The sequence below is a fragment of the Streptomyces sp. NBC_01089 genome (genome assembly GCF_045162975.1).
Taxonomy (GTDB): domain Bacteria; phylum Actinomycetota; class Actinomycetes; order Streptomycetales; family Streptomycetaceae; genus Streptomyces.
This window is the reverse complement of record NZ_CP108660.1, coordinates 515,314-630,656: the sequence shown is the minus strand read 5'-3', so window position 1 is coordinate 630,656 and position 115,343 is coordinate 515,314. Positions and strand designations below refer to the sequence as shown.

Below are 115,343 nucleotides of genomic sequence, written 5' to 3'. Positions count from 1 at the left end.
CAGCAGGACGACCGTCAGCCCCGGCCGGGCCTGCGACAGCAGCCCGTTCTCGCCGCCGATGACGTCACGCGCCTGGGCGGCGTCGACAACGGCGACCATCACGACATCGCTGCTCCGTGCCACGGCGGCGGGGGAGCCGACCTGTTGCGGGACGCCTGCGAGCCCGTCCGCCGCGTCCGGCCGGATGTCGTACGTCACCGGCGGCCGGCCGCTCCGGGCGAGGCTGACGGCCACTCCCGCGCCGATCATGCCGAGCCCCACGACACCGGCCCGACTCTGCTGACCTGCTGTCATGTCAGGTTCCCCGTTCCGGCGGCGCCTGCATCGGTGACGTCGGCGTACGACGGGGTGCGGTCACTCACTCGCTCACCTCGATGGCGGCTGCCGGGCACACGGCGGCGGCCTGGCGCACGTTCTCGTACTCGGTGGCGGGCGGGCCGGGGTCAAGCAGGACCACCACGCCGTCCTCGTCGCGCTGATCGAAGACCTCGGGTGCGGCGAGCACGCACTGCCCCGCCGCGCAGCACTTGTCGTAGTCGATGGAGATTTCCACGCGAGTTTCCTCCCGTCCAGCCCCGGTGAGGGCGGCGCGGACCGGGTGACCGGGGGCACCAGCATCGTTGCCCCAGTCACCTAACTAAGTTCAGTCAGGGACGCTAGTCCTCCACCCGGAAGTCGTCAAACGTGTCGGCGTCAGCCGGAGTTGGTGTCCTGACCGGCGTCCTGGCCTGCCAGCCCGGTGAGCATCGCCCTGATCCGGCGTGAGGCGGCGGTCTCGGCCGCCTGCGGGCGTACCGCTCCGTCGGCGGGCGGGTCCGGCACCAGGGAATCGACCAGCCCGTCGGCCACTTGCAGGATGAGGTCGCCCATGGGGGCGCTCTGCGGCAGGGCGTGGTTCAGGGCGATGTTGCCGTGCAGACCTGACCAGAGGGTGAGTGCCGCCTGCTCGACCGGCAGAGTGGGAGTGAACCCCTCGCGCAGACAGCGGTCGAACGCCGTGCGCAGCCCGGCGGACACATGCCGGGAGGGGTGCCGGTTGATGCGGCCCTGTGCGACAGCGGGCTGCGGAACCTCGAACAGGAGCCGGTAGTGCCCCGGATTGTCGAGCGCGAACCTGCAGTACGCGTGTACCTGGGCCCGCAGCCGCTCCCGGGGCCCCAGCTCTGCCGACGCGCTGTCCGCCGCGTGCATCCGCGCGGCCAGGTCGGCGTACTTGTCCTCCAGCGCCGCCCACACCAGCTCGGCCTTGTCCGTGAAATGCAGATAGATGCTGGGCGCCGCGACACCGACCTCCCGGGCGACCGCCCGCATGGTGAGCCGCTCGATCCCGCCCCAGTGGCCGAGCAGCCGGTTGACAGCGGCAAGAATCTCCTTGCGCAGCTGGTCACCCTCGCCGCGTGCGCTGCGCGGCCGTGCGGCACCCGCAACGGACCCGGCCTTCGCTCTCGCCGACTGCTCCACCACGAACCGCTCCTCCTCGTATATCCACGAGGTTAAGGGGTTCGGTCACCGGCGCGTCCGCGGAGCGCCCCGCGCTCACCCCCAGTGATCGCCCCAGCCCCAGGGATCCGGGACCGTGGTGAGCGCCGCCGGGGTCTCGATGCCGAAGCCGCCGCGGTAGAACAGCATGGGCTCCCGGTCGGTCACGGTCTCCAGCCCGAGTACCCGGCCCACCACCACGTCGTGGTCACCCGCGCCGTGCACGTCGTACACATCGGCGTGCACCCGGCTCAGGACGCCCGGCAGTGACGGTGTTCCCCAGCGGGAGAGCTCCCAGTGCAGGCCGTCGAACTTGCGGCCTCTGCCGGACCCGAACCGGGCGCACAGATCCGTCTGCTGTGCGGTCAGGATGTTCACGGTGAACCGCCCCGACTCCCTGATCATCGGCCAGGTGCGCCCCCGGTGGTCGGCGCAGAACAGGACCAGGGCCGGTTCGAGGGAGACGGACGCGAACGACTGGCAGGCGAAGCCCACCGGGGCGCCGTCCCGGTCGGTCCCTGTGACCACGGTGACCCCCGACGCGAAGGTCCCCATGGTGTCGCGCATCCGGGGCGGCGTCGGCGCGGTCTCCTCGTCGGCGGTCTCCTCGTCGGCCTCGGGCGGGGACACGGACTCTGCGGTCATCGGTTTCACCTCGAGGGGGACGGTACGGAGTTGTGCCCGGGAACGGGCAGGGAGCCGACGCTAGGACAGCGGCCCACGGTGCCGACGTCCGTTCCCGATGAGTGGAATACCGGCCCCTGACGGGTGCTACGGGGGCGGCTGCGCGGGCCTCGGCGGCGCCCCCCGGCCGTACGTATCCCGCGCATCCCGCTGACCGGGACGCCCGCCGTGCGGACCCGCCGGCCCTGGCTACCGTCCAGAAGCCGGCCACGACAACACGGCACCCGTAACCGCCCGCACCGGGCGGCCACCCGGCCCCTCCGTGCCCGGCCCCGGCGCTCACGACCCTGGAACACCGGCGCAGCCGCGCCACTCCGGCTCCGTACCGAGATCGAGAAGCCCGTACGAGATCGAGAAACCCGTCCTCCGGGTGAGAGGGACCGACGTTGCCACATCAGACGATTGCCGACCTGCTGCTCGCCCGTGCCGGTGACGACCACCCAGGTCTTGTGACCCGCGAACAGACCTGGACCTGGGACGAGGTGGTCGCGGAGAGCGCGGCCCGCGCCGCCTGGGCGGAGGAGTCGCGCACCGAGGGCCCGTTCCACATCGGCGTACTCCTGGAGAACGTGCCCGAGTACATCTTCTGGCTCGGCGCCGCCGCGCTCTGCGGGGCCGCGGTCGTGGGCATCAACCCGACCCGACGCGGCGCCGAACTCGAACGCGAAGTACGGCACACCGACTGCCAGTTGATCGTCACCGACCGGGCGGGCACCGACCTGCTGCGCGGTCTGGACATCGGTGTGGACCAGGACCGGTTCCTCGTCGTGGACGAGCCGCGGTACGCGAGCCGTCTCGCCGCCCACGCCGGGCGCCGGCCCCTGCGGGCCGCCCCGGACGTCGCCGCCGGGACCACGATGCTGCTGCTCCTGACCTCGGGCACGACCGGTACGTCGAAGGCGGCGATCTGCTCGCAGGGCAGGCTCGCCGCGCTGGGCGCGTCCAACAGCGCCAAGTACGACATCACCCGCGCCGACATCTGCTACTGCCCGATGCCGCTGTTCCACGGCAACGCCCTGATGGCGCTATGGGCACCCGCCCTCACCGCGGGCGCCACGATCGCCCTGCCCCGCGCGTTCTCCGCCTCCGGATTCCTGCCCGACGTACGGCACTTCGGGGCCACCTACTTCACATACGTCGGCAAGGCCATCGGCTACGTCCTGGCCCGCCCCGGGACACCCGACGACGCCGACAACCGGCTCACCCACGCCTTCGGCACCGAGGCGTCGCCCGAGGACGCGGACCGCTTCCTGACCCGTTTCGGCTGCCGGCTCATCGAGGGCTACGGCTCGAGCGAGGGCAGCGGCATGCTCAAACGGGTCTCCGGCGGACCGGCCGGCGCGCTCGGCGTGCCCGCCCGGGAGAGCGTCCGCATCGTGCACCCCACCACCCGGCAGACCTGCCCGCCCGCACTCGTCGACGTCTACGGCCGGGTACGCAACCCCGAAGAGGCCATCGGCGAGATCGTCGACACCGAGGGCGCAGCCCGGTTCGAGGGTTACTACGCCAACGAGGCCGCCAACGCCGAGCGCGTGCGCCACGGCTGGTACTGGACCGGAGACCTCGGCTATGTGGACGAGGCCGGTTACTTCTACTTCGCCGGGCGGTCCGGCGACTGGATCCGTGTGGACGGCGAGAACATCTCCGCCCTGCTCACCGAACGGGTCCTGCGCCGGCACCAGGACATCGTGGCGGCCGGAGTCTTCGGGGTGCCCGACCCGCGCTCGGGCGACCAGGTCATGGCCGCGGTGGAGATCGCCGAAGGCACCCGTTTCGAGGATCTGGACCTGCCCGGATTCCTGGCCCGCCAGGAGGACCTGGGCACCAAGGGCGCCCCCCGCTTCGTCCGCGTATCGCACGCGCTGCCCACCACCGGCTCCAACAAGCTGCGCAAGAAGGAGATGCAGCTGGACGGCTGGCGCACCGACGACCCGGTGTACCGCTGGCAGGGCCGGGGCCGGGCCGTGTACGCGCCGATGACCGCAGACGACAAGGCGGCCCTGCGCGCCGAGTTCCTGGCCGGCGGGCGTGGGCGCTTCCTGCCCTGAGAGGCCCTGGAGGCACTTCCCGCGCTGAGCGGCTGGTCCGGTTCCGCGCGGCGGCGACAACCAAGGAGAACGACACATGCAACTGCGCGAGAGCGCCGCGCACCGCGAGCTGCGGCGAGAACTGCGGGCGTACTTCGCCGGCCTGATGCCCGAGGACGAACGCCGTCGCGTCGGCGAGGAGGGCGTCGGCGGCGACCGCTTCCGTGAGGTCGTGAAACGGCTCGGCTCGGACGGCTGGCTCGGCATCGGCTGGCCCACCGAGTACGGCGGCCAGGGGCGCCCGGTCGAGGACCAGTACGTGTTCTTCGACGAGGTGCAGCGGGCCGGCCTGCCCTTTCCGTTCGTCACGGTCAACACCGTCGGCCCGACCCTCATGGCGTACGGGTCGGAGGAGCACAGGAGGCGGTTCCTCCCCGGCATCCTCTCCGGCGACATCGTGTTCGCGATCGGCTACACCGAGCCCGAGGCCGGCACCGACCTGGCCTCGCTGACCACCCGGGCCGTCCGGGACGGTGACGCGTACGTCGTGGACGGCGGCAAGATCTTCACCAGCGGCGCCAACACCGCCGACTACGTGTGGCTCGCCGCCCGAACCGACCCGGACGCCCCCAAGCACCGGGGCATCTCCATCCTGATCGTGCCCACCACCGACGACGGCTTCTCCTGGAGCCCCATCCGCACGGTCGGCGGCATGGTCGTCACCGCCACGTACTACAGCGGCATCCGGGTGCCGGCCGGCGACGTGGTGGGCGAGGTGGACGGCGGGTGGCGGCTCATCACCGCCCAGCTCAACCACGAGCGGATCGGTCTCGCCGCTCTCGGCGGCCGCAGCATCCAGCTGTGGGAGCAGGTCCTCGACTGGGCCGACGCGAACGGGACCAGTGAACTGCCCTGGGTGCAGCGGGAGTTCGCCCGTACGTACGCCAAGCTGGAGGCGATGCGGCTGATGAACTGGAAGATGACAGCCGCCGTCGCCGCCGGCACCCTGACAGGGGCCGAAGCGGGCGCGGCCAAGGCGTACGGCACCGAGACCCACATCGACGTCCAGCGTGCGCTGACACAGATACTCGGGTCCGCAGGGCGTATCCGCCCCGAGTCGCCGGGCGCGGTACTCGCCGGGCAGATCGAACAGCTCTCCCGGCAGGGGATCGTGAACACCTTCGGCGGCGGCGTCAACGAGATCCTGCGGGACATGGTCGCCGTCCAGGGCCTCGGGCTGCCGCGCAAGGGGCGGGCCGCGTGACCGGGCACAGCACCCGGCAGGACACCGGGTACGAAGAGCGGCTGCGGGCCTTCACCGGACGGGAACTGCGCGCCGCGACACCGGCCCAGGACCCCGTCAACCAGCCGATGATCCGGCACTGGGCGGAGGCGATGGGCGACACCAACCCGGTGTACACCGACGCCGGTTCGGCCCGTGCCACCGGGCGCGACGGGGTGGTGGCACCCGCGTCGATGGTCCAGGCGTGGACGATGCCCGGATACGCGGCCACCGTCTCGCCGCAGGCCGTGCGCAGCGGCTTCGACGAACTGGTCGGCCTCCTCGCCGAGGGCGGATACACGTCCGTGGTGGCGACGGACTCGGAATTCAGTTTCCTGCGGGAGCTGGTGCCCGGGGACCATGTCACCGTCCGCGAGACCGTGGAGTCGATCTCGGAGGAGAAGCGGACCGGGCTGGGCGCCGGACGGTTCGTCACCACCCTCAAGACGTACACGGACCAGCACGGTGAGACCGTCGCCACGCAGCGCTGGCGGACTCTCAGGTTCCGTCCGGCATCCGCGGCGGCTCGCGAGGAGGGTCCCGAGGGAAGTCCCGCGGCGGCCCGCGAGGAGGGCCCCGAGGGGAGTCCCGAGGCGGCCCGTGCCCTGCGCCCCCGGCCGGCGGTCAACCGCGACAACGCCTTCTTCTTCGACGGCACGAAGCGGCACCGGCTGCTCGTCCAGCGCTGCACCGCGTGCTCCCTGCTGCGCCATCCGCCGGGACCCTGCTGCCCGGAGTGCAACTCCTTCGAGTGGGACACCGTGGAGGCGTCCGGCCGCGGCCGGGTGCACGGCTTCGTCGTGAACCACCATCCGCGGCACCCCGCCTTCGACTTCCCGATGGCCGTCGCGGTCGTGGCACTGGCCGAAGGCACCCGCCTCATCGCCGGTTTGACCGGTGTCGCACCCGAGGACGTGGAGATCGACATGCCCGTGGTCCTCGACTGGCTCGACGCCGACCCCGATCTGACCCTGCCGGTCTTCCGGCCCGCCCCGACGGAGGCACCCTGATGGATTTCTCCCTGGGAGAAGAGCTCGAAGCCGTCCGTGACCTGGCACGCGAGATCTTCACCGACCGTGCGACGCCCGAGCGGCTGCGCGAGGTGGAGACCTCGCAGGCCCGCGTCGACGAAGCCCTGTGGGCCGATCTGGCCGCCGCAGGTCTGCTCGGCGCCCTGCTGCCCGAACGGGACGGCGGCGCCGGGCTCGGGATGGCGGGGCTCTGTGTCCTCCTGGAGGAGCAGGGCCGCCGGGTGGCGCCGGTACCGCTGTGGCCGGCCCTGACCGGCGCGCTCGCCGTCGCCGCGTACGGCACCGGTCGGCAGCGGGCTGATCTGCTGCCGAGCCTTGCGGACGGGGGCGGCCGGATGACGCTCGCCCTGGAGGAGTTCGGCCCCGCCGATCCGCGCGCCCCGCGGACCACGGCCGTGGCGGACGGCCCGCACTGGCGGCTGACCGGCGCCAAGGCCGTGGTGCCCGCGCCGTCCGGTGCGCGGCACGTCCTGGTGACGGCCACCACGCAGGCGGGCCCCGGGCTCTTCCTGGTCGCCCAGGACGCCCCCGGGGTGTCCTGGGACCACGCCGAGACCACCAGCCACGACCTGAGCGCCCACCTCACCCTCGACGGGGCCGCGGGCGATCCCGTGGGCACCCCGGGCGACGGGGGAGTCGCCCGGCTCGTACGCGACGCCTCGGTGGCGCTCGCCGCCGTCCAGCTGGGGGTGGCGGAAGGCGCGCTGCGGCACGCGGCCGACCACCTGCGCGAGCGCCACCAGTTCGGCCGTCCGCTCGCCACCTTCCAGGCCGTGCAGCACCAGCTCGCCGACTGCTACATCGACGTCGAGGCGATGCGGGTCACGCTGTGGCAGGCGGTGGACGCGCTGACCGAGCCGTCCGGCGACCTCTCCGGTACCCCGGCCGGCCCCGCGTCCGCCGACCGGGCGGCCCTGGTCGCCAAGTGGTGGGCCACCGAGGGCGGTCTGAACACCGTCCACCGGGTCCAGCACCTGCACGGCGGCATCGGGGTCGACACCGACTACCCGGTGCACCGGCACTTCCTGTGGGGCAAGCAGATCTCGACCACCCTGGGCGGTGCGGGCGCCGACCTGGAACGCCTGGGCGCCCTCCTGACGAGCGCGGCGGTGGCCTCATGACCGAGCCGGACACCAGTCCAGTGACCCAGCCGGACACCAATCCGGTGACCGAGCCGGATGCCACCCCCGTGAGCCCGCCGGACGCCCCGGTACCCGGCACCCCCGCATCGGCCGCCCCCCTGCCCCGTACCAGGGCGTACGGAGAGGTGGCCGCGGGCGACGGGCTTCCCCGCCTGGAGATCCCGGTGACGCGCACCCTCATCGTGGCGTCGGCGCTGGCGAGCCGCGACTACCAGGATGTGCACCACGATCCCGGACTCGCCCGCGAGCGCGGCTCCCGGGACATCTTCATGAACATCCTGACCAGCAACGGCCTGGTCGACCGGTACGTCACCGGCTGGGCGGGCCCGGCCGCCGTCGTCAAGGCCATCCGTATCCGGCTCGGCGCCCCCAGCCACCCCGGCGACACCCTGGTGCTCACCGGCACGGTGACGGCGACGTCCGACGCGGACCGCACCGTCGACATCGCGGTCGAGGGCACCAACGGCCTCGGCACCCATGTGGCCGGAACCGCGACCGTACAACTGCCGGAGGCCGGGTGAGTCCACTCATCGGGACAGCACCGGATGGAAAAATAGAATAGATACTAGTTTCGCGAGTGAGGCGCACCCAGGGGGTGCGCCGGCGTATCCAACGGCTCGACGGAACACGGAAAGAGGCAGCATGAGCTCGACGAACACCCTGGAGGGGCGTACCGCCGTCGTCACCGGTGCCGGGGCCGGACTCGGCCGCGCCGAGGCGCTCGCACTCGCGGGCCTCGGCGCCAACGTGGTGGTCAACGACGTGGGCCCGTCGGCCGACGGTGTGGTCGGTGAGATCAAGTCGCTGGGCGGTGCGGCGGTGGCGGTGACCGGCGACGTCGGGGACTGGGCCATGGGCGACCGCCTGGTGCAGGCGGCCGTGGAGACCTTCGGCAGCCTCGACGTCATCGTCAACAACGCGGGTGTGCTGCGCGACCGGATGCTGTTCAACCTCAGCGAGTCCGACTGGGACGACGTCATCCGCATCCATCTCAAGGGCCACGCCGGGCTCTCCCGGGCCGCCGCCGTGCACTGGCGCGCGGCCTCCAAGGCGTCCGGCGGTCCGGTCTTCGGGCGCGTGGTCAACACCTCGTCCGAGGCGTTCCTGTTCGGTTCCCCCGGGCAGCCGAACTACTCGGCGGCCAAGGCCGGGATCACCGCTCTCACCCTGGCCACCGCCCAGGGAATGGCCCGCTACGGCGTCCGCGCCAACGCGATCTGCCCGCGGGCCCGTACCGCCATGACCGCCGAGTCCTTCGGTGAGGGCGTCAACGCGCCGGGCGGCCTCGACATCATGGCGCCCGAGCGGGTCGCCACCCTCGTCGCCCACCTGGCATCGCCGGCCGCCGACGAGATCAACGGGCAGGTCTTCGTCGTATACGGCGACATGGTCGCCCTGCTCGCCCCGCCGACCGTGGAGCGGAAGTTCAGCGCGGCCGACGGCAGCTTCACCCCGGAGGAGCTCGACGCCCAGCTGACGCCGTACTTCAGCGGACGTGACCCGTACCGGACGTACGCGGCGTACGACGTCGCCGGGCTCGACACCACGGGGACGCAGAAGCCCGCCACTGCCTGAGGTGCCCCGAGGGGCGGACACGGGACCGGTCCCGTGTCCGCCCCTCACGCGTGTGCGGCGGCCGGACCGGCCGAATCAGGTCCGGAGTGTCCGATGTCTTCCCCGGAGGGAGGAGTCCTGCTACGTTTTTCAAGAATTCATTTCAGTTCTGTGAACTTCCGTCGCTCTGGCGAAGGACTCGGAGGCTTCGATGCCCCTCGTCGCATCACCCCACCCCGGGTGGGCCCCACCACGACCCTGTGAGCTCCCGCCGTCGATGATCGGGCGGATGACCCTGATCATCGACGCGTTCGAAAGCCGTTCCGCACGGCTGACCCTTGAGGAGGTCGCCCACCGCACCCGGCTTCCGCGCTCGACCGCGCACCGGATCCTGGACCAGCTGGTCGGCTGCCAGTGGCTGGACCACACCTCGTACGGCTACCGGCTCGGCCCGCGCGCCCTCGGCCTCGGCGGCCAGGACGGCAGCCGCGGTGAGATCCGCGAAGCCGCGGCGCCGCTGCTCCACGAACTGCACCTGCGCACGGGCATGGTGGTGCATCTCGCCGTGCTCGAAGGCGCCGAAGTCGTATACCTCGACAAGATCGGCGGCCGCTTCGCCAGCGGACTGCCGTCCCGGGTCGGCGGGCACGCGCCCGCCCACGCCACGGGGGTGGGCAAGGCGATCCTCGCCTGGCTCGAACCCGAGCTGGTGGACACACTCCTGCCCGAGGTGCTGTTTCGCCGCACCGAACGCACCATCGCCGACCTGCCGGCACTCCGGCAGGAACTCGACCGCATCAGGAGGCGGCACGGCCTCGCCTTCGACCGGGGCGAAGCGCTCCCCGGTGTGTCGTGCGCCGCTGCGCCGCTGCGCGGACCCGACGGCCCGGTGGCCGCCATCTCCCTCAGCGGCGACGAGCGGACCGCCCGGCTGGAACGGGTGGCCCCGCTCGTGGCCAACGCCGCCCGCGAGGTGTCCCGCAGTCTGTTCCCGGAGCGGGAGACCGTACGCCGCAACAGCCGCGAGGCACAGATCCCGGAGCGCACCTGGTCGCCGGAGCTCATGGACCGGCTGACCAACGCGGGCCGGGACGGGGAGTGGATCTGAACCGCGGCCGTACAGGGCCCGTGCGCCTGATCCCGCTGATCGGGGCACGGGCCCCGGCACGGCCACCCGATCCCGCTGATCGGGACGGGCCCCGTGGGGCCGGGACCGGCGGCCTACGGTCCTGAAGACGGCACTTACCCCCTCCCTTTTCTGACCGAGGCGGACGATGACCACTGACCCGAGCTACGAATCCACCCTGCGCGAACTGGCCACCGACCGCGGCGTCCTGCGCTACCACGAGGCCGGCGAAGGCCCGCCGCTGCTGCTGTTGCACGGGTCGGGGCCCGGGGTCACCGGCTGGCGCAACTACCGGGGCAACCTGGGCTTCTTCGCCGCGCACTTCCGCTGCCTGATCCTGGAGTTCCCCGGGTTCGGGGTCAGCGACTCCGCCGGCGGCCACCCCATGGTGACCGCCGAGCAGAGTGTGACGGACTTCCTCGACGGGCTCGGTCTCGACAGGGTGCACATCGTCGGCAACTCGATGGGCGGGATCGTCGCCACCCGGTTCGCGATCAGCCACCCCGAGCGGGTGGACCGGCTGGTCACCATCGGCGGCATCGGCAAGAACGTCTTCAGCCCCAGCCCCGGCGAAGGCATCAGGCTGCTGATGGACTTCACCGAGAACCCCACCCGCGAGGCTCTGGTGCGGTGGCTCCACTCCATGGTGTACGACCCGGCCCTGGTCACCGAAGAGCTCATCGAGGAGCGCTGGGCCCAGGCCACCGCACCGGACACCCTCGCGAGCGCCCGCGAGATGTACGGCAGGGCGGCCTTCGCCGCACGGGCCACGGCGGCCTCCGACACCGCGCCGTACTGGGCCATGCTGCACAAGGTGCAGGCGCCCACCCTGCTGACCTGGGGCCGGGACGACCGGGTCAGCCCCGTCGACATGGCGCTCCTGCCGATGCGCACCCTCCCCCGGGGAGAACTCCACGTCTTCCCCGACTGCGGGCACTGGGTGATGATCGAGCAGAAAGCGGCCTTCGAGAGCGCGGTACTCGCCTTCCTGACCCGCGAATCCACCCGCGAAGGGAGCGGGCGATGACCGGGAACACCACCCGCGCCACGGACCCCGGCACCGGGTCCGACGGCTGGGACCAGGAGGTCGACTTCCTGATCGTCGGCAGCGGGGGCGGCGGCATGGCCGCGGCTCTGACCGCGGCCGATGCCGGGCTCGACACACTGATCGTCGAGAAGGGCGGCACGTTCGGCGGCTCCACCGCGATCTCCGGAGGCGGGATCTGGATCCCCGGCAACCCCACCCTGCGCCGCGCGGGCGTCGTCGACGACCGGGAATCCGTACTGCGCTACCTGGAGGCCATCACCGAGGGGACGGTGCCGCAGGCCCGTCTCGACGCCTTCGTCGACCAGGGCGCCCCGCTGATGGAACTCCTCGACCGCAGCGCGCATCTGCGCTTCTTCTGGGTCAGGGGATACTCCGACTACCACCCGGAGGAGAGCGGCGGACGCCCGCTCGGCCGCACCATCGAAGCGCTGCCCTTCGACACCCGCAAGCTCGGCGACGACGAGGCCCACCAGCGGCCCAACAGCCTCAAGGGGCCGCTCGGCCTCTGGCTGACCTCGAAGGACTACCACGACCTGGCCATGGTCAAGCGGACCTGGCAGGGCCGCCGCGCCTCCCTGGTGGCGGCCTGGCGGGTCTCCTCGAACGTGATCCGCCGGCGCCATATGTCCACCGGCGGACGCGCCCTGGTGGCCCGGCTGCGGATGGCACTCAAGGACCAGGGCGTTCCGCTGTGGCTGCGCTCCCCGATGCGCACCCTGCTGACCGGCGCCGACGGCACGGTCACCGGCGCGGTCGTGGAGCGCGAGGGCCGGATGCTGCGGATCCGGGCCCGTCAGGGCGTCCTGCTCGCCAGCGGCGGCTTCGACCACCACGCGGGCCTGCGCGCACGCCATCTGCCCGACGGCGGCCAGGAGGACGTCAGCGCCGGTGCCCCGGAGAACGTCGGGGACGGCATCGTCGCCGGACAGCAGGCCGGCGCGGCCGTGGACCTGATGGACGACGCCTGGTGGATGCCGTCGGTCAAGCACCCGTCGGGCGCCGTGATCCCGCTGGTCTCCGAGCGCTGCATCCCGCCGTCCGTCATCGTGTCGGCGGCGGGGGAGCGGTTCACCAACGAGTCGGCGCCCTACGTGAATTTCGTCCACGACCAGCTCGCGGGCGGGCACGTCCCCGCCTGGTTCGTGATGGACGCGAAGGCCCGCGCCCGGTACCCGTTCGCCCAGGTCCTGCCCGGAGCGCCGTTCCCGCAGGGCTACTACGACAGCGGAGTCGTCCACCGGGACGCCACCCTGGCCGGACTCGCGGAGCGCATCGGCGTACCGGCCGACGCCCTGACCCGTACCGTCCAGCGGTACAACGGCTTCGCCGTCACGGGCCGGGACGAGGACTTCGGCCGGGGCGACAGCGCCTACGACCGTTACTACGGCGACCCGACACTGAAGAACCCCAACCTCGACGAGATCACCCGGGCCCCCTTCTACGCCATCCGTATCGAGGTCGGCGACCTGGGCACCAAGGGCGGGCTCGTCTGTGACGAACACAGCCGTGTACTGCGCGCCGACCACAGCGTGATCGCCGGCCTGTACGCCACGGGGAACACCTCGGCCTCCGTCATGGGCCGCGAGTACGCCGGGGCGGGCGCGACGATCGGACCGGCCATGGTGTTCGGCCACATCGCCGCACAGCACGCGGCCCGGGCCCGCCAGAACAGCCCGGCCTGACGCAGGACCCCAGGCCGTGTCGCACACCCAGGAGACCGACCGATGTCATATCCCCGTCCGCTGCGCGTCCGTGTCGCCGAGGTGATCGCCGAGACGCCGGACGCCTGTTCGCTCGTCCTCGAACCGGAACCCGGTGACGCGGGCCGGTTCGCCTACCGGCCGGGCCAGTTCCTCACCGTCCGGATCCCCGAGGCCGGCGGCGGGCCCGGCAGCGTGGCCCGCTGCTACTCGCTCGCCAGCTCACCGGTCATCGGCGAGCAGCCGAGGATCACCGTCAAGCGCACCCGGGGCGGCCACGGCTCCAACTGGATCTGCGACACGGTCAAGGAGGGCTGCACACTCGAAGTCCTGCGCCCCGCGGGTACGTTCACCCCGGCGACCCTGGACACCGACTTCGTCCTGTTCGCCGCGGGCAGCGGGATCACGCCGGTCATGTCCATCCTCAAGTCGGCGCTGCACGCGGGCTCCGGCACCGTGACTCTCTTCTACGCCAACCGGGACGAGAGTTCGGTGATCTTCCGGGACGAACTGATCGCCCTGGCCCGGGCGTACCCGCTGCGGCTGCACGTCGTGCACTGGCTGGAGTCGGTCCAGGGCCTGCCCACCGCGGCCGGGCTGCGCCAGCTGGCCGCGCCCCGCGCCGAAGCCGAGGCGTTCGTCTGCGGTCCCGGCCCGTTCATGGACACCGTCGTCGAGGTCCTCACCGGGCTCGGCACCCCGCCGGGCCGGGTGCACGTCGAGCGCTTCTCCTCGTCGGCGGGCGACCCGTTCGCGGAACCGGAATCGGCCGGTGACCCGGCCCCGACGGGCACCGCTGCCCCCGCGGGCTCGGTGGAGGTCAGGCTCGACGGCGAGACCCGTACGGTGCCGCTGCCCGCCGGCACCAAGCTCCTCGACGCGCTGCTGGCAGCGGGTCTGGACGCGCCGTTCTCCTGCCGGGAGGGCTCGTGCAGCGCCTGCGCCTGCCGCCTCCTGTCCGGCGAGGTCACGATGGAGCACAACGAGGTACTCGAGCAGGCGGATCTCGACGAGGGCTACATCCTCGCCTGCCAGTCCACGGCGCTGACCGAACAGCTCCGCGTCAGCTACGACGCCGAGTAGCGCAACAGGGGCGGCGCCGCACGGCCGGACGCGACTCCCACTGAGCGGGAGCGTGCTCCCGCTCACCGCGCGCGGCCTGGAACCTTTCCGGTAACCGGCCGGCCGGCCCGCCCGGATCCGCGCCCTCTTCCCGTTCCTGTTCCCTTCCCGATCCTGTTCCAGGAGGTCCCGATGCTCGACGCGGCGCAACGTGCCGAAGCCGCAGATCTGTTGTGGGCGGCGCGCCGGGACCGTACCCCGGTCTCACCGCTGACGGACGGCTACCCCGGCATCGACGTGGTCGACGCCTACGAGATCCAGCTGACGAACATCCGCAGACAGGTCGCCCAGGGCGCCACGGTGCGCGGTCACAAAGTGGGTCTCTCGTCGGAAGCCATGCAGCAGATGATGGGGGTGGACGAGCCGGACTACGGCCATCTGCTCTCCGACATGGAGCTCTCCGAGGACGTCCCCGTACCGGCCGCCGACTACTGCTTCCCCCGGGTCGAGGTCGAGGCCGGGTTCGTGCTGGGCGCAGCCCTGCCGGGCGAGGGCTGCACGCCGGCCGACGTGCTCGCCGCGACGGAGTACGTCGTACCGGCCATCGAGCTGATCGACAGCAGGATCAAGGACTGGCGGATCGCGCTGCCCGACACCGTCGCCGACAACGCGTCGTCGGCGGGCCTGGTGCTCGGTGCGGCCCGGGTCCGCCCCGCGGACCTGGATCTCACGGACGTACCGGCCGTCCTGCGCCGGGGCGGCCGGGAGGTCGCCCGCGGCAACACCCGTGCGGTGCTGGGCGATCCGACCAACGCCGTCGCCTGGCTGGCCCGCAAGGTCGCCGCCTTCGGGGTACGGCTGGAGGCCGGACAGGTCGTCCTGCCCGGCTCGTGCACCCGGGCGATCGACGTCCGGCCCGGCGATGTCTTCCAGGCCGAGTTCGGCGGACTCGGCTCCGTGTCCGTCACCTTCCAGTGAGGCGAGTCCCAGTGAGGCGAGAGAAGTGACCAAGGCCAGTGCAGCCATCGTCGGTTCCGGGAACATCGGCACCGATCTGATGTACAAGTTGCTCCGCTCGGAAGCGATCGAGCCCCGCTGGATGATCGGGGTCGACCCGGACAGCCCCGGGCTGAAGCGCGCCGCCGACCACGGCCTGACGACCGGATCGGCCGGGGTGGACCCGCTGCTGTCGCAGGACGAACTCCCCGACATCGTCTTCGAGGCGACCTCCGCCCATGTGCACCGGGTCAACGCCCCGCGCTACGCCGAACTGGGCATCCAGGCCGTCGACCTGACACCGGCGGCCCTGGGCCCCGCGGTCGTACCTGCGGTGAACCAGGGCGAGCACCTGGATGCCCCGAACGTCAGCCTCATCACCTGCGGAGGCCAGGCGACCATCCCCGTCGTCCACGCCGTGTCCCGGGTGACCGACGTGGCGTACGCCGAGATCGTGGCCTCCGTCGCCTCACCGTCGGCGGGGCCGGGCACCCGGCAGAACATCGACGAGTTCACCCATGCCACCAGCCGGGGCATCGAGCGGATCGGCGGCGCCCGCAAGGGCAAGGCCATCATCATCCTCAACCCGGCCGAGCCGCCCATGCTGATGCGGGACACCGTGTTCTGCTCGCTCCCCGACGACGCCGACCGTACGGCCGTCGCCGCCTCCATCCACCGGATGGTCGCCGACGTCGCCGCGTACGTACCCGGCTACCGGCTGCGCGCCGAGCCGCAGTTCGACGACGCGGGCCCCGGCAACGGCGGGCTCGCCCGGGTGGCGGTCTTCCTGGAGGTGGAGGGTGCCGGTGACTTCCTGCCGCCCTACTCGGGGAACCTCGACATCATGACCGCCGCGGCCACCAGGGTCGGCGAGGGCTTCGCCCGGCGGATCACCGCCGCCCGTGCCTGACCGTGCCACATCCCGGCAGGCCGGCCCCCACGCGCGTCCCCACCCGCCCGCATTCCTCCGAGGGAGACACCTGCACATGCCCTACAGCGCAGACCTGGACATCCGGGTCACCGACTCCTCGCTGCGGGACGGCTCGCACGCGAAGCAGCACCAGTTCACCGTCGAGCACGTCCGCTCCATCGTGGCCGCCCTGGACGACGCCGGAGTGCCCGTCATCGAGGTCACCCACGGCGACGGACTCGGCGGCTCGTCCTTCAACTACGGCTTCAGCCACACCCCCGAGCAGGAACTGATCAAGGCCGCGGTGGAGACCGCCACCCGGGCCCGGATCGCCTTTCTCATGCTGCCGGGGCTCGGCGTACGGGACGACATCCGGCGCGCGGCCGACAACGGCGCCGCCATCTGCCGTATCGCCACCCACTGCACCGAGGCGGACATCTCCGTCCAGCACTTCGGACTGGCCCGCGAACTCGGCCTGGAGACCGTCGGTTTCCTGATGATGTCGCACAGCAGCCCGCCCGAGGCCCTGGCGGCCCAGGCCCGCATCATGGCCGACGCGGGCTGCCAGTGCGTGTACATCGTGGACTCGGCGGGCGCGCTCATCATGGAGCAGACCAGCGACCGCGTGGCGGCCCTCGTCGCCGAACTCGGTGACGACGCGCAAGTGGGGTTCCACGGGCACGAGAACCTCGGCCTGGGTGTCGCCAACTCCGTACTCGCCGTACGGGCCGGGGCCCTCCAGATCGACGGCTCGACGCGGCGCTTCGGGGCCGGAGCGGGCAACACCCCCGTCGAGGGCTTCGCCGCGGTGACGGAGAAGCTCGGCATCCGTACCGGCATCGACACGCTGAAGATCATCGACGCGGCGGAGGACGTGGTCCGCCCGGTGATGGACGGCGAGTGCCTGCTCGACCGGCTCTCGCTGACCATGGGTTACGCCGGTGTGTACTCCAGCTTCCTCAAGCACGCGGACCGGCAGGCCCGGCGCTACGGGGTGTCCGGCGCGGAGATCCTCATCGAGGCCGGACGGCGGGACCTGGTGGGCGGCCAGGAGGACCAGCTGATCGAGATCGCCGTCGGTCTGGCGGCGAAGCACGAGGCGAACAACGAGGCGCAGAGCAAGCCGCAGAGCAAGCCGAAGAACGAGGCCGCCGTCGGCGCCTGAGAAGCCCTGCCCCGCAGTGGCGCGGCGCAGCAGACGAAAGAGGAAGAGATGGCGGACACCGTACTCGACAAGATCGTGGCCAGGGCCGATGAGCTCCGCGAGCTGGGCCCGGACAACGAGGCCAGGGGCAGCCTCACCGACCGGACGGCCGCGCTGCTCCGCGAAGCGGGAACCATGCGGATGCTCCAGCCGAAGACACACGGGGGCTTGGAGGCGCATCCGAGAGAGTTCGCCGAGACCGTGATGGGCATCGCGGCGCTGGACGGCGCCACCGGCTGGGTCAGCGGTGTGGTGGGGGTGCACCCGTGGGAGATGGCCTTCGCCGATCCGAAGGTCCAGGAGGAGGTCTGGGGCGATGACCAGGACACCTGGATCGCCTCGCCCTATGCCCCGATGGGCCTGGCCAGGCCGGTCGACGGCGGCTATCTCTTCAGCGGGCACTGGCAGTTCTCGTCCGGTACGGACCACTGCCGGTGGATCTTCCTGGGCGGCTTCCTGGCGGACGCCGACGGCGAACGCGTATCGCCCCCGCAGTCCCTGCACCTGATCCTGCCCCGCTCGGACTACCGGATCGTCGACGACTCGTGGGACGTCGTCGGGCTGCGCGGCACGGGCAGCAAGGACATCGTCGTCACCGACGCCTTCGTCCCCGAGCACCGTGTCATCCCGTACAACAAGGTGGTCGACGGCACCGCCGCCCGTGAGGCCGGCCTCACCAACCCCGCCTACCGGCTGCCGTTCTCCTGCGCCTTCCCACTGGGCATCACATCGGCGGTCATCGGCATCACCGAGGGCGCGCTCGCGCACCATGTGGACTACCAGCGGCACCGGACCACGGTGGCCGGCACCAAAATCAAGGACGACCCGCACGCCCTGTACGCGCTCAGCGAGGCCGCGGCGGAGATCGCCGCCGCCCGTGCGGCCCTGCTCGACAATCTCTCCCGGATGTACGACATCGTCGCGTCCGGCCGTGAAGTGACCTTCGGGCAGCGGGCGGTGGGCCGGCGCACCCAGGTCCAGGCCGCCTGGCGCGCGGTCCGAGCGATGGACGAGATCGTCGCGCGCTCCGGCGGCAACGCCATGCGGATGGACAACCCGGTGCAGCGCTTCTGGCGCGACGCGCACACCGGTCTCGCCCACGCCATCCACGTACCCGGCTCGGTGTTCCACGCCTCGGCGCTCACCGACCTCGGTATCGAACCTCCGCAGGGGCCGATGCGCTCGATGATCTGAGCCCATGCCGTACCGCACCCCCGACCGAGCCGGGCCGACCGGACCCGGCCAGACCTGACGATGGAGCTGAGACAGATGGCGGATGTCCTCGCACTGGGATATCTCACGGTCCGTACCCGACACCTCGACCGCTGGCGTGAACTCGCCGTCGAGGCACTCGGGTTCGCCCCGGGGTCGGGGCCCGTCCCCGAAGCGCTGTATCTGCGCATGGACGAGCGCAGGGCACGGCTGACCGTGCTGCCGGGGGGCACCGACCGGGTGGAGGCCGTGGGCTGGGAGGTGCGCGACCAGTTCGCGCTCGCGCGGGTCCGGCAGGCCGTCGAGAAGTCAGGTACGGCGGTCCGTCAGCTCTCCGCCGATGAGGCGGCGGAACGCGGAGTGGAGGAGGCGATCGCCTTCAGCGATCCGGGCGGCACCCCGCTCGAAGTCTTCTTCGCCCCGATCCTCGACCACAGTCCGCTGCTGACCGGCACCGGCCAGCGGTTCGTCACCGCCGGAGCAGGTATGGGACATGTGGTGCTGCCCACGACCCGGATGGAGGAGACGCTCGCCTTCTACACCGAGGTGCTGGGTTTCCTGCCGCGGGGCGCGATGCGGCTCGGCGGTCCCGGCGCGGCGGGGCCGGTGCGCCGGGTGCGCTTCATGGGGGTCAACGAGCGCCACCACAGCCTCGCGGTCGTGCCCGCCCCGCACGGTGAGGCGCCCGGCATGGTGCATCTGATGGTCGAGGTGGACAGCCTGGACGCCGTGGGGATCGCGCTCGACCGGGTGCACCAGCACGGCTTCTCGCTCTCCTCGACACTCGGCCGGCACACCAACGACAAGATGGTGTCCTTCTACGTGCGGGCGCCGGGCGGCTGGGACATCGAGTACGGCACCGACGGCCTGCTCGTCGACGAGGCCCACTACACGGCCGAGGAGATCACGGCCGACAGCTACTGGGGCCACGACTGGTCGGGCACCGAGCCGCTCGCGGCCTTCGCGCCGCGGTCCTGAGCAACCGGACCCCCGGCCCACCCCTGTTCGGGCAGCTGGGCCCATCACGACTCGGGCCCCTGGGCCCCTCACTACGAGGCCGGTGCGATCACGCCCGGCCTCGTAGTGGTGCGTCCGCCCCCCCCCGCACTACCGGGCGGCCGGACGGAGCGTACGGTCACACGCCGCCGGACAGATGCCGCACCGCGAGGGCGGCGAAGGTCATCGCGGTGCCGAGCGGGATGCCGGGGCCCGGGTACACGCTGCCGCTGAGCGAGGCGGCGGTGTTGCCCGCCGCGTACAGACCCTCGATCGGCGAACCGTCCGCGCGCAGCACCCGGGCGTCCGTGTCGGTGCGCAGCCCGCCCTTGGTGCCCAGGTCACCGAGGACGATCCGGGCGGCGTAGTAGGGCGGCCGGTCCAGCGGCCGCAGGCACGGATTGGGCACACCGTCCGCAGCGGGACCGGTGAAGAACAGGTCGTAGGGGTCCTCGCCGCGGTGGAACGCCTGGTCGGTGCCGGACCGTGCACTGGCGTTGAACTCCTCCACGGTCCGCCCCAGCGCGGCGGCCGGGACGCCGATACGGTGCGCCAGCTCGTCGACCGTATCGGCCCTGACCCACACCCCGGACTCCAGACAGGCGCGCGGATCGAGACCGGGGACGGCGATCGCGGGCAGCGCCCCCTCCTCACGGGAGTCGAAGACGAAGTGGGCCGGTATGCGGCCGGCCGGATCGGCGGCCATGGCGCGGCCCATCCGGTCGTAGGGCAGCGACTCGTTGGCGAACCGCGCTCCCGACGCATCCGTGAACAGTCCGCCGCGCAACCCCAGGACGAACGACACCGCGCCGTCCGGGCCCTCGGCGGCGGGGCAGAACCACCCCTCGTCCATCAGCGCGGTCGCGGCCCCGGCGGCGACCGCCGCCCGGATGGGATCGCCGGTGTTGCTGCCGCTGGGCGCCATGCTCCAGGAGGCGTCACCCGGTACGCCCTCCTCGGTGCGCATCGCCGCGTCACGTTCGAAGCCGCCCGCCGCCAGCAGGACCCCGCGACGGGCCCGGAGAGTGACCGTCCGGCCGTCGCTCTCCGCGCGCACACCGACGACCCGGCCGTCCTCCACGACCAGGCTCCGCAGCGAGGTACGGGTCCTGAGCGTGGTCCGGCCGGTGCCGTTCAGGGCCAGCAGCAGCCGGCCGATCAGGGCGCGGCCCGCTGTCAGCGGCGTACCGGGCTGGCCCAGGCCCGCCCGGTCCCGGTCGACGGCCGGCCGTACCAGCGGGAGCAGCTCGCCCAGGGCTTCGGCGGGCAGGTCGACGGGGACGATCGAACGCCCCCGGTCGAGCCGGCCCGGCGCCGCGAAGTAGTCCGGGAACGCCTGCCAGGCGAAGGCGATGTCAGGGTTCTGCTCCAGGAGGTCGACCACGGCCGGGGCGTATGCGACGAAGACGTCCTGCCGGTCGGCCGTCTCCTCACCGAGCAGCGCCCGCAGGTAGGCACGGGCCAGCTCCGTGGAGTCGCCGGCCCCGGCCCTGGACTGCACACGGCTGCCGGGGAGCCAGCAGGCCGCGCCCGAGTAGGCGGAGGTGCCGCCGAACAGCGCGGTGCGTTCGATCACCGTCGTATCGAGCCCTCCGGCCGCGGCCGCGTACGCGCCGGTGAGCGCGCCCGCACCGGATCCCACCACCAGTACGTCGCACTCCGTCTCCAGGTCCTGCGGGGTTCCGCTCACCGCTCCTCCTCCATGAGTGCCTGCTCTCCCTGTGTGCCTGTTCGCCACGCGCCGGAGTGTCCGGCGAGGGACGGATTCCTGCCCGCACGAATCAACCGCAGAACGGGTCACAGGCCCGCCCGCTGTCCCACTCACCGGAAGGAAACCCGCACAGCGGGCCGATCTGGTGTCGGCTGGGGGCAGCCAGTGTCGCGGGCGGCGATGTCCGCGCACTGACCCAGACCTGGTCCATCACGCCGAAAGCCGACGAACGGGGAAGCCGGTGCCCAGAGTTGCCGAGAACCGGGCGGCCGCGGAGCCCAGCTCGCCGGGCCAGCAGGCCCGGCGGCTGCGGCTGCTGGAGGCCGCCGCCCACCTCGCCTCACTCCACGGGCTCGACCGCGTGCAGATGCATGAGGTGGCCAAACAGGCAGGCGTGGCGATCGGGACCCTGTACCGCTACTTCCCGTCCAAGACGCATCTGTTCGTCGGCGTACTGGCCGACCAGATCGACCGTCTCGGCGACACCTTCGGCCGGCGCCGGCCGACCCCGGGGCTGCCGCCCTGCGATGCCGCGTTCGCCGTACTCCAGCAGGCCAGCAGGGCGCTGCTGCGCCGCCCGGCGCTGGCGACCGCCATGCTCACGTCCGCCAACAACGCGGAGGTGGCCAAAGTGCCCGAAGCCGCGGCCACCGACGGCGGCATCCGCACCGTCCTCCTGGACGTCATCGGCCTGGAACACCCCACGCCCGGGGACCAGGCGCGGCTGCGGCTGCTGCTCCAACTCTGGTACGGCGTACTCCAGTCGGGGCTCCAGGGGCGGATCTCGATGCCCGAGGTGGAGTCCGATCTGCGGCTCGGCTGCCGGATGCTGCTGAGCGGTCTTTCGCATCCGCCGCCCGCGCGGTGAGCGCTCCGCCCGGGAGCCGGGCGGAGAGGCAGGTGGGCCCGGTGCGGCCCGGCTGGGTATCCTCGGCCGGTCGGACCATGACACGGTGGAGGAATGGTGCCCAGAGTCGCAGCGGGCAGAGCCGCGGTCGAACCGAGCTCGGTCGAGCAGCGGGCCCGCCATGTCCGGATCCTGGAGGCCGCCGAGGAGCTCGCCACCGAGAAGGACCTCGACCGCGTCCAGATGCACGAGGTGGCCAAGCGGGCCGGGGTCGCGATCGGGACCCTCTACCGCTACTTCCCGTCCAAGATCCATCTGTTCGTGGGTGTGATGGCGGACCAGGTCGACCGGATGAGCGAGGGCATCGCCAGGCGTCCCCCCAGCACGGCGGACGCCGCTGAACGGGTCTTCGGGGTGCTCGTCCGCGCCAACCGGTCACTGCTGAGCAAGCCGGCCCTGGCGAAGGCCATGATCCAGTCGTCGAACGCGGCCAACGCGGCCGTCGTGACCGATGTCGCCCGGATCGACTCCACCTTCCGTACGGTGCTGCTCGCCGCGGCCGGGGTCGACAGGCCGACCGCCGACGATCTCGCCGTCGTACGGCTGCTGCTCCAGGTCTGGTTCGGCATCCTGCAGTCCAGCCTCAACGGCCGTATCTCCATGCCGGACGCGGAGGCCGATCTGCGCCTCGCCTGCACCCTGCTGCTCCGGGGCATGTCGCTCGGTGACGACGACCGGTGACGACGACTGACGACGCCACGGGCTCCACGGGCGGCCGGGCGCTTACGTTCGGGTGGTTACGGTCCGCCGGATCCGGTCGTCTCCGTCACTTCACGTCACTTCACGTCAATTCACTTCACGTCCCGGAGCCGAAGCCCGACGCGAGCAGCCGGGGTGACTCCTGCCGTCCGTCCAGTACGCGGTTGGTCCGGTACGTCACCTGCCACCCGTCCTGACTCCGGCGCAGCCGCCAGTGGTTGGCGGTGGCCCGGCGTACGGTGAAGCCGCTCGCGTCGTGTACGACCATCAGCGAATGGCAGACCGCCACCGCCTCGTCGCCCGTCACCGTCACACGGGGCGGTCCCACGACATGCGCGCAGCCGCCGGAGACCCACTGTCCGTGCCGTTCGGAGCCGACCATCGCGGCGATCTCGGTGCGGCCCGTCATCAGCAGTTCGTCGACGTCGTACACACCGTCCGGCTCCCAGAGGGCCGCGACGGCTTCGGCTTCCGCACTGTCGATCAGTGGCCCGTACGAAGCGATCAGCCGGGCGATCTCCCGTTCGTCCTCCAGCAGGGCGAGGCGTGCCTCCAGGGCGGCGATCCGCCGCGCGGTGTCGTCCATGTCTGTCTCCTGCTCCTGGGGCGGTCAGTCGGTCTTCCCGGTCAGTGCCCACAGGGCTTCCAGCTGCTCGCAGTAGTGCGCGGCCGACCGCGCGTCGATGCCGACGCTCACCACGGTGGCTCCGGCCTCCCGCACCCGCCGCACCGCCCGTACGGCGGCCTCCGGGGCCCCGGACGGATCGACGCGCCCCGCGGACAGCACCACGTCGAAATCCTCGGGGAGTTCCCTGCCGCCCAGCATCTCCGCCAGCCGGTCCACCGGCAGCCCGAAGGGCACCCATCCCTGGCCGTACGTCACGGCCCGGCGCAGCGAGCGCGGGGTGCGCCCGCCGATCCACAGGGGGACCCGGTCCTGCACGGCGTGCGGTTCGACGACGAAGCCATCGAAGTCGTAGAAGGCGCCGTGGTACGCGGGTTCGCGCCGGGACAGCGAGGCGCGCAGCGCCGCGAGCGCGTCGTCCGCGCGCGCCCCGCGCTCCTCGAACGGGGCGTCCAGCAGGGCGAATTCCTCCTCCAGGCTGCCCACACCGAGCCCGAGGACGAGCCTGCCGCCGCTGATCCGGTCGAGTGTGCCGTAGCGCTTGGCGATCTCCAGCGGGTGGTGGTAGCCGAGCACGAGTACCTGCGTCGCCAGCCGGATCCGCTCGGTGACCGCGGAGAGATGGCCGAGGGTCGCCAGCGGATCCCAGTAGGTCCCGCCCCGCTGTACGGCGACATCGGCCGGGACGGCGACATGCTCGCTGCAGGTGAGGTGGTGGAAGCCCAGAGCGTCCGCGGCGCGCGCGACGCGGGCGAGTTCCTCGATGCCCGCGGAGCGTTCCCACTCCGCGTGCCCGCCGGGGACCTGGGTCACGACGGGGCTGACAATGCCGATGCGCATCGGCGCACCTTTCGTTGAGGAGGAGGCGGTGGTGTGACGGTGCTCAGGTGCGGCGCAGCAGCCGCTTGGACGCCTCGTGCGCGCCGGCCGCCAGCGCGGCCCGGTCGGGCCCGCCGCGCCGCGCCGCGGTCTCCTCGTTGCCGCCCGCGATCCACACCGGCCCCTCGTGGAGATGGGCGAGCCCCTCGCGTGCCACGTCGTCCGGCTCGGCGACCCGGAGGCCCGGGAGGGTGAAGTCGAGGCCGGCCCGGACCATGGCGGGGGTCCGGGTGACGCCGAGCACCAGCTCCAGCACCTGGACGTCGTACTCCCCGAGCTCCAGCCACAGCCCTTCGGCGAAGATCCTGCTGAACGCCTTCGCCGCCGAGTAGATGCTCATGTGAGCCTGGCCCAGATAGCCGGCGAGCGAGCCGACCAGGAGGATTCCGCCGCGGCGGCGCTCCTTCATCAGCGCGCCGAAGTGGTGGGTCAGCCGGAGCTGCGCGGTGATGTTGAGGTCGATGACACCCTGTACGCCGTCGAGATCGCCGGTGACGAACTCATGGCCGTAACTGTTCGCGCCCGCGTTGAAGACCAGCAGCCCGACCTCCAGGCCGTCGGTGGCCTCGCGTACGGCCGCCAGCGCTCCGGGGTCGAGCAGGTCGAGTTCGAGGGTGCGGACCTCGACCCCCTTCGCGCGTACCTGCTCCGCCGTCTCCTGGAGCGGTGCGGGCTTCCGGGCGATCAGCACCAGATTGATACCGGCGTCGGCCAACTGGTGGGCGAAGGCGGCGCCCACCCCCTCCGAGCCGCCCGCGACGACCGCCCACGGCCCGTAGGTACGGCTGTCGACGGTCCGGGCGCGGGTGGTGCGGGTGTCGTTGGTGCCGCTCACAGTGTGTCCTCCTGGTCGCCGGCCCCCGGGTCCGGTACGTCGATGACGCCGTCCAGCGCGGCCCGGCGGACCGTGTCACGCAGCCGGCCGCAGGTTTCGAGCCGGGTGCCGCTCCGTTCACCGTCGACCGTCACGGTCGACCGCCTCTCCTCGCACGCGTCCATGGCCGCGCCGTCCCACTGGATGCTGGTCTGGTGCCAACTCCCCTTGCGGACCAGCACGGTGGCCGCGCACCGCTCGCACACCACCGGCCGCATGGGTGCGTCCAGCAGCCGGTTGTCCTGCCGCGTCACCGCGGCGACCCGGTGCGGGTGGTCCCGGTTCCGGCGGCCTCGGCGGCGGCGTTTTCGGTTTCGGCGTCTTCGGATCCTGCGCCCTCGGCGGCCTTGCGCGCGAGGTTCTCCTCGACCTCCTGGCGCCATGCCTCGATGGGCCGGTCCGTGTCGAGCTCGAACTCGTAGCGCTCCACCATGTCGGGCCGGACGTCGGCGACATCCACGTAGAACTGCTCGTACCAGCGGCGCAGTTGGTAGACCGGGCCGTCCTCCTCGCACAGCAGCGGATTGTCGATCCGGGTCTTGTTCTTCCAGATGGCCACGTCCTGCTCGAAGCCGAGCTTGATGAAGTCGGCCATCTTCGCCGCCAGTTCGTCCGCCGCGCTGCCTTCCAGGGCGTCGCCGCGCTGCACCATCACGCCGTACTGGAGCACGAAGGAGTTCTCGTCCACGGGGTAGTGGCAGTTGATGAGGATGGAGTTGAGGTCCGTGCTGTCGTAGTGGTACGTCAGCTCGTCGATCATGAACGACGGACCGTGGTACGACGCGACCGAGGTGTTCCCGAGGAGCTTCGGCTCGTCCCCGGTGGCCTGGGGGCGCATGTCCTCGCGGCCGACGCCCTTCTGGAACTGGGTGGCGACGTTCCCTTCGAAGACGTTCTTGAAGTAGGTCGGGAAGGAGTAGTGCACATAGAAGAAGTGCGCCATGTCCACCACGTTGTCGACGACTTCACGGCAGTTGGCCTCGACGGTGATCTCGCTCCAGAGCCAGTCGGTCCAGTCGTCGCGGCCCGCCCCCTCCATCCGCGGGATCGTCACGTCCGGCGGCGGGGGATTGCCCTCCGGGTCGTTCCAGAGGAACAGCAGACCGTCCTGTTCCATGGTGATCCAGGCGGCCGTGCGCGCCCTGAGCGGGACCCGGCGGCTGTAGGGGATCTGCCGGCAGCGGCCGTCACCGCCCCAGCGCCAGTCGTGGAACGGGCAGGCCAGCGCGTCGCCCTTGACCGTGCCCTGCGACAGGTCACCGCCCATGTGCCGGCAGTAGGCGTCCAGGACGTTCAGCGAGCCGTCACCGCTCCGGAAGACGACCAGCTTCTGCCCGAAGGCGTGGATCGCGTGCGGCGAACCGTCCTTGAACCTCTCGGCCAGGCCCAGACAGTGCCAGCCACGGGCAAAGCGGGCCGGCGCCGCCGCGGCCTCGATGCTGCGGACCACGTCGTTCTGAGACTCCACTGCGGTCATGCTCACCCATCCCTTGAGAGCCCGGTTTCCTCCTGCCGCAACGTAGGCCGGGGCCGCGGGCGGGCGCCCGGCGAGTCCCACTGACCGGAACCGCCGGGGTGCGGGGCGGCGGGGACGGCGCACCATCGGCTCCGGCAGTTCCGACACCCTGGGAGGACACATGGCGAGCAACGACGTTCTGGAGTCGGTCCGCCCGCTGCTCCCCGCCATCGCGGCCCGCGCGGGAGCAACCGACGAGAACCGGGCGGTCCCCGCCGAGAGCATCGGCGAACTCACCGCCGCCGGATTCTTCCGGATGTTCCAGCCGAAGCGGTACGGCGGGTCCGAGAGCGACCCCACACACTTCTACGAGGTGGTCAGGGAGGTCTCCGGCGCCTGCGGCTCGACCGGCTGGGTGGCCTCCGTCCTCGGTGTGCACGCCTGGCAGCTGGGGCTCTTCCCCGAGCGCGCCCAGGACGAGGTGTGGGGCCCGGACCCCGACACCCTGGTCTCGTCCTCGTACGCCCCGGTCGGCCGGCTCACCCACGTCGACGGCGGCTACGAGCTGAGCGGCCGCTGGAGCTTCTCCTCGGGCTGCGCACACGCCTCCTGGGCGCTGCTCGGCGCACTGGTGGTGGGGGCCGAGGGCAGGCCGGTCGACTTCTTCACGGTCCTGGTGCCGCGTGCGGACTACCGCATCCTCGACGTCTGGGACGTCATCGGGCTGCGCGGCACCGCGAGCAACGACATCGTGGCCGACAAGGTCTTCGTCCCCGAGCACCGGACCCTGCGCAACTACGAGCACTCCAGGCTGCGCGGGCCGGGACAGCAGGTGAACCCGGGGCCGCTGTACCGGATGCCGTTCGGCGCCGTCTTCACGTCCACGATCACCGCACCCGTCGTCGGCGCCGTGGCCGGCTGCTACCGCTCGTACGTCGACGCCACGAGCGACCGGCTCCGGCGGAGCCTGGGCGGCGGACGCTTCACCGAGGACGGGTTCGCGCAGGTCGCGGTGGCGCGCGCGGCCTCCGAGATCGACGCCGCGATCCTCCAGACGGACCGCAACATCGGTGAGCTGTACGCCTGCGCGGCGAGCGGCGGCCAGATCCCCATGGAACTGCGGCTGCGGACCCGCCGGGACCAGGTGCGCGCCACCGAGCGGGCACTGGAAGCGGTCGACATCCTCTTCAAGACGGCGGGCGGCAACTCCCTCAAGCGCGGCAACCCCGTCGAACGCGCCTGGCGGGACGCCCACGCGGGCAGCGTGCACGTGGCGAACGACGCGCCGCGCACGCTGGCGATGTACGGCAAGGGCGTGTTCGGCCTCACGGTCGAGGACAACCTGGTCTGAGACGGGGGCGGCCGGCGGCCCGGACCGGAGCGGACGGAGCGGGCCGCGACCCGGGCCGCCCTGGCCGTGCCCGGGTGCGTCGCGATGCGCCCGTACGCCTGTACGTCGGCCGGAACCGTATCGCGGCCAGTGAACCGCAGCCGGCCCCGCTTCGGTGGGCCCGTCCCGCTCAGTGGTACCGGGGCGCGGTGGAACGGGCGCGTGCGGGTGCTTCCTCCCGGTCACCGGGAGGAAGCGCGTGCGCCGATCCCGCGCCCGCTAACGTCCGCCGTCAGCACGAGCGGCGCGGGAGCGCCCCGGGGAAGCGGTACCGCCTCGCGCTGCCGAGAGACCCAGCGGCATCCTCACCAAGGAGAACCACATGACACGCCACGTCGCCGTCACCGGCGCCGCATCCGGAATCGGCCGCGCCCTCGCCGCCCAGCTCACCGCACGCGGGGACACGGTGATCGGTGTCGACCTGGCCGGCGCCGAGGTCTGCGCCGACCTCTCCACGCCCGAAGGGCGCCGGGAAGCGGCCGCCGGGATCAGGGAACGCTGCGGCGGTGTCCTCGACGCGCTCGTCACCTGCGCCGGGGTGGCGAAGCCCGGCCGGCTGATGGTCAGCGTCAACTACTTCGGCACCACCGAACTCGTGACCGCGCTGCGCCCGGAGCTCGCCGCGGCGGAGCAGCCGCGGGTCGGAGTGGTCGGCTCCATCTCCGGTACGCAGCCGAACGATCCGCGGACCGTGGCCGCCTGTCTGGCCGGTGACGAGGCCGCGGCCCTCGCACGGGCGGACGAGGTGGTCGCCCTGGACGAGGCGCAGAAGCTCTACCCCTCGACGAAGGCGGCGCTCGCCCAGTGGGTCCGGCGTACGTGTGTGGCGCCGGGCTGGGCCGACGCCGGGATCGCGCTCAACGCGGTGGCCCCCGGTGTGGTGCTGACGCCGATGTCGGCCGCGCTGGTCGACGACGAGCGGATGCTCGAAGTGATTCGCCAGGCCGTCCCCATGCCGCTGAACGGACACGCGGCGCCCGAGGCCGTGGCACACGTCCTGGGCTGGCTGATCGCGCCGGAGAACACCCACATGACCGGTCAGGTCGTGTACGTCGACGGGGGCGCCGAGGTCACCCTGCGCGGGCCCGAGGATTTCTGACACTGCGACAGATTCGCCCGTCCCGCTCTTGTCCTGAACGAGAATTCATTCTAGTTTTGCTGTGATGGCCGCTGTCCTGCGGCCACCCAGCGAGGAGAACCCATGCCTGAGGCCGTCATAGTCGAAGCCGTGCGTACCCCGGTGGGACGCCGCCGCGGCGTCCTGTCAGGACTGCACCCTGCGGAACTGCTCGGAGCCGCGCAGCGGGGTGTCGTCGAACGCGCCGGCATCGCACCCGACGAGGTGGGACAGGTGATCGGCGGCTGTGTCACCCAGGCGGGAGAGCAGTCCAACAACGTCACCCGTACGGCATGGCTGCACAACGGCCTGCCGTACACCACCGCCTGCACCACCATCGACTGCGCCTGCGGCTCCTCCCAGCAGGCCGTCCACCTGGTGGCAGGACTGATCGCGTCGGGCGCCATCGACGCCGGGATCGGCTGCGGCGTGGAGGCCATGAGCCGCGTCTTCCTCGGCCAGGCGCGCACGCCGGACACCGGATCCCCCACGCCGGACAACTGGGCACTCGACATGCCCGACCAGTTCACAGCGGCCGAACGCATCGCCCGCGAGCACGGCATCACCCGCGCCGACGCCGACGCCCTCGGCCTGGCGTCCCAGCAGAGGGCCGCCGCAGCCTGGGCGGCCGGCCGCTTCGACAGCCAGATAGTCCCCGTACAGGCGCCCGCCCCCGGGCCGGACGGTACGCCGGGCGGCACCGCCGAAGTCACCCGGGACCAGGGGCTGCGGGAGACCACCGCCGACGGGCTGGCCGCACTGCGCCCCGTGGTGCCCGACGGGATCCACACCGCAGGCAACTCCTCGCAGATCAGCGACGGCGCGGCGGCCGTCCTGCTGATGAGCGCCGAGCGCGCCCGGGAGCTCGGACTGCGCCCCCGCGCCCGCATCATCGCCTCCGGGCTGATCGGCTCCGACCCCTACTACCACCTCGACGGGCCCATCGCCGCCACCGACCACGTACTGCGCAGGGCCGGAATGTCGCTCTCCGACATCGACCTGGTCGAGATCAACGAGGCGTTCGCCTCCGTCGTACTGGCCTGGGCCCGCGCCCACAAGGCCGACATGGACCGGGTCAACGTCAACGGCGGCGCCATCGCCCTGGGACACGCCGTGGGCTCCACCGGTGCCCGGCTGCTCACCCAGGCGGTGCACGAGCTCGAACGGTCCGACAAGTCGACCGCCCTCATCACCATGTGCGCCGGCGGAGCCCACGCCACGGGCACGATCATCGAACGGATCTGATCCACCATGACCATGGCACTGACCGAGGAGCACCGCGATCTGTGCGACTCCGTCCGCGGCTTCGCCGCACGGCACATCACCCCGGCCGTCGTCCGCGCCGCGGTCGACGCGGACTCCGAGCGGCTTCCGCCGTTCTGGACCGCTCTGGCCGACCAGGGCCTGTTCGGCCTGCATCTCCCCGAGGAGGTCGGCGCTGGGTACGGAATGCCCGAACTCGCCCTGGTGACCGAGGAACTGGGCCGCCACCTCACCCCCGGACCGTTCCTGTCCACCGTGCTCACCAGCGCGATCCTGGACCGGGCCGGCCACCGTACCCATCTGCCGCGGCTGGCGGACGGCAGCGCGGTCGGAGCCACGGCCCTCAGCCCCGGCACACTGCGAGCGACCCGCGACCCGGCCGGCACCCTGAGTGTCTCGGGCACCTCAGCGCCGGTACTCGGCGGCGGCCTCGCCGATGTGTTCGTGCTGCCGGTCGAGTCGGAAGGCCAGACCCTCTGGGCCGCCGTGTCACGTACCGAGGCCGAGGTCACCCCCATCGACGGCCACGACCCGACCCGCCGCCTGGCCCGTGTGACCGTCGAGCGGCTGCCGCTCGACGCGGACCGGCTGCTCGACGCCATCGCCCCCCGGCTGCCGCTGGACCTCGCCGCCACGCTGTTCGCCGCCGAGGCGTCAGGGCTGGCCGACCGGGCCACCGCCACCGCCGCCGACTACGCGAAGGTGCGCGAGCAGTTCGGGCGGCCGATCGGGCAGTTCCAGGGCGTCAAGCACCGCTGCGCACGGATGGCGGCCCGCGCCGAACAGGCCCGCGCCTGCGCCTGGGACGCGGCCCGCGCCCAGGAGCCCGGCGCCGTCGCGACCGCCGATGAGGCCGCACTCGCGGCAGCGGTCGCGGGCGCGACGAGCGTCGAGGCGGCCTTCACCACAGCGAAGGACTGTGTGCAGACACTCGGCGGCATCGGCTTCACCTGGGAGCACGACGCCGGCCTCGGGCTGCGCCGGGCCCAGACCCTCCGTATCCTGCTCGGCCCGACCGCGGCCTGGCAGCGCCGGGTCGCCGAACTGACCCGGGGCGGCACCAGGCGCAGGCTCTCCGTCGACCTCCCGCCCGAGGCCGAGACGGTCCGTGCCGGGATACGGGAGGAACTGCGGCCCGCCACCGCCCTGGACGGCGCCGAGCGCACCACCTACCTCGCCGACCACGGCTACACCGCACCGCATCTGCCCGCCCCCTGGGGCAAGGGCGCCGACGCGGTGGCGCAGCTCGTCATCGCCGATGAGCTGAGCGCGGCCGGCCTGGAACCGGCCGACATGATCATCGGCGGCTGGGTGGTGCCCACCCTCATCCAGCACGGCAGCCAGGAACAGCAGGCGCGCTTCCTGCCGCCGACGCTGCGCGGCGACCTCGTCTGGTGCCAGCTGTTCAGCGAGCCGGGCGCCGGATCGGACCTGGCCGGGCTCAGCACCAGGGCCGAGAAGACCGAAGGCGGCTGGAAACTCACCGGCCAGAAGGTCTGGACGTCCATGGCACGCCAGGCCGACTGGGGCATCTGCCTGGCCCGGACCGACCCGGACGCACCCCGGCACAAGGGGATCTCCTACTTCCTCCTGGACATGAGCAGCCCCGGGATCGGTATCCGCCCGCTGCGGGAACTCACCGGAGAGGCGCTGTTCAACGAGGTCTTCCTCGACGAGGTCTTCGTGCCCGACGAGATGCTGGTCGCCGGTGAGGGGGACGGCTGGAAACTCGCCCGCACCACCCTGGCCAACGAGCGGGTCTCCCTCTCGAACAACTCCTCGCTCGGCTCCGGGGGAGAGACGCTGCTCGCACTCGTCCAGGACGCCTCTGGGCAGGAGCCGGGCGAACAGCGGCTCAGCACCCTCGGCCAGATCCTCTGCGACGCCCAGTCGACGGGGCTGCTCGCCCTGCGCCAGACGCTGCGCTCGCTGGCCGGAGGACAGCCGGGGCCCGAATCCAGCGTCGCCAAACTCCTCGGCGTGGAACACATCCAGCAGGTGTGGGAGACCGCGATGGACTGGCAGGGGTCCGACGCGCTGACCGTGACGCCCGCACCGGAGTCCGGCCCGGATGACGGGCCGCAGTCACTGCGTACCTCCGCACCGCGCACCGCCACCTGGATGTTCCTCAACACCCGCTCCCTCTCGATCGCGGGCGGCACCACGGACGTCCAGCTGAACATCATCGGCGAACGCCTGCTCGGGCTCTCCCGCGACCCCGCGCCGCCCGCCCGTACCTGAGAACCCCGCCGGCCGTCACCCGGACAGGGAACGGACCGGCACCCGAACACGGAACGAAGGAACAGCGACGATGCCCATCGATCCCGACAAGGCGCTCGGCGCCAGCACACCGGCCGACCGCGTGAGCTGGACCGCGCGGGACGTCCTCCTCTACCACCTCTCGCTGGGCGCCGGCGCGGACGCGGCCACCGGCCCCGAACTCCCGTACACCTACGAGCGCGGGCTCCGGGTGCTGCCCACCTTCGCGATGGTGGCCGGCCGCGGACCCTCCGCGGGCGAGCAGACGGCGCCGCCGATGGACCTGCCCGGCCTCGACCTGAACCCGCGCGGAATGCTGCACGCCGGACAGAGCCTGACCGTGCACAGGCCGCTCCCGGCCTCGGGCACCGCGGACATCACCACCACGGTGACCGGACTCCGCGACAAGGGGAAGGCCGCACTGGTCACCCTCGAACAGAGCGCCGCCGATCCGGACGGTGTGCCGCTGTGGAGCGCCACCATGGACATCTGGGCCCGGGGCGAGGGCGGCTTCGGCGGCGACCCCGGTACGGAGGAAACCTGGCAGCCGCCGGGGCGGGCACCGGACCACGTCATCGACGCACGGACCACACCGGGGCAGGCGCTGCTCTACCGGCTCAACGGCGACCTCAACCCGCTGCACGTGGACCCGGAGTCCGCGGCAGCCGCCGGCTTCGAGCGGCCGTTGCTGCACGGGCTGGCGTCGTACGGGGTGGTGGCCAAGAGCCTGGCCGACGGAGTGCTGGGCGGGGACACCGACGCCCTGACCGGGCTCTCGGTCCGGTTCGCGGGGCCGCTGCTGCCGGGAGAGACCCTCCGTACCGCGGTGTGGCGCGAGGGCGGCACACTCACCCTGGAGACGACCTGCCCGGAACGCGACGGCGCACCTGTGCTGAGCCACGGCACCGCGGCGGTGCGGTCATGACCACCGAGCCCGGAACGCCCACGGCTGAGACCACCGCGCAGCCCACGGCTGAGACCACCGCGCAGCCCACGGCTGAGCCCGGCGCGCAGCAGCCCGCCGCCGAGTCCAGCGCCGAGCCCACCGATCAGCCCACGGCTCAGCCCGCCGGTCAGCGAACCGCCCGCCCCGACGGAGGGCCGGCCCTGATCGCCGACACCCGCGAGGACGGCCTCGACGCCGCGGTGACCGCGGCCCGCAGGGTGATCGCCTCGCTGCTCGGCGCGGGTGACACGGCGGACGCCGATCTCCGCCGGGTGGCAGGCACGCTGCACGCGCTGGCCGACCATCTCGACTCGCACGCCCCGCCGTTGAAGGAACGCCTCGTCGCCATGTGGGCCGGGGAGGGCGTCAACCGCCACGACCCGGTCACCGGCCCCGAGAACGCCATCGCACCGCCGCTGCCGCTCAGCGGCAACGACGACGGTTCGGTCGCTGCCACGGTCACGCTCGGCCTGCCCTACCAGGGGCCGCCCGGATATGTGCACGGGGGGATTTCGGCGCTGCTGCTCGACCACACGCTCGGCGTCGCCAACCACTGGGGCGGCCCCTCCGGTATGACGGCCGAACTGACCCTCCGCTACCACCGCCCGACCCCGCTGTTCGAGCCGCTGACCGTGACCGGGCGACAGACATCGGTCGAAGGACGCAAGATCCGCACGGTCGGCACCATCGAGGCCGACGGCGAGGTCTGTGTCAGCGCCGAGGGACTGTTCATCGCCGTACATCCCGCGCGCCCGCGCTGAGCGGACGGACGACAGCGGGACGGGGGCGGGGCACCGGATCTCTCCGGTGCCCCGCCCCCGTCCCGCTGTCGTGTTGTTGCGTCGTCGTGTGGCCGTGTCAGAGCCCGACGTCCCGGCGGATGACCTTCCCGCTGGCCCCGCGCGGCAGCGCGTCGCCGGTGATCCGCCACCGGGACGGCACCTTGAAGTACGCCAGCCGCTCACGCGCGTACGCCGTCAACTCCTGCTCGGTCGGTGCCGTACCGGCGCGCGCCACGATCACGGCGCCGACCTCCTGCCCGAGGTCCGGGTGGGGCGCACCCAGGACGATGCACTCGTGGACGTCCGGATGCTCGGTCAGTACGTTCTCGACCTCCGCCGGGTAGACGTTCTCGCCGCCCCGCAGGATCAGGTCCGAACGCCGGCTGGTCAGCCGCAGCTTTCCGTCGTCGATCCGGCCGATGTCGCCGGTGTGCAGCCAGCGGCCGGCCTTGATCGTCGCCGCTGTGGCCTCCGGGTCCTCCCAGTAACCCAGCATGTTGAACGCGCTGCGCACACACACCTCGCCCTCCTCGCCCTCGGGAAGGGGCGCCCCCGACGGGTCCCGGATCTCCAGCGACACCGTGGTCACGGGACGCCCCAGGGTGCCGGGTGACTCGGCGAGGTCCGCGGGTGAGGCCGCGGCCACGGCGGTGGACGTCTCGGTGAGCCCGTAACTGTCCACGAGCGCCTGCCGCGCCGCGGGCAGCGTCTCGCGCAGCCGGTCCTTGAGCGCCGGTGACGAGGGTGCGGAGGCGAGCGAGAAGGCGGTCAGCGACGACAGGTCGTAGCCGGAGAGATCACCGTGCTCGACGAGCCGACTGGCCATGGTGGGCACGGCGCCCCAGTTGGTGACCCGCTCCTGTTCGATCAGCCGCAGCACCCGGTCCACGTCGAACGCGCCCCGGTGCATCACCACCGTGCCCCCGCACGCGAGCTGGGGCACCGCGAGATTGTGCAGGCCGGCGATGTGGAACAGGGGCAGCGCGAGCAGATGGCGGCGCGGGCCCGCCGGGACGCCCGCGGCCTGCGCGAGGGCGTTGTTCAGCCCCAGGAAGTCGATCACCGCCAGGAGGTTGCGGTGCGAGTGGACCGCGCCCTTCGGCAGACCCGAGGTCCCGCTGGTGAACAGAATGACGGCCGGGTCGTCCTCGTCGACGTCGCAGGACGGCAGCGCGGCCTCCTGGTACTTCCGCGCGAGGGACGGCACATCCTCCTCGACCGTCAGTACGGGCACCTGCGGATCGTCGATCAGGGCCGCCCGCTTGGCGTCCGCGATCACGACCGCGGGACGGACATGTCCCATGCCGTACGCCAGTTCACGCCGCGACCACCAGGCGTTGAACCCGACGACGACCGCCCCGATGGAGGCGGCCGCCCAGAACGTGACGATCCACTCGGGCGAGTTGGCCGCGGCCACGGCCACCCGGTCGCCCTTGCGTACGCCGTAATCGGTACGCAGCGCCTCGGCCAGCGACGCGACCAGTGCGGCGTGCCCGGCGAAGGTCAGCCGTTCGTCGGCGGTGACGATGTAGTCGTGCTCGCCGTGGCGCACCGAGTCGGCCAGCACCTCGTGCAGGGCCTTGCGCCGGTTTCTGAACACCGGCATCCGGGCGCCGAGCACCTCCTCGTCGACGAGTTCGAACGGTTCGCCCGGCCCGGTCGGGCCGGGCGCTGGGGCTGAATGAACCACACGCTGATCCGTCGGCCTGACCATGTCGTATCTCTCCCTCGGTGACGTCGAGCCCCGTGCGCCGACATTGTCGCCGTGCCGCGGGAAACGGGCGGGTCTCCGGTCCCGATGAGCGGGACAGCCGGCGCCGCCCGTGTCATGGCGTGCCGATGATGGGCCATCCAGCAGACGATCACGGGAGGAATACCCATGGGAAGCCTCGCGGGGAAGGTCGCACTCGTCACCGGCGCGGGCCAGGGGGTCGGCCAGGGCATCGCGCTGGCGCTGGCCGCCGAGGGAGCGGACATCGCGGTCGTCGGACGTACCCGCGCCCCGCTCGATTCGACCTGTGCGGCGCTGCGGGAGCGGGGCGTACGGGCGGAACCGTATCCCTGCGACGTGAGCAGGACCGAGACGATTCCCGCCGTCGTCGACGCGGTGGCCGCCGGCCTCGGCGGGGTGGACATCCTCGTCAACAACGCCTACAGCGGTGCCTACGGGCCGCTGCTGTCCATGAGCCAGGACGACTTCCGGCGGGGATTCCACAGCGGCCCGTTCGCCGCCTTCGCGTTCATGAAGGCGTGCCATCCGTACCTCAGGCGCAGCGGCGCCGGCTGCATCGTCAATCTGGTCACCTCCGCCATGGTGCGCTGGGACCCGACGACGTACGGGGCCTACGCCGCCGCCAAACAGGCACTGCGGTCGCTGACGCGTACCGCCGCCGCCGAGTGGGGGGCCGACGGGATCCGCGCCAACTCCATCGCCCCGCACGCGCTTTCCCCCGCCCTGAAGAACTGGGCGGAGACCAACCCGGACGAGGCGGAAGCCTTCCGGCGGACCATCCCCCTGGGATACATCGGCGACTGCGAACAGGACATCGGCCGTGCGGTCGTGATGCTCGCGGGTCCCGATGCCCGCTATCTGACCGGCGCCACCATTCCGCTCGACGGCGGCCAGGCGCACTTCGGATGACCGGCCGCCGGCCGGCCGCCACCCGCCACACGCCCCACGCCCCGCGCGTGGACGGAGGACTTTCATGAGCCCAGAGACCCCTTCGACCTCTGACAGCCCCGCGGTGCCCGACGTACTGGCGCCCGCCCGGCTCGGCCCGGTGAACCTGCGCAACAGGATCATCAAAGCGGCCACCTACGAGGCCCTGAGCTACCGCAGCCGGGTCACCGAGGAACTCATCGAGTTCCACCGGCGGTACGCCGCGGGCGGGGTGGGCATGACCACCGTCGCCTACTGCGCCGTGGCGCCCGAAGGGCGGACCGACCGGCACCAGCTTCTCTGGGAGGCCGGGGCCGCGCCGGGTATGCGCAAGCTCACCGAAGCGGTCCACGGCGAGGGCGCCGCGATATCGGCGCAGATCGGGCACGGCGGGCCCGTCGCCAACCCGAAGGGCAACGGCATGCCCGCGCTGTCGCCGAGCCGCCAGTTCCACCTCACGACGCTGAGTTTCGCGCAGGAGGCCACCCACGACGACATCGGCCGCATCGTCCGCGCCCACGCGGACGCGGCACGGATGGCGGCCGACACGGGCTTCGACGCGGTGGAGATCCACCTCGGTCACAACTACCTGGCCAGCTCGTTCCTGAGCCCGAAGATCAACCACCGTACCGACGGCTACGGCGGCAGCCTCAAGAACCGGGCCAGGTTCGCCCGCGAGATCACCCGGGCGGTACGGGAGGCCGTCGGCGACCGGATCGCGGTCCTCGCCAAGCTGAACATGGACGACGGCGTTCCCGGCGGCATCTGGCTCGACGAGGCGATCCCGGTCGCCCAGTGGCTGGAGGAGGACGGCTGCCTCGACGCACTCGAACTGACCGCGGGCAGCTCGCTGCTGAACCCGATGTACCTCTTCAAGGGCGATGCGCCGCTCAAGGAGTTCGCCGCGGTCATGCCGCAGCCGGTCAAGCTCGGTGTCCAGCTCTTCGGGAAGCAGAAGCTGCGCAGCTACCCGTACCGGGACGCCTACCTGCTGGAGGACGCCCGGCAGATCAGGGCCGCCATCAAGATGCCGATGGTGCTGCTCGGCGGTATCACCGACAAACCGGTCATGGACCGGGCCATGGCCGAGGGCTTCGAGTTCGTGGCCATGGCCCGTGCCCTGCTCCGGGAGCCGGACCTCGTCAACCGCATCCAGCAGGACGAAGCCACCCCCTCCCTGTGCATCCACTGCAACAAGTGCATGCCGGCGTCCTTCACCGGCACCCGCTGCGTCCTGGTGGAGGGGACCAGCCCTCGGGGCGACCACTGGGGCCAGACCGTCGTGTCATGACACCGACCGCGACAGGTCCCGGGTCCGCTCCGCGCGGACAGTGAACGAAGAAGACAGCGGGGTGCGGCGGCGCAGGGCCACCGCACCCCCGTCCGACCGGCTTCCCCAGGAGGAACCCCGATGAACGGCCTGTCCGGAGCCGCGGCGATCGCCGGTATCGGCGCGACCGAGTTCTCCAAGAATTCCGGCCGCAGCGAACTGCGGCTCGCCTGCGAAGCGGTGCTCGCCGCGGTCAAGGACGCGGGGCTCGAACCGTCCGACGTCGACGGGCTGGTGACCTTCACCTCCGACACCAACTCCGAGATCCACATCGCCCGCAACACCGGCATGGGAGAGCTGACGTTCTTCTCCCGCGTCGGATACGGCGGGGGAGCGGCCTGCGGAACGGTGCAGCAGGCCGCCATGGCGATCGCCACCGGAGTGGCCGAAGTCGTCGTCTGCTACCGCGCGTTCAACGAACGCTCCGGTGAGCGCTACGGGCTCGGACAGGCCGGCCGGGTCATGGACACCGGCGCCGACAGTGCCGCGTACGCCTGGATGACCCCGCACGGACTGAGCACCCCCGCCCAGTGGGTGGCGATGTTCGCCCGCCGCTACATGCACCAGTACGGCGCCACCAGCGAGGACTTCGGCCGGGTCGCGGTCGTCGACCGCAAGCACGCGGCGGCGAACCCGGCGGCGTGGTTCTACGAGCGGCCCATCACCCTGGAGGACCACCAGGCGTCACGCTGGATCGCCGAACCGCTGCGGCTGCTCGACTGCTGCCAGGAGAGCGACGGCGGCCAGGCGCTGGTACTCGTATCGGCCGAGCGCGCCCGTGATCTGCCGCACCCGCCGGCCCGCGTACTGGGCGCGGCACAGGGGTCGGGCCGCGACCAGCACATGATGACCAGCTACTACCGGACGGAGACCTCCGCCATCCCGGAAGTGGGACTGGTCGGTGCGCAGCTCTACCGCCAGAGCGGCCTCGGCCCCACCGACATGGACGCCGCCGTCCTGTACGACCACTTCACCCCGCTGGTCCTGCCGCAACTGGAGGAGCTGGGCTTCTGCGCGCCGGGCGAGGCGAAGGACTTCATCGCCGACGGCCACCTCGAAGTGGGCGGCCGGCTGCCGGCCAACACCCATGGCGGCCAGCTCGGCGAGGCATATCTGCACGGGATGAACGGCATCGCCGAGGGGGTACGACTGATCCGCGGCACCTCCGTCAACCAGCCGCCCGACGTGGCCCATGTCCTGGTGACCGCGGGCACCGGGGTGCCCACCAGCGGCCTCGTCCTGGGCACGGCAGGATAGGAGCGTCGGCGGTCCGGACCCGGGATCACGACCGGACCCGGGAGCGCCGGGTCCGGCCCCGGGGTCAGGGCGGGACGGGAGCAGCGCGTCCGGCCCTCGGGTAGGACCGGACGCGAGCACCGGTGGTACCGCGCCGGTCACGACCGGACGGGAGCCCGGCAGCACCGGGCGGATGCTCCTATGGATGTCAAGCGGCTTCGGTGAGGACGCTTTGAGTGGTTTGCCGGTTGGAGGTGCGGTGGTCCAGGGATCGCATGAGGACGCGGTAGACCTCGCGGGCGATATGGCGCTTGAGGCAGCGCATGATGTCTTTCTTCGAGAGCCCCTGCTGGGTGCGTCGTTCCATGTAGGTGCGGGTGCGTTCGTCCCAGCGCAGGCGGCAGAGCACGATGGTGTGCAGGGCGTGGTTGGCGGCCCGGTCGCCGTCCCGGTTGAGACGGTGGCGGTCCCGGCGGCCTGAGGAAGCCGGTATCGGCGCGACGCCGCAGAGGTGGGCGAAGGCGGCTTCGGAGTGCAGCTGGCCGGGGTTGTCCCCGGCGGTGGCCAGCAGTTGCCCGGCCACGTCCGCGCCGACGCCCTGAAGCGCCAGCAGCTCGGGGGCGGCCTGCGCGGTGAGCGTCTTCAGCTCGGCCTCCAGCTCGTCGGTCTCCTCGGTCAGGGCCAGGATCCGCCGGCCCAGCCGACGCAGGGCCGCCTTGGCCGCGTGCAGCGGGTCGGCGAGATCATCGCCGGGCCGCAGCCGCGCGCAGGCTTTCGCCAGCGCGGCGGCCGACAGCCCGCGTAGCGGGGCACGCAGGTCCTCGGGCGCCGTGACCAGCAACTGCCGGGCCTGATTGACCGCCTGGGTGCGGGACTTGACCGCCGAGCGGCGCGGCACGCGCAGCGCGCGGACCGCCTCCACCACACCGCTCCGGGTCTTGGGCGTCCCCGACGCCCGGCCGGAGGCCACCGCCTCGGCGGCGGCGTAGGCGTCGATCGGGTCGGACTTCCCCTTCAGCCTGCGGGTCTTGCGGTCCGGCCGGTCGACCTCGACGACCTTCAGCCCAGCCCTGGCCAGGACCCGGGCCAGCTCGGCCCCGTAGGCGCCGGTGCCCTCCACCCCGACCGCGGTCACGGTGCCCTGGGCCAGCAGCCAGGCCAGCAGCTGCCGGTATCCGACACCAGTGGCCGCGAACTCCCGGTCGGCCAGGTGACGGCCGAGCCGGTCGGCCACCGCCGCATGGTGAGTCTCGCCGTGGGTGTCGACGCCGCCTGTGACATCCAGGGCCTGGTCCGTCATGCTGGTCACTGCCGTCCTCTCGCTGATACCGGTGGGGCGGCACGCGCCGGCCGGGCGGGCGGACAAGACAGTGGCGGGGCTTCTTGACCAAGCTCCTATAAGGTCACGAGCGCCCGTCCGGTCGCGTGCAGTGGCCCTCCGCCCGGGCCGACAAATCCGCTAGAAGACAGCTGATCAGCGTCGGTCAGTCCGTGAGTCAGACCCGGCGGAGAAGCCACCACACATCCTCACTGTCAGTCCTCCCGCAGGAGCGTGCTCCGCAGCAGCTCGACCAGGTCGCCCGAATCGGCCCGGGCCAGCTCGTCGAAGGCGCCTGAGTGCCGGCCCAGCAGGACCCCGGTCACGGCCGCCACCACCAGCTCGGCGCGCAGCGACGGGCGGTCCGCGCCCTCACGGGCGAAGCGCTCGCGGAGCGGCTCGACGAGCCGCGTGTGCAGCGCCGCGCGTGCGGCGTCCTGCGCCCCCGGATCACTCAGCGGCTGTACCGCGACCTGGAGCAGCGGGACCGGGCCGCGCCGGTCGGTCCTGTCCAGGACCTCGTGCAGCCGTTGCTCGTCGAAGAGGTCGGCCGGGGTCACATCGCCCTGTTCGGCGTGGAGCGCGGCCACGTAGAGCAGGGTCTTGCTGCCGAAATAGCGTGCGATCAGGGCCGGATCGACCCCGGCGCGCTCACCGATGTCGCGGATGGTGGTGCGGTCGAAGCCCCGCTCGGCGAACAGCTCGCTGGCCGCCGTGAGCAGCAGTTCGCGGCTGCGGGCCGCGTCGCGGCGCCGCCCCTGAGTCCCGCCGCTCACTGTTCGGCCCCGGTGTTCCTGAGGAGGTCCCCGCCGTCCGGGACCGGGACGGTTAGGCCCCCGGGTGCCGGACGTCCGCCCCGGACCGCCGAGGTGCGACGGGCGCCCGAGCGGGTCAGGACGTACGCCACCACAGCGGTGGCGGCCCACACGGCGCAGCCCGTGAGCCCCGCCGTACGGTATCCGCTCTCCGGGGGCAGACCGTCCCCGGACGTGGTGGCGGCCTGCAGGATCACGGCGCTGAGGGCGCTGCCGGTCGAATAGCCGATGTACTTCACGACCTGATTGAAACTCATCGCGCTCCCCGTTTCGTGCGCGGGCACGGCTCCGACGACGAGCCCCGGGGTGACCGCGAAGTTGACGCCGACGCCGAGTCCGGCCAGGGCCATCGTCACGAACACCTCCCACAGACGGTCGTGGGCGAACACGAAGCTCAGCAGGGCGGCGAAGGAGAGCAGACAGCTCACGGGCAGCATCCGGACCGGCGGCTGGGTGCGGACCAGGAGCCGCACCACACGGCCGGCCACCAGGCTGCCCACCGAGAACGGCACCAGGACCAGGCCGGTGACGACCACCGAGGCCCCGAATCCGTACCCGGCGCCCGACGGCGTCTGGACGTACCGGGTCACGAGGGAGATCAGCAGATACATGCCGACGCCGCCCATCATGGTCGTGAGATGCGCGGCGAAGACCGTACGGTCACGGACCAGACGCAGCTCCACCAGAGGGTGTGCGGTACGCAGTTCCTGCAGCACCCAGCCGGCCAGCAGCAGCACCGAGACGGCGCCGAGCACCAGCAGCCGGGGCGACCCCCAGCCCCAGTGCTCACCCTGGGTGAGGGTGAACAGGAGCCCGCTCATCCCGAGCGTGAGGAGCAGCGCACCCGGGATGTCCATCGGGTGTGCCGGCCGCGGCGGGGACGCGGGGAGGACGACGGCCGCCGCGACGAGGGCCACCGTGGTGGCGATCACGGCGAACCAGAACCCCGCGTACATACCGAAGCTCTCGGCGAGCAGACCGGTCAGCGGGTAGCCGACACCGACACCGGCCGCCGTCGTGAGCGAGAGGGTCGACAGCGCCGACCTGGCGCGCTCGGGCGGCACGGAGTCCCGCGCGGTGGCGATCGCCAGCGGAACGAGGCCCATGCCCACGCCTTGGAACGCCCGTCCCACGATGAGGCAGGCGAACCCGAGCGGCAGAGCGGCCAGCAGACTCCCGGCGAGCACCACGGCGAGACCGGTCAGGATCACCTTCCTGCGGTGGGGGCCGTCTCCGAGCCGCCCCATGGCCGGGGTGGCGACGGCCCCGACCAGCATGGTCACCGTGAGGGACCACTGCGCGCTCGCCACCGATACGTGGTCAGCGGCCGCGATGGTCGGAATCAGCGGGGCACCCAGGCTGCTGATGATCGCCACCAGCATGCCGAGGGAGACCAGTACGGGGACCAGTGCCCGCTGCCGCCAGGGGGAGGGGACGGGGGAGGCGGCGGGGGTGGGGCCGGATATCGGATGCACGGGGGCGGACCGTTCCTGTCGTCGAGCGTTGCCGTGGAGTGCGGGTGCCGAGCGCTGTCGTCGCACGATGCCTTCGTGATGTCTTCGGCTGATGTCTTCAGTCGATGTCTTCACATGATGACAAGAGTGTCTCACCTGTCGGCAGAACAGTCTGTAAGGGGTCCGCGGGGGGCTCCCGAAGCCGGTGAATACCCCCTTGCCTCTCGGCGGTGTGGCGGGTCCAATGACCGGCACCGAGATCGCCGTCCTGAGCAGGGGACGCGGACCGGAGCACGCAGAGCACGCAGAGCACGCAGAGAACCGGGCCCGGAGCACGCACCGGAGCACACAGAGGGCACATGGGAGAGGCCACATAAGACAGAGAGCTGCGGAGCACATGGAGGGGCCGTCCGTCCGCCTGGGCAGCGGTCGGTCCAGGTCGTCGACCGTGACCCGGCGGATCCAGACCGCTTCCGGATCCTCCACACCGGCTGAGAGAGCACGGCTCCCGGGCACGAGCCCCTACCCGGCGGCCTGTCCGTCCAGAGCCATCGCGGCGTCCAGCGAGACCAGACGCGAGTTCAGCAGTGTCGCGACCTCCCAGCGGTCGTTCTGCCAGACCAATGCGAACAACTGCAGGAAGTAGCGGCTCGGCAGCGGCTCCTCCTCACCGGCCATCACCATGCCGAAACGGTGGTGCACCACGCCCCAGCCCGGCCCGACGACCCGGGCGAACGACACCTCGCCCCGCACGAGCCGGGAGCCCTTCAGCACCGTGTCGAAGACCGGCTGCTGAGACGCGATCACTGTGTCGCGTCCCTTGTGGACGGTTCCATCGAAGTCCACGAGCTCGGCGTCCTCTGCGAAATCGGCGACGAACGCGGCGGCGTCGCCGCGGTTCCATCCCTCGATCATCCGGGCGGGAACAGCACTCAGAGCTTCAACCGTAGGTTCCATGCCATGTCCTTTCTGCCTCTTGCGCTTTCAGCCACCATCCTCGCCGGGCCGGGCAGTGGACCCCTTGACCATCTGTGCACACTCGTTGGACACGTGCGCCCCCGGGCTGTATCCGTAGGTGGCCTTGAACAGCCGGCTGAAGTGCGCCGGATCGGTGAATCCCCAGCCGGCGGCCACGGCCGCGATCGTGGAGTGCTGCCGGGCGGTCAGGTCCGCGCGGCACCGCTCCAGGCGCCGCCGGCGGATCAGGGCCGCCACCGTCAGCGGCTGATCCTGGAACAGCTTGTGCAGCCGCCGTACCGACACATGATGTGCCGCGGCGACCTTGGCCGGGGTGAGGTCCCGGTCGGACAGCCGCGCCTCGATGAAGCCGATGATCCGCGTGCGAAGCACCTCGTCGGCGACCGGACGCGCGTCGCCCAGCCGGGCCGACAGCGCCACCGCGATCAGCTCGATCACCGCGGCTGCCGACCGGTCCGCCTCATGGGCGCGGAATCCGTCCAGGGACCGCGCCATGTCGCGTACGAGCGAGGACACCAGAGCGCCGGGACCACGGTCACCCGGAATACGTACACCGGTCAGCCGGGCAGCGTCGTCCGCTCCGAGCCGCAGCAAGTGCCGCGGCATCAGCACGGTCACATGTGTGGTCGCGGAACTGGCGAACCGGACCGGCCGCACCGGGTCGATCAGGACCAGGTCCGTGGCACCCAGCACGGCGGTGCTGCCGCCCTGCTCGGCGCGGACCTGCCCTCGCGCCACCACCTCCACCTGCCACAGCTCGCTGTCGGCGGCGCGCACGGACCGCGCATCGCGGAAGCACTCTCCCTGCGGGGTCACCAGCTCGGTCAGCCGCAAGGGCCCCAGATCACGGCTCACCACGCTCGCCCGGAAGCCTTCGGCAGGAGGCCGGCCGCCGCGCAGGGGCGGCAGACCGCGCTGGTCGAGGGTCTCCAGAAAACTGTCGGCGCCCTTCATACGACACCGGTACCCGGCACGCCGTGCGGCAGCCCCTTGTCACTGTCCATCGCGCCAGTCTTCCATCGGCAACAGCCGTGGCGGATGGCCCGGATATGACGGACTGCCTTCATGGGGCAGCCCTTAGGATGCCGGGATGGACGGGGACGGCAAGGACGACATACGCCGCACCTTCGATCTGCCGAAGTACACGCGGGCTCGACGGCGCCGCCGTCTGAAGGCCGCGGTGGTGGCCGGAGCCGTGGCGGTCGTGGTCGCGGTGGCGGTCCGGCTGGCCGTGTGGCCCCCGCACGACGACCCGGGCGACCACGCGTCGGCGGCGCCGTGCGCCGAGGACCCGACCGGGCAGGTGCTGCGCGCCGACGTCGACGGCGACGGGCGGACCGATCGCGTCGAGGACGGCGCGGACCGTGCGGGCCAACCGAGGGTGAGTTTCGCCGGGGGCGGGAGCGTGAGCGCGATCTCCACGGTCCTCACCCCCTGGCAGAAGGCCCGCGTCCATGCCACTCCGGCCGAGGAGACCCGGGCGACGTTCGGTGATTTCGACGGTGACGGGCATGTGGACCTGGCGGTGTTCTCGGCGGCCCCCGACGAGGGCGACGACCCGCAGGACACGATGACCGTGCACGAGACACACTGGGGCCCGCTGGGCCGCGACCTGCGTGGCCGTCGGACCACCACCGTGCACATGCCGTACAAGCACTGGATCGCGGGCGTCCGCGGCGTCGACCGGGAGCCGGGCAACGCAGCCGAGCTGCGTGTCTACCAGTCGGCTGGCGACGGCATGGTCGAGGAGTACAAGTCCCGCATCGAGGGCCGCTCCATCACGGTGTCCGCCGACCCCACACAGTCCTCCAACTGGCCCCACCAGCAGGCGGGCTGGGCCGACTTCGGGGTTTGCGGCGACTGATGTGGGGGCTCCGGCCGCCAAGGTGCGGCACCTGATCCGCGCAAGCGCCGTGCGGCCGGTGAGCCTTCCCGGCTCCCGGCCGCACGGGCGGATCAGTGCGGTCCTGCGGAGAGGCGGATCGGCGCAGGCAGGTCAGCGCAGTCCGGCGAAGAGATCGTTCTCCGGTACGGCCGCGCCGGTGGCGTCCTTGACGCGTACATAGGTCTCCATGCCCATGAAGTCGCTGAACCTCTCCTTGCCCATCTTGAGGAAGAAGATGTTCTCGCCCTGGCTGGCGTGCGCCGCCAGTGCGTCGAACTTCTGACCGCTGAACGCGGTGGTGTCCACCCACGTGGTGATCTCGTCGTCGGGCAGGCCGATCTCGGCCAGCGCGGCGGCCTCGGCGGGGTCCGGCTCCTGCACGTCGTCCGAGAACTCGCGCACGGTCTCCCCGAACCGCTTCATCATCGAGTGCGGCATCGTCGTCCAGTACACCTTCGGTGTCAGATCGGTCATCTCCAGCGCGGCCATGGTGATGCGGTTGGCCTGGATGTGATCGGGGTGTCCGTAGAAGCCGTTCTCGTCGTAGGTGACGACCACATCGGGCCGGTAGTGACGCATGAGTTCCGCGAGCCGGGCCGCGCCCTTCTCCACGGGGGTCTGCCAGAAGGACCCGGGGGCGTCGTTGCTCGGCCAGCCCGTCATCCCGGAGTCGGCGTAGTCCAGCATCTCCAGATCGCTGATCTTCAGGACGTCACAGCTCGCCTCGAGCTCCTGACGGCGCATCGCGGCGACGGCCGCCGGATCGTGCCCGGGGTCGCCCGGCTTGATACCGCCCGGTCCGTCACCGCAACCGCCGTCGGTACAGGTCACGAGAACCGTGCGGATTCCTTCCGCCGCGTACCGCGCGAGGACCCCTCCGGTTCCGGTGGCCTCGTCGTCGGGGTGGGCGTGTACTGCCATGAGCGTCAAGGGCCGGTCAGCCATGGAAAAAGTCCTCCTGCGGAAATACATCGTGGTCCGAGGGTGCGGCGGGTGTACCGCGGTGCCGGGCCCGGGCGTGGTGATACGGACGGCCTCATGGCCGCCGTGTCCCCGCCCGTGGACACCGGTCCCTCGAACGATGCAACCGTGCCGACCGGCCCCGCTGTTCCCGTGCGGCAGCCCGGCCTTCCGCCGACGGTCTCCAGGAGGCGGCGTACGGTCAGTCCGTTGTGTCGCTGTCGCTGTCGCTGCCGCCCGCGCCGGCGCCGGATGCGGCAGGGTGCGGCACCCGGCCGCTCAGCAGGCTCCCCGCATCAGGGACGACCGTGTCCAGACCGAGTTCCGCAAGGATGCGGTACGTCGTGGCGGTGGCAGCCGACAGCACCGGCAGGCCCGCTTCGTCCTCGACGGGCTGGATCGCGGCCAGCGACGGCATCTGCACACAGGCGGAGAGCACCAGCGCGTCCGCCCTGCCCAGGTCCAGCTTCCGCCAGTGCTCGCGCAGAGCGGCCGGGTCGAGGCGGGCGACCGCCAGATTGTCCGGGACCTCCAGGCTCAGCGCGTCGACGACCTCCACGCCCGCGTCCTCGATGTAGTCCACGACCAGCTGGGTCAGCGGCTTCAGATACGGGGTGATGACGGCGATCCTGCGGGCGCCGAGCGCCGCGACGCCGTCCAGCAGCGCCCCCGCGCTGGAGACCACCGGGGCCTGCGCGCCCCCTTCGCGGAGCGCGGCTGTGATCTCGGCCTCCGCCGTGCAGTGGTGGCCGGGGCCCTGCGCCATGATCGCCACCAGACAGGCGGAGGCGACGACATCGGGCCGTGCGTCGGCGAGTTCGAGCGCGGCGCGCTGGGTCTGTGCGTTCATACCGCGCAGCTGCTCGGGCGTGACGTGCTGCATCCTCATACGGCTGCTGTGGAAGACGAACCGGTCATCGGGCCGGTCCTGCTCGCGTGAGCGGAGCATGCGCGGCAGCTCGGTCTCCATGGTCAGGTTGGAGCTGGGGACGATCATGCCGATGTGGTGGTCCGTCACGGGTTCTCCTCGGTAAGGCGGTATCGGAAGCACCCGTGTCGTCCGGGTGCGGTCAGGACTCCCTGGCCAGGGCCTCCCAGTGGTCGGCCAGGGACGTCAGCAGGTGCATGAACTCGGTCTGCCGCTCCGGGTCGTACGGCGCAAGGAGCCGCTGGTCGAGCAGGCGCGCCCGTCTGTTCGAGTCATGGAGGGTCTTCGTGCCCTCCTCGGTCAGATACAGCAGCTTGCGGCGCCCGTCGTCGGCAGCGGTGCGGCGCACCAGCAGGCCGCGGCTCTCCAGGCGCCGGGCCACATCGGCCATCGTGGAGGTGTCCAGGGCCACGGCCGATGCCATCGACCGCTGGTCGTGGCCCGGCGCCGCGTCCACGGCGGTCAGTACGGCGAACTGCGGTCCGGTGAGCGTCGGGTCGACGGCACGTACCCACGCTGCGAGATACGCCTGGTAGAGGCGGCGTACCTGATAGCCGGGCGCGGTCGTCAGGGCCGCGGGAATCACGGGCGAGGACTCTGGGGCGGATTCGTCAACCATGGGCCAACTCAATCACGGCGTATCCGGGGGTCCCGCCCGGCCCGCAGTGTGATCACGCAGGCATCCGGCGCAACGTCTCGCGCAGCGCGCCGAGCGCGGCAGGAGGGTTGTCCCAGAAGAGCATGTGGCCCGCGTCCGGGACCCGCGTCAGGCCGGCCGACGGCTGCGCCGCGGCGGCCTCCGCGGCCCCGGCTGCCGTGACCACCGGGCTGTCCGCCCCGTACAGCAGTGCCGTCGGGCCGGGCACCGAGGGCCACCAGTCGAAGAAGTCCTCCGTCTCGAAGCCCCGGTGCGTGGCCGCGATCGCCTCCCGCGAGCAGCTGGACAGCCAGCGGGCCCGCAACTCCTGTTCCCGGCGCGGCCAGCGGGGCCAGGCCCGGGCCACACTCTCGGCGTCCGTGCCGCGCTCGGCCTCGGCCAGCTGGCCGAGGAAGGCGTCGAGGCTTGTCGGGTACGGGCCACGGCCTGGGCCGCTCATCGGCGGATCCCCCAGCACCGTGCCGGCGAGCGGAACCTTGCCGCGCGCCGCCACGACCGCCGCGATCCGCGCGCCCATGGAGTGTCCGAACAGCAGCGGACGTTCCAGGCGGAGCCCTGACACGACTGCCTCGGTGTCCTCGGCGTACTCCTCCAGGGTGTACGTCCCACCGCCGTCGGACAGCCCGCGGCCGCGGATGTCGACCACCAAGGGGCGTACCAGATCGGTGAGTTCACGGGCGACGAAGTCCATGGTGACCGCGGGGCTGCTGATGCCGGGCAGGACCACCAGCGGGGTGCGGTCGCCGCCGTAGTCGAGGATGTGCAGCCGGGCGGATCCGGAGCGCACCCATCGGCCGGTGGCGGTGATGTCGGCGAGATCGGCGAGAGCGGACTGCGGTACGGACCGCTGCGGGTGTGGCACGGGAACCTCCTGAAGGGATACGGGGGGAGGGGGGCGATTCAGCGGGCCGAGACGGGCTGGGCGGCGGGCAGTTGGCCCAGATACGCGGCGGCATCGGTGAGGTCGATGACGTCCCCGTACTTGGCCTGGATGTCGAAGAGATTCGCCTCGTGCGGGCCCGGGGCGCGGTCGCCGACGCATGCGCGCGGCACCAGAACCGAGAAGCCCGACTGCACCGCGTCGACAGCGGTGGCGCGCACACAGCCACTGGTCGTCGCACCGCACACCAGCACGGTGTCGCAGCCCAGACCGGTCAGGGTGGCGGCGAGCGAGGTGCCGAAGAACGCGGACGCACCCTTCTTCACCACCAGCAGATCCTCCGGGCGGCGCGGCAGGCGCGGGTCGATGGCGACCGCCTCGCTGCCCTCGACGAGCGCCCGCATGCCCTGTGCCTTCTGGAGCCAGGTGACCGATTCACCGGCCGCCTCGGCGGGGGAGTAGGCGATGGCGGTGAAGATGACCGGTACGCCGGCCGGGCGGCCCGCTTCGATCAACTCACCTGTCGCGCGGACCACTTCGGTCAGATCGGCGCCGGACGGGAAGGCGTCATCGGTGAAGCCGCGGGTGAGGTCGACGACGACGATCGCGGGCCTGCCGCCACGGCGTACCGGTGCGCCGAAACCGGCGCGGGCGTAGGTGCTCTCGGTGGACGGTCCGTACCGGCCTGTGTCCGAGGCTGTGTCCCCGCCCGCGCCCGTGCCCGCGATGCTGCCCGTGCCCGTATCCGTACCCGCGCCCGTGCTCACGACCGCTTCGCTCACGACCGCTTCGCTCACGACTGCGTCGCTCATGCTTGCTTCGCCGCCTTCAGCTGTCGGCTCATGGTGGTCAGCCGGCCCAGCAGCCAGCCCTCGAAGAGCCCGAAGGCAAAGGCGGCCGCCACCGGTCCGTACGTACGCAGAGCCGGTCCCGCCACCAGTGCCAGCCCGTCGAGTTCCGCCGCCGGGGCGGGCGCGGCCTGCCCCGCCTGCTTCGGGGCGTTCGCGACCGGCGACACCGCCGCGGCGGCCCCCTGGCCGCGGTCCTGGTCGAGGAGGCTGCCCAGGTTCCTCGCGAACTGCTGGAGGATCCGGTCCGACACCGCACCGATGGCGCCCTTGCCGAACTGGGCGATCTTCCCCCGGATGACGAGGTCGGTGGACAGCCGCAGCAGGGCGCCGTCCGGTGCCTCCTCCACCACGATCGTGGCCGCGGCCTCCGCGTCACCGCTGCCGTGTGTGTCGGCGCCCCGCGCCTGGACCCGCAGCAGCCGCCGCCCGGCGTCGACCTCCAGGAACCGGACCGTCCCTGCGTACGCGGCGGTGATCGGGCCGACCTTGACCTTCACCTTGCCGTGCCAGGAGTCGCCTTCCTGCCCATCGAGGGCGGCGCCCGGCATACAAGAGGCGACCCTTTCGACGTCGTTCATCAGGGCGAAGACCGCGTCCGGCGGGGCCTTGACCGGAACGGTGTTGGTGAGCTGCATCAGTTCTCCTTCTCGCGGCGCCGGGCGGTGGCGCAGCCGTCGATCGCTTCGACGATGGTCTGGTAGCCGGTGCACCGGCACAGATTGGCGGCGACGATCTCGCGGATCTCATCCCTGGTTGCGTCGGGCCGCTCGGCGAGGAAACCCTCGGCGAGCATCAGGAACCCGGGGGTGCAGAAGCCGCACTGCAACGCGTGATGTTCGCTGAACGCCCGCTGAAGATCGTTCAGTTCACGCCCGTCCACACCGCCCGACAGGGATTCCACGGTGCGGATCTCGGCGCCCTCGGCCTGCGCCGCGAACATCAGACACGCGCGTACGGGTCGGCCGTCGACCAGCACGGTGCAGGCACCGCAGATGCCGTGTTCGCAGCCGACGTGCGCCCCGGTCAGCCGCAGGTCGTGGCGCAGCACATCGACGAGTGTGCGCCGCGCCTCCGTGATGACCTCGTGCCGCTCGCCGTTGACGTCGAGTGTCAGCAGATGCGGATCCCGCTGATCGGTGCTTGTCATGAGGCGTGCTCCAGATTCCCCCGCAGTGCGCCGTGCACTGTCCCGGGTGTGATCGGGGTGTGGTCGAGTTCGATGCCGGTCGCACGCAGGCCGTCGTTGACGGCGTTGAGCACGGCGGCGGGTGCGCCGATCGTGCCGCCCTCACCGGCGCCCTTGGCCCCGGTCTCCGTGAAGGCGCAGGGCGTCGAGAGGTGATGGATCGTCACATCCGGAATCTCCTGCGCGGTGGGCACCTTGTAGTCCATGAAGCTGGTGGCGGACGGCTCGCCCTGCGCGTCGTACGTCACCTGCTCGAAGAGCGCGCCCGCGATGCCCTGGGCGATGCCGCCCCGGCACTGGCCCTCCACCACCTGAGGGTTGATCGCGACGCCGACGTCCTCGACGCAGATGTACCGCAGGATCTCCACCTGGCCGGTGCCTTCGTGCAGCTCCACGACGACGCCGTGTGTGGCATTCGAGAACGTGCCGTCGTTGAAGACGTCGAAGGTCGCGGTGGCCGTCAGGCCCGGCTCCACGTCCTTGGGCAGCAGATGCGCCCTGAGATACGCGATGTCGGCCAGCTGCTCGTAGCCGATCACGGCGGAGTGGTCGTCCTTGCGGCGTACCCGGGCGCGGTCGAGTTCGGTCTCCTCCGGGGCGATGTCCCAGTGGGCCGCCGCGATCTTGCACAGTTTGTCACCGAGCTTGGCCGCGGCCAGCCGCACCGCGCTGCCGCCCACCGTGATGGACCGGCTGGCGAAGGTGCCCCAGCCGTACGTGATGCGCTCGGTGTCGCCCTGATGGATGCGGACCTTGCCGATATCCAGGCCGAGTTCGTCGGCGACGATCTGCGCCATCGTCGTCTCATGGCTCTGTCCGTGGCTCATGGTGCCGGTGGTGACGGTCACCGCTCCGCTGGTGTCCATGCGGACCTCGGAGATGTCGAAGCCGGGGACGACCGCCATCTTGCGCTGTGCGAAGGCGGTGGACCCGTAACCGGTGCGTTCGCTGAAACACGAGTAGCCGATGCCGATGTGGCGACCCTCGGCTGCCGCCGCGGTCTGCCGCTCGTACCAGCCCTCGTCCCTGACCGACCGCTCGCACAGGTTCAGTGCCTCCAGGTAGGAGCCCGGGTCGTAGGTGATGCCGTTCACGCCCGTGTACGGGAAGTCGGTGATGACGTTGCGGCGACGGATCTCGACGGGGTCGATGTCCAGTTCGCGTGCGGCACGCTCGAAGAGCCGCTCCACGACCATCACGTACTGCGGCCGGCTGACACCCCGGTACGGCGCGGTGGGCGCCTTGTTGGTGGTGACGGCCCGCCCGCGCACCCGGTAGGCCGGCACCTTGTAGACACCGGGCATCTCCGCGGCCGCCATCAGCGGCTCGATTCCGGCGGTGAACGGGTAGCAGGAGTACGCCCCCATGTCGCACACCACATCGGCGTCAAGGCCGAGGATCGTGCCGTGCGCGTCGAACGCCGCCCGTACCTCGTAGTGCTGCTCGCGGGCGAGGAACGACGCGGACAGCGCGTCCTTGCGGTCCTCGATCCACTTCACCGGCCTGCCCAGCCGCAGCGCCGCGGCCGCCGCGGCGATCTCCTCGCGCCCGACCGCGCACTTGAGGCCGAAGCCGCCGCCCATGTCCGGCACGATCACGCGGACCTTGCGTTCGTCGAGCCCCAGGGAGCGGGAGGCCACCGTCCTTACCTGGTGCGGGACCTGGGTGCAGGTCTGCAGGACGAGCTGCTCCTCACGGTCGTCCCAGTGGGCCACGACACCGCGCGTCTCCAGCGGCAGCGCGTTCTGCCGGCCGGTCCTGGTGGATACGTGTACGACGCAGGGGGCGTCGTCGAAGATACCGTCGATGCCCTCCGTGGCGAACAGCGAGACATCCACGAGTGTGTTGTGCGCGGCCTCGTCGTGGACCAGCGCCGCACCCGGCGCCAGCGCCTGTTCCTCCGATGTGAGGGGCGCCAGCGTCTCGTAACCGACTCTGGCCGCCTCGAGCCCGTCCTCGGCGGCGTACGCGTCGCGTGCCACGACGACCGCCAGGGGCTCACCCACGTAACGGACCCGGTCACGGGCGAGGACGGGCATCGCGGTGGGGACGAACTCGTGCGTCGGGCGCCCGAGCAGAGCGGTGATGTCGCCGAGCAGCAGATCCTCCGCGGTGTACGCGGCGACCACACCCGGCACCTCCCGCACCGCGGACAGGTCGATCGAGGTGATCAGACCGTGTGCGACGGTGCTCCGCACGAACTGCGCGTGCAGCATGCCGGGCAGCTGGATGTCGTCGACGAACCGGCCACGCCCGGACAGCAGCCGGGGGTCCTCGCGGCGGGCGACCGACCTGCCGATCAGACGGGGGTCGTCCATCGGTGCGCCGCTCCTCGGCGCGTCGTCCTTGGGTGCGTCGTCCTTGGGCGCGCCGCTCTTCGGCAGGATGTTCTTCTCCTGGACGTTCTTCATCGGGATGCCGCCTCCTCGCAGGCGCGCTCGACCAGCGTGCGGATGAGCTGTTTGCGGTACTGCGTACTGCTGTTCGCGTCCCCCGGCGGCTCGACGGCGGCCGCTGCCGCCGCGGCGCACTCGGCGAAGGTCCCGCCGCCGGCCAGCACCGCCTCCGCCTCCGGCACCCGAACCGGCATCGACGCCACCCCACCGAGTGCGACCCGCCCGCCGCGCACGGCGGGCCCGTGCAGATCGAGGTCGACGGCGGCGGCCACGATCGCGAAGTCCCCGCGCCGTTCGGCGAATTCGGTGAGTGCGGCATGGGGTGCGGGGCGCGGGAAGACGATCTCGACGAGGAGTTCGTCCGGGTCGAGCGCGTTCGTGTAGTAGCCGAGGAAGAACTCCCCGGCCGGGATACGGCGCTGCCCGCGCGGCCCCGTGGCCACCAACTCGGCGCCCAGCACCACTGCGAGCAGACACCACTCGGCGGTGGAGTCGGCGTGCGCGATGCTGCCGCCGGCCGTGCCGCGGGTACGGATCGGCAGATGGCCGATCCACCCCATGGCCTCCCTGATGACCTCGTAACCGGGCCCCAGTGTGTCCAGCGGGGCCGTCTCCACGGCGTGGTGCGTGGTCAGCGCGCCGATGTGCAGGGTGCCGTCACCATCCCTGCGGATCCCGGCCAGTTCCCGCAGGCCGCCGATATCGACGAGATGCGCGGGCCTGGCCAGCCGGAAGTTCATCATCGCGACCAGGCTCTGGCCGCCGGCGATGACCTTGGCGTCGTCACCGAGCTCGGCCAGCAGCCGGGTGGCGCCCTCGGTGTCGCGGGCCCGGTGGTAGCGGAAGGGGGCGGGCTTCATGTCTCTCCTGTTCGTGCGAGGGGGCGCCGTACGCCGGGCCCGGACGGCAGCTGTCAGGCGGCCGCGTTCTCGGGTGCGGATGCGGTGGCCTGTGCGGGCTCCGCGCCCGCCGTGTCCGTGTCATCCGCGTCGTCCAGGGCCCGGCCCTTGGTCTCGGGAGCCGCGAACGCCATCCATACGACGGAGACGAGCACGGCGAGTCCCAGCACCCCGAAGGTCAGGGGCAGCCCGAGCGCCGGCCACATCACCGAGCCGAACAGCAGAGGGGCGAACCCGGTGGCGGCCCGGCTGACCGAGGAGGCCCAGCCGAAGCCGCTGGCCCGCAGACGCGTCGGATACAGCTCGGATACGTAGGCGTACAGGACCGGGATGGTCAGCTGCATCAGCAGTCCGAAGGCCGCGATGGCCACCACGGATCCGGTCGGCATGTCCATCACGAGCGCGAACACCACGAGGGCGAGCGAGGCGAGCGGCGCCGAGACTCCGATGAGCCACTTGCGGCCGATCAGGTCCACCAGCGCGGTGGAGACGACTACGCCGACGATGCCGACGCCGCTCATCACGGTGGTGCTCATGAACGCGGCCGTGTCGCCCAGACCCTGGTCGCGGAGGATCGAAGGCATCCAGCTCAGCGCCGCGTAGTACACGAGCATCACGGTGACGAACAGCAGCCAGGCAGCCGATGTGATGCGCGGGCTGAACGTCCAGAGCCTGCACAGCTGTTCGGCCGCCGCCCGCAGTCCCTTGGCCCCCGTGTCCTCGGCCGGTGCGGGGATGACGTACGGCTCCACGGGGGCGCCGGTGCGGGCCACCAGGTCGTCGATGACGGTACGGGCCTCGGCCTCCCGGCCCTTCTTCGAGAGGTAGATCGGTGATTCGGGAACGCCACGCCGTACGAAGAACAGCAGCAGCGCGGGCAGGCTCATCGTCGCCAGCATCCAACGCCAGTTGTTGTCGAGCGTCAGCATGGCCGTCGACACCAGGCCGCACAGTGTCACACCGATCGGCCACCACACATCGAGGGCGGTGAGGACCCGTCCGCGGTACTTCTTCGGCGAGAACTCGCCCACCAGGGCGTAGTCCACCGGGATACAGCCGCCGAGCCCGGCGCCCGCCAGGAACCGGAGACCGAGGAAGACCAGGTAGTCGGGGGAGAGCGCCCCCAGCACCGAGAACAGTCCGAAGACGAGCAGCGTGACGCTGAACGCCTTCTTACGGCCGATACGGTCGGCGACCGCGCCCCAGGCCACCGCGCCGACGGCCATCCCGACGAGATTCGCCGTGGCGACGAGCCCGCGCTGAATCAGCGAGAGGTCGAAATGTTCACCCAGCAGCGGCATCAGGAAGCCGTTGAGCGCGATGTCGTACGCGTCGAACAGGTAGCCGAGGCCACCGATGATGAAGATCCTGCCTTGGACTCCCCAGCGCCAGGGGAGGTTCTGGACGATCTGATCGCCTGTTTTCACGTTCGCTCCATGGTGGGTGTTCACGGGGGACGTCCCGCACCATCGCGGACACCGGGCCGGGCCCGGCGGGGGCATCGAGTGCTCCTGTGTTCGTTCGTGGCTGCCTGTGTGGAGAGTGGAGAGTGGAGAGGTGGCGAGGGAGGGTGAGCGGCGGCGGCGGCGCGCGCGTTCAGCGGGCGAACTGGTAGGAGAACGCCCCCAGATCGGGGTCGCTGAGCGGGGTGCCGCTCCACAGCCAGTCGTAGGACAGGTCGGACTCCCCGCTGAAATTCCTGAGCTTGGCGTCCCTGGCCTGCTGTTCGGGCCCGTCGGGGAAGTGGTAGAAGGTCTTGTTCCGCAGAGAGGCGTCCTGCACCATCCCGGCGTGCTTGGCGCGCCGGTCGACATACCGGCGCAGCGCACCGTCGATCCCGGAGCGGGTGACGGAGCCCAGTTCTTCGGCGAGTACCGCCGCGTCCTCCATCGCCTGGGACGCACCCTGCGCCTGGTAGGGGAGCATGGCGTGGCAGGCGTCGCCGAGCAGTGCCACCCGGCCGTCCATCCACACCGGGTCACGGCGGCGGTGGTAGAGGGCGAAGCAGGTGACGTCCTCCTTGGCCTTGGACAGCATGGCCGGGACCCGGTCGTCCCAGCCGGGGAACGCGGCGACCAGGTCCTGCGCGGTGGCGGACACGGTCCACTTCTCGGCGACCTCGTCGGTGCACGGCACACACGCGACGATGTTCAGATACTCGCCGCCGCGGATCATGTAGTGGACGAGATGCCGGTCGGGGCCGTACCAGATGGTGCTCTGGTAGCGGTCCACCAGCCAGCGCGTGGACGGGTCGGCGGCGATCAGGTCACCGGGGATCAGGGCGCGGAACGCCATCTCGCCGGAGAACTGCAGGGTGTCGGGGACGTCCATCAGCTCGCGTACCCGCGACCGGACGCCGTCGGCGCCGATCAGGACGTCGCACGCGTACCTCCGGCCGTCCTCGGTGACAGCCACGGGACGCGCGGGGTCCGTACGGTCGGCCTCGACGACCCGGCTCGCGGTGTGGATCTCCACGACCGGCCCCGGGCCCGCGGGGTCCAGACAGGCGTCCATGAGCACCCGGTGCAGATCGGCCCGGTGGTAGTGCCAGTAGGGGGCGTTGAACCGGTCCTTGCAGTACTGGCCGAGGGGGGTGAGACCGACGATGCTGCCGTCCTTCCAGCGCCGCCTCACCTGGTCGAGCGGCTCGGTGCGGATGGCCTCCAGCTGGTGGCGCAGGCCGAGTCCGAGCAGGATCCGGCTGGCGTTGGGTGCGGTCTGGATGCCCGCTCCGACCTCACCCAGCCGGGCCGCCTGTTCGAGGACGGTGACCCGCAGGCCGCGGTGGCGCAGGGCCAGTGCGGCGGTCAGACCTCCGAGGCCGCCTCCGGCGACGATGACTTCGTACGACTGGCTGGACGCCACTGACTTCCTCCAAGACGTTGAACGGGTGATGGCCGGTGACCGCCGCCTGCCGGCCGCCGCACTGGTCGCCGGGCTGGTCGCCGGGCTGGTCGCCTCACTCGTCGCCGGCGAGCTTGCCGTTCACGACGGTGTCCGTACCGTCGACCGAGACGGAGCAGCCGCGCATCGCGATGTCGAGGTGCGCGTAGGACTCGCGCCCCAGAACCGGGTGCGGGCCGGTGGACCACAGGAAGTTGCCCGCGAAGGCCCGGGCGTCCATGCCCATCAGCTCGTCCTTGCCGTACATGGCGGTGGCGAACCAGTCGGCCGTGCGCATCAGGCCCCATCCCATGTGGGAGAGGCTGCGCGCCCACTCGTCCCGGGCGTCGTCGAAGAAGGTGTTGAGCAGCTCGGCCTCGGCGCCGCCGGTGACCTTCTCGATGTGGCCGCCGGCGATCTCCAGGGTGACCGGGGTGCGGACGTACTCCTTGAAGGGCAGGAGGATGTCGCCCTCCGCGAGCACGATCCGGCCGTCGGAGATCTCCGGCCAGCACAGCACCATCGTGCTGGGCCAGTGGTCCCAGCGGCCCGGGTCGTCGGCGAAGCCGCACTGGAACTCGGGGTGGGCGCCACTGAGCTGGACGGTGAGATCGGTGCCGGCCGTGGACGTGACCCGCATGACGGAGGATCGCTTCAGCAGGTCGACTCCTTGCAGCACCTGCGCCTTGTCCTCCTCCTTGGGGAGGTTACGGATCAGGACGTCGGGCGCGTCGCAGACGAAGATGATGCGGGTGCCGGCCTTGAGGATCTCCTGCTGTACGGGGGCGTGGATGAAGCCTTCACGGGTCAGGTCGACGACGAGATCCGCGGACTTGAGCAGCTCCTGGGCCGTCGTGTCGTTGAGTACGGACGTCAGACCGGGGCCCGCACCGGTGTGAGTGCTGGGCATGGGCGCGGGGGTGCCGCCGGGCACGGTGGCCGCGATGACATGGGCGCCGCACGCCTTGGCCGCCCCGAACGCGGCAGCGACGTAGTCACCCCGGCTGCCCGGCTCGGAAAGGACGACGACATGCTCGGTGGATGTGAGTTTGCAGAGCCGGAGTTCACGGGTGAATGCGTCGAGCAGATCGACGGACGAGAGATCGAACACGAGAGAACCCTCCCGGGCGTGAGGATGCGTCTGGCAGTGGGGACGTCGGCCACTCCAGCGCGGCGGTTACGTACGGAACGGCTCGCACCTGGCATGCAGGACGGGCGTCCTGGCCCAACGAAAACGCGCTGAACTGCGGTGATGCACTGGCGGTGCGTCACCCGACAGAGATAATCCGAACACGTACTATCTGGTGCTGGCAAGGGGTGCGACGGCCCTGGACGCAAAAACGCCCGGCTGGGAAATCCCAGCCGGGCGTCTCGCCGATCTGTCTATTGTGCCGTCTATTGTGCCGTGATCGCGAAGATGTGCAGGGCGTCCTCGTTCGGGAGCGTCACCGTGCGGATCGTCTTGCCCGCGTCGAGCGGTACGGAGTTTCCGAACAGCTTGTAGCCGCCGCCGAAGTTGGCGGGCCCCTGCGGTGTGTTGCGGTGATCGGTCGTGGCGACCGTCGTGGCGCCGTACTCGGTGCCCGCCGTGCAGCACCAGTTGGGCAGCCCGAGATCGCCGCTGCTGGTGGTGCCGTCGGTGTACGTGACGGTCACCTTGCCCTCTGCGGAACCTGCCTCGGCGCCCAGGAACCACAGCTTCGTCCCACTGCCCGCCAGGGTGATCACCTGACCCGCTGTGGTCACGTTGTCCGGTGTGCCGGGTGCCGTCTTCGGGAACTCCCAGCTGACGCCGTCCTTGGTGACCGTGCCTCCCGGTGTCACACCCGCGGTGGCCAGTGCCTGGGCGGAGTAGCTGTCACCGTCGCCGTCGAAATTGCCCAGCGTGTAGTTGCCGTCCGCCGGCGGGGCGTCCTCGCTGGTGACACCGACATTGTTGAAAGCGTCGGCCAGAGCGGGATAGGGCACGACGGACACGACGGAACCCTGTCCTGTCGTACGGGACTCGCCTGCGGATCCGGCGCGGTACCGAGCGGTCGCGCTCAGCGTGACGGTCGTCGTGCCCGGCTTCGCCTCCGGGCCCTTCACCGTGAAGTCCGCCGTGGCCGAGCCGCCGGGGGCGATGCGGCCGAGCCGCGCCTTCGAGGGGCTGACCGACCAGCCCTGCGGCACGTCGACTTCGAGTGCGGCGCCGGACAGTGCCCCGGGGCCGTGGTCGGCCAGGCCGACCTGCCAGGTCGAGGACGTCCCCTCGCCCCCGGTGCGCTTCCAGGTGATCGCGGTGGCCGGCGGCACCTTGTGTGCCTGGCCGGCGTGTATCCGGTACAGGACGGTGCCGTGGGCGGGGACATTGGCCGCGATGGTGCCCGTGGACTGTGTTGTCCGCTTCGACCAGAGGTCCTTCAGCAGATAGGAGGAGCCCTTCGGGAGCCCGGCCTTGGCCGCCGTGGTCGTGATGGTCCGCGCCTGGTCCGACGAGTTGAAGAGTGCCACGGCCCTGTCCCCGCCGCGGAGCTGCTTCGACAGTACGTCGTAGCCGTCGCCCTGCTGGACGATGCGGCCCTGCAGACCTGTCGGATCCTGGTCGACCGCGATGACGTCACGGTTACCGAGAACGGACAGGGCGTCAGCGGACGCCTTGGTCAGGTCGGTACTGGAGATCAGCGGTGCGGCCATCACCGACCACAGGGACATCTGGCTGCGGATCTCGTCACCGGTCAGCCGCGACTGGCCCGCGAGCAGGAAGTCCGGGTCGTTCCAGCGGCCGGGGCTCTGCAGGTCGGCGAGCGGGACGTTGTAGCCGTAGTTGTACTTGATCGACGACCACTTGGAACTCGCCGAGGCCGGTTCCATCGCGATGTCGGCGCCCTCGCGCCATAGATTGCCCACCTGGGCCGACCAGCCGATGACGTCGTGCCAGTCCTTCTCGCCCTCGAAGTACGCGGGGGCGGAAACGGAGAAGGTGATGGGCCTGCCGGTCTGCAGGAGAGCGGTGCTCATATCGCTGTAGAGCGAGTGGTAGACCTCGTCGGGCGTCCGGTCGGAACTCTCGGGCACGTTGCAGCCGTCGAGCTTCAGATAGTCGACGCGCCACTTGGCGAAGAGGTCGGCGTCCTGCTTGATGTGACCGTACGAGCCGGGGTATCCACCGCAGGTGGAGGTGCCGGCGTCCTCGTAGATGCCGAACTTCAGCCCCATCGCGTGCAGTTGCTGACCGATGTAGGCCATTCCGTGCGGGAAGCGGTCGGGGTCGGGGACCAGGTCGCCGTCCGCGTTCCTGCTGTGTGTCATCCAGCAGTCGTCGGTGGTGACCGTGTCGTAGCCCTTCGCGGCGAGACCGGAGGAGACCAGGGCGCGGGCGTTGGACAGGACGGTGGCTTCGTCGATGTCGCAGCCGTAGTAGGACCAGTTGTTCCAGCCCATGGGCGGGGTGGGGGCAAGATTCGGGTACGAGCTCCCCGAAGCGGCGGTGGTTCCCGGGCTCTGTGCGGGAGCCGGGGTGCCCGCCGCCGCGGCGGACGGGCCGGCGAGCCCGCCGAGGGCGAGTGCGGCGGCCGCCGTCAGGGCGTACAGGCTCCGTCGCAGGGATGCAGGGATCGGGGTCGTTCTCGCGGACAAGGCGTCTCCCGTCATCGAGCGCGCCTCAGTGACGGCGCGATGGCCAACACCGTGCCTCTGTAAGTTCATTTGTGCAAGATGCCGTCGAGTTTCTTGCACAAACAGTCATCTTGGTGGCCTGGGGTCGGAGTCGTGATCCGGCCTGTCCGGCCTGTCCTGCCTGTCTGAGGCTGTCCGGCTGTCCGTGCCGCTGGGCGGGGGAACGCACGCTCCGATGACCGGCTCAACGGCCGCTGGCGAGCATCCAGATGCCGATGGCAGAGAACAGAGTGCCGAGCGCGAGAGAAAACGCGACATCCTTGACCCGCCTCCTGGCGAGGTCGATTCGCGCGCTCTTGGGGGCGTTGCCGGGAAGGTAGCGCACCGGGACCCCGCCGCCCACGGGAAGCCCCCTGACTCCGGATGACCCGGACTGGAACGTATGCCGACTGCCCTGCACATCAACGAATTCGACTATCGCGAAGTGGACAGGGCCGTCCTTCCCGAAGTTCACGCGGTGACGGACCACCAGGCCCTGGACGCGGATCCCCTCGCGTCCGAGGCGGTACTGGACCACGGCCTCATGGGTGCCGAACCCGAGCGCGGTGAGCCCTGCCAGTAGCGACAACGTAACCACCCTGCTGCCCCCCCCCGTGCCTAGGATTTCTGCTCTTCGAGCACCTCTTGTCGCATGAACGGACGCTGCATCGGCCGGGGTTGGTTCCTGGTGAAAAGACTGGGCTGTGCTGAGCAGTCCGACGCGAAGTCGGGGGGGGAGGGAGAGAGGGCGGAAGGAGGGCTCGGCGAGGTCGGGTTCGGGGCCGAGGTCGGGCGAGCGGCAGTCAGCGTCCGATGCGTCGCCGTGGATGGTGATGGGCGAGGTGTCGGCGCAGCAGGTCGCGTCCGTAGTCGCCCCCGTTGGGGGTGCGCACGATGGTGTGGACGTGGAACGGTTCGGGCTGGTCGTTGTCGAGGAAGACGCCTTGGTGGCAGTCGTATTCGATCAGGACGACCGGGCTGTGGATGCGGTAGTAGAAGGCGTCATCGTCGCCGCTCCCGCCGATCCAGGCGATGTGCGTGTTGCCGAGATGCCGCGCGACGTTGTCCACGAACGCGGTGGCGGGGCCGTCCGGGAGTCGCTGCGCGTAGGTCTTCACCAAGTGGAGCATCAACTCCCTTTGACTGGGGGACAGTTCACGGGCCGGGAGGCCCGCGTAGGGGATGACGCGGTTGTCCTGGGCGGGGCCGCCCAGGTGCCTGCCGTTGACCGGGTCGGCGAGTTCGGCGGGCAGGTCCTGCACCCGGATCGATGAGTGGAGAACGGCCTGACGCGCCTGGCCGGGGCGGAAGCTGCGCCGCAGGTCGAGTCCGGCCGTCCGCTGCTCGTCGAAGAGGCGCAGACCCTTGTGGGTACCGCGGTCGGCCTCGGTGGGTTCGGCGCCGATGAAGGTCGGGGTGAGGACCATCTGCCGCCCGATGATGAAGCAGTGCACGTCGAGGTGGTGGCCCCACAGTTGCCATCCCCACGGCTCCGTTGCCGATGGGGTGCCGAACACCGCGAAGGAGTAACGGTATTCGGTGAGGGTGTCGCGGTACTGGCCGATCAGCTCACCGAGCGCGGCGTTGAGTTTCATCGCCGTCCGGGCGTCGGAGTAGCCGGTGGCGGACAAGGACGCCTCAAGGACCGCGAGCGCACGCCCGCGCTGAGCGGGCCCGAGGTCCTCCAGGCTCAGGCCGTGCGGATCCCAGTCGGGAAAGGCGTTGATCCACATACGCCATTCGTCCGCGTCGACGGCGAACAGGACGGCTTCGCGCTGCGCGGGAGTGAGACAGTCGAGGAAGGCGGCCGCCGCCCTGCTCGCGGGCTCGGGATCCCAGCCGGTGTCCTGGAGGGCGAACAGACCGGGTACGACGTGCCCGTCCGTCGTAATGCCGACCAGTGGCTCCTTCGCCCTTGCGAGTACGGGCGGGAACGCCTCCTGCACCACGGTCCGTAGATCCGGGGGGAAGGCCGAGAGATCCACCCGGCCGTCCTGGATCGGCAGCCCCGGGACGGGCCCGAATCCCCGGTAGTGCGTCTTTTCGTCATCATCGTGCATGGCAGAACACGCCTTTCTTACCCTCGGGCGCCAGACGGTCAGGACGCGGCGGTGCGGCGAGGGATGGGGTGACAGCGGCGGCGAGCGGGTTTGCCGGCCGCGGCTGTAGAGGGGAGATCCGGGGCGCGCTTCGTCCCGCGCGCCCTGCGGTGTCTCGGTGAGGGTGGCTGCGTCGTCCTGCTCAGCGAGGGCTGGGACCAGGTCAGTGGCCGAGGCTGACCTGTGCCCTGGGGGTTTGTCGTTCTTCTCGGTCAGATCGACGAACCCGAGCGCGCAAAATCAGCGGCGGAGACCCCGGACCGAGCGGCTCGGGGCGGTGATGACGTGATGACCATGACCGTCGGCCTTCGCGACGATGGCCCAACCGGCAGAGCCGGCACCACCGATGACGGAAATGCAAGACATGAGGTGTCTTCCTATGAAAAAGGTGGCGCTGGAGGATGCGCTGCGATTACCGTACGAGCGCAGCTCTCTGACGGGAAGAAGGCACTTTGTGGTAACCACCCGGGCCGATTCGGCGCTCTGCGGCAGCCCCTACCGCGCGGACTGCCCGACCCGCCACATCCTGGATCGCATCGGCGACCGTTGGACGGTGCTCATCGTGGGTGCCCTCTGGGACGGCAACGTCCGCTTCTCGGAGCTACGCCGACGCATTGAGGGCATCTCGCAGAAGATGCTCACCCAGACCCTGCGCGGGCTCGAACGGGACGGGCTCGTCCGCCGCACCGTCCACCCCGAAGTCCCGGTCCGCGTCGAGTACGCGCTCACGGATGCGGGCCGCACACTGCGCGAGCCGCTGCGCGCACTGCAGGAGTGGTCGATCGCGCACCTCGGCGACGTATCGGCGTCGCAGGAAGCCTACGACCGCGCGAGGACACCTCCTCCTGACTCCGCGGTGCGCGGCAAGTAACGCCGCGATATCGGCGCCGTCATGCACGCGATGCAGACGGAGCGGACGTCGTGTGGCTCGCGTACCGCGCTTTCCTGGTGGTGGCCGTCGGGGATGCGATAGACACATGCACATGGCAGACAAGGTGCGGATCGCAACTGCGCAGAGCCCCGTCACTACCCACCCAGTGGCCAATGCGACGGCTGTGCGGGACTTGATGATTCAGGCGGCAAGATCAGGCGTCCGGCTCCTGCACTTTCCCGAAGGGGCGATCTCTGGATACCCCTCAGGAGGAGAAGCCAGAAAGGCCCTACGAGGCTGGGACGTCAACTGGTCTTGTATAACGGAGCAGTTGGAACTCATAGCACGGCTGGCCGGCGAGATCCGCCTCTGGGTCGTCGTCGGCTCCAGCCACCGGCTCACGACTCCGCACCTGCCGCACAACAGCCTCTACGTCATCTCGGATCGAGGCCAGTTGACCGATCGCTATGACAAGCGTCGTTGCTCGCACAACGAACTGTCCAACTGGTACTCGCCCGGCTTCGAGCCAGTGCTGTTCGAAGTCGACGGCTTCCGGTTCGGCACGGCGCTGTGCATCGAGGTCAACTTCCCTGAACTCTTCATGGAGTACACCGCCCTGGGTGCGGACTGCGTCCTCTTGTCGTCCTTCTCCGAGGATCCGATCTTCGACGTGCTCGCACGCAGCCACGCTGCTACTCAGAACTGCTGGGTGTCCGTCTCGGTTCCGGCCCAATGCAGTTCGGCCATGCCCTCCGGGATCGTCGGCCCACACGGCTACTGGCTCGACAGGTGCGCCGTAGGCGACGCGCAGGGATTGGCCTGCGTGGACCTCGATCGCACCCAACCCGGCCTGGAGTTCGCGCTCAAGAAGGCCGGCCCCTGGCGGCAGTCGGCTCGGACTGGTGAGATCTATCGGGCGCGGCGTGTCCATGACGCGCGCAGTGCGGACCGCACGCACTTCTGACTTCGCTGAGAAGCGGTACCGAAGTGTCGGTCAGCGGTTGCCGAGATACTCACGCCAGAGGAACGGCCGTCCGGAGGGCGAACCAGCCCCGGAGGCACCGTCCTGCTGACCGATTCCCGGGGCCGGCGGGGAAGCCGTGGCGGATTCCGGGGGCCGGCTAGTGCTCTGACTGGGAAGGTTCGCCGGGGCGGTCGTCCAGGCGGTTGGATGCACGGTGACGTCCGCTCCGACTGCTGGGGGTGTAGTGGCTGAGCTTGTCCGTGTGCGCAGGTTGACCGACCAGGAGGGGCAGAAGCTGCAGCAGATCGTGCGCCGGGGCAGCACCAGTTCGGTGCGCTACCGGCGCGCGATGATGCTGTTGGCTTCGGCCGGCGGGAACCGGGTGCCGGTGATTGCGAAGCTGGTGCAGGCCGATGAGGACACCGTCCGGGATGTGATCCACCGGTTCAATGAGATCGGCCTGGCTTGCTTGGACCCTCGTTGGGCGGGAGGCCGTCCCCGCCTGCTCAGTCCTGACGACGAGGACTTCGTCATCAAGACGGCCACCACCCGTCCGAGCAAGCTCGGCCAGCCCTTCACCCGCTGGTCCATCCGCAAGCTCGCCGCCTACCTGCGGAGAGTGCACGGCCGTGTCATCCGGATCGGCCGCGAGGCGTTACGGTGCCTGCTCGCCCGCCGGGGCGTCACCTTCCAGCGGACCAAGATGTGGAAGGAGTCGCCCGACCCCGAGCGCGACGCCAAGCTGGACCGCATCGAGGAGGTGCTGGAGCGTTTCCCGGACCGTGTCTTCGCGTTCGACGAGTTCGGGCCCTTGGGCATCCGGCCCACCGCCGGGTCGTGCTGGGCCGAGCAGAGCCGACGCGAGCGGCATCCCGCGACCTACCACCGCACCCACGGGGTGCGCTACTTCCACGGCTGCTACTCGATCGGCGACGACACCCTCTGGGGCGTCAACCGCCGTAAGAAGGGCGCCGCGAACACCCTGGCTGCGCTGAAGTCGATCCGTACCGCCCGGCCCGACGGCGCCCCGATCTACGTGATCCTGGACAACCTGTCCGCCCACAAGGGCAGCGACATCCGCCGCTGGGCGAAGAAGAACAAGGTCGAGTTGTGCTTCACCCCGACCTACGCCTCGTGGGCCAACCCCATCGAGGCGCACTTCGGACCGCTTCGTCAGTTCACCATCGCGAACTCGCACTACCCCAACCACACTGTGCAGACACGGGCCCTGCAGGCCTACCTCCGCTGGCGCAACGTCAACGCCCGCCACCGCGATGTCCTGGCCGCCGAACGCAAGGAGCGCGCCCGCATCCGCAGCGAGAAAGGGATCCGCTGGGGCAGACGCCCCCTCGCCACCGCAGCCTGAACGATCCAACGAATCTACGCGGTCACAGCACTGGCGAGCAGGGGTTGACCGGGCAGGCGAACCGCTCGTGACCATGGACTCATGCGGGCGAGAGCATCTCCTGAAGGATGCGCTGCAGCTCGGTGCGGTCCTGCGGAGTGATCCTTGCCAGCCTGCGGTCGTACTCCGCCGCGAGGGCTGCAAGTGCACGATCCCGTGCCTCTGTGCCCTCAGCGGTTAGTACGAGCCGGTGACGTCGCAGGTCCGCGTCGTCGATCTCGCGCCGGATGAACCCCTTGGCGACGAGGTTGCGGACGTAGACCGTCACGCTCGCTTTGGGGAGCAGCAGTGCCGTCGCGATCTCGGCCGGGTACGGCGAGGCTTCCACCTCGGCCAGGACGAAGAATTCCTTCGTCTCCAGTCCGAGCTCGGCCAGCTCCTGCGTGCAGGCGTCCATCACGACGCTCAGCAGCCGCTGGTTCAGAGTCCACAACTGCGCCCCGCCGACCGTCATGCGACTCCTCTTCCCGGCTAGTACAGTTCTGTACTAGCCTCAAACCGTATTAGTAAGCGTTTCGTACTGGGCATCTATGGAACAACAATCTCTCGAAGGCTGCCACCCATGCTTCGGCACATCACGATCCCGCGCGGACCGATCCAACTCGCCGCCGACCTCCACCTGCCCGACAACGCCGACAGCACCGCGCCGCTGCGCGCCGTGGTGCTCTCCACACCCGGCAGCAGCGTGAAGGAGCAGATCGGCGCGAACTACGCGTCCCGCCTCGCCGCCCGCGGCATCGCGGCGCTCGTCTTCGACCCCGCTCACCAAGGGCAGAGCGCAGGCGAGCCCCGCGACCTCGAAGACCCCTACCGCCGCGGCGAGGACATCTCCTACGCCATCGACGCGCTCACCACGACCCCCGGCATCGACCCGCAGCGCATCGGCGTCCTCGGCATCTGCGCCGGCGGCGGCTACGCCGTGCACACCGCCCGCACCGATCACCGCATCAAGGCCGTTGGAACCGTCGTCCCCGTCAACATTGGCACCTCGTTCCGCAGCTTCCAGCCCGACGGCCCGGCCGCCGCACTCGACGCCCTCGCCGACGCGCGCATCGAAGAAACCCGGTCCGGCGAGATGACCCGGATGAACTGGCTGCCCGACACCCTGGAGGATGCCACGACAGCGGGCCTGACCGACATCGACACCACCCAGGCGATCACCTACTACCGCACCGAGCGCGGCGGCAACAAGCACTCCACCAACCGCCGCCTCTCACGCAGCGAATCCCTCCTGCTGGGCTACGACGCGTTCCACCTCATCGACCAGCTCATGACCCAGCCACTGCAGGTCATCCTCGCCGGACGCATCGGCAACACCGGCTCCTACGACACCGGCATGCAGCTGTGGAAACTGGCCCCCAACCCGGTCAACCTCATGATGATCGACGGCGCCGGCCACTACGAGATGTACGACGAGCCCGAATACGTCGACGCCGCCGTCGAAAGGCTCACCACCTTCTACGTCAACCACCTGTAAGGCATCCAGCCCGGCGAACCTATGCGGTCACAGCACTAGGCAGGGGCGTAGCCCCAGGTGTGTCGGAATCCGGTTCCTGAGCAACGAGCCCTCCACGGATCCCTGCGGAGCACCTGCGGAGCAGCACTAGGATCTTCGACATGGCGAAGCGCAAGGTGCAGCGGCGGGCCCGGAAGATCCTGGGCGAGGAACCCGTCGCCTTGGTCTGGTGCGAGATCCACAAGCCCATCCCCACACCGCCCAAGGACGTTCACCGTGCCGCAGGCAAGGGGCGTCTGAAACCGCGCCACCACTGGCTGTTGTACGCCGGGGCCGTCGTGTTCTTCTTCGTGATCGTGCCGATGATGCTGATCGACAAACTCGGCCGCACGCTGGAGCAACTGCTGTCGGGACGGAGACACGGCCGCCGTACCGAACAGCGGTCAACTCCACCCGACACACGGCGCTCCAGCCATGACCGTTCCCCTGAGAACGACCGAGAACAGGACCCGACCAATGGTGTCTTCGACGGAGACTGGAACCTGACCGCCGGACAGCTGCTGTTGCGCTGGTACGGCCATTCGCCCAACCCAAAGCGCCTGGTCATGCTGGCCCGTGACCGCATCTGTCTGGCTGCGTCCCCTCGCCGTCGACTGTCTCCGACCAAGGCCGACGACTTCCGGAGCGTCATGGAATTCGCCCTCGACCAGGCCCGTATCGAGGGCGAGGCGGGCCAGCCGCGCGGGTACGCCACCTTCCGGCTCCGCTTCGCCGACGGTTCCTGGCTGGAGGTAGGCAGGCTGGGCGAGCCGGAAGATGCCGATCACTTTCTGCGTACGGTCAGCAGCTGATCAGCGGCCCAGGGCGCTGAATGGTTGAACAACTTCCGCTCTGCTGCCGCCGGGTGGGCAGGTTTACGCCAAACGTCGTTCACGAGAGGCCCCCTAATCGATCACTGCGGTCCGGTGTTGTGGCCGGATGCTTCTCCGTACGAACGAGCTGGTCATCGACCATATGACTCACGTCTGTCGGCCGGGGCGTTGCGACCTTTTACGTATCGCCGATGTGGGGAGGAGGACTCACGACGGCCGGCGCGGCCTAGGGTGTGTCTTCAAAGGTCAGATCCATAACAGGATTGAGGCGATGGTGACGGTGGCCTGGAACGACTCGTGGGTCTTGTCGTAGCGGGTGGCCAGGCCGCGCCATTGTTTGAGCCGGTTGAAGCAGCGCTCGACGACGTTGCGGAGTCGGTAGACCTCCCTGTTGAAACGCGGTGGTCGGCCGCCACGTGAGCCTCGGCGTAGGCGGCCGCTGGCCTGGTCGATGCGTTCGGGAATCGTGTGGCGGATGCCGCGCTTTCGCAGGTAGGCGCGGATCTTACGGGAGCTGTAGCCCTTGTCCGCGATGACGTGGTCGGGCCGGGTGCGTGGCCGGCCTGGACCGATGCGGGGAACGCAGATGGCGTCCAGGACCTCCTCGAAGCGAGTGCAGTCGTTGACGTTCCCGCCGGTCAGAACGAAGGCGAGTGGGCGGCTGTGTCCGTCGCAGGCCAGGTGGAGCTTGGTGCTCAGTCCGCCTCGGGATCTGCCGAGGGCGTGATCACCCGCTTCGTCCCCCTCGGTGACCCCTTTTTGCCGCCGGCGGCGTGCTGATGGGCCCGCACGATCGTGGAATCGACCGACACCAGCCAGTCGATGTCCCCGGCCGCATCTTTCTCCGCCTGCAGAGCCCGCAGCATGCGAGAGAACGTGCCATCCAGTGCCCACCTGCGGAAACGTGTGTAGAGCGTCTGCCAGGAGCCGTAGCGTTCCGGCACATCCCGCCAGGCCGACCCCGTGCGCAACTTCCACACAATCCCGTTCAGCACCACGCGGTCATCCGACCGCGGCCGCCCCGCCGTCCCCGAACTCGGCAACAACCGCGACAGGACAGCCCACTCAGCATCCGACAGCTCATGACGACGCACCACAACCGACATGATCCCTCAACACCTAAAACAGCTTTGAAGACACGGCCTAGTACTCCAGCCGTACTTCTCCATTAGTGCTGGTCAGCGGCTTGTGTGTGGGGATTGTAGTGGGGTGGATCGGAGTGCGGGGCGGTCTTAGCGGACCGTCCCGCGAACGTGTGACCACGCCGCATGTAGTGGCAGCGGACCGAGCAGTCCGCAGGTGTGATCAATGATGTGCCCACGAGCGCCTGGGGCCATGAACTCGAGAACCTGTTCCTCCGGGCCGGAGCCTGCTTCGCAAGAATTGAACCCCGGCGCCGGATACGCGACTACGTACGAGGACTGCTGGGTCCGGTAGGTCGCAAGAACGGCTGGCAACTCGCCGAATACGCCGGCCATGCCACCCCGGACGGGCTGCAGCACTTCCTCGCCCGCAGCCGCTGGGACGCCGACCGCCTCCGCGACGACCTGCAGTCTTACGCGGCAGAACAACTCGGTTCCTCAGATGGCGTGTTGATCATCGATGACACCGGCTTCATCAAGAAAGGCACCACCTCAGCCGGGGTGCAACGGCAATACTCCGGAACGGCAGGCCGCACCGAAAACTGCCAGATCGGTGTCTTCGCCGCCTACGCCACCACCCGCGGTCACGCGCTGGTCGACCGCGAGCTCTACCTGCCCAAGTCCTGGACCGAGGACCGCGAACGCTGCCGAACGGCCCAGGTCCCCGACGAGCGCGACTTCACGACCAAGAACGACCTCGCCCGCTCCATGATCCTTCGAGCCATGCGTTCCCCGCTGGTCTTCTCCTGGGTCACCGCGGACTCCGCTTACGGCCAGGACTTCCGCTTCCGCCGTTTTGTGGAGGACGCCGGGCTGTCCTACGTCGTGGCGGTGCCCAAGTCCCAGCAGGTCCACGGCCCGCGCATCGACTACCTCATCGGCCAGGCCCCGCCCGAGGCATGGCAACGCCTCTCCTGCGGAGACGGCGCCAAAGGACCGCGCCTCTACGACTGGGCGGCGGCCCGACTGCCGGCCGTCTGGGAGTTCGACGGCGACGAGCCTACGCGGCAACGCTGGATGCTCGCCCGCCGCAGCATCACCAGGCCCGATGAGATCGCGTACTACCTGGCCAGTGCCCCGTTGGACGCCACCGTTGCGGACCTGGCCCGTATCGCGGGCTGCCGTTGGAAGATCGAGGAGTGCTTCCAGAGCGCGAAGAACGAGTGCGGGCTGGACCAGTACGAAGTCCGCCGCTATGTCGGCTGGTACCGGCACATCACTCTCGTCATGCTCGCGCATACCTTCCTCGCGGCGATGGCCGTCCAGGCACGTGAAAAAGGGGCGACACGGCCGACACACCCGACCTCGTGGACCTCACCCCGGCCGAAATTCGCCGTCTGCTGGCAGTTGAACCCCAACGCTGTCCTGCACAACGCGATCACGCAGTGAGGTGGTCGCACTGGAGACGCCTCCACCAAGCACGCGCCCGCCGCTGCCACTACATCCGGCGTGGTCACACGTTCGCGGGACGGTCCGCTAAGACCGCCCCGCACTCCGATCCACCCCACTACAATCCCCACACACAAGCCGCTGACCAGCACTAATGGAGAAGTACGGCTGGAGTACTAGGCGATGATCGGTACATGACGATGATCCGAGCGACGAAGATACAGCGGGGAATGCTGCCGCTGGTGGTGCTTGCCCTGCTGACGGCAGGCTGTGGAACGCAGCAACAGGAGAGCGCAGGCGACGCGTACCGGAGTACCCACCCCACACCGACTGGAATATCGAGGCCGAGCACACCGGCGAACTTCCGATGCCCCGGTGAGAGACCCACGCCAACACCGACAGCCGCGCGCAGTTCGCCTTCGGCCGCACCCGGCGACCACTACGCCGAGAACCACGGGTTCCGGACCCCCTTCGCCCTGTACGGACAGAGTCGCTGCGACGGACTCGCGGCCGTCGCACGTATCGAGAAGGCACTGGAACCGCTGCGCAAGAGCGGCGACTTCACCTCGGCAAGCACCCGCAGCGCGCTCACGGGCCTTGGCTATCCCGCCGACACCGTGGAGTCGCACGAGAACGGCCCCACTGCGGTCGGTTTCCTCGTCGAGGTCAATGCCTCCCCGCTGTGCGTCGACGGCACCCTGAACCGCGACGCCACGCAAGCTCACGCCTTCGGCGGCTACCCCGACCACTCCGGCTGCGACATACCCAGCGGCGGCCACTGACCCGCCGCCCTCGTCGCGATCGTGAGGAGCGCGACGAGGGCTGTAGCGGTGGTAGTGAAGAGACGTAGGCGCCAGCAGATCGGCGCACCCGCGCCCGGGGCTTCGGGACCACTGGGGGCAGTACGGTCACACGCTCGTGGCACCGGTCTGGGACACCAACTGCTGTCTGCCCTCCCGGCCGCGGCGACGTCGCGTGTCGCGGCGGCTCTGTTCGGGGGAGGTGAGGCTGGCCTCGGTCATGGTGATCTCGCCGACCCGGCCCTGCTCCTTGGTCGGAAGCAGGCGAGGGCCAGTCGAAGTTGAGGCGGCGCCCCACCTGGCGGACCTGGGCTTCCGCGGCCTGGACAACGACGTACTCGACCCTGTGATCGTTGCGGCTTCCACGCCACCCGCACCCACAAGCTCCCCCCCCGTTATGTTTTTCGTGGTCCTGCAATGGGGCCGCTGGCCTCCGGGCTCGGCATGGCTGTGTCCCCCTGTCGAAGGTATGACCTGGGGGGTGGTGTTCACCGGGCCCGGGGGGTGTTCGTCGGAGACGCTGATCAGAGGTCCGGCCACCGTCCGGTCCGGCGCAATGCCGGACAGTTCGCGGGCGGCAGGTCTGCATAACGTGGATGCGCGAGCACGACACCCGAGCCGAGGCCGGCACCGTCAATACCCCGGAAAGGGAACGATGTTCGAGATCGGTGACGTGGGCGTGTTCCTCGGCCTGGACGTCGGTAAAACCGCTCACCACGGCCACGGACTGACCCCGGCCGGGAAGAAGGTCTTCGACAAGCCGCTGCCCAACAGCGAACCGAAACTGCGGGCCGTCTTCGACAGGCTGACCGTGAAGTTCGGCACTGTCCTGGTCATCGTGGACCAGCCCGCCTCCATCGGCGCCCTGCCACTGACCGTCGCCCGCGACGCCGGCTGCCAGGTCGCTTACCTGCCCGGCCTGGCCATGCGCCGGATCGCCGACCTCTACCCCGGCGAAGCCAAAACCGACGCCAAAGACGCAGCCGTCATCGCCGATGCCGCGCGGACCATGCCGCACACCCTGCGCTCGCTGGAACTGACCGACGAGATCACCGCCGAACTGACCGTGCTGACCGGCTTCGACCAGGACCTCGCCGCCGAGGCCACCCGCACCAGCAACCGGATACGCGGCCTGCTCACCCAGTTCCACCCCAGCCTCGAACGCGTCCTGGGACCGCGTCTGGACCACCAGGCCGTCACCTGGCTCCTGGAGCGCTACGGCTCCCCGGCCGCCCTGCGCAAGGCAGGCCGCCGCAGACTCGTGGAACTGATCCGCCCCAAAGCCCCCCGCATGGCACAGCGACTGATCGACGAGGTCTTCGACGCGCTCGACGAGCAGACCGTCGTCGTCCCCGGCACTGGCACCCTGGATATCGTCGTCCCTTCCCTGGCCGCTTCCCTGACCGCCGTGCACACCCAGCGCAGGGCGATGGAAGCCCAGATCAACGCCCTGCTGGAGGCCCACCCTCTTTCCCCGGTCCTGACCTCGATGCCGGGAGTCGGCGTCAGGACCGCCGCAGTCCTGCTGACCACCGTCGGCGACGGCACCAGCTTCCCCACAGCCGCCCACCTCGCCTCCTACGCAGGCCTCGCGCCGACGACGAAGTCATCAGGCACCTCGATCCACGGCGAACACGCACCCCGAGGCGGAAACCGGCAGCTCAAACGCGCGATGTTCCTCTCCGCCTTCGCCTGCATGAACGCCGATCCGGCCTCCCGCGCCTACTACGACAAGCAACGCGCCCGCGGCAAGACCCACACCCAGGCCCTCCTCCGCCTCGCCCGCCAACGCATCAGCGTCCTGTTCGCCATGCTCCGCGACGGCACCTTCTACGAATCGCGGACACCGAAGAACATCGAACTCGCCGCATAACCCCAGCAACCCTGAACCACCCCAAACCCGACAAGGGTGCCTTGACGAAAGACATAGAGGCACCCCCCCGTTATGTTTTTCGTGGTCCTGCAATGGGGCCGCTGGCCTCCGGGCCCGGCATGACTGTTGCCCCCTGTCGAAGGCATGACCTGGGGGGTGGTGTTCACCGGGCCCGAGAGGTGTCCGTCGGAGACGCTGATCAGAGGTCCGGCCACCGTCCGGCCCGGCGCAATGCCGGACAGTTCGCGGGCGGCAGGTCTGCATAACGTGGATGCGCGAGCACGACACCCAAGCCGAGGCCGGCACCGTCAACACCCCGGAAAGGGCACGATGTCCGAGATTGAAAATGTCGGCGTATTCCTGGGCCTGGACGTCGGCAAAAGTGCCCATCACGGCCACGGACTCACCCCGGCCGGGAAGAAGGTCTTCGACAAGCCCCTGCCCAACAGCGAACCCAGGCTGCGGGCCGTGTTCGACAAACTGGCCGCGAAGTTCGGCACCGTCCTCGTCGTTGTCGACCAGCCCGCTTCCATCGGCGCCCTGCCGCTGACCGTCGCGAGGGACGCGGGCTGCCGCGTCGCCTACCTGCCCGGCCTGGCCATGCGGCGGATCGCCGACCTCTACCCGGGCGAGGCGAAGACCGACGCGAAAGACGCCGCCGTGATCGCGGACGCGGCCCGCACCATGCCGCACACCCTGCGCTCGCTGGAGCTGACCGACGAGATCACCGCCGAACTCACGGTCCTTGTCGGCTTCGACCAGGACCTCGCCGCCGAGGCCACCCGCACGTCCAACCGGATACGCGGCCTGCTCACCCAGTTCCACCCCAGCCTGGAGCGCGTTCTGGGTCCCCGCCTCGACCACCAGGCCGTCACCTGGCTCCTGGAGCGCTACGGATCCCCGGCCGCCCTGCGCAACGCCGGCCGACGCAGACTCGTGGAACTGATCCGCCCCAAAGCCCCCGCATGGCACAGCGACTGATCGACGACGTCTTCGACGCCCTCGACGAACAGACCGTCGTGGTCCCCGGCACCGGCACCCTCGACATCGTCATCCCTTCTCTGGCCGCCTCCCTGACCGCCGTCCACACCCAGCGCCGGGCGACGGAAGCCCAGATCAACACCCTGCTGGAGGCTCACCCTCTTTCCCCGGTCCTGACGTCGATGCCCGGCGTCGGCGTCAGGACCGCCGCAGTCCTGCTGGTCACCGTCGGCGACGGCACCAGCTTCCCCACCGCCGCCCACCTCGCCTCCTACGCCGGACTCGCCCCCACCACCAAGCAGTCCGGCACCTCGATCCACGGCGAACACGCACCCCGAGGCGGAAACCGGCAACTCAAACGCGCGATGTTCCTCTCCGCCTTCGCCTGCATGAACGCCGATCCGGCCTCCCGCGCCTACTACGACAAGCAACGCGCCCGCGGCAAGACCCACACCCAGGCCCTCCTCCGCCTCGCCCGCCAACGCATCAGCGTCCTGTTCGCCATGCTCCGCGACGGCACCTTCTACGAACCCCGGACACCGAAGAACATCGAACTCGCCGCATAACCCCAGCAACCCTGAACCACCCCAAACCCGACAAGGGTGCCTTGACGAAAGACATAGAGGCACCCCCCCCAGGCCAGAAGCCCGCCAACCAGGTCCTCGCCAACAGACGCGCACCGGTCGAGCACAGCTTCGCCCACCTCAAGAATTTGGCGGATCCTCACCGAACTCCGCACCGACCCGGTCCGCGCCACCTGCCTCCCGCGCGCCCTGCTCGTTCTGACGAACCTCGAAGTCAAGCGCTGAGGGATCCGCTCAGCAGGCAGTCGCCCACGGCGAATTGGAGTGTCCCGGTACCGGTTCCGGGCGTACTGGCCCATTGCCAGTGACCCATTGAGCCGGCCCCGTCCGGTCCCCTGGAACCGGTGGGCGTCAGGGCTGAATGGTTTCCAGGTCACCGAGGAGGCTGGAGTGGGTCGGCTGCCACCCGAGGGCATCGCGGGTGTGGGCGCTGGACGCCGGCTGGTCCATGGCGAAGATCGGGCCGAACGGGCCGAAGTTCTCCTGCGGAACCTCCTCGACCGGCAGGCCCAGCCGTCGGCCGATGACTGTGGCGATGTCCCGCACCGCGTCGCCCTCGTCGCCGACGGCGTGCCAGGCCGTCCCGGCCGGTGCGGACTCAAGGGCCAGCCGGAACAGGACGGCTGCGTCGAGCGCGTGCACGGCCGGCCAGCGCTGGGTGCCGTCGCCCGGGTAGCCGGCCACCCCGGTGCGGCGCGCTTGATCGGTCAACAGGCCGGCGAATCCGCCCTGGCCCTCGTTGTGGACCGTGCGCGGCATGCGGACAGCCGTGCTGCGCACACCGCGCGAGGCGAGGTCCAGCAGTGCATTGACCGAACGGCCCCGACCGCCCACCGGTCCGTCGGTCGGCAGCGGATCGGCCTCGGTGGAGGCGCGTCCCGGCACCCAGGGCGTCCCGGAGACCGTGACGATCGGGCGGTCGCTTCCGATGAGTTCCTGCCCCAGCGTGGCAAGAGCGGCGCTCTCCTCGGTGATGGCCCGCGCGAGAGCGTCCGGACTGCTGTAGTCGCGTCCGAACGCCAGACTGATCACGCCGTCGCACTGCGCTGCGCCGGACCGCAGGACGTCGAGGTCCGCCAGATTTCCTCGCAGCACCTTGGCACCAGCACTTTCAAGGACCTGCGCGGAGCCGTCCGAGCGAGCCAGTGCGAGAACGGTGTGGCCGTTGCCGAGGAGTTCGGCGACGACGGCGGAGCCGATGGTGCCGGTACCGCCGGTGACGAAGACATGCATGAGCTCTCCCTGAAAGTGATGGGACTGTTGTCCCATCACTGACCCTACACGGTGACGGGACAGGTGTCCCATCACCGGTCCTGGTCGCATGGCTATATGGCAGCCGGGGCGACCTAGCGACTCGTCGTTGCGGCCGTCGACCTGTTCACCGAGCAGGGGTACGACGCCACCACGGTGACGCGGATCGCCGAGCGCGCCGGTGTCACCAAGAGCACCTTCTTCCGGCACTTCTCCGACAAGCGCGAGCTGCTGAGGGCTGCCAGTACATGCGGCGCGAGCCCTGCCGTGTCAGTGGCCACGGTGGAATGGCGGCGACCCTCGCCAGGCCCACCCTCACATTTCGTCAGCCTGTACCGCGCCGTCAGTGACATAGCCGGCTCGCTCGCAGAAACGACCTGCCGTTGTGTCTCGTTGAGGACCCACAACAGCGGCGGACCGGGTCGTGCGATAGGTCGAGGTTTCGTGCGTGGATGCGGCTGGTCAGCGGCCGCCATGGCGAGGATCCTGCCGTGGATACCGTCCTGAGCCGTCTCTCACCGAGGACGCAGATCGGCCCCGGGCGCGGGCAGGGGGAAAATGATCTTGCCGCGAGCTTGGTGGCCCCGCACGCTGTCGCCCAGGCTTCTTCAACGGCCGTGGGCTGGCGGAAAGCCGTTTGTCGGCATCGGCGTCGTAGCAGGGACGAATACCCTGTGAAGCGTGCCGACTTCGATTTACCACGTACGCAAGACCTCGCTCGGTCTCAAGCGCAAGTACCGGATCTCCGCCGACGATGGGAAGGGGGGAATCCGGGCAAGCCGCTCGGCTACGCCGAGAAGCAGCTGAAAATGTCCGACGAGCTGGACATCTATGCCGACGAGCGGCGCAGCGAGAAGCTGGTGACCGTCCGGGAGAGCTCGAAAGGCTGGCTCGCCGCACTGACCGGCTACGAGGCGTTCGATCATGAGGGTCGTCTGCTGGGCTCATTCGCGGTACTGCCGAAGAAGTCGGTCGACCGTACGACCTGGGAGTTCGAGCAACCCGGCCTCGGTAGGTTCGTCGGAAGGGAGCGCAGCGTCGCGACTGCGCGGGCCCGGCGGCTGCTGACGCTCTTCGACACGGCCGGAGAGATCGCCGGGGCCTTGGTGAAATACCACTTCGACTTCACGCGGGACGGCGAGCCGGTGTTCAGTATCGACAAGCCCAAGGTGTTCGACGACTGGTATCGCCTGACCGTGCACGAGGACGCCGTCGACAGGCAGTTGCTTTTCGCACTGGCGGTGACGATGGAGGCCCGGCAACGAGGCTAAGGCTTGTCCCGCAATGGTGGACAGAAGTGTGAGTGAGGTCTTCTCGGGCACTTGTGCATGCATACTCGCGTGCACACTGGAGAGCGCACAGAAGGCCCGTGACCGGCATTCCTGCCGGTCACGGGCCTTCTGCGAAAGTAGCCCCGACGGGTCGCACAACAAATAGATGCTGGACGTGCCGCTGGTCATCAGATCCGTGTGCTCGCTTGGCCGATCTGTCGTACGAGTACCGGTTCACGGTTCGCTTCGGACGGGCGTGAGGTCTGCGGACGGGGCCAGCGGGGCCGCCAGGCCGGCCTGAACGTCAGTGCGCCGGTCAGTCGACGCCTTCGATGATGCGGAAGTCACGCTCGACGCCGTCGGAAAGGGCGGCCAGCGCCTCCTGGTAGGCCGCGCTCTCGTGTGCTGCGACCGCCTGTTCAAAGGTGTCGAACTCGACCAGGACGGTGCGCTCGGCGATTCCGGCGTCGTGGGCGACGACCCGACCGCCGCGGGCGAGCGTCCGCCCGCCCCCGGCCTGGACGGCCGGACCGGCCAGCTTGTTGTAGGCGGCTAGCTTCTCGGGGTCGGAAATGGTGCGGTAGGCGCTGACCCAGTAGCCCTTGGCCATGGAAACCTCCTGTGTTTGGACGAGCGTGCCAGGTTTCGCGTAGCCCCTCGGATTGATCGGCCGCGGTGACGGATCACCGGGCATTCCAGAGGCGGTTCGCGAGGAAGGCTGATGGCGGTGTGCTGTTGAGGTAGGACGATGTCGTGAACGATGCCCAGCCCAAGCTCTCCTTGCTCTACATCTGGCCAGTTCAGCATGAAGTTGAAGGGCTCACCGTGCCGGGAACGGGACGCCCCAGGGCTCCTCGTCCAGGAGAAGCCCGTTGGCCAGGTAGCTGATGGTTCGGTACCAGCCGGCCAACACCAGCAATTCCAGGAGTTGTGCGTCTTCGTAGTGGGCGCCCAGGGAATCCCAGTGAGGTTCCCCCGAGATGCGGAGGTCGGTGACAGAGGGTCAGGTGGGACTCATGAGAGGAACATCGACCATGGCCGCTCCCAGGAAATACTCGCTCGAGTTGCGTGAGCGAGCGGTGCGGATGTATCGCACCTCGGATCCGAAACCGCAGATCAAGAAACTCGCCGTCGACCTCGGCGTCCATCCCGAGGCTCTGCGCGGCTGGATCCGGCAGGCCGAGGCGGACGCCGGCGAGCGTGATGACCGGCTGAGCACCGACGAACACGCCGAGCTGGTGGCCCTGCGCAAGGAGAATGCCCAGCTCAAGCGGGCGAATGATGTCCTGCGGACGGCCTCGGCGTTTTTCGCGGCGCAACTCGACCCGACCCGGCCCAGGTGACCACGCTCCTCAGGGAGCATCCACGCCTGGGAGTCGAGTGCGTACTTCGGGAACTACACATCGCCTCTTCCACCTACTACCGCTGGCGCCGCGCGGAGCGCGAGCCGTGCGAACGCGTGCGCCGGGACGCCGAGCTGACCGAGCAGGTCAAGCAGATCCACGCCGATTCCGGCGGGATCTACGGCTCACCGCGCGTCCATGCGACCCTGAAGCGCGAAGGCGTACACGTGGGCCGCAAACGGATCGAGCGCCTGATGCGCGAGGCCGACATCGTGGGTATCAGCCCGCGGCGCAAGGGTTTCACCCGCCGTGATCCAGGTGCCAGACTCGCCCCGGACCTGGTCGAACGCGAGTTCACGGCCCCCGCGCCGAACCGGCTGTGGGTCACCGACCTCACGATGATCCCCACGGCAGAGGGGCCCCTGTGGCTGTCCGCGATCCGGGACGCGTTCTCCCGCCGGGTGGTGGCCTGGGAGACCTCCGCCCGCGCGGACGCCGACCTGGTGCTGTCCACCCTCGAGTACGCCCTCGCTTCCCGCGAGGTCGAGCCCGGACAGCTCATTCATCACGCGGATCACGGCTGTCAATATACGTCGATCAAGCTCACAACCCGCCTGCTGCGGGCGGGAGTCCAGGCGTCCATGGGCTCCGTCGGGGACTCGTACGATAACGCCCTCGCGGAGAACCTGTGGATGATCACCAAGACGGAGTGCATCCGCGGCCGCGTCTTCGCGACCCGGGCCGAGGCGAACCTGGCACTGTTCGAGTACATCGATGGGTTCTACAACTCCCGGCGCATCCAGAAGCGGCTCGGCTACCTCAGTCCGATCGAGTTCGAGGAGAAGCACTACGCCAACCAGGCAACGGCCGAACGAACGAACCTGAAACCCCGTCAACCCCACCTGACCAGCTGATCAGCATCTCCCGCAGGCCGGGGGAACCTCACAGGCGGGTTGTGAGAGGTGTGCTGTGTCGTGCAGTTCGTCCACGGCCTTGAGTAGTGCCGCATGGCGAGGCGGCCACGCGGTGTTGGCCGCTGTGTCGATGTCGGCTGTGGCCTGGAGCTGTTCCTGGGTCAGTCCGGCCTGCTGGGCGAGGGTCGCGGCGTGTGCGCCCCATTCGTAGGCGCAGCCGGTGCGTGCGGTCACGCGGGCGATGACGATCTCGCGGTCGACGGCGGGAAGAAGTCCGTGGCCCAGCAGGCCGGCTCCCAGGGAGAACATGCGTGAGGCCAGTTCCGGGTTGCGGTGCAGTACCCGGAACAGTGCGAGCGGTTCGTGTGTCACACCGGGAGGCATCCATCGGCGCAGTGCCTGATCGATGGGTGCGGGGTATGGCGGGGTGAGCGGTTCGATGCGTGGCATAGGCACCTCCTGCTTCGATTTTCGAATCACTATGATGCTTCGAAAGTCGAAGCGCAAGGAGTGGGTATGGAAGCCAGAACGCCTCGACCGGGCTCACCGGTACGAGGGTCCCATTCGGGGCGCCCGGTCATGGCTGCACTCGATCTGCTCGGGCGGCGCTGGACGCTGCGTATTCTGTGGGAACTGAGCCAAGCCCCGGCAGGCTTTCGGGAGTTGCAGCGCCGTTGTGAACGCATGTCATCGAGCGTGCTCAGCACCCGGCTGGGCGAGCTGACCGGCGCCCGCGTGCTCACTCTGCACGGCGACGCCTATCACCTCACCCGGCTTGGCGAGGATCTCGTTGAGGCGCTCAGCCCATTGAACGCCTGGAGCCGACGATGGGCTGAGGAAATGGGTACCGACAGGGCCGGAGACTGCGAGAGTTGACGGCGTGCCAACGGCAGAACATCTACTCACCACACTGGAACGACTGGCTTGGCCGTTCACACTGCTCAGATTGGGCAGCTCTGCTCCGATGGTGCCCAGCGTCTGCTCAATCTCTCCGTCTGGGACGAGGACGCGGTCCGCGACGACGTTCGGGGCTTCGTCGTGGAGACGATCGGTGACCCCGACGGTGTCCTGATCTGTGATGACACCGGTTTCCTGCAAGGGGGCAGCAGGTCGTCCGGCGGCGTATACCGGCACCGGGGCCGCCGGGAGAACCGCCGGATCGGCACCCGCGCCGCAGAAGCCGCAATAGGGGCAGAGGCAGCCCGGCACGAGCCCACCGTTCCCCGTGCGAACGCCGAGGCCACAGCCTCCAGATGCGGTTGCAGCACTAGGCTGCGAAGGGGGCGTTGGTCGTGGTTGATCCCCCACTGGTTGGTGTGCCGGTGCCAGGCATGGTTATGCCGGGCGGCCCATCAGGTGACGTAAGGGGCAGAGCGGTGACGGTGGGAATGAAGGCGGTGCCGCTGGTCGGTGGGCCAGTGGAGTTACGGGGTGCACTGGATCTGGAGACCACGGAGGCGGGGGTGATGCCGCGTCGGCTGCCGGCGTGGACCAAGGTGCAGTACCAGGATCCCTCGGTCTACGGGGTGACCCTGATGCCCTCTGGGGTGCGGCTGGTGTTCCGTACCGACGCGCGCGAGGTGGAGTTGGACGTCCTCACGTCCACGGGGCAGCTCGACACCGAACCTCGACCCCGCCCGACCGGGATGATGGAACTCCTGGTGGACGGCGTGCTGTTCGGGCGGCAGCAGGCGCCGCTGGGCAATGTGTTGCGGATGGCGGGCCCCGGGGCCGAGCAGCGACTGATCCCGGGTGAACCGGGGACTGTCAGGTTCGGCGGGCTGCCGGCCGGCATGAAGCAGGTCGAGCTGTGGCTGCCGCAGCAGACCCCCACAGAACTGGTGGACCTGCGGGCCGACGGCAAGGTGTTGGCGCCGCTGCCGGACGGGCGACGCAGATGGGTGCACTACGGCAGTTCCATCAGCCACTGCCTGGAGGCCGATGGCCCGACCGGCACCTGGCCGGTGGTGGCGGCAACGCTCGGGGGAGTGGAGGTGATCAATCTCGGCCAGGCGGGCAACGAGATGCTGGATCCCTATGTCGCCCGGACGATCCGCGATCTTCCGGCCGACCTGATCAGCCTCAAGGTGGGAATCAACATCGTGGGCCTGGCCGCCTTTCGGCAGCGGTCGTTCGGCCCGGCGGTGCATGGATTTCTCGACACGATCCGCGAGGGGCACCCGGAGACCCCGCTGCTGCTGATCTCCCCGGTCAGCTGTCCGACGTTCGAGGAGCGTCCGGGTCCGGGTGCGATGGGTGCGGACGGGAGGATCACGGCCCTGGGTGACCCGGCGGACGTGACCGCCGGGGCTTTGTCGCTGACTCTGGTACGTGCAGAGCTGGCCCGGATCGTGGCGGCCCGGCGGGCGAACGATCCCCATCTGCGCTATCTCGACGGACGCGAACTGCTCGGGCCCGACGAGGTGGCCGACCTGCCCGATGGCCTGCATCCCAACGCCGCCGCGTACCGCCGTATGGGCAAGCGTTTCGCCGCACACGCCTTTGCGGACGGCGGTCCGTTCGCCTGACCAGCCTGGCTCCGGGCCCACGCTGCGTGTGGGTCCGGAGCCAGGCAGGCCGTGGCGCTGCAGTTCCGTGACGAGGCGCACTGACGGGCCGACGGGGCCGGTCAGTTCGCGCTGCCGAGGACATCGCTGGCTGATACGCGGAAGTCCTTCACGGCCTCGTAGAGGGCGCGCTCTCGTTCGGCGGCGGAAGCGGCATCCACCGTCTTCTGGGAGGAGTCCCCTGCAAGGGCGTTCTGCACCATCCGGTGCATGACGCTGGAGAGGTCACCGGATGCGTGCGCCACACGGTCGGCCGTTTCCACCGTGGGAAGCGGACCTTCAAGGATGACGACTTCCGCGGCACGGTGGACCTCACGGGCCAATGCGACGAAGCGGTGGACCTTCTCCTCCACGTCCCGCAGGTCAGGAGTCTCCGGCCGGAGCGCACCCAACACCGCGTCCATGGCGATGTCCCGGTCATGAAGAGCACCGAGGTAGTTCGCGTAGGTGTCCCGGCGCTGCTGCCTGCGCCACTGATCGAACTGCGAGCGTGCGGTTGCGCGTCCGTTCACCCACGCCGCGCCGATGGTGGCGAGGGAACCTACGGCGGCCCCGAGCAGTGCAGCAAGTCCGGCATCCATGATTCCCATTCTGTCTGCCCTTCCGATATGTGAGCAGCCAGGTCTACGGCCTTTGGCAGTGCGGGAGTTGGGTGACTCGCCATTCTGTGAGGCATGGTGGGGATCGTTGAGCGGCTGGTGCCGGACGAGTTGTGGGAGTTGTTTCAGCAGGTGGTGCCGGAGGCACCGTCGTCTCCGCAGGGTGGGGCAGTCGGCGTCGGCACGGTGACCGGGAGATGCTGGTCGCGATCGTCTTCGTGGCCACGTCGGGTTGTACCTGGCAGCAGCTGCCTTCGGCGTCGTTCGGCCCGTCCGTCGGCATCTCCGGGGCCGACCTGCACGACAGCCAGGCCCTGATCCCGCTCGGGAAGGGGATTCCGCCGATTTGCTCGCGCCGCGGCCGTCGGCGCGCAATCCCGGCAAACTCCACGCCGACGAGGGCTACGACTACGCCCACCTGCGGCGGTGGTTACGGGATCGCGGCATCACCCACCGCATCGCCCGCAAGGGAGCCGAGCCCTCACAGAGGCTGGGCCGCCATCGCTGGACCGTGGAGCGGACGATGGCCCGGCTCGCCGGCTGCCGCCGTCTCCATCGACGCTACGAACGCAAGGCCGACCACTTCTTCGCCTTCACCAGCATCGCCTGCACCCTCATCTGCTATCGCAGGCTCACTAAATGAGATGACGTCTCAGTAGACAACCGGAGGATGTGTGTTGCTGGCGGTTCAGTTGTCTGGCCTACTGCTGTCCTGCCCGCTTATCTCTCATCAGCCAACGTCAATTTGTTCGGGTGGGGCCTCAAGGAGAGTGGGCTGAGCATGCGTCCGCCGCTGCGAGGCGGGTGAGCACGGGGGTGGGATGTGCATTCAAGCTCTTGTGAGGAGTACCAGCGCCGAACGAAGCTCGTCGTGCCCCGCGGTCGCGGGGAAGGAACAGAAGCAGGGGAGAGGTCATGCTGCGCAGGATCGTTACCGTTCTTGCCGCTGGTGCCATGCTTGCCGGGTTCGGACTGGCAGCCAGCGGCACCGCGCAGGCCGGCGAGGGCGGCTACTGGGCCACCCAGTGCGACTACGGGCGGGCATGCCTGCACCTGTCGGGCCTACGGCAGGGCCCGGGTGGCGCGTACTGGAACATGATCGGCTGCGGGCGTCATCCCATCAACGACTACTACGACGCCGGCCTCGCGCACGGAAACACCTTCATTGTCACCTACCTGGACAACCGCTGGGACCGCGTGGACGCCTGGACCGGCCGTGGACTGGACGCCTCCAACCTGGTGACCGAGGTGTTCATCCCCTGCTAGGGAGACCTCTGTCCCTCCCGTCCCGGTTCGGTGCCCTGCCCCGCGGCGTGCGGCTCACACTTGACACGTCATCACGCCAGCTGCGGCGGGACCCCGCCACGCAGCTGTCCGGAGAAATGAGGAAGACACAGATGCGATCTCCTGGCCGGTTCACCGCATGCGCCGCCGCCCTGGCAACAACTGCAGCAACCATAGTCATCTCCGCAGGCAGCCCGGCCGCTGCTGACGGCGGGGGGTACTGGGCCTGGGGGTGCGACGACGGACGGGCATGTATCCAGCTCTCCGGCTCACGCCGGGGCCCGGGTGGGGCGGTCTGGAACGTGGTCGGCTGCGGATCCCACCAGATCAACGACTACTACGACTCTGCCACCGCCCACGGCAACCACTTCATCGTTACGTACCGAGACGACCGCTGGGATCGGGTCGATGCGTGGACTTCCCGGGGGCTGGACCCCACCAACCTCGCCACCAACATCTGGGTGTACTGCTAACAACCGCTCAACGCGCCAACTGCAAGGACCGGGACCGACTCCGCCCCGGACGGCAGATGGCGGACGCTGTCGGCGATGGCTTCGAGCTCGCTGATCACCGCACCGGTCGTCGTCGAGCCGGGTACGGAGTTGGGACGGCCCGAAGGAAGGGGCGGCTATCCGAATGGGGTAACCGCCTCTTACTGGTCCGGTGGGCCGCTTACCACGGTGAGGGGGCCGGTCACCGCTGCATCGCCCGCCTGGACCGGGCCCATACCTGCACTCAGTGAAGCGGACGACCCTGGGCACTGGCACCGACTGTACGAGATGGCCTCGCGCGCGCTTTCCGCGTTGGGAGGGCGAACGGGTCTGGGACAACAACAACCTGGTCGTGACAGCGATGTTCGGCTCAGGTGGCCATGTGTATCTGGGTCGGACCCTGCGATCCGGGCCTCTTTCCCGGCGACTGGACCTGCACCGCCATGACTGTGATCGAGGCCGGCGAAGGAATGACGGCCGTAGCGGCGGATCTGCAGGCGTTCCTTCGCGAGGAGTAGGTCTCGACAGGCTGCTGCCCGACCCGTGTCGCGGTGGACGGTCGACGGTGCGTCCTGTCGAAGACTGGTGGGACGTTTATGACCTGCTGGAAACCGTGCGGCAACGGCCGAACGCATAGGTGCGTAAAGGTTCGTTGGAGGAGCTGGCGGTGCTGCTCTTCGGGTACCACCTCGCCCTTCAGGTCCACGATGTCGACGAGCCGTTCGAGTTTCACCGTTGGAGCGGAGGATTCGCCTGCTGGCTCAGCAGGACCCGTGGGTGGTCGATGGCGATATGGCGATCGGGTGGGACGCCGCGATCGTGGAGAACCTGCCTGGCGCCCCCCCACTCGCAGGCCAAGGCAAGCGTGGAGGCAGTCATCGACAGCCTCGTGCTGTTGCCGGAGTTCGGCGGTCGGTGTTGGTCCGGCTTTTTCGGGATGTATGCGGGTCAGCGCACCCGTCCCCGTGGCTTCAGGGCCACCGGGGGCAGTTCGGGGGCGGACAGGGGAGACCCGTCGTAGCCCTTTACCTCGCCGAAGCGAGTTCCTGCCGTCCAGTCCGCGCGTGCCTGTCGGATGTCTTCGTCGGACCGGCCGATGAAGTTCCACCACATGACGATCTCCTCCGCGAACGGCTCGCCGCCCAGCAGCATCAGGCCCGCGTCCGACCCCGCGCGAAGGGGGAGTTCGGTGCGGCCGCAGCCGAGACAGAGCATCGAGCCGGGCTCGACCGGTACGCCGTCCACGGATGCCTCGCCCGACATCGCCAGTACCGCGTACTCGAAGTCCGGGTCCAGCGGCAGGGCCGTCTCCGCTCCTGCCGTGAGGGACAGGTCGGCGCCGATCAGCGGGCTGTACGTGGTGCCGGGGGAGAGGGCTCCGTCGAGTTCGCCCAGGATGACCGTGGCCGTGAAACCCGGGGCCCGCACCGTCGGCAGGTCCGCGTGGTGCTGGAAGTGCGGCTCGACCGTGCGGTGGGCCTCCGGCAGTGCGACCCAGAGCTGCGCGCCGTGCAGATAGCGGGCGTGTGCTGCGGGGCTTTCCTCCGAGTGGCTGATCGCCCGCCCCGAGGTCATGAGTCCCAGCTCACCCGGGCGCACCGTCTGCAGGCTCCCCGTGCTGTCCCGGTGCAGTACCTCTCCCTCGTGCAGCCAGCTCACGGTCTGGAGGCCCATGTGCGGGTGCGGCGGGACCTGCATCCCCGGCTCGTCGGCGATGTCGTCGGGCCCGTAGTGGTCCACGAACGCCCAGGCGCCGACCATGCGGCGGCCCAGGTTGGGCAGCAGCCGGCGTACCTCGGTCGATTCGCCGAGCTGCACCCTGCGGGGACTGAGGAGCTCGCGTACCGGCTCGGCCGCGACGAAGCCGCGGCCGCCGCAGACGGAGAGGGCCGCCTGCCGATCGAGATTGCTCATGCCGCACAACCTAGTACTGATCGCACGGGATCTGTTCACCTGTCGCCCGGTCGGACCCAGGGTGGGGCGGACGCTCGCCCGGGCCCCGCTTCGGGGGCCCCGCCCCGAGCGTTGCCGACCCGCCCTGGTCCCCGCCCCCGCCTGCCCTGGTCGGCGCCGCCCCTGCCCTGGCCCCCGGGCCCTCGCGCCCCGCAGACCCGAACAGACCATCAGGACGGGCATCGCCCCCGGTGGCGGACTCCAATGGACGGATGACCGTGCCTCCGCACGACTGCCTCGCGCGTAATGAGTGGATCTGCGGTGCCTATGTGTCGACCCGCAAGTCCATCCTCTGGGATGCGGTCCTCCAGCACCTCCAGCTGACCGCGGTCTCCGTGCTGGTCGGTCTGCTGCTCGCCGTGCCCCTCGCGGTGGCGGCCCGTCGCTGGCGCTGGGCCGCCGGACCGGTGCTCGGGGTCACCACGGTGCTCTACACGATCCCCTCGCTCGCGATGTTCTCGCTGCTTCTGCCGGTGTACGGGCTCTCCGCCTCCCTGGTGATCGCCGGCCTCGTCCTCTACTCGCTCACCCTGCTGGTGCGCAACATCCTCGCCGGCCTGCGCGCCGTGCCCGAGGAGACCCGGCAGGCGGCCCGGGGCATGGGGTACGGGCCGATCCGGCTGCTGCTCGCCGTCGAGCTTCCGCTCTCGCTGCCCGCCGCGATGGCGGGACTGCGTATCGCCACCGTCTCGGCGGTCTCGCTGGTCACCGTGGGTGCCATCGTCGGGTACGGCGGTCTCGGCAACCTCATCTACACCGGCATGAACAGCTACTTCAAGGCGCAAGTGCTGACCGCTTCCGTGCTCTGCGTGATCATCGCCGTCGCCGCCGACCTCGTACTCCTCGCTGTGCAACGGCTGCTCACGCCATGGACCCGCCTGTGAACACCCTCTCCTCGGCCTGGTCCTGGCTCACCAGCTCCGCCAACTGGTCCGGCAGTGCCGGAATCACCCACCGGATCACCCAGCACGTCTTCCTCACCCTCGTCTGTCTCGCGCTGAGCTGTCTGATCGCCCTGCCGGTCGCCGTGGTGCTCGGGCACATCGGCAAAGGCGGTGCGCTCGCCGTCAACATCTCCAACGTCGGCCGTGCTGTGCCCACCTTCGCCGTCCTCGTCCTGCTGCTGCTCACCCCGCTCGGCAAGCACGGCGACTGGCCGACCATCATCGCGCTGGTGCTCTTCGCCGTACCGCCGCTGCTCACCAACGCCTATGTCGGGATGCGCGAGGTCGATCAGGACGTGGTCAGAGCGGCCCGGGGGATGGGTATGACAGGACGACAACTGCTGTTTCACGTGGAACTGCCGCTTGCGTCGCCTTTGATCCTCACCGGTATGCGGATCGCCGCTGTCCAGCTCGTCGCCACGGCCACCCTCGCCGCGCTCGCCGGCGGCGGCGGACTCGGCCGGATCATCACCGCCGGCTTCAATCTCGCCTCCACACCGCAGGTCGTGGCGGGTGCCGTGCTGGTGGCCGTGTTCGCGCTGCTGGTGGAGGCGCTGTTCGTGATCGGGCAGCGGCTGGCGCCCGCGTGGGCCAGAGGGGGTACGGAGTGAGGGCCCGCCGGGCCGGTCCCCGGCTGCTGCTCGGCGCGCTCCTGCTGACAGCCACGGCCTGCGCCACCGGACCCGCGCTGGAGAGCCGCGGAACGGTCACGGCCCCGCCTGGCGACAGTAAACAGCTGACCATCGGCACGGCCGGCTTCACCGAGAGCGATCTGCTCGCCCAGATGTACGCGCTGCTGCTCCACCGGGCCGGATACCGTACCGACATCCTGTCCGTGACCAACAGGGAACTCTATGAACCGGCCCTGGAGAGCGGCCAGATCGACGTCGTCGCGGAGTACGCCGCCACCTTCGCGGACTGGCTCAACACCAAGGTGAAGGGCTCCGGAGCGCCGCCCGCCGGTTCGCCCGACCTCGGGGCCACCATGAAGGCCCTGCGCGCCCTGGCGGCGCCCCGCGGCCTCACGGTCCTGAAACCGGGACGGGCGGTCGACCAGAACGCCTACGCGGTCACCACGGCCTACGCCGCCCGCCACCATCTGAAGACCCTCAGCGACCTGGGGGCTTCCAAGCTCCCGGTGCGGCTCGCCGCCGGTGACGAATGCGTCCAGCGCCCCTACTGCGAGCCCGGACTCAAGAAGACGTACGGCATTCACATCACCGGGATCGACCCCAAGGGCGTCGGCACCACTCCGGCCAAACAGGCGGTGCAGAACGGGCAGGACCAGATGGTGCTGACGACGACCACGGACGCCACCCTCGGCGCCTTCGGGCTCGTCATCCTCCGGGACGACAAGCATCTGCAGAACGCCGACGCCATCGTGCCCGTCGTCAACCGCTCACGGGCCGGGAGCAAGGGTGTCACCGGCGCGCTCGACCGGCTCAACGCCGTACTGACCACCAAGGACCTGGCCTCCCTCAACGAACAGGTGGACAGCTGGCGGCGGCTGCCCGAGGACGTCGCCAGGAACTACCTGAAGTCGAAACACCTGCTCTGAACGACTCCTCGTCTCCTTCGGACCGCCCGTCGGCGCAGAGCATGTGCCCGGCCCCCTCCTCACGCGTCCGAGACCGACTTGAACTCCACCTCGTCCCGCGCGAGCCCATGCGCGTCCGCGTCCACCGACCGCCGCAGCGCCTCATGCAGTTTCGCCGGGGTGAGCACACCGAGGAACCGGTCCCCGTCCAGTACCGCCACCCACCCCGCGTCGTGCTGCAGCATCTCGCTGAACGCCTGCTTCAGCGGTGCCCCTACCGGAACCCACGCCTCCATCCGGCGGGCGAGGGGACCCACCGCGCCCCCGGCCCCCGGCAGGGAGTCCGCGGCCACCCAGCCGTGCAGCCCGCCGTCCTGCCGCAGGACCACGGCCCACCGCGCCCCTTCCGTACGCAGCCGCCCGGCGACCGTGCCGGCCGTCTCGTCGAGGCGGGCCACCGGCGGCTGTTCCAGGTCGTCCGTCTCGATCCGGGTGACGGACAGCCGCTTCAGCCCGCGGTCGGCGCCCACGAACTCGGCCACATAGGGGGTCGCCGGAGTGCCGAGCACCGCTCCCGGGGTGTCGAACTGCTCGATCCGCCCCTCCCCGTACACCGCGATCCGGTCGCCCATCCGGACGGCCTCCTCGATGTCATGGGTCACCAGCAGCACCGTCTTGCGCACCGCGGCCTGGAGCTTGAGGAACTCGTTCTGCAGCCGCTCGCGGACCACGGGGTCGACCGCGCCGAACGGTTCGTCCATCAGCAGGACGGGCGGATCGGCGGCGAGTGCCCTGGCCACTCCGACCCGCTGCCGCTGGCCCCCGGACAGCTGGGCCGGATACCGGGAGCCGTAGGTTCCGGGGTCGAGGCCGACCAGATCGAGGAGTTCGGCGGCGCGCTCCCTCGCCCTGGCCTTCTTCCAGCCGACCAGGGCGGGCACGGTGGCCGTGTTGTCGAGGACCGTACGGTGCGGGAAGAGGCCGACCTGCTGGATGACGTAGCCGATGCCGCGCCGCAGCCGGACCGGGTCGATGCCGGAGATGTCCTTGCCGTCCACCAGGATCCGGCCCGAGGTCGGTTCGATGAGCCGGTTCACCATCATCATCGTGGTCGTCTTGCCGCAGCCCGACGGGCCGACGAGGGTGACGAGCTCGCCCTCCGCGACGTCGAACGACAGATCGTCCACGGCGGCGGTGCCGTCCGGGTAGACCTTGCCGACCTGCTCGAACTCGATCATGGATCAACGCTAACCGCGAGGGGCGCACCGCGCTCACCAGCGGCCCCCGCGCAGGGGAGCGGAGAGAAGCGGGAGCGGCAGCGGGGGAACTGGGCCGCGGCAGCGGGGGAAACGGGCCGTGGCGCGGCCCGGGACCGCTCCGGCAGGCGGCCGTCGCCCCCGCCGGAGAACCACCTGGCCGACGCCGGATTCTGATGCCGGACTCTGTGAACGACGCTATGAATCGTTTCATTATCCCGAGGGTACGGCTGTTTGTCCAGGGTGGATTCAACGGGCGCCCCACGGTGCCAGGCGCGGCGAAATTTTCTGCTGCACGCCCATTGACGTGGGGCGAACGGCGCCCCTAGCTTCCGTGCAATCGAGTTGAAACCTTTCATGTGTCCGAGGCGTATGCCCTCAGCCACCGAGGAGCTTCCATGACCCAGTCCGACCCGGGCGCGGGCCCCGCTCCCGTGCTCGCGCTGGAGGACGTCTCCAAGTCCTTCGGCGCGGTTCGGGCCCTCCAGGACGTCTCCCTGCATCTGTTCGCCGGTGAGGCCCACGCTCTCGCCGGCGAGAACGGGGCGGGCAAGTCCACCCTCATCAAGATCCTCGCCGGTGTGCACAGGACGGACTCGGGCCGGATCCTGCTGGACGGTGAACCCGTCGAGTTCCACGGACCGGCCGGCGCACGCGACGCAGGGGTCGCCGTCATCTACCAGGAACCGACGCTCTTCCCCGATCTGTCCATCGCCGAGAACATCTTCATGGGCCGTCAGCCGCGCCGGTCGCTGCGCCGCATCGACCGCAGGGCCGTGCTGGAGGCGACCGCCGCGCTGATGCGCAGACTCGGCGTGGCGCTCGACCCCGAGCGGCCCGCACGCGGACTGTCCATCGCGGACCAGCAGATCGTCGAGATCGCCAAGGCGCTCTCCTTCGACGCCCGTGTCCTGATCATGGATGAGCCGACCGCGGCCCTCACCGGCAGCGAGGCGGCCAGGCTCTTCTCGGTCGTGGAGGCGCTGCGCGGCGAAGGTGCCGCGGTGCTCTTCATCTCGCACCGTCTCGAGGAGATGTTCCGGCTCTGCCGGCGCGTCACCACCCTGCGCGACGGGCGGCTGGTCGCCACCGAACTCCTCGAAGGGCTGACCGAGGACGACCTGGTACGCCGGATGGTGGGACGTGATCTGGGCGAGCTCTACCCCAAGCAGCCGGCCGCGCTGGGCGAGACCGCCCTGTCCGTCAGCAGACTGACCCGCGAGGGCGTCTTCCGGGACATCAGCTTCGACGTACGCCGCGGCGAGATCGTCGCACTCGCCGGGCTCGTCGGCGCCGGGCGCAGCGAGGTCGTCCAGGCGGTCTTCGGCGTCGACCGGGCTGACGCGGGTGAGGTGACCGTGAACGGCCGGAAGCTGCCCCCCGGTTCGCCCACCGCGGCGATGGACGCCGGGATCGCCCTGGTCCCCGAGGACCGGCGCCAGCGCGGCCTCGTCATGGAGATGTCGATCGAACGCAACATCGGCCTCACCGGACTCGGCAGCCTCGGCCGCGCGGGGCTGATCCGCCGGACGCTGGAGACCGCACGGGCCGCGGACTGGGCGGTGCGGCTCCAGCTCAAGTACAGCAGGCTCGGCGACAGCGTCGGGGTGCTCTCCGGGGGCAACCAGCAGAAGGTCGTCCTCGCCAAGTGGCTCGCCACCGAGCCCGGCGTCCTCATCGTCGACGAACCCACCCGCGGTATCGACGTGGGCACCAAGGCCGAGGTCCACCGGCTGCTCTCCGGGCTCGCGGCCGAAGGGCTCGCCGTGCTGATGGTCTCGTCCGATCTGCCGGAGGTCCTGGGCATGGCGGACCGGGTGCTCGTCATGCGCGAAGGGCGGCTGGTGGCCGAGATACCCCGTACCGGCGCCACCGAGGAGTCGGTGATGGCCGCCGCCGCGGGACGCGGCAGCACCGAGGAGGACGCGGCGGCATGACCACCACTCTCGACGAACCCCTGCCCGCACCGGACTCCTCCGCGCGCTCGCTGCTCGACACCGTCTTCCGGGCCCGCGAACTGAGCATCGGCGGCGCGCTGGTGCTGCTCATCCTCTGCACCTGGCTCACCAACCACGGTTTCCTCGACGACCAGGGCATCAAGGACCTGCTGCTCAACTCCTCGATCCTGGTGCTGCTCGCGGTCGGCCAGTCCGTCGTCGTCATCACCCGCAACATCGACCTGTCGGTCGGCTCGGTCACCGGACTGACGGCCTTCGCCTGCGGCCACTTCGTGTCCGGCACCGACCACAGCGCTCTCACCGTCGTCCTCCTCGGGCTCGGCCTCGGTGTCGTCTGCGGACTGGTCAGCGGAGCGCTCGTCAGCTTCGGACGTGTACCGGCCCTGGTCGTCACACTCGGCATGCTGTACGTCGTCCAGGGCCTCGACCACGCCTGGGCGCACGGTGAGCAGATCAACGCCGTCAACGTCCCCGACGGGGTGCTCTCGCTCGGTACCGGCAGCGTCCTCGGCATCCCCTATCTGCCGCTGATCTCCGCGGCCGTCCTGGCGGGGACCGCGTACTACCTGCGGAGCTACCGCAGCGGGCGCGAGCTGTACGCCATCGGATCCAGCCCCGAGGCCGCCCGCCTCGCGGGCATCCCGGTCCGCCGCAGGATCCTCGGCGCGTACGCCTTCTCCGGCGCGGTCGCCGGATTCGCCGGAGCGCTCTGGCTGGCCCGCTTCGGCACTGTCGTCGCGGACGCGGCCAACGGCTGGGAGCTGACCGTGGTCAGCGCCGTCGTCGTCGGCGGTGTCGCCATCACCGGCGGCACCGGCGCGGTCTGGGGAGCGGCGCTCGGCGCGCTGCTGCTCACCACCATCGGCAGCGCCCTGGTCGTGCTGAAGGTCGACTCGTTCTGGCAGCAGGCCATCACCGGCGTGCTGCTGCTGGCGGCCATCACCACCGACCGCGTCGTGCAGGTACGCACCACCAGTGCCCTGCGGAAGAGGAGCAGGCGATGACCACTCTCACCAAGTACGTGCGCTGGGACACCGTCGTCACCGTGCTCCTGGTCGCCGTCTTCCTCGCGGGCGCGGGCAGCACCGACGGCTTCGCCGACACCTCCAATCTCTCCGCCGCGCTCGACGACACCGCTGAGATCGCCCTGATCGCCCTGCCGATGACGCTGCTGGTCGTCGCCGGACAGGTCGACCTCTCGGTGGCGTCGATGCTCGGGCTCTCCAGCGCACTGGCCGGGGCCCTCTGGGACGCGGGCTGGACCTTCGAACTGATCGTGCCCGTCTGTCTGCTGGTGGGAGCGGCGGGCGGCGTACTGAACGGCTGGCTGGTCACCAGGATCGGACTGCCCTCGCTGGCCGTGACCATCGGGACGCTCACCCTCTACCGGGGGCTGGCGTCCGTGGTCCTGGGGGACAAGGCCGTCGCCGACTTCCCCGACGCGTACGCGAAGTGGGCGGCCTACACCAGGACGGTGCCCGGCACCTTCGTGCCGTATCCGGTCGCCCTGTTCATCGTGCTCGCCGTGATCACCGCTGTGGTGCTGCACTGCACCGGCTTCGGACGTTCGCTCTTCGCCATAGGCGCCCAGGAGGACGCGGCGTACTTCGCGGGCATCCGCGTCAAGCGCGTCAAGATCGCGCTGTTCGCGGTGTCGGGACTCGTCGCCTCCTTCGCGGGGATCGTCTACACCCTGCGCTACGGAAGTGCCCGCGCCGACAACGGCATCGGCCTCGAACTCACCGTCATCGCATCCGTCCTGCTCGGCGGAGTCGACTTCGACGGCGGAAAGGGCACGCTCGGCGGCGCGGTCGCCGGGGTCCTGCTGATCGGACTGCTCGGCAATCTGCTCACCCTCAACGATGTGTCCAACGAGGTCCAGGTGATCGTCACCGGCCTGCTGCTCATCGCGTCCGTCCTCACCCCGCGCGTCATCAGCGCGGTCTCCGAACGGCGCGCCACCTCCGACCTAACCCCCGACCAGACCCGAATCGAGAGGCCCTCCACGTCATGAAACTCCGCAGCACGCAACCGCGCACCCGCGCGCTCGCCGTCACCGCCGTGGTCTGCTCCCTCGCTCTCGCGGGCTGCTCGGGAACCACCAAGGACTCGGTGAAGAACGACGACAAGCCGGCCGCGAGCGGACAGAAGGCCAACCCGGGCGCCCCGTTGAAGAAGGGGCTCAAGCTGGCCTTCCTGCCGAAGCAGATCAACAACCCGTACGAGCAGATCGTCGACAACGCGGGCATCGCCGCCGCCAAGGAGTTCGCGTCCAGCGGGAAGGAGGTCGGCCCGTCCGACGCCAAGGCGTCCTCGCAGGTCTCGTACATCAACACCCTGACCCAGCAGCGGCAGAACGCCATCCTCATCGCGGCCAACGACCCCAACGCGGTGTGCGGCCCGCTCAAGCAGGCCATGAAGCAGAACATCAAGGTCGTGGCGTACGACTCGGACACCGCCAAGGACTGCCGGCAGATCTTCATCAACCAGGCCAGCTCCGAACAGATCGGCCGCACCCAGATCCAGCACATCGCCGAACAACTGCACCACAAGGGCCAGATCGCGATCCTCTCGGCCACCCAGAACGCGACGAACCAGAACACCTGGATCTCGTACATGAAGGACGAGCTGAAGAAACCGGCGTACAAGAACATGAAGCTGGTGAAGGTCGCCTACGGGGACGACGACGATCAGAAGTCCTTCCAGGAGACACAGGGGCTGCTCAAGGCGTACCCGAAGCTGAAGGGCATCATCTCGCCCACTACGGTCGGCATCGCCGCGGCCGCCCGCTACATCAGCGCCTCCTCGTACAAGGGCAAGGTCGTCGTGAACGGCCTGGGCACGCCCAACCAGATGCGCAAGTACGTCAAGGACGGCACCGTCGCACAGTTCGCGCTCTGGGACCCCAAGAAGCTCGGCAAGCTCGCCTCGTACGCGGCGGCCGCGCTCGCCTCCGGGCAGATCACCGGGGCCGAGGGCGAGAAGTTCAAGGCCGGCGATCTGGGCGACTACACCGTGGGCAAGGACGGCGAGGTCATCCTCGGACCGCCCACCGTCTTCGACAAGGCCAACATCGACCGGTTCAACTTCTGAGCCGTTGACAGGACGGGAGCACCGGACACCATGAGCGCACGCACACCCGCCGTCGCCCGCAGGACCAAGGTCGGACTCGTGGCGGGCGGACTCGGCGCCTACTGGACGCAGTTCCCCGAGCTGCTCCCGCGGCTGCGCCGCTCCTCGGCCAGGGTGGCGGAGCGGCTCGGCGGGCTCGACGCCGATGTGGTGGACGCCGGGTTCATCTCCGACGCCCAGGAGGGCGCCGAGGCGGCGGAGCGGCTGCGCACCGCGGGCTGCGACCTCATCGTCTGCTTCGTCGCGACGTATCTCACCGCGACCATGCTGGTCCCGGTGGCGCAGCGCAGCGGCGCTCCCGTTCTGCTCGTCAATCTCCAGCCCACCGAGGTGATGGACCACGACACGTTCGGTACGGGGGACTGGCTGGCGTACTGCGGCGCCTGTCCGCTGCCGGAGATGGCCAGCACCTTCGCGCGGGTGGGCGTGGAGTTCCGCTCGGTCTCCGGCCATCTGGAGGACGAGCGGGCCTGGGAACGGATCGGCCGCTGGGTCCGGGCGGCCGGGGTGCGGGCCGTGCTGCGGCAGGGCCGGCACGGGCTGCTCGGGCACCTCTATCCGGGGATGTACGACGTGTCCACCGACCTCACCATGGTGCCGGGCAGCCTCGGCGGACATGTCGAGGTGCTGGAGATCGACGATCTGCGGGTCAGGGTCGAGCAGGCGGATGACGCCGCGACGGACGCGAGGCTGGCGGAGACCCGGCGGCTCTTCGAGATCGACGGCTCCGTCGCGCCCGGCGACCTGGCGTGGGCGGCCAGGGTGTCCGCCGGTCTCGACCGGCTCGTCGCCGACTTCGACCTGGACTCGCTCGCGTACTACCACCGCGGCCTCGACGGCGACATCCACGAACGGCTGGGCGCCGGGCTGATCCTGGGCGCCTCACTGCTGACCGCACGGGGGGTGCCGGTCTGCGGCGAGTACGAACTGCGCACCTCGCTCGCCATGCTGATCGCCGACCGGCTCGGCGCCGGCGGCTCCTTCACCGAACTCCAGGCGCTCGACTTCCGGGCGGGTGTGGTCGAGATGGGCCACGACGGCCCGGGCCATCTCGCGATCAGCGACGGACGGCCGCTGCTGCGCGGCCTCGGGGTGTTCCACGGCAAGCGCGGCTGGGGGGTCTCCGTGGAGTTCGACGTCAGGCACGGCCCGGTGACCCTGGTCGGGCTCGGGCAGACCCGCGACGGCCGCTACCGGATCGTCGCCGCGGAGGGCGAGGTCGTCGGCGGCCCGCGGCTGAAGATCGGCAACACCACGTCCCGGGTCGACTTCGGGGTGGACCCGGGGGAGTGGACCGACGCCTGGAGTGCGAGCGGCGTCGGGCACCACTGGGCGCTCGCCACCGGGCGGCTGCTGCCCGACCTGCGGGCGCTGGCCGGACTCGGCGGCCCGGAACTGGTGGAGGTCGGCGGCTGACCGGGTCCGGCCCTGCCCCGTACCTGGACCGCCGGGGGGCCACCGGCCGGACCCCGCCCCCGGGCCGCTGGGGCCACCGGTCGGCCAGGCCCGGTGGGCATGGGGGATCATGAAGGCGCCGCACGCCCGATCAGGAGCACCGATGACCCGTTACCACCAGCCCGGCCTCACCCTCACCGACCACCGGTTCCAGGTCCCCCTGGACCACACCCGGCCGGACGGGGAGCAGATCGAGCTGTACGCCCGCGAGGTCGTCGCCTCCGACAAGACCGACGCCGGTCTGCCGTGGCTGGTCTACCTCCAGGGCGGCCCCGGGTTCGGTGCGAACCGGTTCCACGGGAAGCAGGCGTGGCTGGGCCGCGCCGTGCGGGAGTTCCGGGTGCTGCTGCTCGACCAGCGCGGCACCGGAGCCTCCACGCCCGTCAACCGCCAGACGCTTCCGCTGCGCGGCGGCCCCGCCGAGCAGGCCGGCTATCTGGCGCACTTCCGCAGCGACTCCATCGTCCGGGACTGCGAACTCATCCGCCCCCGGCTCACCGGCGGCGCCCCGTGGACCGTACTCGGCCAGAGCTTCGGCGGGTTCTGCGCCGTCCGCTATCTGTCGGCCGCCCCCGAGGGCCTCGCCGCCGCGCTGATCACCGGCGGTCTCCCCACGCTCGACGGCCACGCCGACGACGTCTACCGGGCCGCCTACCCGAGGATCGCCCGCAAGACGGCCGCGCACTACGCCCGCTACCCGCAGGACGTGGCCGGCGCCCGCCGCATCGCCGCCTTCCTGCGCGCCAACCGGCCGGTGTTGAACAGCGGCTACACCCTTACTGTCGAAGCCTTCCAGTCCCTGGGCATCGCACTGGGCGGCGGGGACGGCAGCCACGCGCTGCACTACCTCCTGGAGGACGCGTTCGTCGACACCCCGCAGGGTCCGCAGCTCTCCGACTCCTTCCAGGAGCGGGTGCACGCGGCCCTGTCCTTCGCCGCGCACCCGCTGTACGCGCTGGTCCACGAGGCGATCTACGGCCAGGACAGCCGCCCCACCGACTGGTCGGCGGAGCGGGTGCGCGCCGAATTCCCCGCCTTCGACGCCGACACGGCGCTCGCCGGTGACGCCCCGCTGCCCTTCACCGGCGAGTCCGTGCACCCCTGGCACTTCGAGGTGGACCCGGCGCTGCGCCCGCTGCGCGAGACCGCCGAGCTGCTCGCCGCCCGTACGGACTGGCCCCGGCTGTACGACACGGCGCGGCTCGCGGCGAACGAGGTGCCGGTGGCCGCGGCCGTCTACCACGACGACATGTACGTCGACACGGAACAGGCCCTGCGCACCGCACGGTCCATCCGGGGCCTGCGCACCTGGGTCACCGACGAGTTCGAGCACGACGGGCTCAGGGCCGGCGGGCCGCGGGTCCTCGACCGGCTGCTCGCGCTGGTCCGGGGTGAGATCTGAGCCGTTGCCCCCGGCGGCCCGGTGGGCGATCATGCGGTTATGACCGAGCAGCTGGAACCCATGCCCGCCCGGTGGGAGCGCGCGCTCGCCGTCGTCGCCCACCCGGACGACCTGGAGTACGGCTGCGCCGCCGCCGTCGCGGTGTGGACGGACGAGGGGCGGGAGATCTCGTACCTCCTCGCCACCCGGGGCGAGGCGGGCATCGACAGCATCGAGCCCGCCCGGTGCGGTCCGCTGCGCGAGCGCGAGCAGCGGGCGAGCGCGGCGGTGGTCGGCGTGGGGTCGGTCGAGTTCCTCGACCACCACGACGGAGTGATCGAGTACGGTCCAGGACTGCGCAGGGACATCGCGGCCGCCATCCGCAGGTACCGGCCCGAGCTGGTCATCACGCTCAACCACCGGGACACCTGGGGCGGCACCGCCTGGAACACGCCGGACCACACGGCGGTCGGCCGGGCCGTGCTCGACGCGGCGGGCGACGCGGGAAACCGCTGGATCTTCCCCGAGCTCGCCGCGCGCGGGCTCCAGCCGTGGGACGGCGTGCGCTGGGTGGCGGTGGCCGGTTCATCCGTCCCGACGCACGCGGTCGACGTGACCGGGGGCCTGGAGCGTTCGGTACGTTCCCTGCTCGAACACCGCACCTATATCGAGGCGTTGACCGACGACGACCCCGAGACGTACTGCCGTACGTTCCTGACCGGCAACGTCACGGCGGCGTCCGCGCGGTTCGGCGGCAGGCCCGCGGTGACCTTCGAGCTCTTCCCCCGCTGAACCACTGAACTGCCCGACTGCCCGACTGCCCGACTGCCCGACTGCTGAACCCCTGGACCCCTGGACCGCCCCCTTCGGGAAGCGCTGTCTGGTCCTGTCAGGTGGGGCCGATCTGGATCTGGCCAGAAGAAGCACCCGGACGGAAGGTTACCGGTGCTAGTTACTCGCATCACTCGTCTTTCGTAAGGAGCGCCGGCCGGGCCGCCTGCCACCGTGCGGAGCTGGTCATCGGCGGCGTGCCCGCCTGAGCCTGCCGACAACGAAGCCAAGGGGTAGCACCGTGGACGAGCAGCAGACCATCATTTATCCGGCCAGTACGGTGCGTACCATGGATCCGGCGCGGCCGGAGGCCGAGGCGGTCGCGGTGCGCGGCGCCCGTATCCGCGCGGTCGGCTCCGTCGCCGAGCTGCGGGCGTTCCCCGATGCCGTGGTGGACGACCGCTACGCCGACAAGGTGCTGCTGCCCGGGTTCGTCGAGGCCCACAGCCACGCGGGGTCCGGCGGGATGTGGGAGAACGCCTACGTCGGCCGCTTCGACCGGACATCACCGGACGGCCGGCGGTGGCCGGGCTGTGCCACGGTCGCCGACATCCTGGAGCGACTGCGCGGCGCCGAGCAGCAACTGCCGGCCGATCCTGCGGTGCCGCTGCTGGCATGGGGTCTCGACCCGATCTACTACCCGGGGGACACCGTGCTGGCGCGGGAGCTGGACACGGTCTCCACCGTACGGCCGGTCCACGTCCTGCACGCCAACGGGCACCTTGCGGCGGTCAATTCGGCCGCGCTCAAGCTCGGCGGCGTGGACCGCGCCACCCAGGTGGAGGGCGTCGTCAAGCACGCGGACGGCACACCGACCGGGGAGCTGCGGGAATGGGCGGCCATGTCGCTGGTGCAGCAGAAGATCGGCGGCGGTATCACCGGGGGGATCACCGCCGACGCGATCCGCGGCTTCGGTCAGGACGCGGTCAATACCGGTACCACCACGGTGACCGACCTCGGCTCGATGCAGCTGATGTCGGACGAGACGATGGCGCCGTACCTGGAGGCGGTGACCGAGGACTTCCCGGCCCGGCTCTCGGTGTTCCACTTCGGCGCGGGCAAGGGCGGGGTGATGCCCGCCGAGGCCGCCGCCAGACTGCTCGAACTGCGCGAGCGCAGCACCGGCAAGCTGCGGACGGGGCATGTCAAGCTGATGCTCGACGGCTCCATCCAGGGCTTCACCGCCCGGTTGCAGGAGCCCGGTTATCTGGGTGACCGGCCGAACGGTATCTGGATCGTCTCGCCCACCGAGTTCGAGGCGGCGCTGAGCACCTATCACCAGGCGGGTCTGCTGGTGCATGTGCACTGCAACGGCGACCAGGCCACCGAACTCTTCCTGAACACCATGGAGAAGGTCCTCGTCGCGCACCCGCGCCCGGACCACCGGCACACCGTCACCCACTCGCAGATGACCACCCCCGCGCAGTACAAGCGGATGGCGGCGCTGGGGATGTGCGCCAACATCTTCGCCAACCACATCTGGGCGTGGGGGGACCAGCACATCGACATCACCGTCGGCCCGGACCGCGCCGCCCGGATGAACGCCACGGCCACCGCGCTGCGTTGCGGCGTTCCGTTCTCGCTGCACTGCGACACACCGGTCACGCCGCTGTCGCCGCTGGCGACGGTCAAGCACGCGGTGACCCGGCGTACCGTGTCGGGCCGGGTCATGGGCGTCCATGAGCGCATCACCGCCGAACAGGCCCTGAGCGCGGTCACTCTGGGCGGGGCCTATCTGCTGAAGATGGACCACCAGGTCGGCTCGGTGGAGCCGGGCAAGTTCGCCGACCTGGCGGTGCTGGACGCCGACCCGCTGGCGGTCCCGGCCGAGGAGATCGGCGACATCGAGGTGCTGGGCACCGTCGTCGGCGGGGCGCACCACGCGTCGACCGTCCACGGGGCCTGAGGTGACCGCGCGGCTGACGGTCATCGGAGGCTATCTGGGAGCGGGCAAGACGACCCTGCTCAACGGTCTGCTGGCGGGCGCCGGAGGGGCGCGGATCGCGGTGGTGGTCAATGACTTCGGGGCGGTCAACATCGACCGCCGGCTGATCACATCGGCCACCGATGACACCGTGGAGCTGAGCAACGGCTGTATCTGCTGCACCCTCCAGGACGACACATCCGCGGTGATGACCCGTCTGGCCGGGCGCGGTGACCTGGACCATGTGGTGGTGGAGACCAGCGGTGTCGGTGACCCGGCGGCGCTGCGGACCTGGGGCAACTACCCGGGCTTCACTCCGGGCGCCACCGTGGTCTGCGCGGACAGCACCGCAGCCGTGCGGTTGCTGCGCGACGAGTTCGTCGGGGACACCGTGGCCCGGCAGCTGACCCGGGCGGACATCCTGGTGCTGACCAAGGCGGACCTGGCCGGGGAGGCGCGGTTCGCCGACGCCCGGCAGCGCTGCCTGGAGCACGCGGCCGATGCCCGGGTGGTGGAGTCCACCGGGGGTGACGTGCACCTCAAGGACCTGCTGCGGCCTGCTGTTTCGGCCGACCCGGCCTCGACCGGCATGGCCCCGGGCGATTCGGCCTCGGTCGGCACGGCCTCGGCCAACCCGCCCCCGGACGAACCGGATGCGCACGGGACGGTGCATCGCAGTGCCTCGGTGACCGGCTCAGGACCGGTGGACCGGAGTGCGCTGCTGGCGGCTCTGCGGGAGCTGCCGGGGTCGGTGGTCCGGCTCAAGGGCGTCGTCCGCTGCGCCGACAGCCCTCGGGCCCGCACGGTGGTCCAGTACTCCGGCGGACGGCTGGAGATCACCACCGACGGTGACTGGCAGGACGCGGACACCGGCGGGCTGGTGATCATCGTCGCCGGGGACGGGACCGCCGACGCCGAACTGCGGTCGGTGTCCGACCGCCTCGCCGAAGTCCTGCGCGGCTGATCGGCCCACGCCGAGGCTCCTCCCACGCGTGCACCGTCACCGCGTACCGTGCCGAGGCCGTCAAGGGCCTCACGGAGGGGGCGAGTTCATCCACACCTGAGTGCAGTCGACCGGAGCCGGCACCTCGTCTCCCTGAGCTGAGCCGCATGAAACCCGAGCTGAGCCCCATGAAAGGTGTCCCATGCCGTCGCGAACCGCCCGGCCGTCGGGCAAGCGCACCGCCCTCAGCGTCCTCATAGGACTCGTCGCTCCCTTCCTCTACGTCGCCGTGGCGCCCTTCCTGCTCGGCGGCGTCTCGGTCAAGATCTTCGGTTTTCCCTTCCTCTATTTCTGGATCTTCAGCTCGTTCGTGTTCACGTCCGTGTGCCTGGCGATCTGCTGGTACGCCATCGACGGCCCGGTCCACCAGGAGTTCGACGCCGGGTTCGACACCGGTCCCGGCGCTGGTTCCGACGCCGGTGAGGAGTGGTGATGCAGACAACCGTCTTCATCGGCATCGTCGCGATCGCGGTGCTCATCGCCGTCGTCGGCACGTTTCTCGTCAAGCGGGTCACCCTCGACCAGATGCTGGTCGGCAACCGGTCGTTCGGCAGTTGGACGCTGTTCTTCATCTCGGCGGGCGAGTTCTACACGATCGGCACCCTGGTCGCCTTTCCCTCCGGTGTGTACGCCAAGGGGTTCAGCTACGCGATGTGGTTCCTGGGGTACATCGTGCTGGCCTGGCCGGTGGCGTACTTCCTCGCCCCGTACTGGAACCGGGTGGGACGGCGCTACGACGCGATGACCCAGGCCGACGTGTTCCGGCGCCACTTCGACAGCCGGACGCTGGAGATCGTCATCTTCTTCGTGACGTTCATCGGCGCGCTGTTCGGCGCGCAGTACAGCTTCGCCGGGCTGTCCTACGCGATCGCGGGGGCAGGCATCCACATCTCATCGACGCTGACGCTGATCATCGCCTCCGTACTGGCGCTGCTGTGCGTGGTGTTCGGCGGGATGCGCCAGCAGGCGACGCTCGCCCCTCTCAAGGACGCGCTGATGATGATCGCGATCTTCGTGGTCGCGGTGGCGGCCATCCTCGTCACCACCGGCGGGGTGGGCGACATCTTCGACGCCGCCGCTTCGACCACAGCGCAGCGCCCGGCCTTCGTCGCCGACTCCGTTCCCCCGTCGGCGTTCCTGTTCACGCTGACCACGATCATCGCGCAGATGGTGCCCGCGGGCGGCACCGGCTCCCAGACGGCGGGCACGCACGCCTTCACCGCGAAATCGGAGCGGGCGCTGAAGAAGCAGTACGTATGGTTCCCGCTCTACATGCTGATGTACCCGTTCCTGATCATCGCGACGTACTTCGCGGTCGACAGGCTGCCACATGTGAAGGACCCGAACAGCGTCTTCATCGTCACCGCCATGCGGATCCTGCCGCCCTGGCTTGTCGGGCTCGTCGCCGGAGCCGCGTTCGTGTCGGCGATCTTCGTCCTGGCCTTCGGCGGTCTCAGCCTCGGTGGTCTCATCAGCCGCAACGTCGTACCGGACATGCCCGAGCGGCGGCAGCGGTTCTGGGTCCGCACCGGAATCATGCTGTTCTTCTGCCTGTCGATCCTGCTGACCCTCTACACCTCGCCGACCCTGCTGGTGACGATCCTCAACCTGCTCTACTACGTCGGCGTACAGCTCGTGCCCGGCACCATGGCCGTCTTCTTCATGCGCGGTATCCGTGCCGTGGGCGTGTCGGCCGGCCTGATCGGCGGTACGGTCCTGGCGCTGGGGCTCTACTACGGCCACGTCGACACGTACGGCGTCAACATCGGCCTGATCAGCGGGGTGCTCAACTTCGTGCTGATGATCGTGGTCAGCAGGACCGTGCACCGTGGCCGCACACCCCTGCCGGCGACGGCGTGGCGCGGCTCGCGCCCGGCGCGGCCCGGTGCCCCGCTCGCGGAGGAATCGGCCGGCTGACCGGCGCCGCCCCGGCCCGCAGTGGAGCCCCGGGGGTGCTGAAGCGGGGATCCGGCGGTACGGAACCGGGGATCCGGTGGTGCGGAAGCGGCGGCCCGGGGGTACGGGAGGAGAGATCCGGCGGTGCGGAACCGGTCGGCGGGGACGGTTCACAGCGCGGCAAGCGACCGCTTAGTATGCGCTGAGCGCAGTACAGCCCAGCTGATGGAGGCCCCCGATGCAGGCATGGCAAGTCCACGAGAACGGCGAGCCCGGCGCGGTCATGCGCCTCGACGAGGTGGCGGAGCCGCAGGCAGGCCCGGGACAGCTCAAGCTGAAGGTCCTGGCCGCCAACATCAACTTCCCCGATGCGCTGCTCTGCCGTGGCCAGTACCAGGTCCGCCCGCCGCTGCCCTTCACCCCGGGCGTGGAGATCTGCGGCGAGACCCCCGACGGGCGCCGGGTGATCGCCAATCCGGCACTCCCGCACGGCGGTTTCGCCGAGTACGTCGTCGTCGACGAGGCCGCCGTACTCCCGGCACCTCCCGCGCTGGACGACGCCGAGGCGGCAGCCCTGCACATCGGCTACCAGACAGGCTGGTTCGGCCTGCACCGCCGCGCACATCTGCGGAGCGGCGAGACGCTCCTGGTGCACGCGGCGGCGGGCGGCGTCGGCAGCGCCGCCGTGCAGCTGGGCAAGGCGGCCGGGGCCCGGGTCATCGGAGTGGTCGGCGGCCCGGAGAAGGCCCGAATCGCCGAAGAGCTCGGATGCGATCTGGTCATCGACCGCCGCGCCGACGACATCATCGCCAAAGTCAAGGAATTCACCGGCGGCAAGGGCGCGGACGTCGTCTACGACCCGGTCGGCGGTGACGCGTACGCCAAGTCCGTCAAGTGTGTGGCCTTCGAGGGCCGGATCGTGGTCGTCGGGTTCGCCAGCGGCGTCATCCCGACCGCCGCGCTCAACCACGCACTGGTGAAGAACTACACGATCATGGGCCTGCACTGGGGCCTGTACGCCCAGAAGGACCCCGGGTCGATCGGCCGCTGCCACGCGGAGCTGACCGCGCTCGCCGCCGACGGCACCGTCAAACCGCTGGTCTCCGAGCGCGTCGCGCTCAAGGACGCGGCGGCCGCGGTCCAGCGGGTCGCCGACGGCATCACCACCGGCCGCGTCGTGATCGTCCCGGAAGGGGCCGCCCGATGACCGGGAACAGCACACCCCCGGACGCCGCGCCACAGCTGGACGCCGAGGCGCTGCGGCTGCGTACCCGCGAACTGCTCGCGGCGCACCCGCCGGAGTCCACCGCCCGCACCGACTTCCTGCGCGCCAGGTTCGACGCCGGGCTCGCCTGGGTGCACTACCCGGCCGGGCTCGGCGGCCTCGGCGTACCGCGCTCGCTGCAGCCCGTCGTGGACGCCGAGCTGGAGGCCGCCGGCGCGCCCGACAACGACCCGCGCCGGATCGGCATCGGCCTCGGCATGGCAGCGCCGACGATCCTGCGCTACGGCACCGACGAGCAGAAGCGCCGCTTCCTGCGGCCCCTCTGGGTCGGGGACGAGGTGTGGTGCCAGCTCTTCAGCGAGCCGGGCGCCGGATCCGACCTCGCCGCGCTGGCGACGCGCGCGGTGCGCGACGGCGACGACTGGATCGTCACCGGGCAGAAGGTCTGGACGTCCAGCGCGCACCTGGCCCGCTGGGCCATCCTCATCGCCCGTACCGACCCCGACGTGCCCAAGCACCGGGGGATCACCTACTTCGTCTGCGACATGACCGACCCGGGCGTCGAGGTGCGGCCACTGCGCCAGATCACCGGCGAGGCCGAGTTCAACGAGGTGTTCCTGACGGAGGTACGGATCCCCGACGCGCACCGGCTCGGTCCGGTGGGCGACGGCTGGAAGGTCGCCCAGACCACCCTCATGAACGAGCGGGTCTCCATCGGCGGCTCCCGCCTCCCGCGCGAGGGCGGCATGATCGGCCCCGTCGTCAAGACCTGGCGCGAGCGCCCCGGACTGCGCACGCACGACCTGCACCAGCGCCTCCTCTCGCTCTGGGTGGAGGCCGAGGTCGCCCGCCTCACCGGAGAACGGCTGCGCCAGCAGCTCGTCGCAGGCCACCCCGGCCCCGAGGGCTCCGGGATGAAGCTGACCTTCGCCCGCCTCAACCAGGAGATCAGCGGCCTCGAAGTCGAACTCCTCGGCGAGGAAGGGCTGTTGTACGGGGACTGGACCATGCGCCGCCCCGAACTGGTCGATTTCACCGGCCGCGACGCCGGCTACCGCTATCTGCGCTCCAAGGGAAACTCCATCGAGGGAGGCACCAGCGAGGTGCTGCTCAACATCGTCGCCGAGCGGGTGCTCGGGCTGCCTTCGGAGCCGCGCAACGACAAGGACGCCGCCTGGAAGGACCTGGCCCGATGACCGACCTCCTGTACTCCGGGACCGAGGACGACCTGCGCTCCGCCGTCCGTTCGCTGCTCACCGACCGCTGCGGCGCACCGGAGCTGCTGGCCGCGGTGGAGGCCGGCACCCCGGGCGATCTGCGGCTGTGGCCCGCTCTGGCCTCGGACATGGGGCTGGCAGGGCTGCTCGTACCCGAGAAGCTCGGCGGCCAGGGCGCCACGCACCGGGAGGCTGCGGTGGTGCTTGAGGAGCTGGGGCGCAGCGTCGCCCCGGCGCCGTATCTGACCAGCTCGGTGGTGGCGACCGAGGTGCTCGGCGGGCTGGGGGCGCGCAATGAGGCGGCCGCCGAACTGCTGGCCACGCTCGCCTCGGGGGAGTGTGTCGCGGTCCTCGCCGTGCCGCTGACCACCGAACCGGGCTCCGTGCCCCTGCTTCCCGGCCTGTCCGGCACGGTGAGCGGCGTCGCCGACGCGGCAGCGGCCCAGGTGCTGCTCGTCCCCACCGACGACGGGCTGTACGCGGTCGGGGCCCGGGACCCCGGCGTCACCGTGGAGCCGCTGGTCCCGCTCGACCTCACCCGCCCGCTGGCCGCCGTCACCCTCGACGGGGCGCAGGGCACCCTGCTTGCCGGTGCGCGGGACGCACGGGCCGCGCTGGACCGGGGGCTGCTCGCCGGGGCCGGGCTGCTCGCGTCGGAGCAGCTGGGGCTCGCCGAATGGTGCCTGGAGGAGACCGTCCGGTACACGCGGGAGCGCCATCAGTTCAACCGGCCCGTCGGCGGGTTCCAGGCGCTCAAGCACCGGATGGCACAGCTCTGGCTGGAGATCGTCTCGGCCCGTGCCGCGGCCCGTAACGCGGCCGACGCGCTCGCCACCGACAGCTCCGAGAAGGCACTCGCCGTCTCGGTCGCGCAGGCGTACTGCAGCCGCGTCGCCGTGCACGCCGCCGAGGAGTGCATCCAACTGCACGGCGGTATCGGGATGACGTGGGAGCACCCCGCGCATCTCCACCTCAAGCGTGCCAAGTCCGATGCGGTGGCCTTCGGTTCGGCGGGGGCACACCGGGAGGCGCTGGCACTCCTGGTCGACCTGCCGGGACCGGACAGCGCCTAGGGTCTGTCCGGCCGGTCCATACCGGCCCCGGGCCCGACCATTACAGCGAGTCAACACCCGTACGGCGTACAGGTCTTACGCCCGGAACAGGGGTCTCCTCCGCCACACTTACGGCCGAATGCCGCATACCCGGTGTGGCGGAGGAGGACGACCATGGCCATTTCGATCTCACTTGTGCTGCTGCTCGTGGTCCTCGCGGCGATCTTCCTTCGCGGCGGCGGACTCAAGCTCTCACATGCGATCGTCTGCGCTCTTCTCGGCTTCACGCTGGCCAGCACCAGCCTCGCCCCGACCATCCAGCAAGGTGTCACGGGCACCGCGGACATGGTCGCGAACATCAAGCCCTGACTGTCTCAGGGACTTCGTCCGGTGTGAGGCGGCGCAGGTAGCGGGTGGCGGGGCGTTCACCGATTCTGGACTCCGCCACCGCGGTGAACCCGTTGTGCCGGAGCACGGCCGCCGACGCCGGATTGTCGAGGGTCACGACCGCGGTGAGCGCGGACAGCCCGTACGCACCGGCGGCGAGGCGGCACACCTCTTCGACGGCGGCCGTCGCCATGCCGCGGCCTGCGGCGCGCTCGCCGATCCGGTAGCCGAGTACGGCCGTCCCGTCCGTGACGTCCACGAGATTGACGCGGCCGGCCAGCGCGCCGTGGTCGTCCACGACGACATGGAAGTGGCACACGCCGGCGTCCTGTTCGGCGAGCCGGTCGCGCAGTTCGTCGGCGAACCCGGCGAAGTACGCGTCCCCGCGGTCCGATATGAACCGTGTGAAGTACGCCCGGTTCTCCCGTTCGAAGGCCAGCAGGGCATCCGCGTGTCCGGCCCGCAGCCGCTCCAGCGTCATCATGCCCGGCAGCATACGACCGGGGCCGGGGCGGCCCGGAACGCGGACCGGGCAAGCGGACCGGGCAGGGGGACCGGGCAGGCGGACCGGGGCCGCCCGTCAGAGCAGGCGGGACCTGATCAGGAACCTGACGCCTTCCGGGGCCTCCAGCGAGAAGCCGCTGCCGCGTCCCTCCACGACGTCGAGCACCAGCCGGGTGTGCGCCCACAGCTCCTGCTGGCTCGCCGAGATCCAGAACGGGACGGGTCCGGCCACGCCGTCCACGACGAGTGATTCGAGGAGGACATCCGAGCCTCCGGTGCGGAATTCCCCGGCCGGGTAGCACATGGGGGCGCTGCCGTCGCAGCAGCCGCCCGACTGATGGAACATCAGCGGACCGTGTGCGACGGTCAGTTGGCGTATCAGATCGGCGGCGGCGGGGGTGAACTCCACTCGCGGGGCGTCGGACATCGCACTCTCCCGGTTGTCACTCGACCAGTGGTTGCCGCCCGGCCGGCTCGGGGAGCGGCCGGGCCCGGCCCAGTCAACTCCGGGCAACGTTGCGAGGAGGTTGCACGGGGCGGGCCGGGGCCGGACTCAGTACGTGCCCCGGGTGGGCCGCATGGTGCGGTCGGACGGGACGACCCGGGCCACCTCGGCGGCGATCTCCACGACGCGCGGGGCCAGTTCACGGATCCGGGAGTCCGGCAGCCGGACCGAAGGCACCTGGACCACCACGGCGGCGTGCGCGAAGCCTTGGGAGTCCAGCACCGGGGCGCCGATGCAGCGTACGCCCTCGACGTTCTCCTCGTTGTCGATGCTGTACCCGCGCTCACGGGTGCGCTCCAGTTCATCGGCGAACCGCTCCGGGGTCCCGATGGTGTGCGGTGTGACGGCACGCAGTTCGGGAGGGAGCGAGGCGAGATACTCGCCCGGGTTCTCCGCGAAGCTCATCAGCGCCTTGCCCGACGCCGTGGAGTACAGGGGGAAGTGGGCGCCCGGGTGCTGTTCGAAGCGGAGCGGCAGCGGTGAGGGGACTCGCATCACGACGACGGACTCCTCGCCGTCCCGCACCGCGAGGTTGACCGACTCGTTGGTCTCGGCGTTGAGCTGACGCAGGAGGGGGAGGGCCCGGTCGGTGCCGAGGGCGCGCTGGGCGGCCTGTCCCAGCAGGATGGCCGTGCTGCCCAGATAGTAACCGTCCGTCACGGGATTGCGGCTGAGGAAACCCTCGGCGGCCAGCGCACCCACCACCCGGTGGGCGGTGCCGGGGGTCAGCCCGAGGCGCTGGATGATCTCCGTGACCTGGACGTCGCCGTCCGCCTCGATGAGCAGCCGCAGGACGGCCATCGCCCGGTCGATGGCCTGGGTGCCCGCGCGCGCGTCAGTCGTCTTGGCCGACCGTTCGGCCGGGTCCCGTCGTCCGGGAGGAGTGCCGGCAGCCACCTGGTGTCGGTCCTTTCGGCTCTGACCACGATTTCCGTGCAGCCTACCGGTGCCGCGGGTGCGGTGCGGCGGGTGCCCCGGCGGCGCAGGTGGGCGCAGCACGGGGCAGACGCCGGATCGCAGCCGATTCCTGTCATGGGCATTGACCGGCCGGGCGGGGACGTCCTAGCGTGACGGCACTCCACAATGTGGATGTCATTCCAAAACTCTTCCCAGGCCCCGGATCCACCGGCGGACAGCGGCCCGCCGCACCCCGCCGGAACACCCCCACCAGCCAGGAGACTTGATGCCCAGCTTCGAGAACCCCACCGAGTCCGTCTTCACCTGGGCCGCGCCCCCGCTGAAGTTCGGGCTCGGCGCCATCGCCGAGATCGGCGAGGACCTGCAGGCACTCGGCGTGACCAACGCCCTGATCATCACCGACCCCGGTGTCGCCGCGACCGGCGTCCCCGACCGGGTCGCCCACGCGGTGAAGGCCGCCGGTCTCGACGTCCGGATCTTCGACGGTGTCGCCGTCGAGCCGACGGACGTGAGCATCGGCGAAGCCGTCGACTTCGCCAGGTCGGGTTCCTGGGACGGCTACATAGCGGTCGGTGGCGGCTCCGCCATGGACACCGCCAAGGCGGTCAACCTGCTCACCACCCAGCCCGGCACGCTCATGGACTACATCGCCCCGCCGATCGGCGGCGGCAAGGTCCCCGAACTGCCGGTCAAGCCCCTGGTCGCCGTGCCCACCACATCCGGCACCGGATCGGAAGCCACCACCATCTGCGTGGTCGACCTCCTGGACCTGCGCCTCAAAGCGGGCATCAGCCATCCGCGGCTGCGCCCGGCGCTCGCCGTCGTCGACCCGCTGACCAGCATGACCGTACCGGCGGCTGTCACCGCGGCCAGCGGCATGGACGTCCTGACCCACGCCGCCGAGAGCTACACCGCGCTCTCCTTCGACGCGCGACCCGCCTTCCCCAGCGCCAAGGCACGCGCCGCGTTCTGCGGCGCCAACCCGATCAGTGACGTGTGGTGCGAGAAGGCCATGGAAATGGTGGGCACCCACCTCCGCCGGGCGGTGATGAACGGCAACGACCTCTCGGCCCGCTACGGCATGGCGTACGCCTCCGCCGTCACCGGCATGGGCTTCGGTAACGCGGGCACCCACATCCCGCACGCCAACGCCTACCCGATCGCCGGCGCCGTCGAGAACTACCGCGCCCAGGGCTACCCGGAGATGCCGATGGTGCCGCACGGCCAGGCCGTCGCCTCCACCGCCATGGCCGCGTTCCGCTTCACCTATCCCTCCAACCCGCAGCGCCATCTGCGGGCCGCCGAGCTGATCGGCGGACGGCCGGTCGACCCGGACGAGGGCGCCGAAGCCCTGCCGCGCGTACTGCGCGAACTCCTCCGCGACATCGGCATGCCCAACGGCATCACCGCCTTCGGCTACTCGGAGACCCAGCTCGGCCAGCTCGTCTCCGGCACGATGAAGCAGTCCCGTCAACTGAGCGTGGTGCCACGCCCGTTGACCAACGAGGCGGCGGAACAGATCTTCCGCGAGTCGCTCCGCAACTGGTGAACGGCGCGCGGCGGCGACCGCGCACAGGCCGCCGCCCGCACCGGGCGGCGGCCGGGCCGGTCCCGCGCCGCGGCCCCCGGTGCCTCTGGCACACAGCCCCCCTGCGCCCTCGACCCGGAGGCATCCCCCATGCCCGCACCAGCGCAGACGCCGATCAGCAAGGTCGCCCTGGCCGGCGCCATCGGCACAACGATCGAGTGGTACGACTTCTTCCTGTACGGAACGGCCGCCGGAATCGTCTTCGACAAACTCTTCTTCCCCAGGTTCGACAGCCTCGTCGGCACGCTCCTGGCCTTCGCGACCTTCGCCATCGGCTTCGTCGCACGTCCCCTCGGCGGGGTGGTCTTCGGCCACTTCGGCGACCGGGTGGGCCGCAAGACCGCCCTCGTCGTGACCATGTTCATCATGGGCGCGGGCACCTTCCTCATCGGCCTGCTGCCCACCTACGACAGCATCGGCGTCTGGGCCCCCGTCCTGCTGATCCTGCTCCGTATCGTCCAGGGCGTCGGGGTCGGCGGTGAGTGGGGCGGCGCCGTCCTGATGTCCGTCGAACACGCCCCCGAGGGCCGCAAGGGCTACTACGGGAGCTGGCCGCAGATCGGCGTCCCCGCGGGCCTCATGCTCGGCACCGGGGTGTACGCCCTGCTGTCCAGCTCCCTGTCCAGCGCCCAGTTCCTCGACTGGGGCTGGCGCATCGCCTTCCTGCTCAGCGGCGCGCTCGTCATCATCGGTCTCTACATCCGCCTCCAGGTCTACGAGACACCCGCGTTCAAGGCCGTACAGGAGAAGCAGGACCAGGCCCGGATCCCTATCGTCGAGCTGCTGCGCACCTCCAAGCTGAACCTGCTGCTCGGCATGGGAACGCGGATGGCCGAAGGGATCGCCTTCAATACCTGGGGCGTCTTCGCCATCGCGTACACCACCACCGAACTGAACGTGTCGAGGACCCACGCACTCATCGGCGTGATGGTCGGCGCCGCGGTCTGCATCCCCATGATCCCGGTGTGGGGCGCGATCTCCGACCGGTACGGCAGACTCCGCATCTTCGGGCTCGGGACCGTGCTCTTCGGCCTGTCGGCCTTCCCGGCGTTCGCCCTCTTCAACACCGGCTCCTCCCTGGTCATCGCGGGCACCCTGGTCGTCACACTCGGCCTGTTCTACGGGGCGATGTACGGCCCGCAGGCGGCGCTGTACGCCGAGCTGTTCCCCGCGAACGTCCGCTACAGCGGCGTCTCCTGCGTCTACCAGGTCTCCGGGGTCTTCGCGAGCGGGCTCACCCCGCTGATCCTCACCAGCCTGCTCGCATCCGGCGGCGGCCGCCCCTGGCTGATGTCCGTCTACATCGTGGCCATGTCGGTGCTCAGCCTGGTGTCCGTCATCCTCATCGCCGTACTGCGCCGCAGGATCGGCGCGCAGACACCGCAGCCGGTACCGGTGCTGCAGAGCTGAACCGCGAGGCACGGGGGACCGTAGCTCCTCCGGCCGTACCCCGTACCCCTGCCCGCCGCGCCCCGCCCCGAGATCAGGGCGGGGCGCCCCTGACCCACCGTGAGGTAGCGCTGTGCACACGCCCCATCCCCGATCCGCGCCGGAGATCACCGACGCGCTCCGCCGCGCCGGTGTGGCGGAGGCCGACGACTCCCCGCTGGCCCGGTCGCTCTACGCGTCGGACGCCTCCTTGTACCGGGTGCCGCCCCGCGCGGTCGTCTTCCCCCACGACGCCGACGAGATCGCCGCCGTCCTCGCGGTGTGCCGGGAACAGCGGGTCCCGCTCACCATGCGCGGCGCGGGCACCTCCATCGCGGGGAACGCCGTGGGCCCCGGCGTCGTCATCGACACCTCCCGGCATCTGAACCGGGTACTGGAGATCGACCCGGACGCCGGAACCGCCCTGGTGGAACCAGGAGTGATCCAGTCCGGCCTGCAGCGCGCCGCCGCGCCGCACGGCCTGCGCTTCGGCCCCGACCCTTCCACCCACAACCGCGCGACCCTCGGCGGCATGATCGGCAACAACGCCTGCGGCTCCCGCGCCCTCGGATACGGACGCACCAGCGACAACGTCCTCGGCCTCGACGTGCTGGCGGGAACGGGGGAGCGGCTGCGCCTCGGCGCGGTACCGCACAGCACGGCCGCCTCGCCGCTGCTCGACGGCCTCAGGGACATCACCGGAAGCGAACTCGAAGTCATCAGGACCGAGTTGGGCCGCTTCCCCCGGCAGGTCTCCGGCTACAGCCTCGAACACCTGCTGCCGGAGCGCGGCTTCGACGTGCCCCGTGCGCTCGTCGGCAGCGAGGGCACCCTGGCGCTGACGCTCGCGGCCCGGGTCCGGCTCGTACGCGACGAGCCCGAGCGCATCCTGATCGCTCTCGGCTACCCGACCATGGCGGACGCGGCGGACGCGGTCCCGGCGATCCTGCCGTACGCACCGGTGGCCTGCGAGGGGCTCGACGCGCGGATCGTCCGCGTGGTCGTCGACCGCAAAGGGGCCGCCGCACTCCCCGAACTGCCCAGAGGTGAAGGGTGGCTGCTGGTCGAGCTGGCCGGGGACAGCTCCGCCTCGCTCCTCGCCGACGCGGACCGGCTGATCGCGGACGCCGGGGCGCTCGACTCCCGTACCGTCGTCGACACCGCGCACGCCGCCGCGCTCTGGCGCGTACGCGAGGACGGCGCCGGGCTCGCCTCCCGTACCCCGGCGGGCGAACCCGCCCACTCCGGATGGGAGGACGCGGCGGTCCCGCCCGCACAACTCGGCGCGTATCTCAGGGAGTTCGAAAGCCTCATGGCCGAACACCGGCTGACCGGACTGCCCTACGGGCACTTCGGCGACGGCTGCGTCCATGTCCGGATCGACTTCCCGCTCGGCTCCGCCGACGGGACGCGTGCCCTGCGGGACTTCCTCTTCCAGGCCGGTGAACTCGTCGCCAGGCACGGCGGATCCATGTCGGGCGAGCACGGCGACGGGCGCGCCCGCGGAGAGCTGCTGCCGCTGATGTACTCCCCGAAGGCCATCGGCCTGTTCGAACGCGTCAAGAGTGTCTTCGACCCCGACGACCTGCTCAACCCGGGCGTCATCGTACGGCCCGACCCGGTGGACCACGCCGTCCGCGTCGCGGAGGCACCGCCGCTGCGCCGCAAGGAACTCCCCACCCTGGGGCTGGCCTACCGGCACGACCGCGGCGATCTGTCGATGGCGGTCCACCGGTGCACCGGCGTCGGCAAGTGCCGCGCCGACACGACCGCGAGCGGC

Annotated in this window: 106 protein-coding genes and 6 pseudogenes (2 of these 112 only partly in view); 69 read left to right on the top strand and 43 right to left on the bottom strand. The window is 70.4% G+C overall.

Translation table 11 applies throughout. The annotated features are described in order from the left end of the window. The 4 genes from OG510_RS02845 to OG510_RS02830 all read right to left on the bottom strand — a co-directional run. On the bottom strand, positions 1–294 hold the beginning of the coding sequence (locus OG510_RS02845) for an NAD(P)-binding domain-containing protein (RefSeq protein WP_406135047.1). The gene continues 966 nt to the left of window position 1, outside the view; 294 of the gene's 1,260 nt are visible here — the first part of the coding sequence; the start codon lies at positions 292–294; its stop codon lies beyond the left edge, outside the window. A 64-nt stretch (positions 295–358) separates the two neighbouring features. Next, the gene (locus OG510_RS02840) at positions 359–553 is read right to left on the bottom strand and encodes a ferredoxin (RefSeq protein ID WP_406135046.1); all 195 of its coding nucleotides are present in this window, start codon (positions 551–553) and stop codon (positions 359–361) included. A 140-nt stretch (positions 554–693) separates the two neighbouring features. Next, complete coding sequence (locus tag OG510_RS02835; RefSeq protein ID WP_406135045.1) at positions 694–1,464, bottom strand: TetR/AcrR family transcriptional regulator; 771 nt, start codon at positions 1,462–1,464, stop codon at positions 694–696. A gap of 72 nt (positions 1,465–1,536) precedes the next feature. Further along, positions 1,537–2,124, bottom strand: a complete 588-nt coding sequence (locus OG510_RS02830) for a flavin reductase family protein (protein ID WP_406135044.1) — start codon at positions 2,122–2,124, stop codon at positions 1,537–1,539. Positions 2,125–2,549: 425 nt separating this feature from the next. On the opposite strand from OG510_RS02830, the gene OG510_RS02825 reads away from it, so the two are divergent. The 15 genes from OG510_RS02825 (at position 2,550) to OG510_RS02755 (ending at position 19,435) form a co-directional block, all read left to right on the top strand. Beyond that, positions 2,550–4,211, top strand: coding sequence for an AMP-binding protein (locus tag OG510_RS02825; protein WP_406135043.1), 1,662 nt, complete (start codon positions 2,550–2,552; stop codon positions 4,209–4,211). 76 nt (positions 4,212–4,287) lie between these two features. After that, positions 4,288–5,454 carry an acyl-CoA dehydrogenase family protein gene (locus OG510_RS02820; RefSeq protein ID WP_406135042.1) on the top strand — a complete coding sequence of 389 codons (1,167 nt, stop codon included), beginning with the start codon at positions 4,288–4,290 and terminating at the stop codon, positions 5,452–5,454. Continuing rightward, complete coding sequence (locus tag OG510_RS02815) at positions 5,451–6,482, top strand: bifunctional MaoC family dehydratase N-terminal/OB-fold nucleic acid binding domain-containing protein (RefSeq protein WP_406135041.1); 1,032 nt, start codon at positions 5,451–5,453, stop codon at positions 6,480–6,482. The genes OG510_RS02820 and OG510_RS02815 overlap by 4 nt, the downstream gene beginning before the upstream one ends. Next, positions 6,482–7,624: an acyl-CoA dehydrogenase family protein gene (locus OG510_RS02810; protein ID WP_406135040.1), complete on the top strand. Its 1,143-nt coding sequence runs from the start codon at positions 6,482–6,484 to the stop codon at positions 7,622–7,624. Before OG510_RS02815 ends, OG510_RS02810 begins: the two co-directional genes overlap by 1 nt. 146 nt (positions 7,625–7,770) lie before the next feature. Then, positions 7,771–8,166, top strand: coding sequence for a MaoC family dehydratase (locus OG510_RS02805; RefSeq protein ID WP_406142284.1), 396 nt, complete (start codon positions 7,771–7,773; stop codon positions 8,164–8,166). 121 nt (positions 8,167–8,287) lie between these two features. Further along, entirely contained in the window at positions 8,288–9,220 is a 933-nt protein-coding gene (locus OG510_RS02800; protein ID WP_406135039.1) for a 3-oxoacyl-ACP reductase, read from the top strand. A gap of 268 nt (positions 9,221–9,488) precedes the next feature. Beyond that, a complete protein-coding gene (locus OG510_RS02795) occupies positions 9,489–10,307 on the top strand; it encodes an IclR family transcriptional regulator (protein ID WP_406135038.1) in 819 nt (272 codons plus the stop codon). A gap of 166 nt (positions 10,308–10,473) precedes the next feature. Continuing rightward, positions 10,474–11,352 (top strand): alpha/beta fold hydrolase, encoded by an 879-nt coding sequence (locus OG510_RS02790; protein ID WP_406135037.1) that lies wholly within the window; start codon positions 10,474–10,476, stop codon positions 11,350–11,352. Then, positions 11,349–13,055, top strand: coding sequence for an FAD-binding protein (locus OG510_RS02785; protein WP_406135036.1), 1,707 nt, complete (start codon positions 11,349–11,351; stop codon positions 13,053–13,055). Before OG510_RS02790 ends, OG510_RS02785 begins: the two co-directional genes overlap by 4 nt. Positions 13,056–13,097: 42 nt before the next feature. Next, complete coding sequence (locus OG510_RS02780; protein ID WP_406135035.1) at positions 13,098–14,156, top strand: 2Fe-2S iron-sulfur cluster-binding protein; 1,059 nt, start codon at positions 13,098–13,100, stop codon at positions 14,154–14,156. A 171-nt stretch (positions 14,157–14,327) separates the two neighbouring features. After that, entirely contained in the window at positions 14,328–15,113 is a 786-nt protein-coding gene (locus OG510_RS02775; RefSeq protein WP_406135034.1) for a 2-keto-4-pentenoate hydratase, read from the top strand. A 25-nt stretch (positions 15,114–15,138) separates the two neighbouring features. Next, a complete protein-coding gene (locus OG510_RS02770) occupies positions 15,139–16,041 on the top strand; it encodes an acetaldehyde dehydrogenase (acetylating) (RefSeq protein WP_406135033.1) in 903 nt (300 codons plus the stop codon). A 76-nt stretch (positions 16,042–16,117) separates the two neighbouring features. After that, on the top strand, positions 16,118–17,206 hold the full coding sequence (gene dmpG, locus OG510_RS02765) for a 4-hydroxy-2-oxovalerate aldolase (protein ID WP_406135032.1): 1,089 nt from the start codon (positions 16,118–16,120) through the stop codon (positions 17,204–17,206). 48 nt (positions 17,207–17,254) lie between these two features. Continuing rightward, on the top strand, positions 17,255–18,439 hold the full coding sequence (locus OG510_RS02760) for an acyl-CoA dehydrogenase family protein (RefSeq protein WP_406135031.1): 1,185 nt from the start codon (positions 17,255–17,257) through the stop codon (positions 18,437–18,439). A gap of 75 nt (positions 18,440–18,514) precedes the next feature. Further along, complete coding sequence (locus OG510_RS02755) at positions 18,515–19,435, top strand: VOC family protein (RefSeq protein WP_406135030.1); 921 nt, start codon at positions 18,515–18,517, stop codon at positions 19,433–19,435. Positions 19,436–19,592: 157 nt separating this feature from the next. Here the strand turns inward: OG510_RS02755 and OG510_RS02750 are convergent, their stop codons facing one another. Then, positions 19,593–21,143 carry an FAD-dependent oxidoreductase gene (locus tag OG510_RS02750; RefSeq protein WP_406135029.1) on the bottom strand — a complete coding sequence of 517 codons (1,551 nt, stop codon included), beginning with the start codon at positions 21,141–21,143 and terminating at the stop codon, positions 19,593–19,595. 262 nt (positions 21,144–21,405) lie between these two features. On the opposite strand from OG510_RS02750, the gene OG510_RS02745 reads away from it, so the two are divergent. Continuing rightward, positions 21,406–22,032, top strand: coding sequence for a TetR family transcriptional regulator (locus OG510_RS02745; RefSeq protein ID WP_406135028.1), 627 nt, complete (start codon positions 21,406–21,408; stop codon positions 22,030–22,032). Between the two features lie 93 nt (positions 22,033–22,125). Continuing rightward, the gene (locus OG510_RS02740) at positions 22,126–22,752 is read left to right on the top strand and encodes a TetR family transcriptional regulator (RefSeq protein WP_406135027.1); all 627 of its coding nucleotides are present in this window, start codon (positions 22,126–22,128) and stop codon (positions 22,750–22,752) included. A gap of 115 nt (positions 22,753–22,867) precedes the next feature. Here the strand turns inward: OG510_RS02740 and OG510_RS02735 are convergent, their stop codons facing one another. From OG510_RS02735 to OG510_RS02715, 5 genes are read right to left on the bottom strand one after another with little or no spacing between them, the layout of a single operon-like run. Next, on the bottom strand, positions 22,868–23,356 hold the full coding sequence (locus tag OG510_RS02735) for a nuclear transport factor 2 family protein (RefSeq protein WP_406135026.1): 489 nt from the start codon (positions 23,354–23,356) through the stop codon (positions 22,868–22,870). 24 nt (positions 23,357–23,380) lie between these two features. Continuing rightward, complete coding sequence (locus tag OG510_RS02730; protein ID WP_406135025.1) at positions 23,381–24,235, bottom strand: TIGR03619 family F420-dependent LLM class oxidoreductase; 855 nt, start codon at positions 24,233–24,235, stop codon at positions 23,381–23,383. Between the two features lie 43 nt (positions 24,236–24,278). Then, entirely contained in the window at positions 24,279–25,109 is an 831-nt protein-coding gene (locus OG510_RS02725; RefSeq protein WP_406135024.1) for an SDR family NAD(P)-dependent oxidoreductase, read from the bottom strand. Further along, positions 25,106–25,402: a ferredoxin gene (locus OG510_RS02720; RefSeq protein ID WP_406135023.1), complete on the bottom strand. Its 297-nt coding sequence runs from the start codon at positions 25,400–25,402 to the stop codon at positions 25,106–25,108. Before OG510_RS02720 ends, OG510_RS02725 begins: the two co-directional genes overlap by 4 nt. Continuing rightward, entirely contained in the window at positions 25,399–26,625 is a 1,227-nt protein-coding gene (locus tag OG510_RS02715; protein WP_406135022.1) for a Rieske 2Fe-2S domain-containing protein, read from the bottom strand. The genes OG510_RS02720 and OG510_RS02715 overlap by 4 nt, the downstream gene beginning before the upstream one ends. Before the next feature lie 160 nt (positions 26,626–26,785). Between OG510_RS02715 and hsaA the strand changes: the two genes are divergently transcribed. From hsaA to OG510_RS02685, 6 genes are all read left to right on the top strand, one after another. Then, a complete protein-coding gene (hsaA, locus tag OG510_RS02710; RefSeq protein WP_406135021.1) occupies positions 26,786–27,955 on the top strand; it encodes a 3-hydroxy-9,10-secoandrosta-1,3,5(10)-triene-9,17-dione monooxygenase oxygenase subunit in 1,170 nt (389 codons plus the stop codon). A 361-nt stretch (positions 27,956–28,316) separates the two neighbouring features. Further along, positions 28,317–29,093, top strand: coding sequence for an SDR family oxidoreductase (locus OG510_RS02705; RefSeq protein ID WP_406135020.1), 777 nt, complete (start codon positions 28,317–28,319; stop codon positions 29,091–29,093). Positions 29,094–29,195: 102 nt separating this feature from the next. Further along, entirely contained in the window at positions 29,196–30,356 is a 1,161-nt protein-coding gene (locus tag OG510_RS02700) for a steroid 3-ketoacyl-CoA thiolase (protein WP_406135019.1), read from the top strand. Positions 30,357–30,362: 6 nt separating this feature from the next. Further along, on the top strand, positions 30,363–32,615 hold the full coding sequence (locus OG510_RS02695; protein ID WP_406135018.1) for an acyl-CoA dehydrogenase: 2,253 nt from the start codon (positions 30,363–30,365) through the stop codon (positions 32,613–32,615). Positions 32,616–32,685: 70 nt separating this feature from the next. Then, a complete protein-coding gene (locus tag OG510_RS02690) occupies positions 32,686–33,558 on the top strand; it encodes a MaoC/PaaZ C-terminal domain-containing protein (RefSeq protein WP_406135017.1) in 873 nt (290 codons plus the stop codon). Then, the gene (locus tag OG510_RS02685; RefSeq protein ID WP_406135016.1) at positions 33,555–34,340 is read left to right on the top strand and encodes a hotdog domain-containing protein; all 786 of its coding nucleotides are present in this window, start codon (positions 33,555–33,557) and stop codon (positions 34,338–34,340) included. Before OG510_RS02690 ends, OG510_RS02685 begins: the two co-directional genes overlap by 4 nt. Positions 34,341–34,437: 97 nt before the next feature. On the opposite strand, the gene OG510_RS02680 is transcribed toward OG510_RS02685, so the two are convergent. Next, entirely contained in the window at positions 34,438–36,051 is a 1,614-nt protein-coding gene (locus OG510_RS02680) for a class I adenylate-forming enzyme family protein (protein WP_406135015.1), read from the bottom strand. Between the two features lie 189 nt (positions 36,052–36,240). On the opposite strand from OG510_RS02680, the gene OG510_RS02675 reads away from it, so the two are divergent. From OG510_RS02675 to OG510_RS02665, 3 genes are all read left to right on the top strand, one after another. Then, entirely contained in the window at positions 36,241–37,002 is a 762-nt protein-coding gene (locus OG510_RS02675) for an SDR family NAD(P)-dependent oxidoreductase (protein ID WP_406135014.1), read from the top strand. Between the two features lie 64 nt (positions 37,003–37,066). Then, positions 37,067–38,311, top strand: coding sequence for an NADH:flavin oxidoreductase (locus OG510_RS02670; RefSeq protein WP_406135013.1), 1,245 nt, complete (start codon positions 37,067–37,069; stop codon positions 38,309–38,311). 120 nt (positions 38,312–38,431) lie between these two features. Continuing rightward, entirely contained in the window at positions 38,432–39,607 is a 1,176-nt protein-coding gene (locus OG510_RS02665) for a lipid-transfer protein (RefSeq protein WP_406135012.1), read from the top strand. A gap of 187 nt (positions 39,608–39,794) precedes the next feature. Here the strand turns inward: OG510_RS02665 and OG510_RS02660 are convergent, their stop codons facing one another. The 5 genes from OG510_RS02660 to OG510_RS02640 all read right to left on the bottom strand — a co-directional run bounded on the left by OG510_RS02660 (position 39,795) and on the right by OG510_RS02640 (position 45,105). Then, positions 39,795–40,886, bottom strand: coding sequence for an IS110 family transposase (locus OG510_RS02660; protein WP_406142283.1), 1,092 nt, complete (start codon positions 40,884–40,886; stop codon positions 39,795–39,797). A gap of 233 nt (positions 40,887–41,119) precedes the next feature. Continuing rightward, positions 41,120–41,680, bottom strand: a complete 561-nt coding sequence (locus OG510_RS02655) for a TetR family transcriptional regulator (RefSeq protein WP_406135011.1) — start codon at positions 41,678–41,680, stop codon at positions 41,120–41,122. Continuing rightward, positions 41,677–43,194, bottom strand: a complete 1,518-nt coding sequence (locus tag OG510_RS02650; protein WP_406135010.1) for an MFS transporter — start codon at positions 43,192–43,194, stop codon at positions 41,677–41,679. Before OG510_RS02650 ends, OG510_RS02655 begins: the two co-directional genes overlap by 4 nt. Before the next feature lie 501 nt (positions 43,195–43,695). Next, positions 43,696–44,130, bottom strand: a complete 435-nt coding sequence (locus OG510_RS02645; protein WP_406135009.1) for an SgcJ/EcaC family oxidoreductase — start codon at positions 44,128–44,130, stop codon at positions 43,696–43,698. Between the two features lie 27 nt (positions 44,131–44,157). Next, positions 44,158–45,105 (bottom strand): helix-turn-helix domain-containing protein, encoded by a 948-nt coding sequence (locus OG510_RS02640; protein WP_406135008.1) that lies wholly within the window; start codon positions 45,103–45,105, stop codon positions 44,158–44,160. 136 nt (positions 45,106–45,241) lie between these two features. Between OG510_RS02640 and OG510_RS02635 the strand changes: the two genes are divergently transcribed. Beyond that, positions 45,242–46,015: a hypothetical protein gene (locus OG510_RS02635; RefSeq protein ID WP_406135007.1), complete on the top strand. Its 774-nt coding sequence runs from the start codon at positions 45,242–45,244 to the stop codon at positions 46,013–46,015. 132 nt (positions 46,016–46,147) lie between these two features. Here OG510_RS02635 and OG510_RS02630 read toward each other — a convergent pair whose 3' ends face one another. From OG510_RS02630 to OG510_RS02560, 15 genes are all read right to left on the bottom strand, one after another. Then, complete coding sequence (locus tag OG510_RS02630; RefSeq protein WP_406135006.1) at positions 46,148–46,981, bottom strand: PIG-L family deacetylase; 834 nt, start codon at positions 46,979–46,981, stop codon at positions 46,148–46,150. Positions 46,982–47,198: 217 nt separating this feature from the next. Then, positions 47,199–48,014, bottom strand: coding sequence for an Asp/Glu racemase (locus OG510_RS02625; RefSeq protein WP_406135005.1), 816 nt, complete (start codon positions 48,012–48,014; stop codon positions 47,199–47,201). A 52-nt stretch (positions 48,015–48,066) separates the two neighbouring features. Continuing rightward, the gene (locus OG510_RS02620) at positions 48,067–48,543 is read right to left on the bottom strand and encodes a MarR family winged helix-turn-helix transcriptional regulator (protein ID WP_406135004.1); all 477 of its coding nucleotides are present in this window, start codon (positions 48,541–48,543) and stop codon (positions 48,067–48,069) included. Positions 48,544–48,595: 52 nt separating this feature from the next. After that, positions 48,596–49,444 carry an alpha/beta fold hydrolase gene (locus OG510_RS02615; protein WP_406135003.1) on the bottom strand — a complete coding sequence of 283 codons (849 nt, stop codon included), beginning with the start codon at positions 49,442–49,444 and terminating at the stop codon, positions 48,596–48,598. Positions 49,445–49,482: 38 nt separating this feature from the next. Further along, entirely contained in the window at positions 49,483–50,274 is a 792-nt protein-coding gene (locus OG510_RS02610) for an isochorismatase family protein (protein ID WP_406135002.1), read from the bottom strand. After that, positions 50,271–50,948, bottom strand: a complete 678-nt coding sequence (locus OG510_RS02605; protein WP_406135001.1) for an SRPBCC family protein — start codon at positions 50,946–50,948, stop codon at positions 50,271–50,273. Before OG510_RS02605 ends, OG510_RS02610 begins: the two co-directional genes overlap by 4 nt. Then, a complete protein-coding gene (locus OG510_RS02600; protein ID WP_406135000.1) occupies positions 50,948–51,460 on the bottom strand; it encodes a (2Fe-2S)-binding protein in 513 nt (170 codons plus the stop codon). Before OG510_RS02600 ends, OG510_RS02605 begins: the two co-directional genes overlap by 1 nt. Next, entirely contained in the window at positions 51,457–53,817 is a 2,361-nt protein-coding gene (locus OG510_RS02595) for a xanthine dehydrogenase family protein molybdopterin-binding subunit (protein WP_406142282.1), read from the bottom strand. Before OG510_RS02595 ends, OG510_RS02600 begins: the two co-directional genes overlap by 4 nt. Before the next feature lie 89 nt (positions 53,818–53,906). Further along, positions 53,907–54,755: an FAD binding domain-containing protein gene (locus OG510_RS02590; protein ID WP_406134999.1), complete on the bottom strand. Its 849-nt coding sequence runs from the start codon at positions 54,753–54,755 to the stop codon at positions 53,907–53,909. Positions 54,756–54,808: 53 nt separating this feature from the next. Beyond that, positions 54,809–56,221 (bottom strand): MFS transporter, encoded by a 1,413-nt coding sequence (locus OG510_RS02585; protein WP_406134998.1) that lies wholly within the window; start codon positions 56,219–56,221, stop codon positions 54,809–54,811. 169 nt (positions 56,222–56,390) lie between these two features. Beyond that, positions 56,391–57,659, bottom strand: coding sequence for an FAD-dependent monooxygenase (locus tag OG510_RS02580; protein ID WP_406134997.1), 1,269 nt, complete (start codon positions 57,657–57,659; stop codon positions 56,391–56,393). A 94-nt stretch (positions 57,660–57,753) separates the two neighbouring features. Continuing rightward, the gene (locus OG510_RS02575; RefSeq protein WP_406134996.1) at positions 57,754–58,788 is read right to left on the bottom strand and encodes a hypothetical protein; all 1,035 of its coding nucleotides are present in this window, start codon (positions 58,786–58,788) and stop codon (positions 57,754–57,756) included. Between the two features lie 284 nt (positions 58,789–59,072). After that, positions 59,073–61,295 (bottom strand): NEW3 domain-containing protein, encoded by a 2,223-nt coding sequence (locus tag OG510_RS02570; protein WP_406134995.1) that lies wholly within the window; start codon positions 61,293–61,295, stop codon positions 59,073–59,075. A 223-nt stretch (positions 61,296–61,518) separates the two neighbouring features. Then, a complete protein-coding gene (locus OG510_RS02565) occupies positions 61,519–61,902 on the bottom strand; it encodes a DUF3592 domain-containing protein (protein ID WP_406134994.1) in 384 nt (127 codons plus the stop codon). 214 nt (positions 61,903–62,116) lie between these two features. Beyond that, entirely contained in the window at positions 62,117–63,373 is a 1,257-nt protein-coding gene (locus tag OG510_RS02560; RefSeq protein WP_406134993.1) for a DUF3500 domain-containing protein, read from the bottom strand. Between the two features lie 493 nt (positions 63,374–63,866). Here OG510_RS02560 and OG510_RS02555 point away from each other — a divergent pair, with 493 nt between their 5' ends. The 3 genes from OG510_RS02555 to OG510_RS02545 all read left to right on the top strand — a co-directional run bounded on the left by OG510_RS02555 (position 63,867) and on the right by OG510_RS02545 (position 66,613). After that, entirely contained in the window at positions 63,867–64,283 is a 417-nt protein-coding gene (locus OG510_RS02555; protein ID WP_406134992.1) for a winged helix-turn-helix transcriptional regulator, read from the top strand. A gap of 112 nt (positions 64,284–64,395) precedes the next feature. Further along, positions 64,396–65,247, top strand: a complete 852-nt coding sequence (locus OG510_RS02550) for a carbon-nitrogen hydrolase family protein (RefSeq protein WP_406134991.1) — start codon at positions 64,396–64,398, stop codon at positions 65,245–65,247. A 244-nt stretch (positions 65,248–65,491) separates the two neighbouring features. After that, positions 65,492–66,613: an IS630 family transposase gene (locus tag OG510_RS02545; protein WP_406134990.1), complete on the top strand. Its 1,122-nt coding sequence runs from the start codon at positions 65,492–65,494 to the stop codon at positions 66,611–66,613. A 79-nt stretch (positions 66,614–66,692) separates the two neighbouring features. Here the strand turns inward: OG510_RS02545 and OG510_RS02540 are convergent, their stop codons facing one another. Further along, positions 66,693–67,106: a MarR family winged helix-turn-helix transcriptional regulator gene (locus OG510_RS02540; RefSeq protein WP_406134989.1), complete on the bottom strand. Its 414-nt coding sequence runs from the start codon at positions 67,104–67,106 to the stop codon at positions 66,693–66,695. Positions 67,107–67,193: 87 nt separating this feature from the next. On the opposite strand from OG510_RS02540, the gene OG510_RS02535 reads away from it, so the two are divergent. Further along, positions 67,194–68,129 carry an alpha/beta hydrolase gene (locus tag OG510_RS02535; RefSeq protein ID WP_406142281.1) on the top strand — a complete coding sequence of 312 codons (936 nt, stop codon included), beginning with the start codon at positions 67,194–67,196 and terminating at the stop codon, positions 68,127–68,129. Positions 68,130–68,269: 140 nt separating this feature from the next. Then, complete coding sequence (locus OG510_RS02530) at positions 68,270–68,959, top strand: hypothetical protein (protein ID WP_406134988.1); 690 nt, start codon at positions 68,270–68,272, stop codon at positions 68,957–68,959. A 267-nt stretch (positions 68,960–69,226) separates the two neighbouring features. Here the strand turns inward: OG510_RS02530 and OG510_RS02525 are convergent. Next, positions 69,227–70,086, bottom strand: a protein-coding gene (locus tag OG510_RS02525; RefSeq protein WP_406134987.1) for an IS5 family transposase whose coding sequence is annotated in 2 segments (ribosomal slippage) — positions 69,227–69,724 and positions 69,727–70,086 — 858 coding nt in all. Because the reading frame shifts where the segments join, the coding sequence is not laid out codon by codon here. Positions 70,087–70,293: 207 nt separating this feature from the next. Here OG510_RS02525 and OG510_RS02520 point away from each other — a divergent pair. From OG510_RS02520 to OG510_RS02505, 4 genes and pseudogenes are all read left to right on the top strand, one after another. Continuing rightward, a complete protein-coding gene (locus OG510_RS02520) occupies positions 70,294–71,511 on the top strand; it encodes an IS701 family transposase (RefSeq protein ID WP_406142280.1) in 1,218 nt (405 codons plus the stop codon). Between the two features lie 194 nt (positions 71,512–71,705). Then, entirely contained in the window at positions 71,706–72,293 is a 588-nt protein-coding gene (locus OG510_RS02515; RefSeq protein ID WP_406134986.1) for a hypothetical protein, read from the top strand. Positions 72,294–72,966: 673 nt separating this feature from the next. Continuing rightward, a complete protein-coding gene (locus OG510_RS02510; RefSeq protein WP_406134985.1) occupies positions 72,967–74,184 on the top strand; it encodes an IS110 family transposase in 1,218 nt (405 codons plus the stop codon). Positions 74,185–74,514: 330 nt separating this feature from the next. Then, positions 74,515–75,731, top strand: a pseudogene (locus OG510_RS02505) (IS110 family transposase). A gap of 369 nt (positions 75,732–76,100) precedes the next feature. Here the strand turns inward: OG510_RS02505 and OG510_RS02500 are convergent. Continuing rightward, positions 76,101–76,982, bottom strand: a complete 882-nt coding sequence (locus OG510_RS02500; protein ID WP_406134984.1) for an SDR family oxidoreductase — start codon at positions 76,980–76,982, stop codon at positions 76,101–76,103. Between the two features lie 88 nt (positions 76,983–77,070). On the opposite strand from OG510_RS02500, the pseudogene OG510_RS02495 reads away from it, so the two are divergent. Beyond that, positions 77,071–77,240, top strand: a pseudogene (locus OG510_RS02495) (helix-turn-helix domain-containing protein); the annotation flags it as partial. Positions 77,241–77,809: 569 nt separating this feature from the next. Further along, positions 77,810–78,271, top strand: coding sequence for a hypothetical protein (locus OG510_RS02490; RefSeq protein ID WP_406134983.1), 462 nt, complete (start codon positions 77,810–77,812; stop codon positions 78,269–78,271). Between the two features lie 316 nt (positions 78,272–78,587). Here OG510_RS02490 and OG510_RS02485 read toward each other — a convergent pair whose 3' ends face one another. Continuing rightward, complete coding sequence (locus tag OG510_RS02485) at positions 78,588–78,881, bottom strand: DUF1330 domain-containing protein (protein WP_406134982.1); 294 nt, start codon at positions 78,879–78,881, stop codon at positions 78,588–78,590. Between the two features lie 210 nt (positions 78,882–79,091). Further along, positions 79,092–79,235, bottom strand: a pseudogene (locus OG510_RS02480) (carboxymuconolactone decarboxylase family protein); the annotation flags it as partial. Between the two features lie 70 nt (positions 79,236–79,305). Between OG510_RS02480 and OG510_RS02475 the strand changes: the two are divergent. Then, on the top strand, positions 79,306–79,614 hold the full coding sequence (locus OG510_RS02475) for a transposase (RefSeq protein ID WP_406134981.1): 309 nt from the start codon (positions 79,306–79,308) through the stop codon (positions 79,612–79,614). Continuing rightward, positions 79,611–80,528, top strand: a complete 918-nt coding sequence (locus OG510_RS02470) for an IS3 family transposase (protein WP_406134980.1) — start codon at positions 79,611–79,613, stop codon at positions 80,526–80,528. The genes OG510_RS02475 and OG510_RS02470 overlap by 4 nt, the downstream gene beginning before the upstream one ends. A 33-nt stretch (positions 80,529–80,561) precedes the next feature. Here the strand turns inward: OG510_RS02470 and OG510_RS02465 are convergent. After that, positions 80,562–80,978: pseudogene (locus tag OG510_RS02465) on the bottom strand (carboxymuconolactone decarboxylase family protein); the annotation flags it as partial. Between the two features lie 66 nt (positions 80,979–81,044). Here OG510_RS02465 and OG510_RS02460 point away from each other — a divergent pair. Genes OG510_RS02460 through OG510_RS02450 form a run of 3 tightly spaced genes read left to right on the top strand, consistent with a single transcriptional unit; the run spans position 81,045 to position 83,056 of the window. Continuing rightward, complete coding sequence (locus OG510_RS02460; RefSeq protein WP_406134979.1) at positions 81,045–81,404, top strand: winged helix-turn-helix transcriptional regulator; 360 nt, start codon at positions 81,045–81,047, stop codon at positions 81,402–81,404. A 48-nt stretch (positions 81,405–81,452) separates the two neighbouring features. After that, on the top strand, positions 81,453–81,893 hold the full coding sequence (locus tag OG510_RS02455; RefSeq protein ID WP_406134978.1) for a transposase: 441 nt from the start codon (positions 81,453–81,455) through the stop codon (positions 81,891–81,893). Positions 81,894–81,916: 23 nt separating this feature from the next. Continuing rightward, the gene (locus tag OG510_RS02450; RefSeq protein ID WP_406142279.1) at positions 81,917–83,056 is read left to right on the top strand and encodes a GDSL-type esterase/lipase family protein; all 1,140 of its coding nucleotides are present in this window, start codon (positions 81,917–81,919) and stop codon (positions 83,054–83,056) included. A 101-nt stretch (positions 83,057–83,157) separates the two neighbouring features. Here the strand turns inward: OG510_RS02450 and OG510_RS02445 are convergent, their stop codons facing one another. Next, positions 83,158–83,676 carry a proline dehydrogenase gene (locus OG510_RS02445; RefSeq protein WP_406134977.1) on the bottom strand — a complete coding sequence of 173 codons (519 nt, stop codon included), beginning with the start codon at positions 83,674–83,676 and terminating at the stop codon, positions 83,158–83,160. Positions 83,677–83,769: 93 nt separating this feature from the next. On the opposite strand from OG510_RS02445, the pseudogene OG510_RS02440 reads away from it, so the two are divergent. The 5 genes and pseudogenes from OG510_RS02440 to OG510_RS02420 all read left to right on the top strand — a co-directional run bounded on the left by OG510_RS02440 (position 83,770) and on the right by OG510_RS02420 (position 85,987). Then, positions 83,770–84,337 (top strand): annotated as a pseudogene (locus OG510_RS02440) (transposase). A 272-nt stretch (positions 84,338–84,609) separates the two neighbouring features. After that, on the top strand, positions 84,610–84,960 hold the full coding sequence (locus OG510_RS02435) for a hypothetical protein (protein WP_406134976.1): 351 nt from the start codon (positions 84,610–84,612) through the stop codon (positions 84,958–84,960). Positions 84,961–85,091: 131 nt separating this feature from the next. After that, on the top strand, positions 85,092–85,451 hold the full coding sequence (locus OG510_RS02430; RefSeq protein ID WP_406134975.1) for a hypothetical protein: 360 nt from the start codon (positions 85,092–85,094) through the stop codon (positions 85,449–85,451). 265 nt (positions 85,452–85,716) lie between these two features. Beyond that, a pseudogene (locus OG510_RS02425) lies at positions 85,717–85,830 on the top strand (hypothetical protein); the annotation flags it as partial. 19 nt (positions 85,831–85,849) lie between these two features. Then, positions 85,850–85,987, top strand: a complete 138-nt coding sequence (locus OG510_RS02420) for a DUF6228 family protein (RefSeq protein WP_406134974.1) — start codon at positions 85,850–85,852, stop codon at positions 85,985–85,987. Positions 85,988–86,417: 430 nt separating this feature from the next. On the opposite strand, the gene OG510_RS02415 is transcribed toward OG510_RS02420, so the two are convergent. Beyond that, positions 86,418–87,383 carry a pirin family protein gene (locus OG510_RS02415; protein WP_406134973.1) on the bottom strand — a complete coding sequence of 322 codons (966 nt, stop codon included), beginning with the start codon at positions 87,381–87,383 and terminating at the stop codon, positions 86,418–86,420. Between the two features lie 251 nt (positions 87,384–87,634). On the opposite strand from OG510_RS02415, the gene OG510_RS02410 reads away from it, so the two are divergent. From OG510_RS02410 to OG510_RS02400, 3 genes are read left to right on the top strand one after another with little or no spacing between them, the layout of a single operon-like run. After that, a complete protein-coding gene (locus tag OG510_RS02410) occupies positions 87,635–88,306 on the top strand; it encodes an ABC transporter permease (protein WP_406134972.1) in 672 nt (223 codons plus the stop codon). Further along, a complete protein-coding gene (locus tag OG510_RS02405) occupies positions 88,303–88,977 on the top strand; it encodes an ABC transporter permease (RefSeq protein WP_406134971.1) in 675 nt (224 codons plus the stop codon). Before OG510_RS02410 ends, OG510_RS02405 begins: the two co-directional genes overlap by 4 nt. Further along, a complete protein-coding gene (locus tag OG510_RS02400) occupies positions 88,974–89,924 on the top strand; it encodes an ABC transporter substrate-binding protein (protein WP_406134969.1) in 951 nt (316 codons plus the stop codon). Before OG510_RS02405 ends, OG510_RS02400 begins: the two co-directional genes overlap by 4 nt. A gap of 59 nt (positions 89,925–89,983) precedes the next feature. Here the strand turns inward: OG510_RS02400 and OG510_RS02395 are convergent, their stop codons facing one another. Then, on the bottom strand, positions 89,984–91,141 hold the full coding sequence (locus OG510_RS02395) for a betaine/proline/choline family ABC transporter ATP-binding protein (protein ID WP_406134968.1): 1,158 nt from the start codon (positions 91,139–91,141) through the stop codon (positions 89,984–89,986). A gap of 416 nt (positions 91,142–91,557) precedes the next feature. Between OG510_RS02395 and OG510_RS02390 the strand changes: the two genes are divergently transcribed. The 15 genes from OG510_RS02390 (at position 91,558) to OG510_RS02320 (ending at position 108,602) form a co-directional block, all read left to right on the top strand. Continuing rightward, positions 91,558–93,096 (top strand): sugar ABC transporter ATP-binding protein, encoded by a 1,539-nt coding sequence (locus OG510_RS02390; protein WP_406134967.1) that lies wholly within the window; start codon positions 91,558–91,560, stop codon positions 93,094–93,096. After that, a complete protein-coding gene (locus OG510_RS02385) occupies positions 93,093–94,121 on the top strand; it encodes an ABC transporter permease (protein WP_406134966.1) in 1,029 nt (342 codons plus the stop codon). Before OG510_RS02390 ends, OG510_RS02385 begins: the two co-directional genes overlap by 4 nt. Further along, positions 94,118–95,131 (top strand): ABC transporter permease, encoded by a 1,014-nt coding sequence (locus tag OG510_RS02380; RefSeq protein ID WP_406134965.1) that lies wholly within the window; start codon positions 94,118–94,120, stop codon positions 95,129–95,131. The genes OG510_RS02385 and OG510_RS02380 overlap by 4 nt, the downstream gene beginning before the upstream one ends. Then, positions 95,128–96,210 carry a rhamnose ABC transporter substrate-binding protein gene (gene rhaS, locus OG510_RS02375; protein ID WP_406134964.1) on the top strand — a complete coding sequence of 361 codons (1,083 nt, stop codon included), beginning with the start codon at positions 95,128–95,130 and terminating at the stop codon, positions 96,208–96,210. Before OG510_RS02380 ends, rhaS begins: the two co-directional genes overlap by 4 nt. Positions 96,211–96,240: 30 nt before the next feature. After that, positions 96,241–97,665: an arabinose isomerase gene (locus OG510_RS02370; RefSeq protein ID WP_406134963.1), complete on the top strand. Its 1,425-nt coding sequence runs from the start codon at positions 96,241–96,243 to the stop codon at positions 97,663–97,665. Between the two features lie 142 nt (positions 97,666–97,807). Next, the gene (locus tag OG510_RS02365) at positions 97,808–99,106 is read left to right on the top strand and encodes an alpha/beta fold hydrolase (protein ID WP_406134962.1); all 1,299 of its coding nucleotides are present in this window, start codon (positions 97,808–97,810) and stop codon (positions 99,104–99,106) included. A 39-nt stretch (positions 99,107–99,145) separates the two neighbouring features. Beyond that, positions 99,146–99,877, top strand: coding sequence for a PIG-L deacetylase family protein (locus tag OG510_RS02360; protein ID WP_406134961.1), 732 nt, complete (start codon positions 99,146–99,148; stop codon positions 99,875–99,877). A gap of 280 nt (positions 99,878–100,157) precedes the next feature. After that, positions 100,158–101,822: an amidohydrolase gene (locus OG510_RS02355; protein WP_406134960.1), complete on the top strand. Its 1,665-nt coding sequence runs from the start codon at positions 100,158–100,160 to the stop codon at positions 101,820–101,822. Position 101,823: 1 nt separating this feature from the next. After that, on the top strand, positions 101,824–102,804 hold the full coding sequence (locus OG510_RS02350) for a CobW family GTP-binding protein (RefSeq protein ID WP_406134959.1): 981 nt from the start codon (positions 101,824–101,826) through the stop codon (positions 102,802–102,804). Between the two features lie 181 nt (positions 102,805–102,985). After that, positions 102,986–103,276: a DUF3311 domain-containing protein gene (locus OG510_RS02345; protein WP_406134958.1), complete on the top strand. Its 291-nt coding sequence runs from the start codon at positions 102,986–102,988 to the stop codon at positions 103,274–103,276. Further along, positions 103,276–104,760, top strand: coding sequence for a sodium:solute symporter (locus tag OG510_RS02340; protein WP_406134957.1), 1,485 nt, complete (start codon positions 103,276–103,278; stop codon positions 104,758–104,760). The genes OG510_RS02345 and OG510_RS02340 overlap by 1 nt, the downstream gene beginning before the upstream one ends. Before the next feature lie 217 nt (positions 104,761–104,977). Next, on the top strand, positions 104,978–105,946 hold the full coding sequence (locus OG510_RS02335) for an NADPH:quinone oxidoreductase family protein (protein WP_406134956.1): 969 nt from the start codon (positions 104,978–104,980) through the stop codon (positions 105,944–105,946). Continuing rightward, entirely contained in the window at positions 105,943–107,160 is a 1,218-nt protein-coding gene (locus tag OG510_RS02330) for an acyl-CoA dehydrogenase family protein (RefSeq protein ID WP_406134955.1), read from the top strand. The genes OG510_RS02335 and OG510_RS02330 overlap by 4 nt, the downstream gene beginning before the upstream one ends. Then, a complete protein-coding gene (locus OG510_RS02325) occupies positions 107,157–108,254 on the top strand; it encodes an acyl-CoA dehydrogenase family protein (protein WP_406134954.1) in 1,098 nt (365 codons plus the stop codon). The genes OG510_RS02330 and OG510_RS02325 overlap by 4 nt, the downstream gene beginning before the upstream one ends. Before the next feature lie 153 nt (positions 108,255–108,407). Further along, the gene (locus tag OG510_RS02320; protein ID WP_164261242.1) at positions 108,408–108,602 is read left to right on the top strand and encodes a hypothetical protein; all 195 of its coding nucleotides are present in this window, start codon (positions 108,408–108,410) and stop codon (positions 108,600–108,602) included. On the opposite strand, the gene OG510_RS02315 is transcribed toward OG510_RS02320, so the two are convergent. The 3 genes from OG510_RS02315 to OG510_RS02305 form a co-directional block, all read right to left on the bottom strand. Then, positions 108,592–109,104 carry a GNAT family N-acetyltransferase gene (locus OG510_RS02315; RefSeq protein WP_406134953.1) on the bottom strand — a complete coding sequence of 171 codons (513 nt, stop codon included), beginning with the start codon at positions 109,102–109,104 and terminating at the stop codon, positions 108,592–108,594. The genes OG510_RS02320 and OG510_RS02315 overlap by 11 nt on opposite strands. 96 nt (positions 109,105–109,200) lie before the next feature. Continuing rightward, positions 109,201–109,551, bottom strand: coding sequence for a DUF779 domain-containing protein (locus OG510_RS02310; RefSeq protein ID WP_406134952.1), 351 nt, complete (start codon positions 109,549–109,551; stop codon positions 109,201–109,203). 126 nt (positions 109,552–109,677) lie between these two features. Continuing rightward, positions 109,678–110,526, bottom strand: coding sequence for an IclR family transcriptional regulator (locus OG510_RS02305; protein ID WP_406134951.1), 849 nt, complete (start codon positions 110,524–110,526; stop codon positions 109,678–109,680). Positions 110,527–110,812: 286 nt separating this feature from the next. Between OG510_RS02305 and OG510_RS02300 the strand changes: the two genes are divergently transcribed. From OG510_RS02300 to OG510_RS02290, 3 genes are all read left to right on the top strand, one after another. Next, on the top strand, positions 110,813–112,096 hold the full coding sequence (locus tag OG510_RS02300; RefSeq protein WP_406134950.1) for a hydroxyacid-oxoacid transhydrogenase: 1,284 nt from the start codon (positions 110,813–110,815) through the stop codon (positions 112,094–112,096). A gap of 129 nt (positions 112,097–112,225) precedes the next feature. After that, positions 112,226–113,545: an MFS transporter gene (locus OG510_RS02295; RefSeq protein ID WP_406134949.1), complete on the top strand. Its 1,320-nt coding sequence runs from the start codon at positions 112,226–112,228 to the stop codon at positions 113,543–113,545. A 112-nt stretch (positions 113,546–113,657) separates the two neighbouring features. Beyond that, on the top strand, positions 113,658–115,343 hold the 5' portion of the coding sequence (locus tag OG510_RS02290; RefSeq protein WP_406134948.1) for an FAD-binding and (Fe-S)-binding domain-containing protein. The gene runs 1,218 nt beyond the window's last position; the window shows 1,686 of its 2,904 coding nt (coding positions 1–1,686); it begins with the start codon at positions 113,658–113,660; its stop codon lies off the right edge, out of view.

Coding starts and splice junctions, on each gene's coding strand:
- OG510_RS02775 (WP_406135034.1), top strand. CDS start 14,328: ATGCTCGACGCGGCGCAACGTGCCGAAGCCGCAGATCTGTTGTGGGCG.
- OG510_RS02635 (WP_406135007.1), top strand. CDS start 45,242: ATGGACGGGGACGGCAAGGACGACATACGCCGCACCTTCGATCTGCCG.
- OG510_RS02335 (WP_406134956.1), top strand. CDS start 104,978: ATGCAGGCATGGCAAGTCCACGAGAACGGCGAGCCCGGCGCGGTCATG.
- hsaA (WP_406135021.1), top strand. CDS start 26,786: ATGGCGAGCAACGACGTTCTGGAGTCGGTCCGCCCGCTGCTCCCCGCC.
- OG510_RS02685 (WP_406135016.1), top strand. CDS start 33,555: ATGACCACCGAGCCCGGAACGCCCACGGCTGAGACCACCGCGCAGCCC.
- OG510_RS02790 (WP_406135037.1), top strand. CDS start 10,474: ATGACCACTGACCCGAGCTACGAATCCACCCTGCGCGAACTGGCCACC.
- OG510_RS02450 (WP_406142279.1), top strand. CDS start 81,917: ATGAAGGCGGTGCCGCTGGTCGGTGGGCCAGTGGAGTTACGGGGTGCA.
- OG510_RS02730 (WP_406135025.1), bottom strand. CDS start 24,235: ATGCGCATCGGCATTGTCAGCCCCGTCGTGACCCAGGTCCCCGGCGGG.
- OG510_RS02360 (WP_406134961.1), top strand. CDS start 99,146: ATGACCGAGCAGCTGGAACCCATGCCCGCCCGGTGGGAGCGCGCGCTC.
- OG510_RS02755 (WP_406135030.1), top strand. CDS start 18,515: ATGGCGGATGTCCTCGCACTGGGATATCTCACGGTCCGTACCCGACAC.
- OG510_RS02610 (WP_406135002.1), bottom strand. CDS start 50,274: ATGAGCGACGCAGTCGTGAGCGAAGCGGTCGTGAGCGAAGCGGTCGTG.
- OG510_RS02830 (WP_406135044.1), bottom strand. CDS start 2,124: ATGACCGCAGAGTCCGTGTCCCCGCCCGAGGCCGACGAGGAGACCGCC.
- OG510_RS02510 (WP_406134985.1), top strand. CDS start 72,967: ATGTTCGAGATCGGTGACGTGGGCGTGTTCCTCGGCCTGGACGTCGGT.
- OG510_RS02595 (WP_406142282.1), bottom strand. CDS start 53,817: ATGGACGACCCCCGTCTGATCGGCAGGTCGGTCGCCCGCCGCGAGGAC.
- OG510_RS02315 (WP_406134953.1), bottom strand. CDS start 109,104: ATGATGACGCTGGAGCGGCTGCGGGCCGGACACGCGGATGCCCTGCTG.
- OG510_RS02560 (WP_406134993.1), bottom strand. CDS start 63,373: ATGCACGATGATGACGAAAAGACGCACTACCGGGGATTCGGGCCCGTC.
- OG510_RS02345 (WP_406134958.1), top strand. CDS start 102,986: ATGCCGTCGCGAACCGCCCGGCCGTCGGGCAAGCGCACCGCCCTCAGC.
- OG510_RS02310 (WP_406134952.1), bottom strand. CDS start 109,551: ATGTCCGACGCCCCGCGAGTGGAGTTCACCCCCGCCGCCGCCGATCTG.
- OG510_RS02665 (WP_406135012.1), top strand. CDS start 38,432: ATGAACGGCCTGTCCGGAGCCGCGGCGATCGCCGGTATCGGCGCGACC.
- OG510_RS02380 (WP_406134965.1), top strand. CDS start 94,118: ATGACCACTCTCACCAAGTACGTGCGCTGGGACACCGTCGTCACCGTG.
- OG510_RS02660 (WP_406142283.1), bottom strand. CDS start 40,886: ATGACGGACCAGGCCCTGGATGTCACAGGCGGCGTCGACACCCACGGC.
- OG510_RS02690 (WP_406135017.1), top strand. CDS start 32,686: ATGCCCATCGATCCCGACAAGGCGCTCGGCGCCAGCACACCGGCCGAC.
- OG510_RS02820 (WP_406135042.1), top strand. CDS start 4,288: ATGCAACTGCGCGAGAGCGCCGCGCACCGCGAGCTGCGGCGAGAACTG.
- OG510_RS02760 (WP_406135031.1), top strand. CDS start 17,255: ATGGCGGACACCGTACTCGACAAGATCGTGGCCAGGGCCGATGAGCTC.
- OG510_RS02620 (WP_406135004.1), bottom strand. CDS start 48,543: ATGGTTGACGAATCCGCCCCAGAGTCCTCGCCCGTGATTCCCGCGGCC.
- OG510_RS02485 (WP_406134982.1), bottom strand. CDS start 78,881: ATGGCCAAGGGCTACTGGGTCAGCGCCTACCGCACCATTTCCGACCCC.
- OG510_RS02370 (WP_406134963.1), top strand. CDS start 96,241: ATGAGCGCACGCACACCCGCCGTCGCCCGCAGGACCAAGGTCGGACTC.
- OG510_RS02395 (WP_406134968.1), bottom strand. CDS start 91,141: ATGATCGAGTTCGAGCAGGTCGGCAAGGTCTACCCGGACGGCACCGCC.
- OG510_RS02630 (WP_406135006.1), bottom strand. CDS start 46,981: ATGGCTGACCGGCCCTTGACGCTCATGGCAGTACACGCCCACCCCGAC.
- OG510_RS02700 (WP_406135019.1), top strand. CDS start 29,196: ATGCCTGAGGCCGTCATAGTCGAAGCCGTGCGTACCCCGGTGGGACGC.
- OG510_RS02325 (WP_406134954.1), top strand. CDS start 107,157: ATGACCGACCTCCTGTACTCCGGGACCGAGGACGACCTGCGCTCCGCC.
- OG510_RS02320 (WP_164261242.1), top strand. CDS start 108,408: ATGGCCATTTCGATCTCACTTGTGCTGCTGCTCGTGGTCCTCGCGGCG.
- OG510_RS02695 (WP_406135018.1), top strand. CDS start 30,363: ATGACCATGGCACTGACCGAGGAGCACCGCGATCTGTGCGACTCCGTC.
- rhaS (WP_406134964.1), top strand. CDS start 95,128: ATGAAACTCCGCAGCACGCAACCGCGCACCCGCGCGCTCGCCGTCACC.
- OG510_RS02295 (WP_406134949.1), top strand. CDS start 112,226: ATGCCCGCACCAGCGCAGACGCCGATCAGCAAGGTCGCCCTGGCCGGC.
- OG510_RS02340 (WP_406134957.1), top strand. CDS start 103,276: ATGCAGACAACCGTCTTCATCGGCATCGTCGCGATCGCGGTGCTCATC.
- OG510_RS02600 (WP_406135000.1), bottom strand. CDS start 51,460: ATGACAAGCACCGATCAGCGGGATCCGCATCTGCTGACACTCGACGTC.
- OG510_RS02640 (WP_406135008.1), bottom strand. CDS start 45,105: ATGAAGGGCGCCGACAGTTTTCTGGAGACCCTCGACCAGCGCGGTCTG.
- OG510_RS02415 (WP_406134973.1), bottom strand. CDS start 87,383: ATGAGCAATCTCGATCGGCAGGCGGCCCTCTCCGTCTGCGGCGGCCGC.
- OG510_RS02365 (WP_406134962.1), top strand. CDS start 97,808: ATGACCCGTTACCACCAGCCCGGCCTCACCCTCACCGACCACCGGTTC.
- OG510_RS02800 (WP_406135039.1), top strand. CDS start 8,288: ATGAGCTCGACGAACACCCTGGAGGGGCGTACCGCCGTCGTCACCGGT.
- OG510_RS02385 (WP_406134966.1), top strand. CDS start 93,093: ATGACCACCACTCTCGACGAACCCCTGCCCGCACCGGACTCCTCCGCG.
- OG510_RS02460 (WP_406134979.1), top strand. CDS start 81,045: ATGGAAGCCAGAACGCCTCGACCGGGCTCACCGGTACGAGGGTCCCAT.
- OG510_RS02475 (WP_406134981.1), top strand. CDS start 79,306: ATGGCCGCTCCCAGGAAATACTCGCTCGAGTTGCGTGAGCGAGCGGTG.
- OG510_RS02740 (WP_406135027.1), top strand. CDS start 22,126: ATGGTGCCCAGAGTCGCAGCGGGCAGAGCCGCGGTCGAACCGAGCTCG.
- OG510_RS02435 (WP_406134976.1), top strand. CDS start 84,610: ATGCTGCGCAGGATCGTTACCGTTCTTGCCGCTGGTGCCATGCTTGCC.
- OG510_RS02715 (WP_406135022.1), bottom strand. CDS start 26,625: ATGACCGCAGTGGAGTCTCAGAACGACGTGGTCCGCAGCATCGAGGCC.
- OG510_RS02410 (WP_406134972.1), top strand. CDS start 87,635: ATGACCGTGCCTCCGCACGACTGCCTCGCGCGTAATGAGTGGATCTGC.
- OG510_RS02515 (WP_406134986.1), top strand. CDS start 71,706: ATGACGATGATCCGAGCGACGAAGATACAGCGGGGAATGCTGCCGCTG.
- OG510_RS02500 (WP_406134984.1), bottom strand. CDS start 76,982: ATGCATGTCTTCGTCACCGGCGGTACCGGCACCATCGGCTCCGCCGTC.
- OG510_RS02300 (WP_406134950.1), top strand. CDS start 110,813: ATGCCCAGCTTCGAGAACCCCACCGAGTCCGTCTTCACCTGGGCCGCG.
- OG510_RS02550 (WP_406134991.1), top strand. CDS start 64,396: ATGGCAGACAAGGTGCGGATCGCAACTGCGCAGAGCCCCGTCACTACC.
- dmpG (WP_406135032.1), top strand. CDS start 16,118: ATGCCCTACAGCGCAGACCTGGACATCCGGGTCACCGACTCCTCGCTG.
- OG510_RS02705 (WP_406135020.1), top strand. CDS start 28,317: ATGACACGCCACGTCGCCGTCACCGGCGCCGCATCCGGAATCGGCCGC.
- OG510_RS02590 (WP_406134999.1), bottom strand. CDS start 54,755: ATGAAGCCCGCCCCCTTCCGCTACCACCGGGCCCGCGACACCGAGGGC.
- OG510_RS02785 (WP_406135036.1), top strand. CDS start 11,349: ATGACCGGGAACACCACCCGCGCCACGGACCCCGGCACCGGGTCCGAC.
- OG510_RS02420 (WP_406134974.1), top strand. CDS start 85,850: ATGTGTATCTGGGTCGGACCCTGCGATCCGGGCCTCTTTCCCGGCGAC.
- OG510_RS02675 (WP_406135014.1), top strand. CDS start 36,241: ATGGGAAGCCTCGCGGGGAAGGTCGCACTCGTCACCGGCGCGGGCCAG.
- OG510_RS02810 (WP_406135040.1), top strand. CDS start 6,482: ATGGATTTCTCCCTGGGAGAAGAGCTCGAAGCCGTCCGTGACCTGGCA.
- OG510_RS02390 (WP_406134967.1), top strand. CDS start 91,558: ATGACCCAGTCCGACCCGGGCGCGGGCCCCGCTCCCGTGCTCGCGCTG.
- OG510_RS02670 (WP_406135013.1), top strand. CDS start 37,067: ATGAGCCCAGAGACCCCTTCGACCTCTGACAGCCCCGCGGTGCCCGAC.
- OG510_RS02490 (WP_406134983.1), top strand. CDS start 77,810: ATGTCCGACGAGCTGGACATCTATGCCGACGAGCGGCGCAGCGAGAAG.
- OG510_RS02795 (WP_406135038.1), top strand. CDS start 9,489: ATGACCCTGATCATCGACGCGTTCGAAAGCCGTTCCGCACGGCTGACC.
- OG510_RS02735 (WP_406135026.1), bottom strand. CDS start 23,356: ATGGACGACACCGCGCGGCGGATCGCCGCCCTGGAGGCACGCCTCGCC.
- OG510_RS02645 (WP_406135009.1), bottom strand. CDS start 44,130: ATGGAACCTACGGTTGAAGCTCTGAGTGCTGTTCCCGCCCGGATGATC.
- OG510_RS02330 (WP_406134955.1), top strand. CDS start 105,943: ATGACCGGGAACAGCACACCCCCGGACGCCGCGCCACAGCTGGACGCC.
- OG510_RS02530 (WP_406134988.1), top strand. CDS start 68,270: ATGGCGAAGCGCAAGGTGCAGCGGCGGGCCCGGAAGATCCTGGGCGAG.
- OG510_RS02780 (WP_406135035.1), top strand. CDS start 13,098: ATGTCATATCCCCGTCCGCTGCGCGTCCGTGTCGCCGAGGTGATCGCC.
- OG510_RS02605 (WP_406135001.1), bottom strand. CDS start 50,948: ATGCAGCTCACCAACACCGTTCCGGTCAAGGCCCCGCCGGACGCGGTC.
- OG510_RS02540 (WP_406134989.1), bottom strand. CDS start 67,106: ATGACGGTCGGCGGGGCGCAGTTGTGGACTCTGAACCAGCGGCTGCTG.
- OG510_RS02430 (WP_406134975.1), top strand. CDS start 85,092: ATGCGATCTCCTGGCCGGTTCACCGCATGCGCCGCCGCCCTGGCAACA.
- OG510_RS02445 (WP_406134977.1), bottom strand. CDS start 83,676: ATGGATGCCGGACTTGCTGCACTGCTCGGGGCCGCCGTAGGTTCCCTC.